At 52.6% G+C, this 115343-nt stretch carries 92 protein-coding genes and 1 tRNA gene (1 of these 93 running past the window's edge); 44 read left to right on the top strand and 49 right to left on the bottom strand.

Annotated features, from left to right (window positions below; translation table 11 throughout):
• The 3 genes from EYB48_RS16925 to EYB48_RS16915 form a co-directional block, all read right to left on the bottom strand.
• A protein-coding gene (locus EYB48_RS16925; protein ID WP_162021559.1) for a hypothetical protein crosses the window boundary here: on the bottom strand, window positions 1-532 show its 5' portion. The gene continues 143 nt to the left of window position 1, outside the view; 532 of the gene's 675 nt are visible here — the first part of the coding sequence; it begins with the start codon at window positions 530-532; its stop codon lies beyond the left edge, outside the window.
• A 28-nt stretch (window positions 533-560) separates the two neighbouring features.
• Complete coding sequence (locus tag EYB48_RS16920) at window positions 561-1169, bottom strand: hypothetical protein (protein ID WP_162021558.1); 609 nt, start codon at window positions 1167-1169, stop codon at window positions 561-563.
• Between the two features lie 437 nt (window positions 1170-1606).
• A complete protein-coding gene (locus EYB48_RS16915) occupies window positions 1607-3385 on the bottom strand; it encodes a glycoside hydrolase family 44 protein (protein WP_162021557.1) in 1779 nt (592 codons plus the stop codon).
• A 192-nt stretch (window positions 3386-3577) separates the two neighbouring features.
• On the opposite strand from EYB48_RS16915, the gene EYB48_RS16910 reads away from it, so the two are divergent.
• Window positions 3578-6886: a S41 family peptidase gene (locus tag EYB48_RS16910; protein ID WP_162021556.1), complete on the top strand. Its 3309-nt coding sequence runs from the start codon at window positions 3578-3580 to the stop codon at window positions 6884-6886.
• A gap of 242 nt (window positions 6887-7128) precedes the next feature.
• On the top strand, window positions 7129-7962 hold the full coding sequence (locus tag EYB48_RS16905) for a hypothetical protein (RefSeq protein WP_162021555.1): 834 nt from the start codon (window positions 7129-7131) through the stop codon (window positions 7960-7962).
• A 318-nt stretch (window positions 7963-8280) separates the two neighbouring features.
• Here EYB48_RS16905 and EYB48_RS16900 read toward each other — a convergent pair whose 3' ends face one another.
• Complete coding sequence (locus tag EYB48_RS16900) at window positions 8281-9363, bottom strand: DUF5694 domain-containing protein (RefSeq protein ID WP_162021554.1); 1083 nt, start codon at window positions 9361-9363, stop codon at window positions 8281-8283.
• A 182-nt stretch (window positions 9364-9545) separates the two neighbouring features.
• On the opposite strand from EYB48_RS16900, the gene EYB48_RS16895 reads away from it, so the two are divergent.
• On the top strand, window positions 9546-10040 hold the full coding sequence (locus EYB48_RS16895; RefSeq protein WP_162021553.1) for a cupin domain-containing protein: 495 nt from the start codon (window positions 9546-9548) through the stop codon (window positions 10038-10040).
• 299 nt (window positions 10041-10339) lie between these two features.
• Here the strand turns inward: EYB48_RS16895 and EYB48_RS16890 are convergent, their stop codons facing one another.
• Both EYB48_RS16890 and EYB48_RS16885 read right to left on the bottom strand, forming a co-directional pair.
• On the bottom strand, window positions 10340-11164 hold the full coding sequence (locus EYB48_RS16890) for a DUF2189 domain-containing protein (RefSeq protein ID WP_162021552.1): 825 nt from the start codon (window positions 11162-11164) through the stop codon (window positions 10340-10342).
• Window positions 11165-11297: 133 nt separating this feature from the next.
• Window positions 11298-12293, bottom strand: a complete 996-nt coding sequence (locus tag EYB48_RS16885; RefSeq protein WP_235935231.1) for an alpha/beta hydrolase family protein — start codon at window positions 12291-12293, stop codon at window positions 11298-11300.
• A gap of 613 nt (window positions 12294-12906) precedes the next feature.
• Here EYB48_RS16885 and dapA point away from each other — a divergent pair.
• Genes dapA through EYB48_RS16870 form a run of 3 tightly spaced genes read left to right on the top strand, consistent with a single transcriptional unit; the run spans window position 12907 to window position 14958 of the window.
• Window positions 12907-13857, top strand: coding sequence for a 4-hydroxy-tetrahydrodipicolinate synthase (dapA, locus tag EYB48_RS16880; protein WP_162021551.1), 951 nt, complete (start codon window positions 12907-12909; stop codon window positions 13855-13857).
• 21 nt (window positions 13858-13878) lie between these two features.
• Complete coding sequence (locus EYB48_RS16875) at window positions 13879-14394, top strand: hypothetical protein (RefSeq protein ID WP_162021550.1); 516 nt, start codon at window positions 13879-13881, stop codon at window positions 14392-14394.
• A gap of 12 nt (window positions 14395-14406) precedes the next feature.
• Window positions 14407-14958: a hypothetical protein gene (locus EYB48_RS16870; RefSeq protein WP_162021549.1), complete on the top strand. Its 552-nt coding sequence runs from the start codon at window positions 14407-14409 to the stop codon at window positions 14956-14958.
• Window positions 14959-14970: 12 nt separating this feature from the next.
• On the opposite strand, the gene EYB48_RS16865 is transcribed toward EYB48_RS16870, so the two are convergent.
• The gene (locus EYB48_RS16865; protein ID WP_162021548.1) at window positions 14971-15558 is read right to left on the bottom strand and encodes a TMEM175 family protein; all 588 of its coding nucleotides are present in this window, start codon (window positions 15556-15558) and stop codon (window positions 14971-14973) included.
• A gap of 332 nt (window positions 15559-15890) precedes the next feature.
• On the opposite strand from EYB48_RS16865, the gene EYB48_RS16860 reads away from it, so the two are divergent.
• The 5 genes from EYB48_RS16860 to EYB48_RS16840 are packed head-to-tail and all read left to right on the top strand — an operon-like array spanning window position 15891 to window position 20457.
• The gene (locus tag EYB48_RS16860) at window positions 15891-16523 is read left to right on the top strand and encodes a hypothetical protein (protein WP_162021547.1); all 633 of its coding nucleotides are present in this window, start codon (window positions 15891-15893) and stop codon (window positions 16521-16523) included.
• The gene (locus EYB48_RS16855; protein ID WP_162021546.1) at window positions 16520-17191 is read left to right on the top strand and encodes an ABC transporter ATP-binding protein; all 672 of its coding nucleotides are present in this window, start codon (window positions 16520-16522) and stop codon (window positions 17189-17191) included. The genes EYB48_RS16860 and EYB48_RS16855 overlap by 4 nt, the downstream gene beginning before the upstream one ends.
• Window positions 17188-18417: an ABC transporter permease gene (locus tag EYB48_RS16850; RefSeq protein ID WP_162021545.1), complete on the top strand. Its 1230-nt coding sequence runs from the start codon at window positions 17188-17190 to the stop codon at window positions 18415-18417. The genes EYB48_RS16855 and EYB48_RS16850 overlap by 4 nt, the downstream gene beginning before the upstream one ends.
• 13 nt (window positions 18418-18430) lie before the next feature.
• Window positions 18431-19186 carry an outer membrane lipoprotein-sorting protein gene (locus EYB48_RS16845; protein WP_162021544.1) on the top strand — a complete coding sequence of 252 codons (756 nt, stop codon included), beginning with the start codon at window positions 18431-18433 and terminating at the stop codon, window positions 19184-19186.
• 5 nt (window positions 19187-19191) lie between these two features.
• Entirely contained in the window at window positions 19192-20457 is a 1266-nt protein-coding gene (locus EYB48_RS16840; protein WP_162021543.1) for a hypothetical protein, read from the top strand.
• Window positions 20458-20520: 63 nt separating this feature from the next.
• On the opposite strand, the gene EYB48_RS16835 is transcribed toward EYB48_RS16840, so the two are convergent.
• Complete coding sequence (locus tag EYB48_RS16835) at window positions 20521-21630, bottom strand: HD domain-containing phosphohydrolase (RefSeq protein ID WP_162021542.1); 1110 nt, start codon at window positions 21628-21630, stop codon at window positions 20521-20523.
• 577 nt (window positions 21631-22207) lie between these two features.
• Between EYB48_RS16835 and EYB48_RS16830 the strand changes: the two genes are divergently transcribed.
• Window positions 22208-22612, top strand: coding sequence for a MerR family transcriptional regulator (locus EYB48_RS16830; protein ID WP_162021541.1), 405 nt, complete (start codon window positions 22208-22210; stop codon window positions 22610-22612).
• Window position 22613: 1 nt separating this feature from the next.
• Window positions 22614-23645, top strand: coding sequence for an aldo/keto reductase (locus EYB48_RS16825; RefSeq protein WP_202927819.1), 1032 nt, complete (start codon window positions 22614-22616; stop codon window positions 23643-23645).
• Window positions 23646-23698: 53 nt separating this feature from the next.
• Here the strand turns inward: EYB48_RS16825 and tmpT are convergent, their stop codons facing one another.
• From tmpT to EYB48_RS16800, 5 genes are all read right to left on the bottom strand, one after another.
• Window positions 23699-24340 (bottom strand): thiopurine S-methyltransferase, encoded by a 642-nt coding sequence (gene tmpT, locus EYB48_RS16820; RefSeq protein WP_162021540.1) that lies wholly within the window; start codon window positions 24338-24340, stop codon window positions 23699-23701.
• Between the two features lie 351 nt (window positions 24341-24691).
• On the bottom strand, window positions 24692-26833 hold the full coding sequence (lpdA, locus tag EYB48_RS16815) for a dihydrolipoyl dehydrogenase (RefSeq protein WP_162021539.1): 2142 nt from the start codon (window positions 26831-26833) through the stop codon (window positions 24692-24694).
• 14 nt (window positions 26834-26847) lie between these two features.
• Window positions 26848-28170, bottom strand: a complete 1323-nt coding sequence (gene aceF, locus EYB48_RS16810; RefSeq protein ID WP_162021538.1) for a dihydrolipoyllysine-residue acetyltransferase — start codon at window positions 28168-28170, stop codon at window positions 26848-26850.
• Between the two features lie 83 nt (window positions 28171-28253).
• A complete protein-coding gene (gene aceE, locus EYB48_RS16805; RefSeq protein WP_162021537.1) occupies window positions 28254-30950 on the bottom strand; it encodes a pyruvate dehydrogenase (acetyl-transferring), homodimeric type in 2697 nt (898 codons plus the stop codon).
• Window positions 30951-31358: 408 nt separating this feature from the next.
• Window positions 31359-34148 carry a TonB-dependent receptor gene (locus EYB48_RS16800; protein WP_235935229.1) on the bottom strand — a complete coding sequence of 930 codons (2790 nt, stop codon included), beginning with the start codon at window positions 34146-34148 and terminating at the stop codon, window positions 31359-31361.
• A gap of 363 nt (window positions 34149-34511) precedes the next feature.
• On the opposite strand from EYB48_RS16800, the gene folD reads away from it, so the two are divergent.
• The 7 genes from folD (at window position 34512) to EYB48_RS16765 (ending at window position 41879) form a co-directional block, all read left to right on the top strand.
• Window positions 34512-35357, top strand: a complete 846-nt coding sequence (gene folD / locus EYB48_RS16795; RefSeq protein WP_162021536.1) for a bifunctional methylenetetrahydrofolate dehydrogenase/methenyltetrahydrofolate cyclohydrolase FolD — start codon at window positions 34512-34514, stop codon at window positions 35355-35357.
• A 2-nt stretch (window positions 35358-35359) separates the two neighbouring features.
• Window positions 35360-37426 (top strand): M3 family metallopeptidase, encoded by a 2067-nt coding sequence (locus EYB48_RS16790; protein WP_162021535.1) that lies wholly within the window; start codon window positions 35360-35362, stop codon window positions 37424-37426.
• Window positions 37427-37447: 21 nt separating this feature from the next.
• On the top strand, window positions 37448-38068 hold the full coding sequence (locus EYB48_RS16785; protein ID WP_162021534.1) for a glutaredoxin family protein: 621 nt from the start codon (window positions 37448-37450) through the stop codon (window positions 38066-38068).
• A 3-nt stretch (window positions 38069-38071) separates the two neighbouring features.
• A complete protein-coding gene (locus tag EYB48_RS16780) occupies window positions 38072-38488 on the top strand; it encodes a DNA polymerase III subunit chi (RefSeq protein ID WP_162021533.1) in 417 nt (138 codons plus the stop codon).
• A gap of 1 nt (window position 38489) precedes the next feature.
• A complete protein-coding gene (locus tag EYB48_RS16775; protein WP_162021532.1) occupies window positions 38490-38879 on the top strand; it encodes a hypothetical protein in 390 nt (129 codons plus the stop codon).
• Between the two features lie 120 nt (window positions 38880-38999).
• Window positions 39000-40259: a D-amino acid dehydrogenase gene (locus tag EYB48_RS16770; protein WP_162021531.1), complete on the top strand. Its 1260-nt coding sequence runs from the start codon at window positions 39000-39002 to the stop codon at window positions 40257-40259.
• A 474-nt stretch (window positions 40260-40733) separates the two neighbouring features.
• A complete protein-coding gene (locus tag EYB48_RS16765) occupies window positions 40734-41879 on the top strand; it encodes a branched-chain amino acid ABC transporter substrate-binding protein (protein WP_162021530.1) in 1146 nt (381 codons plus the stop codon).
• A gap of 89 nt (window positions 41880-41968) precedes the next feature.
• Here the strand turns inward: EYB48_RS16765 and EYB48_RS16760 are convergent, their stop codons facing one another.
• Window positions 41969-42277, bottom strand: a complete 309-nt coding sequence (locus EYB48_RS16760) for a c-type cytochrome (RefSeq protein WP_162021529.1) — start codon at window positions 42275-42277, stop codon at window positions 41969-41971.
• 157 nt (window positions 42278-42434) lie between these two features.
• Here EYB48_RS16760 and EYB48_RS16755 point away from each other — a divergent pair, with 157 nt between their 5' ends.
• The 3 genes from EYB48_RS16755 to lgt all read left to right on the top strand — a co-directional run bounded on the left by EYB48_RS16755 (window position 42435) and on the right by lgt (window position 44497).
• On the top strand, window positions 42435-42668 hold the full coding sequence (locus EYB48_RS16755) for a TIGR04438 family Trp-rich protein (RefSeq protein ID WP_162021528.1): 234 nt from the start codon (window positions 42435-42437) through the stop codon (window positions 42666-42668).
• 45 nt (window positions 42669-42713) lie between these two features.
• The gene (locus tag EYB48_RS16750) at window positions 42714-43619 is read left to right on the top strand and encodes a LysR family transcriptional regulator (RefSeq protein ID WP_202927818.1); all 906 of its coding nucleotides are present in this window, start codon (window positions 42714-42716) and stop codon (window positions 43617-43619) included.
• 68 nt (window positions 43620-43687) lie between these two features.
• Entirely contained in the window at window positions 43688-44497 is an 810-nt protein-coding gene (gene lgt, locus EYB48_RS16745) for a prolipoprotein diacylglyceryl transferase (RefSeq protein ID WP_162021526.1), read from the top strand.
• 63 nt (window positions 44498-44560) lie between these two features.
• Here lgt and EYB48_RS16740 read toward each other — a convergent pair whose 3' ends face one another.
• Window positions 44561-45991 carry an IgA Peptidase M64 gene (locus tag EYB48_RS16740; protein ID WP_162021525.1) on the bottom strand — a complete coding sequence of 477 codons (1431 nt, stop codon included), beginning with the start codon at window positions 45989-45991 and terminating at the stop codon, window positions 44561-44563.
• A 332-nt stretch (window positions 45992-46323) separates the two neighbouring features.
• Between EYB48_RS16740 and EYB48_RS16735 the strand changes: the two genes are divergently transcribed.
• Window positions 46324-48390: a M13 family metallopeptidase gene (locus EYB48_RS16735; protein WP_162021524.1), complete on the top strand. Its 2067-nt coding sequence runs from the start codon at window positions 46324-46326 to the stop codon at window positions 48388-48390.
• Window positions 48391-49230: 840 nt separating this feature from the next.
• Complete coding sequence (locus EYB48_RS16730) at window positions 49231-49869, top strand: FMN-binding negative transcriptional regulator (RefSeq protein WP_162021523.1); 639 nt, start codon at window positions 49231-49233, stop codon at window positions 49867-49869.
• Window positions 49870-49919: 50 nt separating this feature from the next.
• Here EYB48_RS16730 and EYB48_RS16725 read toward each other — a convergent pair whose 3' ends face one another.
• The 7 genes from EYB48_RS16725 to aptA all read right to left on the bottom strand — a co-directional run bounded on the left by EYB48_RS16725 (window position 49920) and on the right by aptA (window position 60017).
• Window positions 49920-51167 (bottom strand): Zn-dependent hydrolase, encoded by a 1248-nt coding sequence (locus tag EYB48_RS16725; protein ID WP_162021522.1) that lies wholly within the window; start codon window positions 51165-51167, stop codon window positions 49920-49922.
• A 22-nt stretch (window positions 51168-51189) separates the two neighbouring features.
• The gene (hydA, locus tag EYB48_RS16720; RefSeq protein ID WP_162021521.1) at window positions 51190-52608 is read right to left on the bottom strand and encodes a dihydropyrimidinase; all 1419 of its coding nucleotides are present in this window, start codon (window positions 52606-52608) and stop codon (window positions 51190-51192) included.
• Between the two features lie 55 nt (window positions 52609-52663).
• On the bottom strand, window positions 52664-54118 hold the full coding sequence (locus EYB48_RS16715) for an NCS1 family nucleobase:cation symporter-1 (protein ID WP_162021520.1): 1455 nt from the start codon (window positions 54116-54118) through the stop codon (window positions 52664-52666).
• Window positions 54119-54397: 279 nt separating this feature from the next.
• On the bottom strand, window positions 54398-55681 hold the full coding sequence (gene preA / locus EYB48_RS16710; RefSeq protein ID WP_162021519.1) for an NAD-dependent dihydropyrimidine dehydrogenase subunit PreA: 1284 nt from the start codon (window positions 55679-55681) through the stop codon (window positions 54398-54400).
• Window position 55682: 1 nt separating this feature from the next.
• A complete protein-coding gene (locus tag EYB48_RS16705) occupies window positions 55683-57086 on the bottom strand; it encodes an NAD(P)-dependent oxidoreductase (RefSeq protein ID WP_162021518.1) in 1404 nt (467 codons plus the stop codon).
• 118 nt (window positions 57087-57204) lie between these two features.
• Window positions 57205-58704 carry a CoA-acylating methylmalonate-semialdehyde dehydrogenase gene (locus EYB48_RS16700; RefSeq protein ID WP_162021517.1) on the bottom strand — a complete coding sequence of 500 codons (1500 nt, stop codon included), beginning with the start codon at window positions 58702-58704 and terminating at the stop codon, window positions 57205-57207.
• Between the two features lie 2 nt (window positions 58705-58706).
• A complete protein-coding gene (gene aptA / locus EYB48_RS16695) occupies window positions 58707-60017 on the bottom strand; it encodes an omega-aminotransferase AptA (protein ID WP_235935228.1) in 1311 nt (436 codons plus the stop codon).
• A 160-nt stretch (window positions 60018-60177) separates the two neighbouring features.
• On the opposite strand from aptA, the gene EYB48_RS16690 reads away from it, so the two are divergent.
• The 5 genes from EYB48_RS16690 to tsaD all read left to right on the top strand — a co-directional run bounded on the left by EYB48_RS16690 (window position 60178) and on the right by tsaD (window position 69315).
• Window positions 60178-61611 (top strand): aminotransferase-like domain-containing protein, encoded by a 1434-nt coding sequence (locus EYB48_RS16690; RefSeq protein ID WP_162021516.1) that lies wholly within the window; start codon window positions 60178-60180, stop codon window positions 61609-61611.
• A 1-nt stretch (window position 61612) separates the two neighbouring features.
• Window positions 61613-62299 carry a TetR/AcrR family transcriptional regulator gene (locus tag EYB48_RS16685; protein WP_162021515.1) on the top strand — a complete coding sequence of 229 codons (687 nt, stop codon included), beginning with the start codon at window positions 61613-61615 and terminating at the stop codon, window positions 62297-62299.
• A gap of 233 nt (window positions 62300-62532) precedes the next feature.
• Window positions 62533-64644, top strand: coding sequence for a putative bifunctional diguanylate cyclase/phosphodiesterase (locus EYB48_RS16680; protein WP_162021514.1), 2112 nt, complete (start codon window positions 62533-62535; stop codon window positions 64642-64644).
• Window positions 64645-64846: 202 nt separating this feature from the next.
• On the top strand, window positions 64847-68236 hold the full coding sequence (locus EYB48_RS16675; RefSeq protein ID WP_162021513.1) for a PAS domain S-box protein: 3390 nt from the start codon (window positions 64847-64849) through the stop codon (window positions 68234-68236).
• Window positions 68237-68286: 50 nt separating this feature from the next.
• Window positions 68287-69315, top strand: a complete 1029-nt coding sequence (gene tsaD / locus EYB48_RS16670) for a tRNA (adenosine(37)-N6)-threonylcarbamoyltransferase complex transferase subunit TsaD (RefSeq protein ID WP_162021512.1) — start codon at window positions 68287-68289, stop codon at window positions 69313-69315.
• Between the two features lie 66 nt (window positions 69316-69381).
• Here tsaD and EYB48_RS16665 read toward each other — a convergent pair whose 3' ends face one another.
• From EYB48_RS16665 to EYB48_RS16630, 8 genes are all read right to left on the bottom strand, one after another.
• The gene (locus EYB48_RS16665) at window positions 69382-69858 is read right to left on the bottom strand and encodes a cache domain-containing protein (protein ID WP_235935227.1); all 477 of its coding nucleotides are present in this window, start codon (window positions 69856-69858) and stop codon (window positions 69382-69384) included.
• A 366-nt stretch (window positions 69859-70224) separates the two neighbouring features.
• On the bottom strand, window positions 70225-70830 hold the full coding sequence (plsY, locus tag EYB48_RS16660) for a glycerol-3-phosphate 1-O-acyltransferase PlsY (RefSeq protein WP_162021511.1): 606 nt from the start codon (window positions 70828-70830) through the stop codon (window positions 70225-70227).
• 101 nt (window positions 70831-70931) lie between these two features.
• Window positions 70932-71435 (bottom strand): Cys-tRNA(Pro) deacylase, encoded by a 504-nt coding sequence (gene ybaK, locus EYB48_RS16655; RefSeq protein ID WP_202927817.1) that lies wholly within the window; start codon window positions 71433-71435, stop codon window positions 70932-70934.
• A 19-nt stretch (window positions 71436-71454) separates the two neighbouring features.
• Window positions 71455-72435 (bottom strand): site-specific tyrosine recombinase XerD, encoded by a 981-nt coding sequence (gene xerD, locus EYB48_RS16650; RefSeq protein ID WP_202927816.1) that lies wholly within the window; start codon window positions 72433-72435, stop codon window positions 71455-71457.
• Window positions 72407-72907, bottom strand: coding sequence for a methylated-DNA--[protein]-cysteine S-methyltransferase (locus EYB48_RS16645; protein ID WP_162021509.1), 501 nt, complete (start codon window positions 72905-72907; stop codon window positions 72407-72409). Before EYB48_RS16645 ends, xerD begins: the two co-directional genes overlap by 29 nt.
• Window positions 72908-73403: 496 nt before the next feature.
• The gene (locus tag EYB48_RS16640) at window positions 73404-74684 is read right to left on the bottom strand and encodes a TRAP transporter large permease (protein WP_162021508.1); all 1281 of its coding nucleotides are present in this window, start codon (window positions 74682-74684) and stop codon (window positions 73404-73406) included.
• The gene (locus EYB48_RS16635) at window positions 74681-75232 is read right to left on the bottom strand and encodes a TRAP transporter small permease (RefSeq protein ID WP_202927823.1); all 552 of its coding nucleotides are present in this window, start codon (window positions 75230-75232) and stop codon (window positions 74681-74683) included. The genes EYB48_RS16640 and EYB48_RS16635 overlap by 4 nt, the downstream gene beginning before the upstream one ends.
• A gap of 80 nt (window positions 75233-75312) precedes the next feature.
• Window positions 75313-76317: a TRAP transporter substrate-binding protein gene (locus EYB48_RS16630; protein WP_162021506.1), complete on the bottom strand. Its 1005-nt coding sequence runs from the start codon at window positions 76315-76317 to the stop codon at window positions 75313-75315.
• Window positions 76318-76500: 183 nt separating this feature from the next.
• Between EYB48_RS16630 and EYB48_RS16625 the strand changes: the two genes are divergently transcribed.
• The 3 genes from EYB48_RS16625 (at window position 76501) to EYB48_RS16615 (ending at window position 80147) form a co-directional block, all read left to right on the top strand.
• A complete protein-coding gene (locus EYB48_RS16625; protein ID WP_235935226.1) occupies window positions 76501-78498 on the top strand; it encodes a PAS domain S-box protein in 1998 nt (665 codons plus the stop codon).
• Window positions 78499-78585: 87 nt separating this feature from the next.
• Entirely contained in the window at window positions 78586-79176 is a 591-nt protein-coding gene (locus tag EYB48_RS16620; RefSeq protein WP_162021505.1) for a response regulator transcription factor, read from the top strand.
• A gap of 77 nt (window positions 79177-79253) precedes the next feature.
• Window positions 79254-80147, top strand: coding sequence for an AEC family transporter (locus EYB48_RS16615; protein WP_162021504.1), 894 nt, complete (start codon window positions 79254-79256; stop codon window positions 80145-80147).
• Here EYB48_RS16615 and queG read toward each other — a convergent pair.
• A complete protein-coding gene (gene queG / locus EYB48_RS16610) occupies window positions 80144-81232 on the bottom strand; it encodes a tRNA epoxyqueuosine(34) reductase QueG (RefSeq protein WP_162021503.1) in 1089 nt (362 codons plus the stop codon). The genes EYB48_RS16615 and queG overlap by 4 nt on opposite strands.
• Before the next feature lie 117 nt (window positions 81233-81349).
• Here queG and tsaE point away from each other — a divergent pair, with 117 nt between their 5' ends.
• Window positions 81350-81835, top strand: coding sequence for a tRNA (adenosine(37)-N6)-threonylcarbamoyltransferase complex ATPase subunit type 1 TsaE (gene tsaE, locus EYB48_RS16605; RefSeq protein WP_162021502.1), 486 nt, complete (start codon window positions 81350-81352; stop codon window positions 81833-81835).
• On the top strand, window positions 81799-83208 hold the full coding sequence (locus tag EYB48_RS16600; protein ID WP_162021501.1) for an N-acetylmuramoyl-L-alanine amidase: 1410 nt from the start codon (window positions 81799-81801) through the stop codon (window positions 83206-83208). Before tsaE ends, EYB48_RS16600 begins: the two co-directional genes overlap by 37 nt.
• Here EYB48_RS16600 and EYB48_RS16595 read toward each other — a convergent pair.
• Together EYB48_RS16595 and EYB48_RS16590 are read right to left on the bottom strand one after the other, a co-directional pair.
• Complete coding sequence (locus EYB48_RS16595) at window positions 83205-83594, bottom strand: hypothetical protein (RefSeq protein WP_162021500.1); 390 nt, start codon at window positions 83592-83594, stop codon at window positions 83205-83207. The two genes, EYB48_RS16600 and EYB48_RS16595, sit on opposite strands and share 4 nt — an antisense overlap.
• A 15-nt stretch (window positions 83595-83609) precedes the next feature.
• Window positions 83610-84257, bottom strand: coding sequence for a VTT domain-containing protein (locus EYB48_RS16590; RefSeq protein WP_162021499.1), 648 nt, complete (start codon window positions 84255-84257; stop codon window positions 83610-83612).
• A 114-nt stretch (window positions 84258-84371) separates the two neighbouring features.
• Here EYB48_RS16590 and mutL point away from each other — a divergent pair, with 114 nt between their 5' ends.
• The 3 genes from mutL to EYB48_RS16575 all read left to right on the top strand — a co-directional run bounded on the left by mutL (window position 84372) and on the right by EYB48_RS16575 (window position 87407).
• A complete protein-coding gene (mutL, locus tag EYB48_RS16585; protein WP_162021498.1) occupies window positions 84372-86279 on the top strand; it encodes a DNA mismatch repair endonuclease MutL in 1908 nt (635 codons plus the stop codon).
• A gap of 73 nt (window positions 86280-86352) precedes the next feature.
• Window positions 86353-87294, top strand: a complete 942-nt coding sequence (miaA, locus tag EYB48_RS16580) for a tRNA (adenosine(37)-N6)-dimethylallyltransferase MiaA (protein ID WP_162021497.1) — start codon at window positions 86353-86355, stop codon at window positions 87292-87294.
• 36 nt (window positions 87295-87330) lie between these two features.
• Window positions 87331-87407 (top strand) — tRNA-Met (locus EYB48_RS16575).
• Between the two features lie 260 nt (window positions 87408-87667).
• On the opposite strand, the gene EYB48_RS16570 is transcribed toward EYB48_RS16575, so the two are convergent.
• From EYB48_RS16570 to EYB48_RS16545, 6 genes are all read right to left on the bottom strand, one after another.
• Complete coding sequence (locus EYB48_RS16570; RefSeq protein WP_162021496.1) at window positions 87668-89209, bottom strand: S8 family peptidase; 1542 nt, start codon at window positions 89207-89209, stop codon at window positions 87668-87670.
• Between the two features lie 42 nt (window positions 89210-89251).
• The gene (locus EYB48_RS16565) at window positions 89252-90889 is read right to left on the bottom strand and encodes an RCC1 domain-containing protein (RefSeq protein ID WP_162021495.1); all 1638 of its coding nucleotides are present in this window, start codon (window positions 90887-90889) and stop codon (window positions 89252-89254) included.
• Window positions 90890-91228: 339 nt separating this feature from the next.
• On the bottom strand, window positions 91229-93040 hold the full coding sequence (locus EYB48_RS16560) for a family 2A encapsulin nanocompartment cargo protein cysteine desulfurase (protein ID WP_162021494.1): 1812 nt from the start codon (window positions 93038-93040) through the stop codon (window positions 91229-91231).
• A gap of 5 nt (window positions 93041-93045) precedes the next feature.
• The gene (locus EYB48_RS16555; protein WP_162021493.1) at window positions 93046-93975 is read right to left on the bottom strand and encodes a family 2A encapsulin nanocompartment shell protein; all 930 of its coding nucleotides are present in this window, start codon (window positions 93973-93975) and stop codon (window positions 93046-93048) included.
• Window positions 93976-94055: 80 nt separating this feature from the next.
• The gene (gene epsC / locus EYB48_RS16550) at window positions 94056-95039 is read right to left on the bottom strand and encodes a serine O-acetyltransferase EpsC (RefSeq protein ID WP_202927815.1); all 984 of its coding nucleotides are present in this window, start codon (window positions 95037-95039) and stop codon (window positions 94056-94058) included.
• A 29-nt stretch (window positions 95040-95068) separates the two neighbouring features.
• Window positions 95069-95533, bottom strand: coding sequence for a rhodanese-like domain-containing protein (locus EYB48_RS16545; protein ID WP_162021492.1), 465 nt, complete (start codon window positions 95531-95533; stop codon window positions 95069-95071).
• Window positions 95534-96189: 656 nt separating this feature from the next.
• Here EYB48_RS16545 and EYB48_RS16540 point away from each other — a divergent pair.
• The gene (locus EYB48_RS16540) at window positions 96190-96885 is read left to right on the top strand and encodes a DUF3334 family protein (RefSeq protein ID WP_162021594.1); all 696 of its coding nucleotides are present in this window, start codon (window positions 96190-96192) and stop codon (window positions 96883-96885) included.
• A gap of 136 nt (window positions 96886-97021) precedes the next feature.
• On the opposite strand, the gene EYB48_RS16535 is transcribed toward EYB48_RS16540, so the two are convergent.
• The 4 genes from EYB48_RS16535 to EYB48_RS16520 form a co-directional block, all read right to left on the bottom strand.
• On the bottom strand, window positions 97022-98725 hold the full coding sequence (locus tag EYB48_RS16535; protein WP_162021491.1) for a lactate permease LctP family transporter: 1704 nt from the start codon (window positions 98723-98725) through the stop codon (window positions 97022-97024).
• A 71-nt stretch (window positions 98726-98796) separates the two neighbouring features.
• Window positions 98797-100248: a LutB/LldF family L-lactate oxidation iron-sulfur protein gene (locus EYB48_RS16530; protein ID WP_162021490.1), complete on the bottom strand. Its 1452-nt coding sequence runs from the start codon at window positions 100246-100248 to the stop codon at window positions 98797-98799.
• A 10-nt stretch (window positions 100249-100258) separates the two neighbouring features.
• The gene (locus EYB48_RS16525) at window positions 100259-100954 is read right to left on the bottom strand and encodes a LutC/YkgG family protein (RefSeq protein WP_162021489.1); all 696 of its coding nucleotides are present in this window, start codon (window positions 100952-100954) and stop codon (window positions 100259-100261) included.
• Complete coding sequence (locus tag EYB48_RS16520; protein WP_162021488.1) at window positions 100951-101787, bottom strand: (Fe-S)-binding protein; 837 nt, start codon at window positions 101785-101787, stop codon at window positions 100951-100953. Before EYB48_RS16520 ends, EYB48_RS16525 begins: the two co-directional genes overlap by 4 nt.
• 110 nt (window positions 101788-101897) lie before the next feature.
• Between EYB48_RS16520 and EYB48_RS16515 the strand changes: the two genes are divergently transcribed.
• Window positions 101898-102623: a FadR/GntR family transcriptional regulator gene (locus EYB48_RS16515; protein ID WP_162021487.1), complete on the top strand. Its 726-nt coding sequence runs from the start codon at window positions 101898-101900 to the stop codon at window positions 102621-102623.
• Window positions 102624-102791: 168 nt separating this feature from the next.
• Here the strand turns inward: EYB48_RS16515 and EYB48_RS16510 are convergent, their stop codons facing one another.
• Entirely contained in the window at window positions 102792-104201 is a 1410-nt protein-coding gene (locus tag EYB48_RS16510; RefSeq protein WP_162021486.1) for a sensor histidine kinase, read from the bottom strand.
• Entirely contained in the window at window positions 104126-104644 is a 519-nt protein-coding gene (locus tag EYB48_RS16505) for a hypothetical protein (RefSeq protein WP_162021485.1), read from the bottom strand. The genes EYB48_RS16510 and EYB48_RS16505 overlap by 76 nt, the downstream gene beginning before the upstream one ends.
• 1015 nt (window positions 104645-105659) lie before the next feature.
• Here EYB48_RS16505 and EYB48_RS16500 point away from each other — a divergent pair.
• Window positions 105660-106247 carry a TetR/AcrR family transcriptional regulator gene (locus tag EYB48_RS16500; protein ID WP_162021484.1) on the top strand — a complete coding sequence of 196 codons (588 nt, stop codon included), beginning with the start codon at window positions 105660-105662 and terminating at the stop codon, window positions 106245-106247.
• A 59-nt stretch (window positions 106248-106306) separates the two neighbouring features.
• Here the strand turns inward: EYB48_RS16500 and EYB48_RS16495 are convergent, their stop codons facing one another.
• Entirely contained in the window at window positions 106307-106573 is a 267-nt protein-coding gene (locus tag EYB48_RS16495) for a DUF2798 domain-containing protein (protein ID WP_162021483.1), read from the bottom strand.
• Window positions 106574-106782: 209 nt separating this feature from the next.
• Entirely contained in the window at window positions 106783-107181 is a 399-nt protein-coding gene (locus tag EYB48_RS16490; RefSeq protein ID WP_162021482.1) for a rhodanese-like domain-containing protein, read from the bottom strand.
• Window positions 107182-107276: 95 nt separating this feature from the next.
• Here EYB48_RS16490 and ftrA point away from each other — a divergent pair, with 95 nt between their 5' ends.
• Both ftrA and EYB48_RS16480 read left to right on the top strand, forming a co-directional pair.
• Complete coding sequence (ftrA, locus tag EYB48_RS16485) at window positions 107277-108284, top strand: transcriptional regulator FtrA (RefSeq protein ID WP_162021481.1); 1008 nt, start codon at window positions 107277-107279, stop codon at window positions 108282-108284.
• Between the two features lie 79 nt (window positions 108285-108363).
• Window positions 108364-109023 (top strand): energy-coupling factor ABC transporter permease, encoded by a 660-nt coding sequence (locus EYB48_RS16480; protein ID WP_162021480.1) that lies wholly within the window; start codon window positions 108364-108366, stop codon window positions 109021-109023.
• Between the two features lie 138 nt (window positions 109024-109161).
• Here EYB48_RS16480 and EYB48_RS16475 read toward each other — a convergent pair whose 3' ends face one another.
• Entirely contained in the window at window positions 109162-110814 is a 1653-nt protein-coding gene (locus EYB48_RS16475) for an alpha-glucosidase family protein (RefSeq protein WP_162021479.1), read from the bottom strand.
• 116 nt (window positions 110815-110930) lie between these two features.
• Complete coding sequence (locus EYB48_RS16470; RefSeq protein ID WP_162021478.1) at window positions 110931-111932, bottom strand: glucokinase; 1002 nt, start codon at window positions 111930-111932, stop codon at window positions 110931-110933.
• Between the two features lie 249 nt (window positions 111933-112181).
• Here EYB48_RS16470 and EYB48_RS16465 point away from each other — a divergent pair, with 249 nt between their 5' ends.
• The gene (locus EYB48_RS16465; RefSeq protein WP_235935223.1) at window positions 112182-114986 is read left to right on the top strand and encodes an alpha-1,6-glucosidase domain-containing protein; all 2805 of its coding nucleotides are present in this window, start codon (window positions 112182-112184) and stop codon (window positions 114984-114986) included.
• The last annotated feature ends 357 nt before the right edge of the window (window positions 114987-115343 follow it).

Below are 115343 nucleotides of genomic sequence, written 5' to 3'. Positions count from 1 at the left end.
TAACACCCTTAACCGTAAGCTCAGCGACATAACGATCATTCCCTTTGAAACCGTTCAGTGGCACATAGTAATCCAGCGGCCAGCTATCTTGAGTCAGTGGTTCTTCTGATCTAATGATGCCATTCTTTGGCTGTTCGACGTATTTCAAAGAATAGTCGTCAGGTTTCAACTCCTTTAAAAAAGCCTTCTGATAAGACGCTACATAATCGTCAATAGCGCTCAGCGGATTCAGCGTATTTGGATGCCAGTCTCTCATCTCGGGGTCATACAATTCGCAACTGCCTATAGTTCGCGCATTTACCTTTGCCGGCTCGATGTAAGGGCGCTGCTTCGCAGCTTCAGCCGAACCAGAAAACATGAAAGCCAGTGCTGCTGCGGATAATGTTTTGAGCATGTCATCCTCTTTTAAACTGGTTACAAGTTCTGAATTGCTTGCTTGAGAGTTATTTGAAACCGAGGTCGCGGATTCAATATGTTGCGATGTTTTGATGGCGACACGGTAAGGCGGAATCCCTTGGCCTATACGGCACAAAAGATGATTCCCTTTGTACCCGACTAATTCATTCCACCTTAAAGCTTTGTCGCTGAACCAGCCGTGGCCTTGCTGCGTTGGTGTCCAGCATGATTTGAGCGGTGGTAGCTGTGCCTGTGTTTTCGCTGACAGAATTGTCAATAAGATGTTTGAATTGAACTGGCAAGAACCGTGAAAAATAAGGGTTCGAAGTTGATAATGAACTAAACGTCATGCTTTCGCATTTTTGTGGATTTTCACCGATCCTCTCCATGACTGCCAAGTTAAATTTCACTTTGATTGTTACCGGTTTTCCAGATCTCGCGAAGGTATCGAAGCCAATTGTAAAACTGTCTTGACCCACATATTCGGCGTCGGCTTTGTATGAAACCAGAAAATGTGTTTTATCACTATCCGTTTGGTAAACCACACCATGTTTTGGTAGGTTAACTATATATAATTTTGAATTGTCCCTCAAACTCTGAAGAACATCATAACCACCTAATTTCTCACTCCACTTATATCCGAGCGCTGTAAGTGCCGCCCCTCCAACAACAAAGTTATTTACCGCAGAGCCCACATGACGCTCCTGATTGCCCACATCCCGACAAGTCTCCATCAGATTGGGATCCCGCACTTTAGCTGTAGATGAATGCACACTATTTCCTAGTGCCAATTGTACTTAAGGGACTTCTGCTGTAAATACCATTTCCATCTCTCCGTCTATAAAGTGATCAGCGTAGTCAAGCAAGGAAGTTATGTCATCAATTGAAGGCACAGGAATCTGGTTTTGTGTAGCACCGTAAGGTGGAATCACCTGGTGCACACGGCGCAACAGATGCATCCCATAGTGCTGTGCAGTTATCTTTATTTACACATTCGTCAAACCAAGACTTTATAACGACTGCTGACAAATCGCTATGCTGAACTCCGCATTGATGACAATTTTGCGCGGTTTGGCTGCTTCCCTGGCCTTTTGTGTGGCTCTGCTGCCGCAGGCAGAAAGCCGGTGACAAAAAAACCGCTCGCCGTTGCCGGTGAGCGGTTGCTTGCTGCGGGCCGTGGAAAGTCCGCGCTGAATTGCCGGGGCAGGAATCAGGGCTTCAGCACGTAGTGCATCACTGAATAGCCGGGCAGGCTGGTGCTGAAATTGTTTTGTGTAATCGTGGCCTGTACATTGCGTGCTGTGACTTGCGGGCCGCTGGCATCCACGCCCCAGGCCTGTACATAATTAAACAGCACAGGATTTTTAATTTGCACGCTGGCGGTGATCGGCGTTGCCAGGCGGTTGATCGCGATGATGTGCAGGGTGTTCGGGTCTGTGGCGCTGACGGCAGCATAGACAGTGCCATTGCCATTATTGGTGGACACAGCTTTGACCGAGACTTCAGGGAACACGGACTTATTCCCGTCGTAGTTGCGGAATAATTTAAACGCCGCGCCGATATAGCCTTCTACATCGCCAAAATAATTCGCCAGATACACGCCTTGCTTACCGAATGCCCCCAGTGCATCCGCCTGCGCCACAGCACCGGTGACATCATCACGTCCGCCGAAGTCATACTCCGTCACGGCCAGTTTGGTGCCCGGATAAAAGTCAGCCACGGATTTCTGTAACTTAGGCAGTAAGGCGATACCACGGCCGTCGGTAAAACCGTAACCAGGCTGCGTGATCCAGGTCGGTTCCACATACTGCGCATCCCACAGACTGCGTGAAGCCTGCACCCGGGTCGCCTGATCATACGAGGCTTGCGGATAGTAGTGGAAGGAGAAGGCATCCAGCAAACGCTTACCGGCAGCGGTCGAGGCCTGACGCATTTTATCCAGATAGACATTGGCAAAAGTCATGCCGTTGTAGCGGTAGCGGTCACCGGTATTTTTCGAGATATACGGTTCCACATTGTATTGCCCCCAATCGGCTGGCTGCCTTGCCTGCGCGCCATCCCACACCGACCACAGGCTGAATAAACCCAGGTAGCCACTGACTGCAGGGCCAAAGGTTTTAGCACTCGGATCAACCCGTTTGATGGTAGTTGCGAGGTCCAGATTTTTTTGCACGACGTCAGCGACGGTGCTCAGTTGCGGATACAGGCGCTCGTGGGTACCGTTACCAAATTGCGAAGGCCACAAATGCCAGAGGTCAGGCTCGTTATCCAGCTCATAGCCTTTCAGGCCTTTCGCAGCCGAACTCTTACCGTATTTTTTGATGATGAAGTTCAGCTCTTCATCGATGTACACCACATTGTCGTTTAGGTTAGGTGCCAGGCTCAGGGCACCGGCACTGGCTGGTTTATCATTGACGATGGTCAGCCAGCGATTAACATCGGCATTCGATGCACCGGGCGCATCCTGCCACAGCGGCCAGCCATTGCAATTGCCTGGCGGGTTCATATTGACTATGTCTTTAGGTAATTTGCCTGCCGCGGGCAATTGCAGCAAAGAGAAGGTATTCAAGGCCAGCGACTGGTCGTGAAATGCCTTGATCGCCGCACCCGGCGCATAGTAGGCCAGACCAGCAGTCTGGCTCGGATTACCGGCACCGCTGGAATAGCTGACGCCAGCATTCGACGAGTGACACCAGTCTGCGCCGGAATTGCTGACGCCGTTTTCCCAGTTGTAGCTGGTCATATTATTGCCGCCCATACGACGCGAGGTCAGGTTCAGGCTTTCCAGATTCGCGCGTCCACCATGCGCATCCCAGCCAGCGCGGCCGCTGCCGTCGGCATAGGCATTGAAGCCGTAAATCAAGGGGCTGATCGCTTTACGTTCGGCCTGGGTGTCAATCGTAAATGTCACATTCTGTGCGTAAGAAACAGAAATATCCGTGGACATCCCCAAAATTACCAGAACTTTCATCAAATCAGATGGTCTCATCGCACTCTCCTGTTTGCAATTAGTTTCCACATGGAAATACTTAGCATTCGGAGGACGTTATAAACATCCAATTTCCTGATTTCAACTTTTCTTACAATTCGGTAACATCTATTACCAGATTAGCGAGAAGATCCCTGATCTTATTGCAACTTTTCGGTGTTTTTTCCCGTCCATCAAACCCTCACAATCACTATGAAATTGTCCAACATCGCACTTACTCTGGCCCTCAGCGGTCTGGTCAGCAATGCTGTCGCTGCGCCCGGCTATTACCGCTTCCCCACCGTCCATGCAGATACTGTGGTGTTCACCGCAGAAGGCGATTTATGGAAGGTTGGCGTACAAGGCGGTCAGGCGCAGCGTCTGACCACCCATCCGGCAGCGGAAATCCAGCCAGCGGTATCCAAAGATGGCCTGTGGCTGGCATTTGCCGCTTCCTATGAAGGCGCGACTGAGGCGTATGTCATGCCTTTGCAGGGTGGCCTGCCTAAGCGCATCAGCTTTGATAACGATGTGGTGCATGTACTGGGCTGGACCGCGCAGGGTGAAGTCTTGATCAGTACGCTCAACAGTACCGGTCCTAACGCGCATCGCGTGATTGCTGCGATCAATCCGAAAACACTGGAACGCCGGATTTTCCCGGTCGCCGATGCCAATGAAGCGGTGCTGGATGACAGCGGCCGTTATCTGTATTTCACCCGCTTTGGTCTGCAAATGACCAATGACAATGCCAAGCATTACCGCGGTGGCGCAATTGCCCAGTTGTGGCGTTTTGATCTGCAAAGCAAAGAAGAGGCTGTCCGCCTGGCCGGTAATGAAAACAGTAATAACCGCCGTCCGATGTGGTGGCAGGGCCGCCTGTATTTTGTCAGCGACCGTAACGGCGCATTCAATTTGTGGAGCGCCAATCCGGATGGCAGCGATGCCAAAGCACTCACCAGCCATCAGGACTGGGATGTGCGCAGTGCCAGCCTGGGCGATAGCAAGATCGTATATCAGCTGGGCGCAGATCTGCATGTATTCGACCTCAACAGTAAAGCCGACCGCACAGTCAACATTGATCTGGTGTCGGATTTTGATCAGCAAAGAAAGCGCCTGATCCGTACACCGCTGGATTATCTGACCGATACCGAATTAGCTGGCAAGTCAGAAAAACTGATGTTCACTGCGCGTGGCAAAGTCACTATTGCCGGACTCGGCAATCAGCGCCGTATCGATCTGGCGATACCGGAACAGGCACGTGCGCGCGCCGCCGTGTTCTCGCATGATGATCAGTCTGTATTTGCGATCGTTGATACCACCGGTGAAAACGAAATCTGGAAATTCCCGGCCAATGGCATCGGTAAAGCCGAGCAACTGACGAAAGACAGTGACTTCCACCGCTTGCAAATTTTCCCTGCACCGGATGGCAAGCATCTGGCGCACACCGATAAGCGCGGGCGCTTATGGTTGCTCGATCTGAACACCAGACAGAATCAGCTGATCGATGATGCAGGCAAAGCCGGTGCCGGTAATCACGCAGAGATCGTCTGGTCACCGGACTCAAAAACCCTGGCTATCGTGCGTTCTGCAACCAGCATCAAACGCAATCAGATTGCCTTGTATGCGCTCGATACCCGTCAGCTGCATTTTGTCACCAGCGACCGCTTTGAATCGCAATCGCCGGTATTTTCGCCAGATGGACAATGGCTGTATTTCCTGTCTGAGCGTAACTTCCAGGTGGCGAACCGTTCCCCCTGGGGTGACCGCAATATGGGCCCGGCCTTTGACAAACGCACAGGCATTTATGCACTGGCACTGCAGGCGAAAAATCGTTTTGCGTTCAAAGCAGATGACGAGCTGAACAAGTCCGCCCCGAAAGCAGAAGAAAAAGCTGAACCGAAAGCGGCAGACAACGCGAATGCAGCTGGCAACGACAAAAACGCCGACAAAGCCGCAGCCAAACCTGCAGCTCGTGCCGCAATTCCTGCGATTGAATACGCAGGCCTGGCAGACCGGCTGTATCAGGTTCCTGTCAGTGCGGGTAACTACCGTCAGCTGGCGGTTGATGACAAGCGCTTATATGTACTCGAGCGTGAAAATGATGATCGCGCCAGCCTGAAAACCATCGCCTTCAGCAAACAGGGTGCGACGGCAGAAGTCTTTATCAGCGGCATACGTCAGTACGATTTGTCGGCGGATAAAAAGCATATTATGTTGCGCAATAGCGCAGGTGAATTCCTGATCGTCGATGCCGGTGCAAAACTCCCGAATGACATCAGCAAAGCCAAGGTCAGTGTGCAGGACTGGAGTTTCCCGTCCGATCCTAAGCTGGAATGGAAGCAAATGCTGGGCGACGCCTGGCGTATGCATCGCGACTACCTGTTCGACACGCAGATGCGCGGCGTCAACTGGCTCAAGGTGCGCGACAAATATGCGCCGCTGGCAGAACGCATAACTGACCGTGCCGAACTCAATGACGTGCTGGCGCAAATGGTCAGCGAAGTCGGCACCCTGCACTCGCAATTCCGCCCCGGTGATTTGCGCCGCGCAGCCAGCGAAGGCACGCCGGCCTCACTCGGCGCCGTGCTGAGCCGCAATGCGCAAGGCTATAAAGTAGAGCACATCTACCGCAGCGAACCGGATTTGCCGAATGAGCGTTCGCCCTTAGATCGCCCCGACGTGAATATCAAAGAAGGCGATGTAATCCTGGCAGTGAATGGTCAGAGCACGAAAGAAGCACGCGATATTTCTGACCTGCTGCTGAATCAGGCCGACAAGCAAGTGTTATTGCAAGTCCAGCGTGGAAACCAGACACCGCATCAGGTGATCGTGCATCCGGTCAGCATGATGAAGCATGCCAATCTGCGTTACAGCGACTGGGAACAAAGTCGCGCAGCACGGGTACAGCAAGCATCGAATGGCAAGATAGGTTATCTGCATTTGCGTGCAATGGGAGCCCAGGACATCGATGCATTTGCGCGTGAATTTTATGCCAATGTCGAACGCGATGGCCTGATCATCGATGTGCGCCGTAACCGTGGTGGCAATATCGACAGCTGGATCATAGAAAAACTCTTGCGTAAAACCTGGGCCTTCTGGTCACGTGCCGGTACTTCGCCTTACACCAATATGCAACAGACTTTCCGTGGTCATCTGGTGGTGCTGGTGGATGAACTGACTTACTCGGATGGTGAGACATTTGCAGCCGGTATCAAGGTACTCAAACTCGGCCCGCTGGTAGGTAAACGCACCGCCGGTGCCGGTGTCTGGCTGTCCGACAATAATGCATTGCTGGACGGCGGCATGATACGTGCCGCTGAAACCGCGCAGTTCAGCATGGATGGCCAGTGGCTGGTGGAAGGCACAGGCGTGGCACCGGATGTGGAAGTAGAAAACCTGCCACATGCCACCTTCATAGGCCAAGACCAGCAACTGGAAACAGCCATCCGCATGCTGAGCGACAAACTCAAAGAGCAACCGGTTAAAGCTTTGCAGCCGCAAGCGATACCACCACTGAAATAAACCTGCTGCCAGAAGCTAAGTCTGCATCAGCAACAAGCCCGGTCATTGCGATGACCGGGCTTTTTTTCTGTTTCAAATCACTCTCAAGGAAAATGACGCAAATTCAAAAAATTCCGCACCATGTATCCAGGACTAGATGCTGCGCTGGTTTGCAGATACACTATATCGAACAACGCAGCGCTCGCTATTCGCGCGTACTTGTCCATTGTTTCGCCTGAGTCAGCAAGAGATAAAAACCAAAAATGAAGTCAAAATTTTTTTTCGGGCTTTTTTTAATTTTTATACTCACCCTCATTATTCAATTCGTTCATCGTACAGACACTGAAAACGATACAAGCTCTACGCCAGCATATACGAAAACAGCGCACCTCATTTCTTCCCAAGCGGCCCCTTACCCGGTTGAGAAAAGTTTTCCCAGCAGCGCAAAAAAAATAAGTCCAATTTCTGAGCAGGTCGACAAACTCATAGCGACAGGCAAACCAGCAGATGCATATTCAGCATTTATTCTCGTACAGAATTGTATCGATTTCGAAAAACTTGGAACGATTCCATTTTTTTCATTTCCGAATACGCGGTCGATGACAGAGGAAGAAATGGATGATGAAGCCGAAGTATGTAAAAACATGACTGAACGCATGCGTACTTCGCGTCTTGATCATTTAGCCTTTGCAGCAAAAAATGGCGTATCAGGTGCAGACGTACGTTTTGCGGAATTAGGCCCATTCGGCGACCGATCTGCACTACGTCATCGGTCTGATGATCCTCTGGTTGTAGAGTGGAAAAAGCAAGCCATTTCGCAATTAAGCAGCAATGCAGATAACGGAGTTTACGGAAGCCTGATTACTTTGCAAAAAGAGTTTTCCGATAATAGCGGAATTACTGAAAATAACGCATACCAGGCATTGAAATACGCAGCTGCTATCCGGAAAATTGACGATCACATGGGAATATTTAGCATTTATAGTCAGGACTATCTGTTTCAGCTGCAAAATAAACTGAGTAAAGTTGATGCAGAAAGGGCGATGCAGGAAGCAAATGATATCTATCAAAGCTGGTTAAAGAATTCTAAACAATAATATTTCCAAGAAAAACTTTCCTCACGATCAAATAAAGGATGCGCTGTAAAACCGTCATTGTATGGACTGATTTAGCGTCTAATCCACCATGCGCATTCATCAATTCAACGACTTTATCAGCATGCACCAAAGTACCACCTATCGACATAACATTGCCAGTTACATCAGCATATGCAAATGATGCACTTATCAGTGCCACTCAATAAACTAAAAAAAGTAGGTATGCCCAGTCAACAGGCACGATTTATTATTTTGAGAGAGCTGAACACAGTAGCCTTATTAGGCTATGCGTATCTTCTTAAATATTCTGTATGCACGTCAGCGCAACACAGCCGCCGCACTTTTAATCTTCACATCATGCATCATATGCAGGTAAGCCTCAACATATCCTTTATGAGAAGCACCGACTATGCTCAGCACCCGCTGTCCTGGCAATGGATCCAGAATCTCACGGATATTCGATACCATGCGCAGATTACGTGTTTCCCAGTAAGCGACATAGGTACGGCCATATTGCCTGGCTGACTGATCTTTCAATACAGCGCCAAAGTCACTGCGGTACACCAGCATGGCCTGGTCGGGCCGGTTCAATACGCGGTACATATTCAGCACGCCTTCCTCGCTATCTAAACGGGACTCCAGTGCCTGGTCCTGCTTTAGTCGACAGGCTGTTGCAGGATTGTCCCATAGCCGTTGCATGATGTCGCCAGCAGCCTTATTGTCTGCCTCATCTGCAGAAACAGAATCCGCCGTATGATCATCAATCGCATAGACGCGCTCCAGCCCCAGGCGCACCGCCAGCGGCGCGGCAAGCAAAGTATTTTCACTGCGCTTTTCAGCTAAGCCCTGAAGTTTTTCAGTAAGTATCTGGTCCAGTCCGTTACCCGCACGCCGCTCGGCCGCAGGCAGCTTTAACCATTGCACCAGCGCAGAGACTGGCTCACCGGCAGCCAGAAATACGGCAGCCAGCGAACGTCGCTGATCCGCACTGGGAGCCGTCGGCCAGGCAGCAAGCAATCGCGTCATTTCAGCTGTCGCTTCAGGCACATCGAGTCCGGTTGCCTTGTGCGCCGCTGTGGTGTCCCAGCAATAGGACTTCACTGCGTCGGCATATCGTGCGCTATAGCGACGCATATAGTCACACTGGCTGCCGGACAGCGCTTCAATGGTGATGATACTGGGCTGCCAGGCTTGCAGACGGCTGATCAGCGTCTGCAGAGAGCGGGCTTGAAAACTGGCCGGTAATGTCGAAAAATGCGGCGTCCCCAGTACCAGCACTTCATTTGGCTTTGCACTGGCCGTCCTTTTCAGCTGACTGGGATTGAAGGCGGGCGCTTCAGCTTGTGCCGCAAACACCGTCGCTGAAACAAGGGCGCTAAGGAGTGCTAAGATTTTGATCATCCTGTTTCCTTTTAATGAAATCGCCTCAAAGAGAATGTTTTACCCTCTTGAGGCGACAGGATAAAACGCTTACAAGGTCGGGCGTATCCCGCACAGCAGTGTCATCACTGTAATCGGGAAACAAAGAGCCCCTAAACTGTCGCATTGTCCAGAAAACAAATCAAGTATCTCAGGAGTCTCGTATGTCTACACCAGCAAACCAGCCATCCGGCTTACCCCTGGCCATTGTCGCCGACAGTGCGCCTTTGCGTACCGTCAAATCGCTGTACCCGGAACAGTTTTCTTTGTTAATGGAAGGCCGCAGCAAGCAGCCTTTAGGGACGCTGTTTGGCTTGAATCAGTTTGGCGTGAATCTGACGCGGCTGGCACCGGGTGCGATATCGGCCTTACGTCACGCTCACTCGCTGCAGGATGAATTCATCTACATCATCAGCGGTCATCCCAGCCTGAAAACAGATGAAGGCCTGACCCAGCTGGCACCGGGGATGTGCGCGGGCTTCCAGGCTGGCAGCGGTAATGCGCATCAGCTGATTAATCTGAGTGAGCAGGATGTGGTGTATCTGGAAGTCGGTGACCGCAGTGCAGGCGATCAGGTCAGCTATCCCGATGATGATTTACAGGCGAGCATGATTGATGGCCAGTGGCGCTTCAGCCACAAAGACGGCAGCCCTTACTGAGGCTGCCGGCACGAATCCGGAGTGCGTGTAACTAGGGCCTGTTAACATTTAAATTGCGAGATGCGTTCAAGCCAAAACGTGGGCTGGCAAGGCGTGTGTCGCCGTCAGGGCTGGTGCCCCTGACAAGACACGCAACGCAGTCCAGCACGCGTTTTGGCTTGAACCCGGAGGGAAAGGGGTAAAACAGCCGCATGGCGTTGTTGCATCCCGCTGACAGTGATTACACTGTTGCGCGGGCTGCGCCTAGCCCTGCAGCTGTTTTACCCCTTTCGCACACGTAATTTAAATGTTAACAGGCCCTAGCTGCGCTCACCGGGGTAACCAACCACATCCTTGTAGGCGTGCCAGGTGGCATGGCCGATGACCGGTATCAGGATGATCAGTCCCAGATTCCAGCTCATCATGCCTATCACCACGGCCGCCACGATGCAGAGCCCCCAGAACAGGCAGGCCGGTACATTGATGAACAGCGAGACGCAGCTGATAATCATGGCGGTAATCGCATCGGTATCGCGGTCCAGCATCAGCGGTATCGAGACCCAGGAAATCGCAAATACGATGCTGGCGAATACCGCGCCTATGCAGGCATAGACCAGTACAAACTCCAGGTGGTCGAGCGAGAATAACTGGCTCAGAAAGCTTTGCATGCTGGGCATGCCCTTGTTATAGAACAGTGCAAAAATCACCAGCGAGGCGCGCGCCCAGACCATCATGATGACGGCCAATACCAGCGCCAGTACGCCGATATTGCTCCAGCGGCCGCGCATAGAAAACACACTGCCGAGCAAGCCTGAACGCTGATTTTCCATACGGCGGCTGATGTCGTATAAACCCAGCGCCAGCAAGGGACCGATCAGTAAAAATCCACAGCTGAGTGCCGATACATATTCGGGTGCATTGTGCAGCACCAGCTTCAGCACCATGCCCATAAGTGCGAAGCAAATGCCGTAGAAAATACTGGTCGCCCCCGAGGCACGAAAATCCTGCCAGCCAGCTTGTAACCAGCGTAGCGCCCTGAACATCCCGACCCGGCGCACCGGTGGAAACGGAGACTCTTTATCGATGATAGTACGAATATCCGGCGGCGCGCTGTCGCCGCCTCTGCCCTGTGCCTGGTCGCTCATGCTGCCTCCTGTTTTTCCGTATGGAAATGCACATTTTTGTAGCAACAATACTAAGGTGATCAGCGCGCTTTAGCAATCAGGAATGTTGCAAATTTCAGGAAACTTACATTGCAGTGCAATAGCTGGCTCCAGCTCAATGAGGCGCCATGAGCGGATTCAGAAAATCTTTTAGCACCGGCAGCAGGCGCGGTGCGAGTGGCAATTCCGGATTCATATAAGTGGCGATATTAGCGGCGCGCTCAGCCGGCGCCAGCTTGAGCACATGATTCATGCCGCCGATGATTTCCAGTCGCGCAGCAGGTAAAGCGGCTTTCAGTGCCTGCGCCTGTTCGGTGCCGACCTGGATATCATGATCGCCCTGCACAATCAGCACTGGCAACTGCAAACGTGCCATTTCCTGTGCCGGGGTATAGCGGAACCAGGAAATCAAAAACGGCTGCACACTGGGTCGGAATAATGCTGCCAAGGCCGCCGGTGTATCGGACACGGTCTTGCCTTCCTTCAGACTGCTGAGTGCCTCGTTCGCCTGCGCCAGCAAGTCAGCAGGCATGCCACTGGCCTGTAACTGCAAACGAATAACATCAGCTGGATTTTGCGCAACGCCTGCGATCGCCACCAGCGCATGCACAGCCTGCTTTTGCGCTGCCAGCACGGCGATAGAAGCGCCCTCACTATGCCCCATCACAGCGACCTTAGAAAACCTGGTATCTGCCTTCAAATACGCGAGCCAGGCGGCTGCATCATCGACATAGTTTTCAAACCGTAACGCAGATTCCGTACTACCCGCCGCCAGACTGGCGGCCACACCACGTTTGTCGTAACGCACGGTGGCAAAACCCGCATCTGCCAATTGCTCAGCCACCAGCCGCAAGCTATTGTTTTTACCGGGCAGCCCCAGCGAATTGCCATCCCTGTCGGTCGGGCCTGAGCCGGAAATCAAGAGCACGACCGGCGCAGGCTTGGGCTGTGCCGGAAGTATCAGGCTAGCTTGCAATATCCCGCTGCCAGTATCCAGCGAAATCGCCTGCTCGCTGCGCTGTGCGCGTGCACCCGGCAGCAGGCAAGTCAGCGTCAACAACAGGGTCAACAGTTGCAATATATTTTTCTTACTCAGCATCAGATAGCGCATTTGTATTGGTTTCCTTATTGCGTAGATGATAGGCTGGGATGCGGTTTGGAATCAGGTACTCAAATCAGAACCGACCAGAAACAGCACTGTCCAGTTACACCTGAACCCACAGATTTGTTGAAGCCAGCCTTAACAAAAGCTTTATATCTCACCTGCTGGTTTTTAGCCAATTTTTATATGAATTTGCATATCGTTCTCTTGTCAGCATCACCCGTTCACAGGAGTCATGTATGCAAGCACCAGCCAGCACTATGCCTGATCTGCAACTGCCAGCATCGGCGGCGCATATGCAGCGCAGGAATAGCAAAAAGAGAGCACTTTATCTGACGCAAATTGTTGTTGCACAGTGCAACCAGCAAAGGCTGCGCGCGCTATTGATACAGCTATGCGGGCAGCAGCTGAATTATCTGCGTACCCAAACTGCGGATCATGGTTGCGCTACCCGATTTCTGATCAGTAGCGAAGTTAATCTCAAGATGTTTTTTCCGCTCTTAATGCGTGAATTGCCCAGTGCTGAATTCGGAAAAATTTCACAGATTTTTGTTGAGAGATATTAGGGCCTGACGAAAAAACACAAGTAACAGACCACTGGCAGACAAAAGGAAAAATGACTATGAAACAAATGCAAGGTATCTGGATACCCTTAATTACGCCCATTTCCGGTGCTGAAGTCGATGTTCCGGCCTTACAAAAACTGGCAGGCCATTATTTTTCTGCCGGCGTGAGTGGCTTAGTGGTCTGCGGCTCGACCGGTGAAGCGTCTATGTTGTCGGAGGGGGAAAAAGCCCAGATACTGGCCGCAGTACAGGATGTCGTTCCGGTCGGTTTTCCCGTCATGATGGGCATAGGTGGCAGTTACACCCAGCGTGTCGCAGAAAAACTGACGCGTCTGGAAAAATTCGGTACCCCTCCCGACGCCTATCTGATTTCTGCTCCCGCTTATGTGCGTCCGTCACAGGAAGGAATTGCCCTGCATTTCCGTGCATTATGCGAAGCCACTGAACAGCCGATAGTGCTGTATAACATACCTGCACGTACCGGCGTACACATTGAAACCAGTACCTTGAGTGCACTGAGTGATTGTCCACAAATTATCGGTATGAAGGACTGTTCCGGCCGGCTTGAGCAGGCAGCCAGAATTTTGCGTACATCGCCATTGCGCTTAATGTGTGGCGATGATCACCTGTTGAGTGATTTTCTTTCTATCGGTGGCCATGGCGCCATTTCGGCAGCGGCACATATCCGCCCTGACCTGTTTTGCGCTCTGTATGCCATGATCAGACAAGGTGAAACAGCACGCTCATTAATCCTGTTTCACCAATTGTTTCCGCTGATCCGCTTATTACATTGCGAACCTAATCCCGCACCGCTGAAAGCCGCCTTATCTTTGCTAGGCATGGCTAAAGAAGAATTCCGTCTGCCGATGACACCGATGTCAGCGAGCGGCAAACAATACCTGGCCAGGGAACTGGGAAAGGTCATGCAAATTCCGGCGCCGCAGCTGACTGGTATCAGCCCGGCAAAGCGCGGGACTAACTTGGTTTTTCCCAGCTGTGTAGTGTGATACCGGGCAGGAGAGTTCACTATGTTGCTACATCAATCTGATGTTGAATCCGCGCTTTTTTCCTCATGGTCTGCGTCTGCCAGTGTTGAAAAACGCCGCTGTGCAGCTTGTTTCATACTGCTGTCACCACTCGCGCTTGCGCTACCGGATCAGCCATTGGCGGCGCTGACCGCTTTGCTGCTGCTCTTCATCCTTAGCAGTACTCTGCTATGCAAACAAAGCCGCTCAGTCCAGCTGCGCTGTGTCAGGCAGAATATGCTGTATTACGCGGTGATGATGCCAGCCCTGCTGTTCATCGTACACAGCAAACACCTTGCGCCAGGCCTGCAAGCCCTGATCACCTTTTTTTTCCTGCTAAATTGTCTGCTAACTTGCCTTCTGAGTTTTCTGTTGTTCTGCGCGCAAACAACCAGCATCACGCCACGTCAGCATCACTTGAACTTGCTGCACGCCTTACATTTCCTCAGCCTTAGCCTGCTCATCATCTGCTTACTCGACGCTGCATTAATGATGCTGAAACAGATCCACTTCGCGTAACCGGAATCAGCCATGTATACCCAGATCATTGCACCACCTCAAACAACCCATCTCTGCTTCTCACGCCAATTGTTAAAGACGCTTGCGCAATTCCGTGCGCTGCATGGCCGGAATGTCTTGTCCGCTGAACAGCTGCATGCAGACAACGGTGATGGATGGTACATCCGTCTATGGAAATTGAACGCGCCTGCCTATCAGATTGCTGCCGGGAGTCTCGCCACCGAGCTCAATCAGCTTGCCGGGCCGTATCAGGATTTGCTGCTGCATCTGCAGCAGCATCAATGTAAAGAAGCATTTCTGAAACAATGGCAACCAGACCGTATCGTATTTCCTTGCATCGCAAGGGACTTGGATCTGCCTAGCATCAAATGGCTGAGCCATACTGTCCAACACATCCGTAGCAGGAATACCCAACAGGAAATTGTGGTCTGGACCGATATCACTCAGCAAGACTGGCAGCAATATGCACCACTGGCGCAAATTTGCCAGCAATTAAGGCTGACGCTACATGGAGGGACTCACAGTACAAGTATCTGCAATACAGCGCCAGCCATAGCCGAATAAACAGCGTCAGGCTTAGCCTTCATGGGTGCCGGAAATCGCTCTTTCTATTCGACGGTCAGGCACCAGCCAGATCAAGGCAACCAGGACATACGTGAGCATAGAAATCTGTGGCATCCAGAAGGCAAAAATGATCCCGATTAAATATAACACTGGCGACATTTTTCCTTTCCAGTCGCTGCCCACGGCCTGCTTCAATAAGGAATGCTCGCCTTGACTGCGGATGATCAGAATCTGCAGAATAAAGTAAGCAAATGCTGACCACAGCAAGACCACACCATACAAAGCCACCGGCATCATGGCGAAATGATTCTCGCCCATCCAGCCAGTGGCAAACGGTATCAGCGATAAGCTGAACAACAAATGCAGATTAGCCCACAATATGCCGCCAGTGACCTTTTTGCAGGTATGCATCATGTGATGGTGATTATTCCAGTAAATACCGACATAAATAAAGCTCAGCACATAACTCAGAAAAACCGGCAGTACAGGCATTAGTGCCGATAAATCCGCGCCATGTGGCACCTTCATTTCCAATACCATAATCGTAATCAAGATCGCGATCACACCATCGCTGAATGCTTCTAAGCGGGTTTTACCCATTTTTATCTCCTGTTGTTTGCAATCCTGCCGTCAGTTGCTATTCACCTCTGATGTTGATAGCTATCCCGCCTAACAGACAGGTAAAGCAAGGGAAAAGCAACGGGCTGTTTAAAAGCCAGCAGTCTACCCAAGTCGGGACAGCTTGGCATGATCAAACAGACATATTTCTTCTCTCCTCCTAAGTTTTTGCACAAGATGTGTGCCCTGCATTTCGCGCCAGCTGGAAAGGCATTCACGACAAGATGCCGCCATATGTCGCATTTCAGTCGCCGGCCAGGTCTGCCCTCTTTAAGCTGCGATCAGTCCCAAACCGATCAACCAAGGAGAACACCATGTACCGCCAATCGATGACCGCCCTGTTATTCACTGTGTGTGCTTACGCTTTGTCTATGCCGCAAGCGCATGCCTATTCCGAGCCTGAGTTCCAGACGGCGTTTCAAGCCTTCCGCGCCAGCGCTGGCAATGAAGAGCGCGCCGCCAAAGCCTTTCAGGATTTGCTCAAAGCCGAGCCGGGTCAGCCTTTGCTGATGGCGTATACCGGTGCAGCAACCAGCAAGCTGGCAACCACCACCATCTTTCCCTGGAAAAAAATGTCGTATGCCGAAGAAGGTCTGGCCATGATCGATAAGGCGCTGGTGTTGGCTGATAAAGAACCGGCGCAAATGCACGGCAATGTCTTACAACTGCTGGAAGTCAAATTTGTCGCCGCCTCGACGTTTCTGGCAGTGCCGGAATTCATGAACCGTCAGCCACGTGGCCAGAAACTACTGGACGACATACTGGCCCATCCGCAGTTGTCGACTGCAGAGCTGGGCTTCCGGGGCGAAGTCTGGATGCGGGCGGCGCGTCTGGCGCAGCAACAAAAACGCAATGCCGATGCAAAAAAACTGGCGGAAGAAGTGATACGCAATCAGGCACCGCAAGCAGAAAAAGCCAAACAATTTCTGCAAGGATTAAGCGCATGAAAACCGTCATTGAATTGCACGGTGTGCATAAATCCTATCAGCTGGGTCAGCATCTGGTGCGTGCATTGCGTGGCGTGGATTTGCAAGTGCAGGCGGGAGAATTGCTGGCCCTGACCGGCCCTTCCGGCAGCGGCAAAAGCACGATACTGAATCTGTGCGGGCTGATTGATCATGCCGATCAGGGCCAGGTTGTGATACAGGGCAGCGATATCGCCAGTTTGTCCGAACGCGAACTGACACTGCAAAGACGTCAAACCATAGGCTTTATTTTCCAGAGTTTCAATCTGGTACCGGTCATGACGGTGGCAGAAAACGTCGACTATCCCTTGTTCTTAAATGGCGTGCCGGAAGCAGAGCGCAAAGCCAGAGTGGCGGCACAACTCAAGGCGGTAGGGCTGGAAGAACATGCGCAGCACAGGCCGGATGCCTTGTCCGGCGGCCAGCGCCAGCGGGTAGCAATTGCGCGTGCACTGATCAAACGTCCGGCTTTAGTGATCGCCGATGAACCGACAGCCAGTCTGGACTCAGTCACCGCAGATCAGGTGTTGGACCTGATGCGTGAACGCGGTCAGGCTGAAGGAGCGGCGTTTGTGATCGCCAGTCATGATGAGCGTTTAACCCGTCGTGCTGACCGTATTGTGCATTTACTGGATGGGAGACTGCAATGAAACAATTCGGTTTAGAAAGCACCTGGCTGCGCTTTGCCTTTCACAATGCCTTGCGCAACCGGCGCCGCTCTTTAGTCACCGTCAGTGTCGCCGCACTGGGGTCGGCTGCATTACTGCTCGCAGGTGGTTTCGCTTATTCGACTTACGAAGGTCTGGCGCAGTCCGCCGCGCGCAGCAGCGGGCATCTGATCGTCGGTACGGCAGAGCACTTTGATAAAGAAGAAGACACACCGCTGCAATATGGACTCAGCAATGTGGCACAGCTGGATAAGCAAATCCTGAGCGACCCTGCGGTACGTTATGTACTGCCACGCGTAGAATTCAGCGGATTGATCAGCAATGGCGATAAGTCCACCATTATGCTGGGCGTAGGCATAGATGCAGATGCAGAGTTTGCCGTCAAAGGTCCTTTCCTCAAAGTCGTGGCTGGCAGCATACTGCAAGACCCGAATAGTACCGACATTGTTATCGGCGAAGCCCTGGCGCGCAGTCTGAAAGCCACACCCGGCAGCAATCTCACACTGATGGTCAGCACCACAGAGGGCGCGCTGAATGCCATGGATGTGAATGTGCGTGGCATCGTCACTACCGGCATACCCGACATCGACAAACGTCTGATTTACACCGGCATCCACACCGCACAAAGTCTGCTGCATACCGATAAGGTCAGCAGTCTGGGCGTATTCCTGAACAGCATGCAGGCGACGCCGGAAGCGCAGCAAAGACTGCGGCAACAACTGAACGGGCTCACCATACAGAACTGGGAAGATCAGGCTTTTTTCTATAAATCGGTGCGGGAATTGTATAACCGGATTTTCGGTGCGCTGGGTTTCATCATCAGCCTGATCGTGGTGTTTGTGGTGGCCAATGCGATGGCGATGGCCATCATAGAAAGAACCCGCGAAACCGGTAGTCTGCGTGCCATGGGTACCCTGCCCGGCGAACTGATACGCAGTTTTTCGTATGAAGGCATGTTCCTCGGTGGCAGTGGTGCTTTACTGGGCGCAGCCATCGCAGTCGCTGTAGCCTTGCTGTTGACCGTGTTCCCGGTGCAAATGCCGCCACCACCCGGCCGCTCTACCGGTTATCCCTTGCTGATCAGTCTGGACCTGAACATGTATGTGCTGACTATCAGCGGCATGATTGTACTGTCCATGCTGTCCTCTGCACTGATTGCGCGCCGTACCCTGAACCAGCCTGTGGTTGATGCGCTGGCCCATACCTGAACTGGAAAAGATCATGAAAAACTTACGCTACCCTGGCTGCATCACCCTCCTGACACTGGGCTGCCTGTTCAGTCTGAGCGCCGCACAGGCCACTGAGGTGAGCCAGATCATCAAAACCACCGATCAGCTGCGCACCGGTGGCGGCAATATGCAGGTTGAAACCGAAATCACTACCTATCTGCGTGATGGAACGCTGGAAAAAGAACGCAAATACCGCGTGTATAGCCAGGCCCAGCGCCAGTCACTGGTCTTGATGCAAAGCCCGGCGGAAAAAGGACAAAAGGTGTTGATGTCGTGCGATGATTTCTGGATGCTGCTGCCGGGCAGTCAGCGCCCCATGCGTATCACAGCAATGCAGAAATTACTCGGTGATGCCTCGGTCGGCGATATCGCGACCATGAACTGGGCCGATGATTATCAAGCCACCCTGAGCGGCGAGGAAGTATGCGGCAATCAGCCCTGCCTGCATTTGCGGCTGGATGCGAGTCGTAAAAGTCTGGCCTATCAGCATATAGAACTGTGGGTAGGTAAAAAATATTACGAACCACTCAAAGCTGACTTATACGTGCAATCTGAGAAGCTGGCGAAACAAGCGAGCTTTGTGATGGATAAAACGCAGGCTCCGTCTGCGGTAGTGGAAATGCGCCTGAGCGATCAGCTCAGCAGCCACAAAGAGACACGCATACGCTATCTGAGCCGCCATTCGAAAACCGTACCGGAAGCATGGCTGAATCCCATGTTCCTGGCGAAAAATCCGGTATTGGAGTGAGCCTCATGTCTGCACTCAAACCTTCCCGCTCTGGCCCCGGCCTGGTAGCCGCATTGCTGTTATCAGGCTGGCTGATGCCACCGGCACAGGCCGCAGAAAACGATTTCAGCTATAGCGGCAACTGGCGCACTTTGCTCAGTTCGACCCGGCGCAATACTGGCGGCCCGGCTGCGCAGGCAGAGCAACTGCAACCCGGCCTCATCAGCACTGTGCAAAGCAGCCTACAAACTGAGCTGGAACTGAAGGCGCAATACCGGAATCTGCACAGCACGGTGACTACCCATGCAGAAAAAAATGATGGCAATGCCTCTCATGCCACGGCATGGCTGAATGAGCTGTATGGCAATCTGGATCTGGGTGCCTGGCAATTGAGCGCGGGTAAAAAAATCATCGCCTGGGATGTGGGTTATGGCTTTCGCCCGAATGATGTGATTCAGCAGGAAACCCGGCGCAGTCTGATCAGCCAGACCGCGATAGGTAAGCCGCTGGTCAGTCTGGATTATTTTACGGCTGAGCAGGCACTGAGTCTGGTCTGGGTGCATCCCGCACACCAGAACAACTGCGAGTGTGATCAGGAGCAGGCATTGGCGGCACGCTGGTATCAACGCAGCGGCAATGTGGACTGGCATGGCTTTGCACGTTATGGTCAGCAGACTCAGGCCAGTCTGGGAGCGGCCTTTTCCTGGGTCGCCAACGATGCGATGGAATTACATGGCTCGCTGCGTTACCAGCAACAGGCAAACCAGCTTCAGTATGTGGGTGGCAGCGGGTTGGCACGCAGCACGCCCTGGCAATGGGGCATGCAAAAGCAAGTCAGCCAGTTGTTGCTGGGGGCGAATCTGACCACTGAAGATCAGCATAGTTTTTTTTTGGAATACTGGTATGACGGCAGTGCGCGCAGCCAGTCTGACTGGCAGCAGTGGCTGCAGCATAACCAGCGCTTGCAAGTGATCGCAAGGCAAGCTGGATGGCAGACAGCGGCGGCTGCGAATCTGGCCTGGCAGAATACCGCATTCAACGCAGCCAGCAATCTGCGCCGCCACAATCTGTTTGCACGCTGGAGCCATCAGCAAGAAGCCTGGCAGACGGCCATCGACGTGCTGTGGATGCCGGAAGATGGCGGCAGAATCAGCAGCTTCAGTGTGGAATGGCAGGGTGACCGCTGGCGCTGGCAGGCCGGTCTGCGTCTGCTGAATGGCCCGCAACAGGCGGTAGTCCGACAGCTGCCTGGCAGCCACAGCGCCTATGTTGCGGCTAACTGGGCGTTCTGAAATACGGCCTGGATGCAGCCTTCAGTGTCGTTATTGCGAACTCAGGGCAGCTCAGCCCTGAGACTAATTTTGTTTCATCATCAAACCACGCACCACATCATTGAAGGCGGTCACCAGCTTGGGATCAAACTGCACTTCGATATTGGCATTGATTTCTGAAATGGCGCTGAGCAGACTCTTTTTATAACTACGGTCTGAACGTTCCGTTGTGATCGAACAGAAGGTATCGATAATCGCCAGCATGCGGCCGCCGGGATGGATTTGCTCACCACTCAAACGATTCGGATAACCGCTGCCGTCATAGAACTCGTGATGATCGAGCACCATTTTTGCAGCTTCATCCCAACCGGAAAAACGCTGCAACATCTGATATCCGATCAGCACATGTTCCTGGATGATGCGCTGCTCCTCACGTGAAAGATGTCCTTCTTTGTTAAAGATGGAGTGAGGAATAAAGGCCATCCCTAAGTCATGCATTAATACCGCTGCCTGTAACTGATCCGGGTCGACCACCGTACCGACTGCCTGATTCAGTGCCTCTGCCAATTGCACCGTCTGCGTACTGCGATTTTTACGGAAAATGCTCAGATTATCGATATAAGAAGCCCAGTTTTGCATCAGCACCAGATCAGCAGGCAGCGCCTGTACTGTGCGTTCAGTCTTGGCTGGCTCAGTTTTGGAAGATACCCTGCCGCCTAAGGCAATAATCGCATCGCGGAAATACTCAGAGCGCAAACCCGCGGCGCTACGTTTTTGTAATTCCTCACACACAGCTGCCAGCCGTGCACGCCGCTGCTCGTCACCAGCGCCTTCATTAATCAGCTCCATGAGTAACTGTTCAATTTCATCGGTCGCCAGCAGTAAAAACTCACCCAGCTCAGGAAAATACTGTTCCGGATGCGCGCGCAGCACAGAAAAAATTTCCTCTATCCTGTGCATCAGCGCATTGAATGGCGCCAGTCCCACCATCTGGCAATTGCCTTTGAGCGAGTGCATGGAGCGGAACATACGATGTATGTATTCCGAGCCACCATGGCGGTTCAGAGCCTTGACGCAGGAATCCACTTCGATACAACACTCACGTGTGCAATCGACAAAATCATCAATGATGGTGCGTTCCATTTTCAGGAACTCAGGGCAGGTGAAGAAATTACTCTGTACGGTAGTGTTCATATTTCCCGGCTTTCAGTAACTGAGTTGGCAAGGTTAAAGGACATGACACAGCTTAGGGGTACAGCAGAGAGGCAATATGCGCGTCAGACAGGCGTTGTTACGCAGCACGCAGTTGTTCTTACTATAGTGCAATTCGGAGAGCTTGGACAGCATTCCGGTACAGACCGAAATGTCGGGCGATATTTTTGCTGAGATTTACGAATTAATGTTGGTTTTTAGCTCATTGGCCTTCGGTTGCACAATTGGATAAGAAAGCCGCCATCTCATCTACTCATAGGCTTTTAGTCCATCAAATGATGTAACTGCCAGGAAATTCGAGCAGTTATTTTTTTTACTTTTTGGAGATTTAAATGAATAGCATTTTTTTTAGCATAATCGAAAAACTAGCTGATAGTCCAACGATGATAGTGATTTTCATGCAGTCTTTTTTCCTTTATCAAATTGCAAAAAAGAGATGAATAATAAATAGCATACACAAAGTTAGGAAACTACTCGACTAGCTCAGTAAGTACGTCTTTCGCAAACAATTTACTATGCTAGTTGACTTAGAGTGCACTCCAACCCCCAGACTATACCCATGACCACGACTCTGACGATACAACAGGCCGCCGCAGCGACCGGACTCAGTGTGCATACCTTGCGCTATTACGAGCGCATCGGTTTGCTCGATCCCATCAGCCGGCGCGACAATAGCCACCGCTTATTTCGCGAAGAAGATTTGCTGTGGATAGCGTTCCTGCTCAAGCTGCGCCGCACCGGTTTGCCGGTACGCGACATGCTGCAATATGCGGCATGGCGGCGGCAAGGAAATACCGTTCAGAGTGTGGCTGCACGCAAAGCTTTGCTGATTGCGCATACGCATAGCGTGGAACAGAACCTGGCTGAATTACACAGCAACCTGCAAGTCTTACAGCGCAAGATCGCGATGTATGAAGAGTTGGAGCTGGGTAATGCGGTCCAGATAAGGCACAAGGAGCCATGATATGCAAACACGACCTCACAATGAAATTGCCTCAATCAGCACCATCCCCATGCGCGAGCTGGGAAAAAACGGACCGCGCGTATCCGCCATCGGCTTAGGCTGCATGGGTATGAGCGATTTTTACGCTGGTCGTGACGATGCAGAATCGGTCGCCACCTTGCACCGTGCGCTGGAACTGGGCATCACCCTGCTCGACACCGCCGATATGTATGGGCCTTATACCAATGAAGAACTGATAGGCCGCGCAATGCAGGGCAAGCGTTCGCAATGTTTTCTGGCGACTAAATTCGGCATCGTACGCGATCCGGCGCATCCACATGCACGCGGAGTGAATGGCAGTCCAGACTATATACGTCAGTCGGTAGAAGGCAGTCTGCGCCGCTTACAAACTGATCATATCGACCTGTATTATCAGCACCGGATAGACCGCCAGATTCCTGTCGAAGAAACCATGGGTGCGCTGTCGGATCTGGTGCGTGCTGGCAAAGTACGCTACTTAGGCTTATCAGAAGCCTCAGTCGCCACCATAGAACGCGCCCATGCGGTACACCCGCTGACTGCGGTACAGAGCGAGTATTCGTTGTGGACGCGAGACCCGGAAGCCGGCGTGCTGGCCGCCTGTCAGCGCTTAGGCATAGGCTTTGTGCCTTACAGCCCGCTGGGCAGAGGCTTTTTGACCGGAGCCCTGACCAGTCCTGAACAGTTTGCAGAAGATGACTACCGCCGCCACAGTCCGCGTTTTCAGGGCGAGAACTTCACGCGTAATCTGGCGCTGGTCGCTCAGGTCAGACAGCTGGCACAAAGCTATCTATGCACACCTTCACAACTGGCGCTGGCCTGGGTACTGGCGCAAGGCCCACATATCGTGCCAATCCCCGGCACTAAACGGCGCCGCTATCTGGAAGAAAATCTGGGTGCCCTGCAAGTCAAGCTGAATGCCAGCGACCTGGCCACGCTGAATCACTTATTCCCGCCGGACGCCGCTGCCGGTGAACGTTACAGTGCGGAGAGCATGCGGGTATTGAATGGCTGATTATTAACTCTAGAGCTCATGGCGCAACGTGCTCTGCTACAGCGAAAGGCTACTCATTTTTGAGGCTGCAGTAACCATACTGATTCGGTGGCGGGGGCTTTGCCTTTGATGCCACCGGCAACCGCTACACGTGTCAGATGACTGAGCTGATAGTGCTGCGCATAATGTTGCTGTACTTCTGACGCCAACACCGCAAATGGTGGCCCGTCTGCCAGCGTCTGTTCATACTCATAAGTGATCAGCAATTGCGCAGCATATTGGCTCAGCGCCTGCAGATGCTGGCTATAGGCGGCACGCATGGCTGGCGGCAAAGCCACCAGTGCAGCTCTGTCGTACACCGCATCGACAGCCCCCAACAAAGCCGCGTCCAGGCTGAAAAAATCACCGACAAACATATCGATACCGTCTGCACTGAAGCGTAATAAACCAGCATGCTGCGTAATGAGCGGCTGCAGCTGTAATTCTTCAAATAATGCGCGGATCGCGATCTCGCTGAGATCGATGCCAGCCAGCCGGTATCCACCTTGTCTGAGCCAGTGGATATCCAGCGTCTTGCCACACAGCGGCAAAAATACACGCGCTCCCGGTGCCAGCTGCAGACTGGCAACATGCTGAGTTAACAGGGGGTTCGCTTGCGCCAAATGGAAGGCGATTTCTTCGCGTTCCCATTTGCCGTGCCAGAATTCTGCTTCCATTTTATTTCCCTTGAAGTTATGCGGTCTGAATCAAGGCTGCATGCACTTGCATCGGCATCGACTTCGACATCGGCCAGATCGCAGTTTGAATATGCGTTGCCTGAAAAAGAATAACAACTCAAGGTCAAGTCAGAATGCATAATCACTGTTTCAGCATACACGCTGCTGACTGTCCTGCCACGCGGCATATTGAATGTAGCCAATTCCAAAAATTAATGCGTATCGCCCTGCACAAAAAGCGTAAAACACATACAGCGGACGCGCTACCCGCCTGAAAAAAAACCCCGTCCTTCTGCAAAGACGGGGTCTGTTTGCCAGCTTTGCGACCAGGGTCGCAATCCTTAGCGGAGCTTACTTCTTACGCTGAGGCGGTAAGTCTGTGCAAACGCCTTTATAGACTTCTGCTGCCATGCCTATCGATTCACCAAGCGTAGGATGCGGATGGATGGTTTTACCGATGTCCACGGCATCTGCACCCATCTCTATCGCCAGCGCAACTTCACCTATCATGTCACCGGCATGGGTACCGACTATGCCACCGCCGATGATGCGCTTGCTTTCTGCATCAAAGATCAGTTTGGTGAAGCCTTCATCACGGCCATTCGCCACAGCGCGACCCGAGGCCATCCATGGGAAGACGCCTTTTTCAACTTTGATGCCCTTGGCTTTGGCTTCGTCTTCAGTCACGCCTACCCAGGCCACTTCCGGATCGGTATAGGCCACAGAAGGAATGACCTGTGCATCGAAATAGGCTTTTTCACCGGCCGCTGCTTCGGCTGCCACATGTGCTTCGTGAACGGCTTTATGCGCGAGCATAGGCTGGCCGACCAGATCACCAATCGCAAAGATATGCGGCACGTTAGTACGCATTTGTTTGTCGACGTTGATGAAACCACGGTCTGTCACTGCCACGCCTGCTTTGTCGGCAGCGATTTTTTTACCGTTCGGGCTGCGGCCAACTGCGACCAGTACCAAATCATAGAGTTGCGGTGCAGGTGCGGCTTCGCCTTCGACGGCAGCAGCGAACGTGACTTTAATCCCTTCCGGCAGCGCTTCCACGCCCACGGTTTTGGTCTTGAGCATGATATTGTCAAAGCGTTTTTCATTATGCTTCTGCCAGACTTTCACCATATCGCGGTCGGCACCCTGCATCAGGCCATCCATCATTTCGACCACGTCGATGCGTGCACCCAGCGTGGAATAGACGGTCGCCATTTCCAGACCGATGATGCCACCACCAATGACCAGCATGCGTTTCGGTACCTGACGCAATTCCAGCGCGCCGGTACTGTCAACGATGCGCGGATCAGCCGGAACAAAGGGCAAATTCACAACGGAAGAACCGGCAGCGATAATCGCCTGTTTGAACTGCACGACTTTTTTACTGCCGTCAGCTGCAGTCACTTCGATATGGTAAGGGCTCAGGAATTGACCCACGCCTTGCACCACATTGACCTTACGGGCTTTAGCCATGCCAGCCAGGCCTGTAGTCATTTTTTTGATGACGCTTTCTTTGTAACCGCGCAGCTTGTCGATATCAATCGCCGGTTTCGCGAAACTGACACCCAGCGCTTCCATGTGCGAGGTTTCGTCGATCACCGCCGCCACGTGCAACAAGGCTTTAGATGGAATGCAACCTACATTCAGGCAAACACCGCCCAGCGTAGAATATTTTTCTACCAGCACGGTATTCAAACCCAGATCCGCCGAACGGAAAGCAGCTGAATAGCCGCCAGGACCCGCACCCAGAACCATCATGTCGCATTCAATATCGACCTGACCGGAATAGCCAGACGCGACTGGAGCTGGTACTGCCGGCGCAGTTGTGGCAGGCGCGGCAGCTGCAGGCGCAGCTACTGGTGCAGATGCTGATGCAGCAGCTGGCGAAGCTGCAGCGCCTGCAGCTTCGACCAACAACAGCACAGAACCTTCAGCAACTTTGTCGCCGACTTTGACTTTGACTTCTTTCACCACACCCGCATGGCTGGATGGAATTTCCATACTGGCCTTATCGGATTCCACAGTGATCAAAGACTGATCCACTTTAATGGTATCGCCCACTTTGACCATCAATTCGATGACTTCAACTTCTTTGAAATCACCGATATCAGGTACTTTGACTTCAACGATGCCAAGCACCGCAGGCGCGGCAACTGGCGCAGTCACAGCTGCGGCGGCAGCTGGTGCGGCAACCGGAGCAGCAACTGCAGGTGCGGCTGTTGCTGTTGTTGCGACCGGTGCTGCTGCAGCGCCGGCTTCCGCCTCAACGATCAGCAGCAAGCTGCCTTCAGCAATTTTGTCGCCGAGTTTGACGCGCAGTTCTTTGATCACACCAGCGTGGCTGGATGGGATTTCCATACTGGCTTTGTCGGACTCAACGGTGACCAAAGACTGATCGACCTTGATGCTGTCGCCGACTTTAACCAGCAATTCGATGACTTCAACTTCTTTAAAATCGCCGATATCGGGAACTTTGATTTCTATTGTGCTCATGCCCGGTTCTCCATTCACAGCAAGGTTTTACGCATGTCGGCCAGGATATCGGCCAGATAGGCAGCGAATTTGGCAGCCATCGCGCCGTCGATCACGCGGTGATCATACGACAGCGACAAAGGCAGCATCAGGCGTGGCACAAATTGCTTGCCATCCCATACCGGTTTGATGCCGGATTTGGACAAGCCCAGGATCGCGACTTCAGGTGCATTGATAATCGGCGTGAACGCAGTGCCGCCTATGCCGCCTAAAGAGGAAATCGTGAATGTCGCACCTTGCATATCGGCCGGTTTGAGTTTGCCGTCACGCGCTTGCGCTGACAGTTCGCCCATTTCACGTGCGATCTCAGAGACAGTTTTCTGATCCGCGTTTTTCACCACCGGTACTACCAGGCCATTCGGCGTATCCGCCGCGAAACCGATGTTGTAGTACTGTTTCAGGATCAGGTTTTCGCCAGTTGCATCGAGTGAAGCATTAAATGCCGGGAATTTTTTGAGTGCTGCCACACTCGCCTTGATCACAAACGCCAGCATCGTCAGCTTGACTCCGGATTTTGCCAGTGCTTCGTTAGACGACTTACGGAATTCTTCCAGGTCGCTGATGTCGGCTTCTTCAAAATGCGTGACATGCGGGATCATGACCCAGTTGCGATGCAGATTCGGGCCAGACAGCTTTTTGATACGGGACAGTGGCTGGGTTGTGGTGGCACCGAATTTACTGAAGTCCAGCGAAGGCCAGGCCAACAAATTCAGACCAGTGCCGCTGCCATTCACCGGTGCGGCTGGTGCTACGGCAGCGACTGCAGTCGAACCAGCCATAATACCCTTGACGAAGTTCTGTACGTCTTCCTGAGTGATACGGCCTTTTTGACCAGAACCGGCTACACGGCTCAGATCCACGCCGAGCAGACGTGCAAACTTACGGATGGACGGGGAAGCATGTGCCTTACCCGCAGCAGCGGTGGCGACTGGCGCTGCAACTGCAACCGCAGGTGCGGGCGCTGGAGCAGGAGCCGGTGCAGCAGCAACTGGCGCTGGTGCCGCTGCTGGTGCCACTGCCGGAGCAGGCGCTGCCGCTGGTGCCGGTGCCGCCACATCAGCGCTGGCTTCCACGATCAGCAGCAAGGAACCTTCAGCGACTTTATCGCCGAGCTTCACTTTAATTTCTTTGACGACGCCGCCATGGCTGGAAGGAATTTCCATACTGGCTTTGTCAGATTCTACGGTGATCAGGGATTGATCCACTTTGATGGTGTCGCCGACTTTGACCATCACTTCAATAATCTCGACTTCTTTGAAATCGCCGATATCCGGGACTTTGACTTCAATTGCGCTCATAAATTAGCTCCGTTTGCGTATCTTTGGTAGGGTGCGTCGTGTGCAGCCAGCCGGGAGACGCATCGCATCCCCCGGCGCTGACATTACACAGTCACCGGATTTGGTTTATCAGCATCAATGCCGTACTTGGCGATTGCCTGGGCAACCACGGAAGCAGACAAAGCGCCTTCGTCCGCCAGGCTCTTCAGTGCAGCGATGACGACGAAGTAGCGGTTAACTTCAAAGAATTCGCGCAGTTTGGCGCGGGTATCGGAACGGCCATAGCCATCGGTACCCAGAACTTTATAGCTGCGGTCTTTAGGAATGAAAGCACGGACCTGTTCTGCAAAAGTACGCATGTAATCGGTCGATACCACGATAGGGCCCTGGGTATCTTGCAGGCATTCAGTGATATAAGGCAGACGCGCGTTTTCGGTCGGGTGCAACATGTTCCAGCGTTCAGCATCCTGGCCATCGCGTGCCAGCAACGTGAAGGATGGCGCAGACCAGACATCGGCAGCGATACCCCAGTCGTTTTTCAGCAATTCAGCAGCAGCAATCACTTCACGCAGAATAGTGCCGGAACCCAGCAACTGGACACGGTGTTTAGTGACTTCCGGTGCTTTCTGCAACGGGTACAGACCTTTCAGGATGCCCTCTTCCTGACCTGGCTGAATACCTGGATGGCTGTAGTTCTCGTTCATCAGTGTGATGTAGTAGAACACGTCTTCCTGGTTGGTGATCATGCGACGCAGACCGTCGTGGATGATCACAGCCACTTCATGCGCGAAGGTCGGATCGTAAGGTACGCAGTTCGGGATGGTGGACGCCAGGATGTGGCTGTGTCCATCTTCATGCTGCAAACCTTCGCCATTGAGTGTGGTACGGCCAGCCGTACCGCCCAGCAGGAAGCCGCGTGCGCGCATATCACCCGCAGCCCAGGCCAGATCGCCGATACGCTGCAGACCAAACATCGAGTAATAGGTGTAGAACGGGATCATCACACGGTTATTGGTCGAGTAGGAAGTCGCCGCAGCGATCCAGGAACTCATACCACCGGCTTCATTGATACCCTCTTGCAGAATCTGACCGGCTTTATCTTCACGGTAGTACATGACCTGGTCTTTATCGACCGGTTCGTACAGCTGACCTACCTGGCTGAAAATACCAATCTGACGGAACAGACCTTCCATGCCGAAAGTACGCGATTCATCAACCATGATAGGCACGACGCGCGGACCAACACTGGCATCACGCAGCAAGGCGGTCAGGATACGCACATAGGCTGCAGTGGTAGAGATTTCACGGCCTTCAGCAGTTGGCTCCAGCATAGCCTGGAACGCAGACAGCGCTGGCACTACCAGCTGTTCATCCGCTTTCTGGCGACGTTGTGGCAGGTAACCACCCAGAGCACGGCGGCGCTCATGCAGATACTGCATTTCCGGCGTGTCATCCGCAGGTTTGAAGAATGGGATTTCCGGCAATTGCTCGTCAGCGATAGGCAACTGGAAGCGGTCACGCATCGCTTTGATCGCTTCATCGTCCAGCTTCTTGGTGTTATGCGCCGTATTGCGCGCTTCACCAGCCTTACCGAAGCCAAAGCCCTTGATACTCTTAGCCAGAATCACAGTCGGCTGGCCTTTGTTTTCCTGCGCGACTTTGAATGCTGCATAAATTTTGTGTGGGTCATGACCACCACGGGTCAGACGCCAGATATCGTCATCCGACATATTGCTGACCATTTCCAGCAATTTCGGATGCTTGCCGAAGAAGTGCTTACGCACATAGGCACCGTCTTTGGCTTTGTAGTTCTGATATTCACCGTCTACGGTTTCCATCATCACTTTTTGCAGGATGCCTTCTTTGTCTTTCGCCAGCAATTCATCCCAGCCACCGCCCCAGATCACTTTAATGACATTCCAGCCAGCGCCACGGAAGTCGGATTCGAGTTCCTGAATGATTTTGCCGTTACCACGTACCGGACCATCGAGGCGCTGCAGATTACAGTTGACCACGATAACCAGATTGTCCAGCTGTTCGCGGCCAGCCATACCGATCGCGCCCATGGATTCCGGTTCGTCCATCTCACCGTCACCGCAGAAGGCCCAGACTTTACGCTTCTCTGTATCAGCAATGCCACGTGCATGCAGATACTTCAGGAAGCGGGCCTGATAAATCGCCATCAAAGGGCCCAGACCCATCGATACGGTAGGGAATTGCCAGAAGTCTGGCATCAGTTTTGGATGCGGATAAGAAGACAGGCCTTTGCCATCGACTTCGCGGCGGAAGTGCAGCAACTGTTCTTCGCTGATACGGCCTTCGAGGAAAGCGCGGGCGTAAATGCCAGGTGCGGAGTGGCCCTGAATGTACAGCAGGTCGCCGCCATGTTCTTCGGTCGGTGCATGCCAGAAGTGGTTAAAGCCTATGCCCAGCATGTTCGCCAGCGAGGCAAAGCTGGACAAGTGACCACCAAGGTCGCCATCCACACGATTGGCCTTGACCACCATCGCCATCGCATTCCAGCGCATGTAAGAACGCAGACGTTCTTCGATTTCCAGGTTGCCCGGGCAATGTACACCCTGATCAGCCGGGATGGTATTGACGTAAGCAGTATTGCTGGAGAAAGGGATATGGGCACCGCGACGGCGTGCCAGATCCAGCATACGCTCCATCAGATAGTGGGCACGGTCCGGACCTTCAAGCTCGATCACAGCTTCGAGTGCATCTAACCACTCGTTGGTTTCCATGACATCAGGATCATTAACGGCTTGCGCCAGAACTTGGTCTATCTGAGGTGACATACGGGTCTCCGGTTGGTGCGCTGATGAGTACAACGCGCGTTAGCATTTCGACGAATTTACAGCTTCAATTTTTTTAGCTTAAGCATTCTAACAGGGCTTTTTTCATTTTCCAAATAGTGATATTTGATTTCATAATACGGGATTTTGTTTGCACTGCAACACACTATGAAAAGCCATGTTTGTTTCATCAAGTCACTACATTCCATCAGGTAAGCTGTCGTTTTTTTGTCATGGTTTCACCAGCACGCATGACGAAAAAAAGCAGGACAATGATTGCTCATTGCCCTGCTTTTATTGTTACTTCTTATTGACTGCGTATTGACTACTTATCAACTACCAGCTCAAATGTTTGCTTGCTTAGGCGGACACAGCACGACTTAGCCCTGCTGCGTCGACCTGTTCACAGAATTATTTGAACTGATACTTCAAACCTACTTTGAAGTAACGGCCAATTGCACCGCTGGCATCCATAGGGTTGTAGCTCATGCCACCATAAGTCAGCGGGTCCAGCGGAGCCACTTTGTCGAACAGATTCTGCACCGAACCAAACACTTCCAGATTTTTCATGGCTTTCCAGCGGAAAGACAGATCAACCGTCGTGAACGAAGCCAGTGTGCAATCCGCAGTTGGCGCATTGCTGCCGTCAGCCAGTTTGGAAGCGCACAGGTCGCCTTCAAAAAAGACATTCTTCATTTTGCCGCGATAGTTGACCAGACCCGTCACATTCCAGTCGCCTTTATCCCAGCCCAGTACAAAATTGACTTTGTCTGCTGGTGTACCGGCGCAGTTGGAGGTGTCGCAGTTACCATGGGTGCCGACGTATTCATAAGAAATGCCGCTCTTCTCTACGCGCTTCCAGGAAATGACGTGAGTCCAGCGCAGATCCGCTGTCAGCTTGCCGTATTCACCCAGATTGAAACGTTGTTTCGCATCCAGATCCAGACCACGGATTTCTGTGAAGCTGGAGTTACGGTAAGGCGCTTTGGAAATCACCAGGGTACCAGTGTTAGGCACCACCACTCCATTGATCGTCAGGTTGTTATCCTGACGGATCGCGGTTGGCAAGGCAGCCGCTTCGGCATAGGCCAGAGGGTTGATTTCATTACTGCGTTTGATTTTCCAGGCGTCGATCGCGAAGCTGGTGTTAGGCAGCGGGTCCCAGACCATACCCAGGGTATAGCCTTTGGAGGTTTCCGGTTGCAGGCTAGGATCGCCCACTTTCACCGCAGCCACAGTCAGCGAGCAGTCAGTCGTGGTTGCGCCTGGCAGCGGTGTACCGTTCGGGCAGCGTACAGGATCACGCACGGTGGCGGAACCGGTACTTTGGCTGGTCGGACCGGATTCAGCGGCACCCGGTGCACGGAAGCCTTCAGAATACGTGCCACGCAAAGCCAGTTCTTTGAGCGGCGTCCACTTGATACCCAGTTTTGGCGTGGTGGAATTGAAGTTGGTGTATTTGTCGTAACGGACTGCAGCAGAGGCTTCTACCGATTTAACGATAGGTGCCAGCACTTCAGCATACAGCGCATAGACCTTTTCATCGCCTTTTGCTGCCACATAGCTGGAGTTGATCGAACCGTCTTCACTGCCGCTCAGTGCCGGAGAGTCATACGATTCTTTGCGGTATTCCGCACCCACTGCCAGACCGAGCGAACCGGCCGGTAATTTCATCAATTCACGCGAAGCCTTGAAGTCGATGATATCCATCTGGGTTTTGCCATCTGCGACTGCAGTGCGACGCAGTGCATTGTATAAAGTGGCGGAATTTTTACCAGCCTGGGCACCGATGTAGTAAGGGAAGTAAGGACTGGTCGAATCACCCAGCGCCGACTTCAGCGCCGACATATTCAGCATATTGGTGTATTCCAGCTTGAGCTTGGATTCCGAATGCAGGAACGCAGTGTCGAAATCCCAGCCTGCGTAATTACCCTTCAGGCCTACGACAAAGCGGTTGAAGGAGTTATCTGCATTGCGGCGATGGACACCGATATCAAACGCAGAATAACGCATACGTACAGGAACGCCATAAGGATTCTGCGGATGGGTTGCGCCCAGCAGCATGGTGTTACCGTAGTTGATGACACCATTCGGATTTCCGGCATTTGGCGGGAAAGCGACGGTAGGTGTGATACTCGGCGGCGTCAGATCAAAGCCTGTTTTACGCTGGGAATAACCAAACTCTGCATAGGCTTGCAGATCTTCAGACACCTTCCAGGTGCCGCGCGCGAACAGGTTCACGCCATCGATTTGTGGCTGCATGGAACGGAACTGATCCTGATTCCACAGACAGCCACCTTTCGGATCCTGATTAGTAATCGCGGACAAACCTGAGCAACCAGGCAAAGAGACATAATCCAGAGTTTTCGGATCACGCAGAGAACCGGCCGGGCTGGCGGTGGCAGAGTTATTGCCAGAAATGTAGCCAACGGCAAATTGCGTTGCCAGCGGATAGCCCCAAGGACGCAGATCACCAGCACCGATCCAGTCACGGCCCTTGCGCTCTTTGTTATAAATCTCATTGGATTTATACACTTCTGCATTCAGGATCACGTTGTAGCGATCTTCATCATAATCACCAAAACCGGCTGTCAGCGAGGCCTTGGTCTGATTATTGTCATGGTATTTGGAGGTACCGGCGGAGGCGGAAGCAACGATGCCTTTGTAATTCTGTTTCAGAATAATGTTGACCACGCCTGCAATCGCATCCGCACCATACACCGCGGAGGAGCCGTCTTTCAGGATCTCGATGCGCTCGACCACTTCCATAGGAATGGTGCTCAGATCGGTAAAGGTTTTCTGACCGTCGTCGGCACGGCCAAACGATGCCATACGGCGACCATTCAGCAACACCAGCGTCGAAGTCGCGCCCAGACCACGCAGGGAAATCGCGGTGGAACCCGCCGCAAAACCATTACCAAAGCCAGTCGGCAGCGAGCCTGCGCCGTCAGCAGCCAGCGTTTGCAGATACTCCGCCACGGTCGCCTTACCAGACTTATCGATCTCAGCCCGGTTGATAATCTGTACCGGGGAAGCTGTTTCTGCTTCTGCACGTTTGATATTGGTACCCGTGACTTCCACGCGCTGAATCTTGCTTTCTTCCTGCGCCTGGGCAGGCAAGGCTGCGATGCCGGCAGCCACCATCAGGCTGCCGGAAAACATCACGCGCAATGAGCGCGCTAATACTTTCTCTTTATACATTGTCACACTCCAATTTTATACATTTTAATTAACACCAACTAGCGCCAGTTACTGGCCGTTCCAGAAAATTTTTCAATCAGATTTCAATAATTCAATGCAATTCTGAAAATCAATTTTCACAAACCAGATGAAGCCATCTGGCGTTTTAAGTGTCAACGAATTATGAATTGAAGTTACGAAAAAACAACAAAACAGCTTACACCCAAGTATAAACACGTATAAAAAACTCAACTAAGATGCCTAAAAAAAAGACAGCCAGAAAGGTGTAGAGTCCAAACACTGAAGGGCAGGCACCCGCTGATACGTTATAGCCTGGCTGCATCCTTTATAATCTCGCTTTCACCTAGCTCTCTACCCACCATCATGACCGCCCAAATCATCAACGGAACCGAACTCTCCCAACAAATCCGCGCTGACGTTAAACAACGTGCCGCCGCCCTGACTGCAAAAGGCCAGCAACCTGGTCTGGCAGTAATTCTGGTTGGCGACAATCCCGCCTCCCAGGTCTATGTACGTAATAAAGTCAAAGCCTGCGAGGATTGCGGCTTTTATTCGGTATTGGAAAAATACGAAGGCAATCTGAGTGAAGCTGAATTGCTGGCGCATATCACCCGCCTGAATCAGGACCCGAAAATCCACGGCATCCTGGTGCAACTGCCTTTGCCAGCGCATATCAATGCCAATAAAGTCATCGAAGCGATCGCGGCAGAGAAAGACGTTGATGGCTTCCACATCAGTAACGCCGGTCTGCTGATGACCGGCCAGCCGCTGTTCCGTCCATGCACACCGTATGGCGTGATGAAAATGCTGGAATCGATTGATTACCCGGTACGCGGCGCCAACGCGGTCGTGGTCGGTGCATCTAACATCGTCGGCAAGCCGCAAGCTATGCTGCTCTTGCAAGCTGGCGCTACCGTCACCATCTGTAATTCCAAGACCCGTGATCTGGGCGCACACACCCGCAATGCCGACATCCTGGTTGTCGCCACTGGCAAACGTAATCTGGTCACTGCCGATATGATTAAGCCAGGCGCAGTCGTGATCGACGTCGGCATGAACCGCGATGATGAAGGCAAGCTGTGTGGTGACGTCGATTACCTGCCAAGTAAAGAAGTCGCGGGTTACATCACACCGGTACCGGGTGGCGTTGGCCCTATGACCATCACGATGTTACTGGTGAATACTATCGAAGCTGCAGAAAGAATGTAAATATGAAGCAAGCCTATCCATTGCTGGACCAGAGTGATCTGACCCGTTTTCAAGATATCCGTGCCGAACAGGTAACGCCCTCAATTGCCGAATTATTGAGTCAGGCGCGCGCAGTCGTGGCCCGTCTGAGCAGCGCAAGCGAGGCGCCGGACTGGGAACATTTCGTCCAGCCTTTGGAAGAGGCGACTGAAAAACTCGGACGCGCCTGGAGTGTGGTCGGCCATCTGAATGCCGTTGCTGACACACCGGAAATGCGTGCAGCCTACAACGACAATCAGGCCGCTGTGACTGAATTCTGGACCGAGCTCGGGCAGAATCTGGCGCTGTTTGAGCGCTATAAAGCACTGCAGGCAAGTCCGGATTTTTCTACGTACTCACAGGCGCGCAAAACCATCGTCGAACATGCGATCCGCGATTTCCGCCTGAGCGGCGCAGAATTAGCGGACGACAAAAAGCAGCGTTATGCAGAAATTCAGGAACAGCAAGCTGCGCTGACCACCCGTTTTTCTGAAAACGTGCTCGATGCCACCAATGATTTCGGTCTGTGGGTGGACACTGAACAAGAACTCAGCGGCTTGCCGCAAGATGTGATTCATGCCGCCAAGGCAGCGGCAGAAAAAGACGGCAAGTCCGGCTATAAATTCACGCTACATTTCCCGTCTTATTATCCCCTGCTGCAATATGCAGAAAACCGCAATCTGCGCGAACAGATTTATCGCGCCAATGCGACCAAAGCCTCAGAACTGGGTGCAAATCCTGACTGGGATAACAGTGCCATCATGCGTGAATTACTGGCCTTACGGCGTGAAGAAGCGCAGCTGCTCGGCTATGCGCATTTTGCTGAAGTCTCGCTGGTCAGCAAAATGGCTGATTCGCCGGCACAAGTGATCAGCTTCCTCGAAGATCTGGCACAGCGTGCGCGTCCCTATGCTGAGCAGGATTTGCAAGAACTGCGTCAATTCGCACAGGAACAATGCGGCCTGACTGAGCTGCAAGCCTGGGATGTCGCATTCGTGTCTGAAAAACTGCGTGAACAGCGTTATGCGTTTTCTGAGCAGGAAGTCAAACAATACTTCCCTGAACATAAGGTCGTGGCCGGTTTATTCCGTGTCATCCAAACCCTGTTCTCAGTCTCGATTTTGCCGGATCAGGCACCTACCTGGCATCCGGATGCCAAATTCTTCCGCATAGAAAAAGACGGGCAATTACTCGGTCAGTTTTACCTCGATTTATATGCACGTTCCGGTAAGCGTGGCGGCGCCTGGATGGATGATGCGCGCGGCCGCCGTCGTATCGGTGAACGCATACAAACCCCGGTCGCGTATCTGGTCTGTAATTTCTCAGAACCGCTCAGTATCAATGGCGTAGCACGCCCGGCCTTGTTCACCCATGATGAAGTGATCACCCTGTTCCATGAATTCGGTCACGGTCTGCATCATATGCTGACCCAGGTCGACGATTTGTCGGTGTCCGGCATTTCCGGTGTGGAGTGGGATGCGGTCGAGCTGCCATCTCAGTTCATGGAGAATTTCTGCTGGGAGTGGGACGTGTTGCAGGAAATGACTGCGCACATCGATACAGGTGAGACGCTGCCACGCGCGCTGTACGACAAAATGATTGCAGCCAAAAACTTCCAGTCCGGCTTACAAACCCTGCGTCAGGTTGAGTTTTCGCTCATGGATATGCGCCTGCACAGTGAGTTCGATCCGGCTGACAGCAGTGTCAGCATACAAAATGTGGTAGATGCAGTGCGCCGGCAAGTTGCGGTACTGATGCCGCCGGCCTTCAGCCGTATGCAGCATTCCTTCAGCCATATTTTTGCCGGTGGCTATGCGGCTGGCTATTACAGTTATAAATGGGCAGAAGTCTTATCCGCCGATGCGTATGCGGCATTTGAAGAGACGGCAGCGCAGGAAGGCAGCAGTCTGTCGGCTGCGACCGGCGAACGCTTCCGGCGTGAGATTCTGGAAGTTGGCGGCTCGCGCCCGGCCTTGGAATCCTTCCAGGCCTTCCGTGGCAGAGCGCCTGCCATCGATGCCTTATTACGTCATAGCGGCATGGCCGCCTGAGCCCAGCCAATGGAGAAATTTATGCCTACTTTGCCCCAAGCATTCCGCCCTGCCCTGCTGGCCTGCACCATGCTGCTATGTGCCGCGCAAGCCCAGGCGCAGTTGTACAAGACAGTGGGTCCGGACGGGAAAATCACGTATTCCGACACCCCACCGGCCGCCAATCAAAAGCTGCTGGAAACCCGCAGCCTGAATCCTGCGGCCGAAAGTAATCGTTTTCCTTACGAACTGTCACTGGCTGTAGGTAAAAACCCGGTCACGATTTATACCGGCAATAACTGCGCGCCTTGCAATGAAGGCAAATCCTTGTTGAAGTCTGCGGGCGTTCCGTTTTCCGAAAAAACAGTGAAAACCAAGGAAGACAGTGACAAGCTGCAGCAAGTCAGTGGCGATATCCAACTGCCTTATTTGCAAGTGGGTGGCCGCGGTCTGCATGGTTACAATACCGAGGATTGGAAAGGCGCGCTCAGCAGTGCCGGTTACCCGGCCACTAATATGCTGCCCGGCGATTACCGCTACCCGGCTGCGGAAAGTGCTGCGCCCGTCACAGCTGCCGCAAACAAGGCAGCAGAACCAGCTGCGAAGAAAAAGAAGCAGCCTGAACCTGTGAAAAAAGAAGCTGACAATGGATTCCGGTTCTGAACAATGAAGATAGACTTTCACAGCAATGTCGCCGACAAGCTGAATTACACCTGCCGCCTGATACGCAAAGCCTATAACGCTGGCGCCAGGCTGGTGGTGTTTGATACAGATACCAGCCAGCTACGTCAGCTGGATGAAGCGCTGTGGACGCTGACGGAAGCGGAGTTTTTGCCGCATGTAGGTATGGACCATGCATACGCCAGTCTCACCCCCATCATTTTCAGTGCAGGCAGGCTCAATGACAGTCCGCATTTTGATTTGCTGATCAATCTGAGCAGCAGCGTGCCTGAACATTATCAGCAATTTGGCCGCATGATAGAAATCGTGAGCCAGGACCAGGCAGCGACCTTGTCCGGGCGTGAACGCTATCGCCATTATCAACAGCAGGGGCATAGCCTCAGCCACTACCCAGCCAAATAATATGAGTAATCTGATCGATGCCAATATTCCCGTTCTGACTGAGGTCATTTTGCCTGATGCAGAAGCAAGCGCAGCACAGCCTGCGCCCGCTACGCAGCTGCCAGTGGTGCAGGACGACATGAGCGCGGCTATGGAACAAGCCACGAATAACGAGCCTCAGCAAGACTGGCAAGAGCTGGAACAGAATGTAAAAGAAGCCGTGCTCAAACAAGTGCTGACGCGCGTGGATTTCGTACTGGAGCACCGCGTCAGAGATGGACTGGCCGATGTACTGCAAACAGCGGTGGATAAACTGGCAAACGATATCCGGGCCGGTCTTAGCAAATCGCTGGAAGAACTGATCACACGCTCGGTGAATCAGGAAATTTCCAAACTGCGCTCAGGCAAATAAAGCGCAGCGCGGCCTGAGCAAGGCTGCGCTCAGGCTGGTCAGTACCAGCTCAATACTCTCCTCAGTAACTATCTCACAGTCAGACTATCCGACTGTCAGACTTTGCGAAGACTCTTAACCATGAAAGTGATCGTCCTTGGCGCTGGCATCATCGGCACCTGCAGTGCCTGGTATCTGGCGCGTCAGGGGCACGAAGTCACCGTGATAGACCGCCAGCCTGCAGTGGCGCTGGAAACCAGCTTTGCCAACGGCGGCCAGATCTCAGTCTCGCATGCCGAACCCTGGGCCAATCCCGCTGCACCCGGCATCCTGTTACGTTCACTTGGCAAAGAAGATGCGCCGCTGTTATTCCGCCTGCATGCGGACTGGCAGCAGTGGCGCTGGGCGCTGGCATTTCTGCGCGAATGCAGCCCACACAGAACAAAGCAGAATTTGCGTCAGATCGTGGCACTGGCCGACTACAGCCGGCGCTGCCTGATACAACTACGCGCAGAAACCGGGATTGCCTACGATGATTTACAGCGCGGCATCCTGCATTTTTATACCGATGAACAGGAGTTCAGCCGCGCCCAGCGTGTTGCTGCGCTAATGCGTGAACTCGGCTGTGAGCGCCAGACCCTGACGCGTGAGCAGGTGCTGCAAACCGAACCGGCGCTACATCCGATTGCCCGGCGGCTGGTCGGTGGAGATTACACCGCCAGCGATGAGTCCGGTGACATCAGGATGTTCGCCGAGCAGCTCGCGCAACAAGCCCGCAAGCTTGGGGTGCAGTTTTTATTCCAGAGCGAGATTTCCCGCCTGATTCCGGATGCAGCAGGCGACAACCTACTGGCCGTTGAAATGATTAATCCGCAAGGACAACACCAACAACTGACGGCCGACGCCTATGTCATGGCACTGGGCAGTTACTCAGCTTCGCTGTTAAGGCCGCTCGGAATACCGCTGTCGATTTTTCCGGCTAAGGGCTATTCGGCGACCTTTAATGTGACCAATCCCCGGGCTGCGCCTGAGGTATCGCTGACCGATGATGCGCATAAGCTGGTGTTCTCGCGTCTGGGTTCACGCTTACGCGTGGCAGGAACCTGCGAAATTAACGACTACAGCCGAGCGCTCAATCCTGTGCGCTGCGAAGCACTGCGCCGTCGTACCCGGGAATTATTCCCTGATGCCTGCGATTATGAGCAGCCCAATTTCTGGGCCGGGCTACGCCCGCTGACGCCGTCCAATCGCCCGTATATCGGACGCAGCCGGATTCCGAATCTGTATCTGAACACAGGACATGGCAGTCTGGGCTGGACCATGGCCGCCGGATCTGCGCATGCGCTGGCCGATATCATGGCCGGACGGCAGCCTGAAGTCGATTTTCAATTTTCAGGCTGAACTGAGCATTTTTACTGCGGCAGCGTTATCTGGGCACACCTCAAGCGCACCGTAATTTGCAGGCATAGAGATCACTACATCGTGTAGCGTATTCTTGTTGCTATGCACCATAATTATGCAAAATATCCCTTCATCAAATATCCTGAATTGCGCTTTACCCAGCAATACTGCACCCGACTCCACCAGCATTTACCATGCTGCACCGCACAGGTTTAATTCCTCAGTCTGCCTTGTTTGCTTTTGCACTGAGGGTTTAGCCACTTTCTCACAAAAAAACACGCTCAGTTGACGAACAATTTTGGTGCAAATCCTCCCAAAAACCAGGCATATAAAAAATGCTGCTTGGCAGAAAAAACCGCAGAAAATAGCTTTGAGAAATAAAATTTCTGTTGTACCTTTTGTCTATTCAGTTTTCTGAATAAGTTGGTTAGCAGTATTGTTGTCCTACTTAAAATAAACCTTAGGAGTATGTTCATGTCGTTCAAAACTAAAATGATTCCACTGGCTGGCGCAATCGCTTTCGCTTTCGCTGGTTCTGCGGCAGCTCAGGAAATGGTAGTAAAAATCGGTCACGTGGGCCCTGTGTCCGGTGCGATTGCCCACTTGGGTAAAGACAATGAAAACGGCGCCAAAATGGCGATTGAAGAGCTGAACGCTAAAGGCGTTTCCATCGGCGGCAAAAAAGTAAAATTCGAATTGCTGGCAGAAGATGATGGCGGCGATCCAAAACAAGGCACTACCGTTGCGCAAAAACTGGTTGACGCGAAAGTCAACGGCGTTATCGGCCATCTGAATTCCGGTACGACTATTCCTGCTTCCAAAATTTATAACGATGCAGGCATTCCTCAGATCTCCCCTTCCGCAACAGCCGTTCCTTACACTAATCAGGGTTTCAAAGGCGCGTTCCGCGTAGTAGCGAATGACGGTCAGCTGGGTGGCACATTAGGCCGTTACGCAGTACAGATTTCCAAAGCGAAGAAAGTCGCTGTGATCGACGACAAAACCGCGTATGGTGAAGGCGTGGCTAAAGAATTCATCAAAGGCGCAAAAGGTAAAGGCGCTGAAATCGTGGTACAGGAACATACGACAGACAAGTCCAATGACTTTGCAGCGATCCTGACTACCATCAAAGCAAAACAACCTGACCTGATTTTCTTCGGTGGTATGGATTCTGTTGCAGGTCCTATGCTGCGTCAGATGAAAGCACTGGGCGTGAATGCTAAATTCATGGGTGGTGACGGTATCTGTACTGCGAAACTGGTTGAACTGGCTGGCGATGGCATCGGTGAAGGCCAGGTCGTCTGCGCGGAAGCCGGTGGTGTTCTGGATGCACAGAAAAAAATCAATGATGACTGGAAAGCCGCATACAAGAAAAAATTTGGTGTAGAAGTACAGATCTATGCACCGTATGTGTATGACGCAGTCATGACCATGGTAGAAGCGATGAAGCAGGCTAACTCTGCTGAACCGGCAAAATACCTGCCTATGCTGAAAAAGATCAAATACAAAGGTGTGACTGGCGATATCGCATTTGATGACAAAGGCGACATCAAAGACGGTACACTGACTTTGTTCACTTACAAAGCAGGTAAGCGTGAACAGCTGACTGTAACTAAGTAATCCGCCTTACACGCAATAAAAAAAACCGGCAGTTCGCACTGCCGGTTTTTTTATTGCATCTCAGCAGCCGGAACCGGCCGCTGCATGCATTATTTCAATGCCAGTATCCATTTCACCAGCGTTTTCGCTTCGGCTTCACTGACTTGTGCATTCGCTGGCATAGGGATCGCGCCCCAGGTACCAGAACCACCCTTCAATACTTTTTGAATCAGCTTGGCTTCTGCTGTTTTATCGCCTGCATATTTTTTTGCGACTTCTTTGTAAGCAGGACCAACCACTTTAGCATCCACGTTATGGCAAGCCATACAGTTTTTTGCCTTTGCCAGATCAGCATTAGCCATTGCGGAACCAGATGCAAAAACAGCCATCAGTGCTGCTGCGTATACAGTTTTTTTCATTGCTCTCTCCAGGTTAAAAATGCGCGTTCATTTTAGCTGTATTTTCTCAAGTTAGAACAGAACTTGAGAAAGTGTTGACCTGTTACAAATACCGCTTTACTCTTCACACATTACGTCGACTGTCTGACGGTGTGCTTTAACTAAAGGATACGGTTCTATGCTGCTCATCATTCCTCTGATTTTGTTAGTGGTGTTAAAGTTGGCTGAAGTCTCCATTTTCGCCGCTATGTCGTGGTGGTGGATAGTCGGACTCGCTGGATTTGCCTTCCTTTGGTTTGAATTTTTCGAGCGTTTCTTTGGACTGGATAAACGCCAGGACAGTGCGCACTATGAGAAAATGAAGCAAGAGCGTATCAAGCGAACTTTCGATAAAAAGACTGGCCGACAGTAAGGCTGCCATCAAAAGCCGATGCGTACCAACGGCTTTTTGACGCTTATGACATCCGCAGATCACAAACTTCCCGAACTCAGACAATTACGCTATTTTTTGGCCGTGGCCGAAGAACTACACTTTGGCCGAGCCGCACAACGCCTGCACATGACCCAGCCACCTTTGTCGCAAGCGATACAGGCACTGGAGCAAACGCTGGGTGCCGCGCTGTTCATACGCAGCACGCGCCAGATCAGTCTGACGGCGGCTGGTAATGCGCTGATTCCGGAAGCACAGAAGCTACTGCAACAGGCACAGTACCTGCCTGAACTCATGCAAGGCTATGCTGCCGGAACCCTGGGTCAGCTAAGTCTGGCCTTTGTGTCGATTGCCGATTACAGCGTGCTGCCGCCACTACTCAGGCAATACCGCACACAATCACCCGGGATACGAATTGCGCTGCGCGAAGCGACCACGGATGTGCAGCTACAGGCGCTGGAAGCCGGTGAAATTGATGCGGGTTTTCTGATTCCACCGCTGCCTGAACATCTGCAAACGGACTTACATTACCGCAAAATACTGAACGAAGCCCTGATACTGGCTGCACCAGACCAGTTGCTGCCGCCAGGACCGGTACAACTGGCGCAATGTGCGGGTCAGGAAATCATCCTGTTCCCGCGTCGTATCGCACCGGCTTTACATGATTCGATACTCAGCTGCTTTGCACAGGCTGGCCTGACGCCGGTGATAGGGCAAGAGGCGATACAGATGCAAACCATAGTCGGACTGGTTTCCGCTGGCATGGGAATCGCACTTGTGCCACAATCCGTCGCGAACTTAAAGCGGCCCGGCGTGGTCTACCATGCCTTGCTGGACGAGGTGCCACAAGTGGAAATCGGCATCGCCTGGCGTAAAGATAATCACTCAGCCGCGCTGGCCGCTTTTTTACAGTTATCCGATACCTATGTCTGACAGGGCTGAGCTGTGTTTGCGCTAGCAGCCCCCTGTCCTTATCTTCACACTGAAACTGATTAGCCATTATGTTGATACACCCAAATCCTGATCCGGTTGCCTTCGCACTGGGCCCGCTCAAAATTCACTGGTATGGCCTGATGTATCTGGTTGCCTTCACCCAATTCATACTGCTCGGACGTTACCGGCTGCGGCTGCCGCATGTCGCAGCCAAAGGCTGGACCCGCGAGCATATCGATGACATGCTGTTTTACGGTGTCCTCGGGGTGGTGCTCGGCGGCAGGCTGGGTGAAGTACTGTTTTACGGCCTGCCGTATTACCTGGAACATCCGCTGGAAATTTTGATGGTCTGGAAAGGCGGCATGTCTTTCCATGGCGGTTTCCTGGGTGTGCTGATTGCGATGGCACTGTGGGCGCGCCGCACCAATATGCATTTAGCCGATGTGTATGATTTTATTGCACCGCTGGTGCCGCTCGGTTATGCGGCTGGCCGTATCGGAAACTTCATCAATCACGAATTACCCGGCCGTCTGGCCAGCCCGGATCTGCCATGGGCCATGATCTGGCCCGGACAGGCATTACCGGTACACCCTTCGCCGATTTACCAGGCGCTGGTCGATGGCGTACTGGTGTTCTTCATCCTGTGGTGGTTTGCCAGCAAAGCGCGCCCACGTCTGGCGGTTGGTTCGCTGTATGTCATCCTGTATGGCTGCACACGCTTCCTGACTGAATACTTCCGCACCCCGGACTATGAAGTGCATGTACTTGGCCTCACGATCTCGGCCGGGCAAATGCTGTCCTTCCCTATGATCATCGTAGGTGGCATCTTAATGCTGCTGGCCTATCGTAACGCACCTGCCGTCAGCAAGCCTGCCTAAGCTGAAGCAGATAAAAAAATCCCGGAAGATCAGATCTTCCGGGATTTTTTTTCACGATAGTACTCAGGGTTTGGCCGGTACGTAGAGGTCTATCATCGCTGTCACCGCGTCGCGGCAGACTGCACAGAATTTCTCACTGCGATCAAACATAATGCATTGCATTTCAGGCCGGTAGTAACCTGTCGACTCATAGTTAGCGCCTTCAAATGCGCCTATGGTATGGCGGTGTGGCGCGCTATTGAGTAACTGTGTCGATTTAGCCAGGTCGGTTTTAAACAAGGCATTCATTTCCGATTCGGGCCGGTTGGCAGCGCGCAATTCAGCGCGTTTTTTCTGATAAGCGCGCGATGCCTCGTCATACACCTGCTTAGGCCAAGGGGTCGGCAATGGTGTAGCTGCTTGCAGATACTGCTTCCACTTGAGTTGCGCCGGATCTTTCATCGCGGTCACATTCGGTTCCCAGGGTTCATTACGCAATCCCGTACTCTGATAGGCAACCGGCGAGGTATAGTATTCATCGGCCAGACCCGCGAAATGATGGCCGAACTCATGCACAAACAAGTAATTCGACCAGTCGCTGCCAGCAGCTGCGGTACTGAACTGACCAAAAATCCCACCACCGCCGTAGGTCTGGTTGTTGACCAGAATTTCGATAAATTCATACGGCGCATTTTGCGCGATGCTGCGCAAAGCCTGATTATCCAGCGTCAGGATATAGCGTTCGCTGCCAAACACATCGTAACGCGCACCCAAAGCCGAAGCGTGATACACACCAGTCGATGGGCGCGATACGCCGCTTTGCGGGGTAGGTACAGCGATAGCCCAGATATTGAAATCGTTTTCGCGTTCTTTAAATGGCGTGACGGTGAACAAATGCTTGGCCAGACGGCGTGCGTCTGCTTCAAACTTCGCCATTTCCTGCTGGGTATAACCATCGCCCATAATCAGCAAATCCACCTTATCCGCGGACGCACCGCTGACGTGAACAGGTATCGGTTTTAAGCCGCTGTCTGGCTGTTTTTTAATTACATCCTGCGCATCCGTATCGACATTCACACTCCATACCGGCACAAAGCGATTGCTCTCGTCACGCTTGAGTACGCTGACGGTGACTGGTTTTTCAGGTTTAGGAAAACGCAGGGATTCCTGAAAACTACGTTTGAGTTTCGCCGCTTCATCGGTACTCTGCCATTCACCGAAAATAGTGGAAAAGCCGCGTGAATACAGCAATTCACCGCTGGCAGCGTCGCGCACCTCAAATTTATTTACCCCACGATTGGTCTGATCGATGCGCTTCTCCAGATTGCCCGGCCACGGCAAAGGCTCAATCAATACACGCTCTATCGCATACTGTTCAGACTTGGCATCGCCACTATGCTGATAATCGACCCTTACTGTAGCTGGGGTAGCCGGGGCAGACGCCGCCAGTGCGCTGCTGATGGCAGCCGTGCTCAGACAAGCTGCCAGGCTCATTAATTGGAAAAATTTTTTCATAAACACTCACAAAAAAAGAGAGGAATCCTTTGCTGAATGCTTGCTGATTTGGACAAAAATTCTGGTCGTAGCGTAGGAAAACATCGCTGCGCAAAATTATTTAGCAAGATTTCGGAAGATCGCATTGTAGCGCCATGGTTCACCGTGGATGTACACAGAATCAGACATACGCAAAAAAATTTTCAATTTCAGTGTGTAGTGCTGAACTTTTCATCGTTACACTGATTCCAAGCAGCCTGTTCTTTGTAGTCAGTACCAATCACAGCGCCACAAAATGCGCCACATAAGGCGCATCCAGCTGAACAGCCACTCAATTTTTTAAGGATATTCTTATGCGTCTTACCTTGCTGAGTCTCGCACTCGCTTCTGCATTTCACGCACTGCCCGCCAGCGCCGCGCCAGCTAACAATGCACCGGCTGCCGTAGCCAAACAGGCCGCCCCGCAATCCGGCATTGATTTGCAATGGATAGACAGCAGCGTACGGCCTCAGGATGACTTTTTCAAATTCATGTCGGGCAAATGGCTGGCAACGGCAGACATTCCGGCTGACCGTGCACGCTTCGGCTCTTTCGATCAGTTGCGCGATCTGTCTGAACAAAGCTCGCATGCAATTATCACTGCACTGGCTGCGGACAAGCATTTGAAAGCCGGCAGCAATGAACAAAAAATCGCCGATCTGTATAACAGCTTCATGAATGAAGCACGTGCCGACAAACTGGATATACAACCACTCAAAGCAATCTTCAGCCAGATCGATAAAGTCAGCCGCAAAGAAGATTTGCCAGCGCTGATCGCGCAACTGGCACACCTGGGCGTGTCTTTACCCGTGCAATCCGGCGTGGCGCAGGATGCACGCGATTCCGCCAAATACGCGGTCTATATCAGTCAGGGCGGCCTGGGCTTACCAGACCGTGATTACTACCTGAAGGACGACGACGCCAAGCTGAAGGGCTTCCGAGAAGCGTATCTGAAGCACGTAGAAAAAATGCTGGGCATGAGCGGCGAGAAAGACGCCGCCCAGGCAGCGGCATCCATACTCGCGCTGGAAACCGCGATCGCAAAAATTCAGTGGACTAAGGTGGAAAACCGCAACCCAGTCAAAACCTATAACAAAGTCGAAGTCAGCAAACTGACTGAGCTGATGCCGGGCTTTAACTGGACCCGCTATTTTGAAGGCACGGGTGTAGGCAAAAAAGTCGATTATGTGATCGTGCGCCATCCAAGTTTCTTCACTGCCTTATCCAAAGTGCAGGAAGACACAACACTGGCTACCTGGAAAAGTTATTACAAATGGAAAGTGCTGAGCAGCTATGCGCATTTGCTGTCCAAGCGTTTTGTGGATGAAGATTTCGCGTTTTCCAGCGTGACGCTGCGCGGCATTCCAGAAAATCAGCCGCGCTGGAAGCGTGGTGTATCTCGTGTAGAAGAAAGTCTGTCTGAAGCGCTGGGCAAAATCTATGTGGAAAAACACTTCCCGCCTGAAAACAAGGCACGCATGGAAAAGCTGGTCGCCAATCTGATCGAGGCTTACCGTCAAAGCATAGAAACGCTGGAATGGATGAGCCCGGAAACCAAGAAAGAAGCGCTCACCAAACTGTCTAAGTTCACCCCTAAGATAGGTTACCCGGATGTCTGGCGTGATTACAGCAAGCTGAACATCAAAAAAGATGATCTGGTTGGTAATGTGATACGCGGTCGCGAACATGGCTATCAACGTCAGCTCGCGAAACTGGGTCAGCCGGTAGACCGTAAAGAATGGGGCATGAGCCCGCAAACCGTGAATGCATATTACAACTCGCGTCAGAATGAAATCGTGTTCCCGGCTGCTATCCTGCAACCGCCTTTCTTCAATCCGGCAGCGGATGATGCGGTCAATTACGGTGGTATCGGTGCGGTAATCGGCCATGAAATCAGCCACGGTTTTGATGACTCCGGCAGCCAGTCTGACGGCGACGGCAATCTGCGCGACTGGTGGAGCAAAGAGGATAAAGCTAACTTCGGCAAACTGACCACAGCGATGATCGCGCAATACAATGCGTACAGCCCGCTGCCTGGTTACAACGTGAATGGCGCGCTGACGCTGGGTGAAAACATCGCCGATAACTCCGGTCTGTCTATCGCCTATAAAGCCTATCTGATTTCGCTGGGCGGCAAACCTGCGCCGGTGATCGATGGCTATAGCGGCGAACAACGCCTGTTCATGGGCTGGGCACAAGTCTGGCGCGGTAAAGCACGTGATGCAGAGGCGATCCGCCTGCTCAATACCGATCCGCATTCACCGGCTTCAGTTCGTGGCAATGCACCGCTGACCAACATCCCCGGCTTCTATTCCGCGTTCGGCGTTAAAGAAGGCGATAAGATGTACGTCGCGCCGGAAAAACGCATCACCATCTGGTAATCAGCATGTTCTGCTGAATGCAGCAGCATTGAGCAAGACAAACCGGACAGCCACTTTCTGAAACGAAGTGGCTGTTTTTTTACTTGACGACTTACAAGCTCAGCATATACAGTCAGGGCTATGAACTCTCACATCCATCATGTCGCCACATGCAACAAGCGCACCGCAGCTCAGACTGCCGGGCGTCAGGCCGCATCGATGCTAACACCAGGGCTACAGCTAAGGCTAACAGCTCTATCCTCGCTACATCTGCAACAGCCAGGCTGATTCCTAATCAGCAGCACGCAATACATACAATACTTAGTACAACGATGTCCCTGGTAAAACAGGACATCAGGCTCCACCCAAACACCAAACTGATCATTTCATGATGCGTAGCGTAAGCATACTTTGCACCTCGAGCACACCTGAGCAAGTCCGCCTCTGCAAGCAGCAGGCAGACACAGCTGTTGCTGCGCGCCGCGATGGTTTTGTCACGCTACGACTAAGGCTCGCTTGACTGGCCGCGCGTCCACCGGTGGCAGCCAGTAAGCATACAGGCCACCGCTGGATGTTTCCCCGACGGGCATCCCTACACTAACCCGCTGATCACGCATCGTCGCGCTGTATCGCAGCGCACGCCTCCTGACTTAGGCCTTTATCATGGCTGACAAGCTGCTGTGCCGGTCGCAATAATCATTTGCTTCCGGCGCAGTTTGTGGCAAACACACATTCCCGGAAAAAGCGCTACATCTGTATCGCAAACAGTCAGCAATTCATGGCATGATGCTTAGGCAGCAGCTATTTTTTTCAGCACCAAACACCTATCCATACCACGTCAATCAGGAGCCCTTCAACACTATGTATATGCCAGCTGCCTTCAACGAAAACCGGCCTGAAGTATTGCACGCATTGATACGCACTTACCCGCTGGGCTGCCTGGTCAGCCACAGCGATCAGGGTTTGACTGCAGATCATATTCCTATGCTGATGCTGCCAGCTGATGCCATCCATCCGCAAGGCAGGCTGATCGCACATGTAGCGCGTGCCAATCCGGTCTGGCAGCAGCAGGGCGAAGTCATGGTGGTGTTTCAGGGGCCGCATGCGTATATCACGCCAGCCTGGTATGAAGAAAAGCAGCAAAGCGGCGCGGTGGTGCCGACTTATAACTACGCCGTGGTGCATGTGCATGGCAAGCTGCAAACCGTCGATGACAAGCCTGCTTTCCTGCAGATACTGGAGCAACTGACCGATTACTTTGAAGCGCAACGCAGTCATCCCTGGCGCGTCAGTGATGCACCAGCTGATTACATACAGACACTGATGGAAATGATAGTCGGTATAGAAATTCCAGTGGAACGTATCACAGGAAAATGGAAAACCAGCCAGAATAAGTCGGTGCAAAACCGCAGCAATATCGCCGCTGGTTTGCGTGAACAAAACGACAGCGCAGCACAGGCACTGGCGCATATCACGGAACAACAATTATTTGGCGCATAAAAAAATCCGCCAGTCTTACAATTGGCGGATTCTGCTTACACGGTCGCAGTTTAATCCTGCACGACACCTGCACTCGCCAGCATCGCATGCAATAAAACATTGCAACCTGCGGCCAGATGCGCAGGCTGAGCATCTTCAATTTCATTGTGGCTGATGCCATCTTTGCAGGGCACAAAGATCATGCCAGACGGCGCCAGTCTTGCCGTGTAAATCGCATCATGCCCAGCGCCTGACACCACATCCATCGTGCTGTATCCAAGTGCAGCCGTGGCGGTGCGTACCGCCTCCACACAATCGGGATGGAAGGGGCAAGGCGGATAATACGAAACCCGTTCTGCATGAATTTTCAGACCAGTCTCGCGGCTGCGTTGTTCGATAAAGGCCAGAATTTCCTGATGCATGGTATCGAGTAATTCAGCTGTGACATTGCGTAAGTCCATGCTGAATTTCACTTCACCCGGAATTACATTACGGCTGTTGGGAAACACCTGCACCATGCCCACGGTACCACGCCCATAAGGCGGATAGCGGTTACCGATATTCACCACTTCCTGCATGATGCCGGTTGCGACTTGCAAGGCATCCTTGCGTAAGCCCATAGGCGTCGGTCCTGCATGCGCCTCCATACCGGTCACAGTGCAATCGTACCAGGATAAACCCAGCACACCAGGAACCACACCGATGACTTTTCCTGCATCTTCGAGTACGGGTCCCTGCTCGATATGCGCTTCGAAATAAGCGCCGACAGGATGCTGTCCGGGCACCTGATCACCCAGATAGCCGATGCGTTGTAATTCATCTTTAACGCTCAGTCCGGCGGTGTCGGTCGCGGCATACGCATGCTCCAGACTGAAGGCGCCGCAAAACACGCCTGAGCCCATCATCACCGGTACGAAGCGCGACCCTTCTTCATTCGTCCAGAACGCCACTTCCAATGGCGCCTCCGTCTCTATCTGATGTTCATTCAGGGTACGTATCACTTCCAGCGCCGCCAGCACACCGTAATTGCCATCAAATTTACCGCCGGTCGGCTGGGTATCAATATGACTGCCGGACATGACCGGCGGCAGTGCCGGATTGCGCCCCGCGCGCCGCATAAACACATTGCCGATCTGATCGATAGTAATACTGAGTCCGGCGGCACGGCCCCAGGACACCACCAGATCACGGCCCTGTTTATCCAGATCGGTCAGCGCCAGCCGTTTTACGCCGCCTTTTTCAGTCGCACCGATCTGCGCCAGTTCCATCAGCGATTGCCACAAACGTTCCTGATTAATACGTAACTGCTGTACGGACATCGTGCTTCTCCTTGAGTTGCAATCAATACGCTTTGCGCATTTTATCCATCGCCGCAAACACGGCGGAATACGGTGGCCGCTTCACATACTGACCGGCTCCGGCCACTGCACGCAAGTCACCCAGCTGATATACCAGCTTGCCGCCGCTGATGGTATGGGTAGGCACGCCCCTGACCTGGCGGCCTTCAAACACATTGAAATCACCGCGTGAAAACTGGGTCTTCACCGACAAAGTTCTGCTGGCGGCCGGGTCCCATAACACCAGATCGGCATCGGAACCAGCAGCAATCACACCTTTACGTGGATAGATATTGAAGATCTGGGCGCAATTGGCAGAAGTCACACGCACAAATTCAGAAGGCGTGAGTTTGCCGCTGTTGACCCCGGCATCCCACAGCACCATCATGCGTTCTTCTATGCCGCCGCAGCCATTCGGAATTCGCGTGAAATCATCTTTGCCCGCAGCTTTCTGGGCCGCGCAAAACGTGCAGTGATCGGTCGCTGTGGTGTGCAGATTCCCACTCTGTAAACCCTGCCACAAGGCTTGCTGGTGATGCTCCGCCCGGAAGGGCGGACTCATCACATGCGCAGCAGCCTGAGCAAAATCGGCTTGCTGATAAACGCTGTCGTTCACGGTCAAATGTCCGGCCAACACCTCACCAAACACCCGCTGCCCATTGCTACGGGCACGTGTGATCGCGGCCAGCGATTCTGCGCAGGACACGTGGACAATGTATAGAGGCGTATGCAGCACATCGGCAATCGCGATCGCACGCTGTGCGGCTTCTGCTTCCACTACCGGTGGCCGTGACAGCGGATGAGAGGCAGGTCCGGTTTTACCCTGTTGCAGTAAGGCTTGCTGCAGGCGGTAAACCAGCTCACCGTTTTCCGCATGCACAGTCGGCATCGCACCCAGTTCCACTGCGCGTGAAAAGCTGTTAACCAGAATTTCATCATCGGCCATGATGGCGTTTTTGTAGGCCATGAAATGCTTGAAGCTATTGACGCCATGCTCCTGCACCAGCGTGCCCATATCGCGATGTACGCTGTCATCCCACCAGGTAACCGCAACATGAAAAGAATAGTCGGCTGCAGATTTTTCTGCCCAGCCGCGCCATTGCTGAAACGCCTCCATCAGACTTTGCTGAGGATCGGGAATCACAAAGTCGATGATACTGGTGGTGCCGCCTGCGAGCCCGGCGGCAGTCCCGCTGAAAAAATCATCCTGGGTGACCGTACCCATGAAAGGCAACTGCATATGGGTATGCGGATCTATACCGCCCGGCATCACATACAAGCCACCGGCTTCGATGACTTCGGCACCGGCCGGTGCCTCAAGCCGGGCTGCTACTGCCAGAATCTTCCCGCCTTCGCATAAGACATCGGCGCGAAATTCTGTGTCTGCATTCACTACCGTACCACCACGTATCAAGATACTCATCGCGACTCCTGAAACTAAGACCACATCGACCACCCGGCTGGCTGCCAGCCGGAATTCAAGCTGCGCGCTTGCCCTTCATCAGCAGCAAATAAATCACACCTGACAGCATCAGACCCAGAAACCAGGCATAGGTGTACAGGGTTTTCCAAAAATCAGAAATATCAGGGAAAGAAGCTGGAAAGGCGGCATTCAAAAAGCCCGGTATATTCGGCAATACGCCCAGAATAAAGGCAGCGACCGCAGCCATATTCCAGCCATTCTGATAGCTGTATATGCCCTGTTCCTGATACAGCGCTGCAACCTCAATACGGGTGCGGCGGATAAAGTAGTAATCGATAATCAGGATACCGGCTATCGGTCCCAGCAAAGCAGAGTAACCGATCAGCCAGGTGAAAATATAACCCTGGGTGGTTTCCAGTATCTTCCACGGCATCATCACCAGCGCGATACCGGCCGTAATATAGCCACCGGTTTTATACGAAATTTTTTCCGGATTCAGCGCAGAAAAATCATAAGCGGGTCCCACCAGATTCGCAGCCAGATTCACAGAAACGGTATCAATCAGCAGGATAATCAAGGCTACCAGGACCGCCGCGCCTGTCATGCGGCTGGCCAGATCGACCGGATCCCAGATTGCTTTGCCGTACAAAACAACGGTAGCCGAAGTCACAATCACCGCCAGCAAAGCCAGCAAACCCATAGGCGCAGGCAGACCGATGGTCTGGCCCAGCACCTGATCGCGCTGGGATTTAGCAAAACGTGTGAAGTCAGGAATATTCAAAGCCAGCGTGGCCCAGAAACCTATCATGGCTGTGAGTGAGGGCCAGAAGCTGCTCCAGAACTGACCGGCTTTTTTGCCGCCTTCAGCAAACTGTGAGGGTTGATCGAGAATAGGGCCAAAGCTGCCGGCTTTCTGATAAACCCAGCCCAACAAGACGAAGCAAATCAGGATTTTGAGCGGCGCGGTATAGGTTTCCAGCTGGCGGATCGCATCCATGCCATGAAAGATATACCAGAACTGTATGCCCCAGAACAGCAGAAAACAAACCAGTTGTGCGGCATTAATGCCTAGTCCTGGTAAGGCATCGCCACCCAGCGGATGGCCGAGTAACACCCCGCCCAGCGTATATATCATCTGACCGCCAAACCAGGTCTGGATACCATACCAGCCACAGGCCACGATGGCACGCATCAGCGCTGGCAAACGCGCTCCTTGCACACCAAATGAGGTGCGTGCCAGCACCGCATACGGGATGCCGTATTTAGCACCGGCATGACCGATCAGCAGCATGGGGATCAATACGATAGCATTCGCGATAAACACGGTACTGACCGCCTGCACGGCAGACATGCCGCCTTCGATCAGGCTCGCAGCCAGGGTGTAAGCGGGAATGCACATGACCATCCCGACCCACAAGGCGGCGAAATGGTACCAGCGCCAGTTACGCTGCGCCTCCGTGGTCGGGGCCAGGTCTTCATTCCACAATCGCCCACTTTCAGTATGCATCATTGGTCTCCTACAAAATTCGGTTTAAGTGTTGAAACGGTGTACCTCGCCGCTGGGTTTGCAGCAAGCGGATATACGCAAAAATTGTTCCGGCCTGCATCAGCACAGCAGCATAGACTGCGCTGGCAGGCTGGCAAGCGTTCAGCATCGCAGCATACTACGCCTGCCTGCGCACGACGTTCTGTTTTTTGTCAGCATGGCCGACATTTCAACACTTAAGTGTGACGAGGCTGGATCAGCCGTCATCACAGACTTCCTCAGAATCAAGCTTCAGATCAGGCTTCAGGATTGCGACGCCGGTTCAGCACGCGGGTTACGCGGGTCCTGGGTCCAGTTCATGTAGGTCTTACCGGTATCCTGCGGCAGCATGCTGATGCAGCCTTCTACCGGACAAGTGATCTGACACAGATTGCAGCCCACGCATTCTTCAGCCTTGACTTCATAGCGACGGCCATTCTCTGCCGTGATGAGTTGGGCGATAGACTGATGGGAAGTATCTTCACAGGCCACATAGCAACGACCGCACTGTATGCAGTCATCCTGATTGATGTGCGCGACCACCTGGTAATTCATATCCAGGTATTTCCAGTCTGTGGTTTGCGGTACCGCTTTGCCACAAAAGTCAGCGATGCTGGCATAGCCTTGCGTATCCATCCAGCGCGACAAACCATCCTTCATTTCATGCACAATACGGAAGCCATGCAACATCGCCGCGGTGCAGACCTGCACCGAACCGGCACCCAGTGCGATGAATTCAGCCGCATCCCGCCAGTTACCGATACCGCCTATACCGGACAACGGCAAACCGCGCGTGGCAGGGTCGCGTGCAATTTCCGCCACCATATTCAGCGCAATTGGTTTAACCGCACTGCCACAGTAACCGCCGTGGGTACTTTGATGACCGACTATCGGCCGCGCTACCATCTGCTCCAGATCGATGGACGTAATCGAATTAATGGTATTGATGAGTGACACCGCATCCGCACCACCCGCCAGTGCCGCCCGTGCCGGGACCCGGATATCGGTGATATTCGGCGTCAGTTTAACGATCACCGGCAAGGAGCAATACTGTTTGCACCAGCGTGTGATCATTTCCACATACTCAGGAACCTGACCGACGGCAGCACCCATGCCACGTTCCGGCATACCGTGCGGACAGCCGAAATTGAGTTCTATGCCATCTGCACCGGTCGCCTCCACCAACGGCAAAATACGCTTCCAGCTGGCTACATCGCAGGGATACATCAGCGAGACAATCATGGCGCGGTCTGGCCAGTCTTTTTTCACTTGCGTGATTTCGCGCAGATTGATGTCCAGACTACGGTCGGTAATCAATTCGATATTATTGAAGCCGATGACCTCACGGTTTTTGCCGAAGTGCGCGGAATAACGCGAAGAGACATTCACCGGTGGCGGATCTTCACCCAGGGTTTTCCATACCACCCCACCCCAGCCAGCTTCAAACGCACGTACCACGTTGTAGGCCTTATCGGTCGGTGGCGCAGAGGCCAGCCAGAACGGGTTAGGCGATTTGATACCTGCAAAATTAATCGACAGATCAGCCATATCACACCTTCGCATTCAGATCAGAGTGGATCGCCAGCGCAGCCAGCTTTCCGTGTTGTACCGCCTGCACCGTCAAGTCTAGGCCGGCAGCGATACAGTCGCCGCCCGCATACACACCTTCCAGGCTGGTGCGGTATTGCACATCAACCCGGATTTTGTCGTGCTCAATATGGATATCGCGCGCATCGCCATCGCTGAAGGTTTGCGTATCCAGCGTTTGCCCTATCGCTTTAAAGATTGCCTGCGCCGGAATATCTGTGATGGCGCCATCGGCGATCAGACGCCCCGCATGTTCTCGCGTTTGCACCACGCGCAATCCGCTCACCTGACCCTGTGCATTCAGCAGCACTTGCTGCGGCTGTTGCCAGGTCATGATTCTGACCTGGTGATCACGCGCAATCGATTGCTCGTGTGCGGTGGCAGACATCTGCTGTGCACCACGGCGATACACCAATGTGACCTGCTCTGCACCCAGACGGGCGATCTGCACCGCCATGTCGATTGCCGTGTTACCGGCGCCGATCACCACGCATTGTGCAGGCAGCGCCAGGCCCAATAAATCCTGGCTCTGGCGCAGTTCAGCGATATAGTCAACCGCAGCTAACATGCCAGGTGCATCTTCCTCTGCCAGACCAAGCTGACGGCTGGCACCCAGCCCTATCGCGAGAAACACCGCATCATAATCCCTGCGTAAATCGCTCAGATGAATTTGCAGCCCCAGCGTCTGATTGCACAGGATGCGAATGCCGCCTATACCCAGCAGGAATTCGATTTCATGCTGCGCTGTGTCCTGCACCAGCTTATAGCGCGCGATGCCGTATTCATTGAGGCCGCCTGCTTTGGCTTGCGACTCATAAATCACTACTTCATGACCATGCATGGCTAACTGATGCGCACAGGCCAGTCCAGCCGGACCAGCACCAACGATGGCAATAGTTTTACCAGTGGCAGGCGCACGCTGAAATGGATGGGAAGTGAATTCAGCATGATCGAGCGCATAGCGTTGCAAGAGGCCGATACGCACCGGTGCCGCTTCGCTGTCATGATTACGTACACAGGCATGTTCACACAAAATCTCGGTGGGACACACACGCGAACAACTCGCTCCCAGTATGTTTTGCTGCAAAATGCCAGTCGCGGCACCCTGCAGATTGCCGCTGGCGATGTTCTGTATGAAGGAAGGCACATCAATTTCTGTCGGGCAGATACGGGTACAAGGCGCATCGTAGCAGTACAGACAACGCGCACTTTCGAGCGCAGCCTGACGCGCATTCAGCGGCGGCTGTAAATCACTGAAGCGCTTGAGCAGTTCAGTCTGTCCTGCTGGGTTTGTTGCAGAGTTTGATGCTGAAGCTGATGCTGATGCTGCGGAGGTTGAGGCAAGATGCTTTAAGGCTTCCAACATGGGTGGCTCCTATCGTCATTGCTACATATACATAGGTACATCCTGAAACATGAATCAACTTAAGTGCTCAATTGCGCTGCCAGACCTGCAGTTCAGCTGCAAGCCTGGCGGTGCAAACTTACTTCATTTGGGGAAAAGCAAATTCTGTACCTTTACTGACGCTGTCCGGCCAGCGCTGCATCACGGCTTTCAGACGGGTATAGAAACGCACGCCTTCCGGGCCATAGATATGATGATCACCGAACAGGCTGCGCTTCCAGCCGCCAAAGCTGTGAAATGCCATCGGTACCGGCAAAGGCACATTCACACCCACCATGCCGACTTGTATCATCCTCACGAATTCGCGTGCGGTACCGCCATCGCTGGTAAATACAGCGACGCCGTTACCATATTCATGCTGATTGATCAGTTCAGCGGCGGACGCCATATCTGGCACCCTGAGCACACATAAGACCGGGCCAAAGATCTCCTGGCGATAAATACTCATATCAGGAGTCACATGATCAAACAGGCTGCCGCCGGTAAAAAAGCCCTGCTCACAACCTGGCACCACATAGCCGCGCCCATCTACGACCAGCGTAGCGCCTTGCTGCACGCCTTCAGAAATTAAGTGTTCTATGCGCTGTTGTGCGGCTTTGGTGATCACCGGCCCCATCTCTGCATCAGCTGCCTTGCCATGGTTGACTTTCAGCAGGCGTACGCGCTCTGCCATGCGCTCTACCAGCGCATCGGCTGCGCTGCCCACTGCCACAGCAACTGAAATCGCCATGCAGCGTTCTCCGGCAGAGCCATAGGCAGCGCCCATCAAAGCATCGACTGCCATATCCAGATCGGCATCCGGCATGACTACCATATGATTCTTGGCACCGCCGAGTGCCTGCACCCGCTTGCCATTGGCGCAGCCACGCGCATAAATTGCTTCAGCGATAGGAGTGGAGCCGACGAAGCTGATCGCCTGCACATCGGGATGATCCAGCAAAGCATCCACCACTTGCTTATCACCCTGCACGACATTGAATACCCCATCCGGCAAACCGGCTTCGCGCAGTAAGCGCGCATGCAGCAGTGAAGGCGAAGGATCGCGTTCTGAGGGTTTCAAAATAAAGGTGTTGCCGCAGGCCAGTGCAATCGGGAACATCCACATCGGTACCATGACGGGGAAATTAAATGGCGTAATCCCGGCCACCACCCCCAGTGGCTGACGCATGCTGCAGGCATCGATGCCACGTGCGATCTGCTCGGAATACTCCCCTTTCAGTAATTGCGGAATACCAATCGCAAACTCCACGACTTCTATGCCACGAGCAATCTCACCTTTGGCATCGGCCGTGGTTTTGCCGTGTTCACGCGTCAGCATATCGGCCAGCTCATCGCTGTGCTGATGCAGCAGATTCAGGTAATTCATCAGGATGCGCGCACGTGCCAGTGCCGGTGTATTGGCCCAGCCGCTAAAAGCTTGTTTAGCCGCAGCGACCGCCAGTGCCACATCGTCCGTATCACCCAGCGCCACTTGTCCCTGCACCGTGCCATAAGCCGGATTAAAGATATCTGCGTAACGTGGCAAGCGGCTCTGATGCAGGCTGCCATTGATAAAATGTTCTACTTGATAGGTCTTCATGCTTAAGCCAGGTTTTTGAGGATTTGATGTAATTTGCCGAACAACAGATCGATATGTTGTTTTTCCAGGATAAGCGGTGGCGACAAGGCGATGATGTCACCGGTGGTTCTGACCAGCACACCTTCCGCAAAGGCTTGCTTATACGCTGCCATCGCACGTGCACCTGGTTTGCCCGGAATCGGCTCCAGCTCAATCGCACCGATCAGGCCGACATTGCGTAAGTCGATCACATGCGGTAAGCCTTTGAGCGAGTGCAATGCATCTTCCCAGTACGCCGTCATGCTCTGCGCATGCTCCAGCACTTTTTCTTCTTTAAATACCTGCAGCGAAGCCAGTCCGGCTGCGCAGGCTAAGGGATGACCGGAATAGGTATAGCCGTGGAAGAACTCAATACCGGCCGGGCTCTGCATCAGGGTTTCGTAAATCATGGAGCGGCTGAATACGGCACCCATAGGCACCACACCATTGGTCAGGCCCTTGGCAGTCGTCATCAGATCAGGCCGCACATCAAAAAAATCGGCTGCAAACGGCGTCGCCATGCGGCCAAAGCCGGTAATCACTTCATCAAAAATCAGCAGGATGCCGTGCTTGTCACACAGTTCGCGCAAGCGTTTCAGATAACCCTTAGGCGGCAGAATCACACCGGCTGAACCGGACAGGGGCTCGACGATCACCGCTGCGATAGTGGAGGCATCATGCAAGGCGACGATACGTTCCAGTTCATCTGCGAGGTGGGTACCGTATTCCGGCAAGCCACGGCTAAACGCATTTTTTTCCAGATTATGGGTATGTGGCAGATAATCCACGCCACCCAGTAAATTCCCGAAGTGTTTGCGGTTGGCCGGCAGCCCACCGACTGACATACCACCAAAACCGACACCATGGTAACCACGCTCACGGCTGATGAAACGGGTACGCTGCGCTTCGCCACGTGTGCGGTGATAAGCGAGCACCATCTTCATCGCAGTATCCACCGCCTCGGATCCCGAATTGGTGTAAAACACCTGACCAAACTGATGGCCGCTGAAAGCGATCAGTTGCTCCGCCAGCTCGAACGCGGCCGGATGGCCCATCTGGAATGCGGGTGCATAGTCCAGCGTTGCCACTGCTTGCTGCACCGCACGCACGATGGTTGGATGCGAGTGTCCCAGCGGCACACACCAAAGACCGGCGGTGCCATCCAGAATTTCACGTCCCTGCTGATCGCGGTAATACATCCCTGCGGCCGATGCCACCACGCGTGGAGCCTCTTTGTAATCACGATTCGCTGTGAATGGCATCCAGTAGGCATTCAGCTGTTGTTTGTTAAGCATATGCTTTCCCCTGAAAAAATTTACCAACTGGTAAAAGTATGTTGAAATCCTAAATAAGCTTATGCAGGCTTGACATATACAGCAGCCACTCATTTTCCCAACCGTACAGTTCAGGATAACTGTACAGTCAGAACCAGTGTTCACATAAAAAGGTGTCGCGATGGACGTGATTGAAAAACCAGCCGGTCCGGCAGACCTTGACCAGCAGTGGCCCAGACTACATCTGGAGCGCGGTAAAAGCACCAGCCTGGTCGAGCAAATCGTGCAGGAAGTCAGTCAGCTGGTCAGGCAACAGTCACTGACTCAGGGCAGCAAAATGCCCTCGGTGCGTCAGTTTGCGAAGTGTAATGCGGTCAGTACCTTTACCGTGGTGGAGTCCTATGAAAGGCTAATCACGCTGGGTTTGCTAAGTTCGCGCCGTGGCTCCGGTTATTTCGTCAACCGGCCTGCTACCCTGGCCAGTCCGGCTGTGCCCATCCCGCAACTGACGCAGGATGCACTGAGTCCGGATTTGTATTCCGGCGTGTCGACCGCCTTGCCAGTCGGTTCCGGCTGGCTGCCACCGGAATGGTATGGCGACGATACCTTGCTCGATTCGGTGCGTCAGGCGATGCGCATTCCCAGCCAGCGACTGCGCGGGTATGGCAATCCGCTAGGCTTTCCCAGCCTGCGCCAGCATTTGGCGCAGACTTTGTCACAAGACTTATTTGCAGTCGATCCCGAACAGATACTGCTCACACATGGTGCGACCCATGCCTTTGATCTGATCCTGCGTACTCTGTGCAAAGCGGGCGATGTGGTCCTGGTGGAGACCCCGGGCTACAGCAATCTGATCTCCCTGATCCGCCATCATGGCTGCATACCGGTTGGCATACCGCGTGATGCCAGCGGTCTGCAGCTGGATGTGCTGACAGAGAAAGCGGTGCTGCATCAGCCTAAAATCATGTTCGTCAATACCGTACTGCAAAACCCACTCGGCACCAGTCTGAACCAGCCCCAGGTACATCGCTTACTCGCGCTGGCTGAGCAATTCGATTTCTGGCTGGTGGAAGATGATATCTACCGTGAACTGTGCCCACGGCCTGAGCCTTCGCTGGCGGCCATGGATGGCTTGCGGCGCGTGATACGGGTAGGCAGTTTTTCCAAAGTGCTGTCACCGGCGCTGCGGGTAGGTTCTATCTGCGCCTCGCACTCGCTGACCGGTGAGCTGTTACGCATCAAGATGCTGGCTGGGCTGACGACTTCAGAAATCAATGAGCGTGCGGTGCTACATGCGCTGAGCTCCAGCCAGTACCGGCGTATGACGGAAAGGCTGAAGCGGCAGCTGGATCAGGGGCAGATAAAGGCACAGCAGATATTGCAAAGCGCCGGCCTGCAACTGCTGGCACAACCGCGTGGCGGCATGTTTGTCAGCGCCGGTTTGCCGAACGCCACACAGAGCGTGCATCAGCTCACCCAACTGGCGCAGGATGCCGGTATTTTGCTGGCACCGGATCACTTCTTCAGCCTGCAGGAATCGCCCTACCCCTGGTGGCGCTTCAATATCGCCTGGTGTGATTCTCCAATGTTGCTGAGTTTTCTACGGAGTCTGTGAGATGGACAAGCGCACAGAGAAACGTACGAATGAGCGTACGAATGAGCGTACTGAAAAGCAGAGCGATCAGCGCGATCAGACCAAGGCCAGGATACTGCACTGTGCCATCGAAGTCTTTGCCGAATCCGGTTACGCTGGCAGCAGCCTGGCCAATATCGCGGAAAGAGCAGGTTTATCGAAACAAAACCTGCTCTATTATTTCTCCAGCAAACAAGCCTTATACCTGTGTGTGCTCGATCAGATACTCGATCAATGGCTGGAAAAAATGGACATACTGGCAGACGAGAGTCAGGAGCCAGCCAGTCTGCTGCGCAGCTATATTGCCGCCAAACTCAGGTTTTCACGCGAACAGCCCGAGGCTTCACGCGTGTATGCGATGGAAGTGATCAGCGGTGCGCCGGTATATGGCCAGGCGATGCAAGCAAAAATCTTGCCGCAGATGCAAAAAGATATCGCCATCTTCGAACGTTGGATCAGCGAAGGCAAGATGGCTGCGCTGAACCCGGCCCACCTGTTGTTTTCTATCTGGGCGATGACCCAGTCGTATGCAGATTTTTCCATTCAAATGGGGCTGGTGCTGGGCCATACTGCACTGCAGGAACAGGATTTTCAGGCCGCCGAAGAATTGATCACAGATCTGGTGCTGAGCCGCTTACTCTCCCAGCCCCTCAGGCAGAAAAGGGCTTAAAAAATGTCTATGATGCTGCGAAGTACGGATATACTTTTGTACAGGTATAGAGCTGATACTAAACCGCCACAGCCGCGGAATGGTACTTGGTCATATAGCTTGTACACTTATGTTAAATGATGTGCTTGCTGGATCAGATTTCGCCATCTGCCTCATTAAAAGTCCTCGTACCTGAGGGTCAGCGACTGATTTCTGCCTAACATATTTACTCCAGCACGAACGGGATACCAGCCTTGTTAGAACAACTGATCAACCAATTAGGATTCCGCCGTATCGGCGTTCGGCTTGCTATCAGCTATGGTTTACTGCTGGTACTGATCGCAGCGCTGATATTGATGCCATTTTCACAAATACAGAAAATGACAGCCCGGAATAAGGAATTCACTCAGAAAGAAATGCGCAGCCTGCTCGATGTTCAGGCGCTGAGTCTGTCTGCCGAAAGCGTCAGCAACGCCTTATTACAGTTGCTGACTTCCAGTCGTGAAAAACGTGAAATTGAGTATGCGCTGGTGGATGTCAAGAATCGCCAGATCACGGATTTAATCGAATCGCTGGAAACTAATCTGACCGATCAGATGCAACTGGATAATTTGCAGAGACTGAAGCTGCGTAAAGAAAATTACTACCGCATCTTTAATGAGATGGTGAATCAGCTCGAAGATCAGGGTCAGGAAATCGCTAAACAGACTTTCATCGAAGATGTACAACCAGCCCTGTCCGCCTTGTTACAGGAATCAAAAATCCTGCTCGACTATGAGCAAAAACTGGTGCAACAACACCAGTTACAATCCCAGGATGAGTTAGAGAAAACCGGCCTTCTGGTCATTATCCTATCCTCAGTCATCATCCTGTTTGCCGCCATGCTCGCCTGGCTGACTACGCGCAGCGTAATTAAGCCCTTAGCCATTCTGGAACAAAATGCATTACGAATAGCTTCCGGTGACTATACATCTCAAGTCCCTGCCAGTAATACCGAGGAAGTCACTCGGGTAGGTACGGCGCTGAATCTGATGTCGGCAGCAATTGCACAGCGTGAAAGCGATATCGAGCAGTTTGCGTATTACGACCCTATCACTCGATTGCCAAACCGGACCTATCTGCTGAAAGCATTTGAACATCAGGAGCTGGAACATTACGGCATGATACTGATGGATCTGGCGCGCCTGAAAACTATCAATGAAACCCTGGGGTTTGACACTGGCGACTATGTCATTTCTGATGTCGCCAAGCGCATCCAGGAGGTCACTCACGCCTTTGATTCGGGCCAGACGCTTTTACTGACCAAGCTGACAGGTGGTGCTTTTGCGCTGCTGATACCGGCACATCATAAAGACACAGTGACAGAGATTTTTGAACGGATTGATGCCGCTATGGGTCAACCTGTACGTTGCAATCAACATGCAGTTGACGTCAGTCTGGTCTATGGTTTCGCTATCGTCACCGAACAAAAAATCAGCCTGATCAGCCTGATGCGGAATGCCGAAGTCGCGCTGTATGCGGCCAAGCGCTATACGCGGCAAAGCGCATGGTACAACGATGCGCAAGAAGCTTCCCGGCTTAGCCACTTAAGCCTGTTGTCAGATTTGCGCTCCGCGGTCAAAGCATCAGAACTGCAAATGTGGCTGCAGCCAAAACTGAATCTGCAAAATGGCAGCATTTACGGATTTGAATCACTGGTGCGCTGGCAGCATCCTGAACGTGGCTTTATCTCTCCGGCTGAATTCATCCCCTTTGCCGAAAAAACCGGTTATATCAGCATCGTGACACAATGGATGCTGGACAGTGCCTTACTTAAGCTCCATGCATGGAAACAGCATTACCCTAATCTTAGTATTGCAGTCAACGTCAGCACCTATGATTTACGTGACCGCAGCTTTCCTGAGCGCGTCGTCAGCCTGCTCAAAAAATATGATATTGCGCCCCATCTGCTTAAAATCGAAATGACAGAAAGCGGCATCATGGAAGACCCGCAAGCGACGATAGAATTACTCAACAGACTCAGGGATACCGGGGTAGGCCTGTCTATCGACGATTTTGGCACCGGCTATTCGTCACTCGCCTATCTGCAAAAATTGCCGGTCGATGAACTCAAAATTGACCGTAGTTTTGTGTCTGATATCCAGCATGCCGAAGCCACCAAAAAACTGGTCAGAACCATTATAGAAATGGGTCATGGTTTGAACCTGCACGTGGTGGCAGAAGGTATCGAGCAAGAGCAGGAAAAAGCCACCCTGATCGAACTCGGCTGTGATGCCATGCAAGGCTACCTGCTTAGTAAACCCTTGTACGGAAACTCTCTACAGGAGTGGATGAACGCGCATATACCCCTGTCGCAAAAAACATAATTTTTCCGTTTTTTGCCAGCATTTTTATGCAAAGAGGCAACTTCCCGATTACTATTGCTTAAATGCAGTATATTTCTGAGTCAATAAGACGGCTTAGTTTGATTAAAGCGAACAATACGCAAGACTAAAGCCTAAAGTGAGATTTCTCTTCCTTCGGAAATCTTTACTCAGCAACGACCTCATCTGATATCCAGTTTAAGTTATGCAGCCACCGGAATTTCCCCATGACGAAGAACTCCGCCTCACGACATTGAGGCAATGCGGATTACTTGATACGCAGTCTGAAGAACGTTTCGACCGGCTGACCAGACTGGCGCAACAGCTGTTTCAGTGCAAAATAGTCTTGATTTCTTTGGTTGACGCCAAGCGTCAATGGTTAAAATCCAAACAGGGTCTGGATGTCTGCGAAACGCCAAGAGATATCTCTTTTTGCGGGCACACCATACTCTCCTCCGACTTGCTGGTGGTCGGGGACGCGAAGAAAGATCCTCGTTTTGAGGACAATCCCTTGGTGCTGAATGCGCCGTTTATCCGCTTTTATGCCGGTGCACCTTTGCATGCCCCAAACGGACAAAGGCTGGGCAGCCTGTGTTTGATTGATGATCAGCCACGTCAACTGAACGAGCATGAAGAAAAAATTCTGTGTGAACTTGCCGCTTGTGTAGAGCACGAAATTGCCAATCAGCAAGCGCAACGCCAACACGATGCACTGTTGACGCTAACCCGTATCACTTCACTGAGCTTTGAAGATCCGATCACGCTGTTGCGTGAAACACTGGCACTCGGATGCCAGTATCTGCAACTCACAACCGGTATTATTTCGCGCAAACTGCCAGAAGATAAGCTGGAAATCATGGTGCAGCATCCTGCCACCGATGACAGCCTGGAGGGTAGCGTTTACCCACAATCTGAAACCTATTCTGATCTGGTTAACCGTGAACATGGTGTGTTCGCCTTGCAAAATACCTACGCCAGCGCGTACCGGCTACATCCCAGCTATGCTAAATTTAAACAGGAAACCTATATCGGTATTCCTTTATTCATGGATGGCAAGCGCTATGGCACGCTGGGATTTTCAGATAAAGTCGCGCGCGCGCAACCGTACTCAGAAACTGAAAAAGAGTTCATCAACATCCTGGGTGACTGGGTCAATGCGACACTGCGACGTATCGAGCTAAACAACTCCCTCGCAATGCAGGAATTAATGAATACTGCGATCGCAAGAGCTCAAACGCAATTTATTAAAGGCAAAGAACGCAGTAAAGGCTTCGACACCCTGCTTGAAGATATGCTGCAACTGACCGACAGTGAATATGGCTTCATCGGTGAAGTCCTGTATGACAAATTACAGCAACCCTATCTGAAAACCTATTCCATTACTGATATCGCCTGGAATACTGCCACCAAAGAGTTTGTACAACAAAATCTCGCCAAAGGTCTGGAATTTACCAATACGCGTACCTTGTTTGGGTATGCAATGCTGACCCAGGAAATTGTGATTGCGAACGATGCAAAAAACCATCCCCGGGCAGCAGGCATTCCGGAAGGCCATCCTGAGCTCAGGAGCTTCATGGGCATACCAGTTCACCATGATGGCAAAATGTTGGCGATGATAGGTCTGGCGAACCGCAAGAGCGCTTACTCCCGGAAACTGGCTGATTTTCTGCAGCCTATGCAAATCACAGTTGGTCAACTGGTGAATGCCGAACGCATACAGCGCCAGCACGAGGAAAGTGAAAAACGTCTCGCCAATATCATAGAAGGCACCAATATCGGCACCTGGGAATGCGACATTCCGTCCGGAAATACGATATTTAATGAGCGTTGGGCTGAAATGCTGGGTTACACGCTGGACGAGCTGTCACCAACAACCACGCAAACCTGGCTCAATCTGTGTCATCCCGACGATCTGAAAGTAGCCAGTCGATTATTGCAACAGCATTTCAGCGGAGAGGTTCCTTATTATGATCTGACCACGCGTCTGCGCCACAAGAACGGACATTGGATATGGGTCAGGGATCGAGGTTGTGTCGTCAGCTGGAGCAGTGAGGGGGAGCCACTGGTGATGTCTGGCAGTCACCAGGACGTGACGCAGGAACGCTTGGCAGAAGAAAAACTGGCCCATGCCTATGAATTACTGGAACAATCGAATGCAGCAGCGCGTATCGGTACCTGGGAATATGATCTGTTGGGCAAAAAGCTAACTTGGAGCAAAGTTACCCGGCAAATTCATGAAGTGGCGCCGGATTTTGAATGTGATAATGAGCAGGCACTTACATTTTTCAAAAAAGGAAAGTACAGGGATCGCATCCGGACTTTGCTCCATGACGCGGAAAACAAAGGACAGAAGTTTGACGATGAATTCAAAATCATTACCGCCAAAGGCAATGAACGCTGGGTGCGGGTCATAGGTTTAGCGCAGTTTAAGGATTACCAGATCCACAAACTGTATGGGATTTTTCAGGATATCAGCACCACCAAAGCCAGCGAACAGGCGATGCAGGATCAGGCTGCGCATACTCAGGCAATACTCGACAATGTGCTCGACGGGATTATCACCGTCAACCACAAAGGCAGGATAGATGCAGTGAATCCGGCCGCAGCCAATATTTTCGGCTACCAGCGTGATGAACTGACGGGTCAGCATTTCAGTGTGCTATTGCCCGAGCGTGCGCAAGTGGGCTCGCATCTCTACCAGGGACGCCAGCTGGATGAACAATCGGTACTCGGAGCAGCACAAGAAACCGAGGCACGCAAAAAAGATGGCAATGTATTCCCGCTGGATTTGTCGGTATCTGCAGTAACACGTCAGGGACGGCCTTTATACATAGGGCTGATGCGCGATATCACGGAAAGAAAGCGGCTTGATCGCATTAAGAGCGAATTTATTTCTACCGTCAGTCACGAATTACGCACTCCTCTGACGTCCATTTCAGGGGCCCTCGGCTTATTGCTCGGCGGCGCAACCGGCACTTTGCCGGACAGCCTGACACCACTGCTCAATATTGCAAGTAAAAACAGTCAGCGCCTGACCTATCTGATTGATGATTTGCTCGATATGGAGAAGCTCAGCGCAGGAAAAATGCACTTCCACATCCAGCAATTGGCCTTAAACGCTTTACTGCAACAATCCGTAGAAACTCATACTACCTTTGGCGCGCAGCGGCAGATACGGCTGTCTGTCAGTGAGCCTGTACCCGATGTCCTGATCTCCGTAGATAGTCAGCGTTTCATGCAGATTATTTCCAACTTACTGTCGAATGCCATTAAGTATTCACCGCAACAGGAAACGGTGATGATCTCTACCAGTTTGCATCATCACTTTGTACGCATCAGTGTTACCGATAAGGGGAATGGCATCCCCAAAGAGTTCAGAAGCAGAATATTCCAAAAATTTGCACAGGCGGACTCCTCCGATACCAGAGAAAAAGGGGGGACTGGATTAGGTTTGGCGATTACGCGTGAGCTGGTAGAACATATGGGGGGGCAGGTTGGTTTCGAATCCATGCCAGGTCAGGGTGCCACGTTTTATTTTGAGTTGCCCTACCAATTCGCCGCGCCGGCTCACCCTGAAAGTCAGGCAAAGGTATAATCCCGCCTTTACATGCTGACCCGGCATGTCGTCTTTTTTGAGTATTTCCCATGATAGTTTTAGGCGTTGAATCATCTTGTGATGAAACCGGACTGGCCCTGTACGATACCGAGCATGGTCTGCTTGCCCATGCTCTGCATTCACAAATCGCTATGCATCAGGAGTATGGCGGTGTAGTGCCTGAACTGGCTTCGCGTGATCATGTACGCCGTGCGCTCCCCTTGCTGCAGGAAGTCATGCAAAAGGCAGGTAAATCCAGGCAGGATATCGATGCAATCGCTTATACCCAGGGCCCTGGCCTGGCGGGGGCGCTGCTGGTCGGTGCCTCATTTGCCTGTGGCCTGGGTATGGCGCTGAACAAACCTGTATTGGGTGTGCATCATCTGGAAGGGCATTTGCTGTCGCCCTTACTCGCTACACCTGCACCGGAATTTCCGTTTATCGCATTGCTGGTCTCCGGTGGACATACGCAATTGATGCGGGTCGATGGTGTAGGCCAATACCAGCTTTTGGGTGAAACGCTGGATGATGCGGCAGGCGAAGCCTTTGATAAGTCAGCCAAATTACTTGGCCTGGATTACCCGGGCGGCCCCGCCATTTCAGCCATGGCGGAACGTGGTCAGACCGGCGTACACACCTTTCCGCGCCCCATGCTGCACTCCAAGGATTTCAACTTCAGCTTTTCCGGTCTGAAAACTGCGGTGCTGACCGTCGTCAAAAAATCAGAAACGCCTTTGAGTCAGACCGATAAAGAAAACATCGCACGTGGTTTTGTGGAAGCCATCGTGGATGTATTGGTGGCCAAGTGTGTCAATGCCATGAAACACTCAGGGTTGAAACGCTTGGTGATTGCGGGCGGGGTCGGCGCGAACCGGCAGTTAAGAGAAGCACTGAATGCAGCAGCCACTAAAAAGCGCTTCACCGTGTATTACCCTGAATTGCAATTCTGTACCGATAACGGTGCCATGATTGCCTTCGCCGGTGCGATGCGCCTGAAAAACAATCCGGCACTGGCGACCACCGATTATGGTTTTAATGTGCGCCCGCGCTGGCCACTGCAAGAACTGCAACCGGCCTAATACCAGCTGCCCGCCTATCCATGCCTTGCATTGTCAATCCGCAGCAAGCATGGACAGGCTGAGCGTTTATTCTTTTTTGTAGACCCCACAACCTACAATCACACCCTCGTACTTTTCGACATACATAGACTTCGGCTCTATCTGCTTAGACACCGGATTAACGAATTTATAGTCTTGCCAGCCGCTGCCTTTCTTTTTCACCAGCTCAATACGCTCACGTACGAAGTACTTACCATCCGCATCTTTCAGATCGGTGAGGTCCTTGCCTATCATCTTGGGATTGATATGGGCGAGATTTTTACCGTTGATGTCATACACAACGATGTACAGGTCACGATCCTGATACTTGCCATCTTTTTTATTGATATCAGCGACGGTACTGTCAATACCGTTTTTTTTCATGCTGTCGATAGTCCGCTGTACCATCGCTTTTGCTTCCGCTGGCGTACCCTGTTCCTGCGCCCATGCTAAGCCAGCACTTAAGCCGCTAACCAGCAGCAGCATTTGCAAAAAATTTTTGAATTGAGGAAGTTTCATCATCATTGCGCTCCTGGAAGAAAATTAAAACAAATCCGGATCTTGCTACTTGATGATAGTTGAGGAATTACCAAATTGAAATTTTTTTTTATTTGACAGCAACAGCGATGTACGTCTCAGCCATGAAAGCGTCAGGCTTCCAAAGCAGAGACGTGTTGTGGTTTATTTCTTAGGACTTACGAAAAATTGTCCCGGCAAGGCGAAACAGCCCTTTGGTGCTTTAGGAAACATCGCTGGTAAGCGATGTCCGTTACGGCAGCAGGCAACATGTTGCCTGAAACCCTGGCTACACCATGGCGACGCTGGCAGTACGAGCTGTACGAGCTGTACGACAAGGAGCCATAACGCCGCTGGGGCGGTTTTGCGTAAGTCCTATTTCTTTTTGCTACCGATTTTACTTTCTTTACCAGCCATCAGATTCGCAATGTTCTGACGATGGCGATAAATCAACAAACCACACATGATGAAGACGGCCAGCATCATCGTGTCAGGGCCAAACAAAAATCCATAATACAAAGGCGCAAACAGAGCAGCGATTAATGCCGCCAGCGAGGAATAACGGAAGGCATAAGCTATGATCAGCCAGGTCGCCAGCGTTGCCAGTCCCAGCCACGGATTAATACCGATCAGCACACCGGCTGCAGTCGCAACGCCTTTACCGCCGACAAATTTGAAGAATACCGGCCACAGATGTCCGATAAACACGGCCAGTGCCACACCCGCCAGCGCCAGCGTGTCCAGGCCAAACTGTTCACTGAAATGCTGCGCCAGCCAGACCGCAAACCAGCCTTTAAGCGCATCACCCAGTAAGGTCAGAATCGCGGCAGCTTTATGACCGCTGCGCAGTACATTGGTCGCACCAGGATTCTTGGAACCATAGGTACGCGGGTCAGACAAACCAAAGCCATAGCTGACAACAACAGCGAAAGAAACAGAGCCAATCAGATAAGCGAGAAGCATTGCAATTAAGGTGTACATTTTTTCCTTCAGAGATGAGCTGTTACATGGCCGGACGACGCTTAAATTTGTACATCGCCCCGATTAGTGAAGCCAGAATTCTATCCTATACCCGGCTGAAATTACTCTTCTAATGCGCAATGCACAGCCTGTGCTGACAAAGCATCTATCAAAATCTGCGGTGCAATTCCTATCAGATAACCACGGCGCCCGCCATTTATGTAGATGCGCGGCAGACTCAGTATGCTTTCCTCGACATATACATGCATGCTCTTTTTGGTGCCAAAGGGCGAGGTCCCGCCGATCAGATAACCTGAGTGTTTCTGCGCGACTTCAGGCTTACATGGCTCTATGTTTTTTCTGGCGGTTTGGCGTGCGAGATTTTTAGTCGATACCTTGCAATCACCATGCATCAGCACAATCAAGGGCTTCGCCGCTTCATCCTGCATCACCAGCGTTTTAATCACACTATGCTCATCCACCCCAAGCTCGCGCGATGAGACAGCGGTACCACCATGCTCTTCATACGCATACGGATGTTCAGAATAACTGAAGCCTTTTTTCTTCAGAAACTGCGTTGCGGGCGTTTCTGACACATGCTCTTTTTTTGCCAATTTTTTCTCCATACTGAATTGTTCAATTCCGCTAAGCCCGCGGATGATGCAGTGCATGCAGCTGCTTCAGGCGTTCTTTAGCCACATGGGTGTAAATCTGCGTGGTAGTGATGTTCGCATGACCAAGCAATAGCTGCACCACGCGCAGATCAGCACCGTGATTCAGCAGATGCGTGGCGAACGCATGACGCAAGGTGTGTGGTGACAGCGATGACCGGATACCGGCCTGAAGTGCATACTTTTTAATCAGCACCCAGAACATTTGCCTGGTCATGGCGGCGCCACGTGCGGTGACAAACAGTGCATCGTCAATTTGCCCTTGCAGGATAACGGGACGCGCCGTTTGCAGATATCTTTCTAACCAGCTGCGCGCATGCTCACCAAAAGGGATCAGGCGGGTCTTACTTCCTTTACCGGTGACCCGCAGCACGCCTTCATTCAGGCCGACCTCGGTGGTTTTGAGCTGCACCAGTTCGCTGACGCGCAAACCACAGGCATACATTAACTCTATCATTGCGCGGTCGCGCAAACCAATCGCACTGTCATCCGGCGCTTGTATCAAGTCCTCCACCTGTGCTTCACTGACAGACTTGGGCAGTTTTTGTGCGGCTTTGGCAGAACGCAGCTGTTCTGTCGGATTTTCACTCAGGCTGCCAGCGCGCACTGCGAGCTGATAAAAACGTTTGAGTACACTGAGGCGGCGGTTAGCACTGCTGGATTGCGAGCCAGGATTTTTTTCAGACAGGTAGGCATTTAATTCCGTACTTCCGACCTGGTACAGATCACTGACTTCATGTTGCTGCAACCAGGCAGCAAAAAAACGCAGATCACTGCGATAGGCTTCTATCGTATTTTTAGACAATCCCTCTTCCAGCCACAGCGTGTCGCAGAAACTGTCTATCTGCGCCTGTACCAAGACATTCAGCTCTATAGTCTGCACCGGTACCCGGCCGCGGCGACGGCCAGTCAGCGCAGCAGTCGTCTTAAGCGCCATACTGAGTGAGACCTTCATGGGCCAGTAACCAGCGTTTTACGCCAAGATGAAAACCGCTTTCGTCATCATGGTGGGCAAAGCCACCCAGTCCACCTGCCGCAGTCACCCGATGACAGGGAATCACCAGCGGGTACCAGTTGGCACCGCAAGCCTGCCCTACTGCACGCGGTGCCGAGCGTATTTGCCGCGCGACCTCGCCATAAGTAAGGACGCTACCGCATGGAATTGCGGCAATCGCTTGCCAGACGCGGTTCTGGAACTCACTGCCTCGTGACTGTAAAGGCAGGGAAAAGCGAAAATGCGGATCAGCGAAATAAGCGCGCAATTGCTGATGTATCTGCTGATTCAGTGCGTCTGGCGCTGCTTTTTCATCGAAACGCGGAGGAAGATACACCAGCTCGGTCAGCACCCCATGCGCGGTACGTATGCCCATCGCGCCAAACGGAGCGCTGATGATGGAGTCGAACAGCTCGGATTCAGCTTTTGTCATACCTGGTTCTGTAAAGATGAAAAACAAATAGAAGCTTGAAACTGTGCACAGCCAGGGCTGGAAGCGGATCGGCTCCTTAGCTCAGCATGCAAGGCATGAGCGATATATTAACAGCCCACGCTACAGAATGAATACACAAAGAAAAAAGGCGCATCTGCCGATGCGCCTTTAAAAATTTTTCGCGTTTTTGGCTGTTTAGTTGGCTGGCCTGGGGCCAGTCACTCAGCTTATATGAAAAACGCGCGTCTCCTCAGTGTACGGTATGAGTACCGTTTTTTTGCACTACCGCCTTATAAACCTGTGCTGCGAAATTCTGAACTGCGCAGAATATAGCATGACGAAATACCAGTGACAAAAAAAACTAAGTAAAAATACGGCACTGTTGCAGAAATGTAAAAGTACTAAAAAAACATATAAAAATGTGGTAAACAAAAATAAGACCAAGCATAGACTGGCTAAGCTTGGTCTTATCAAAATTTACAATAGCTTTACAGGCTTATTTGTAAATCAGATTTGGCAGCCACATGGTAATCTGCGGCACATAAGTGATCAATAACAGGAAAGCCACCATCGTCAATAGCCACGGCATCACGGCGACTGTGAGTTCGGTAATCCCCATTTTCGTAATACCAGATGCGACATACAGATTGAGCCCTACCGGTGGATGGCACATACCGACTTCCATATTGACCACCATGATGATGCCGAAGTGAACCGGGTCTATACCGAGCTTCATCGCAACCGGGAACAATATCGGCGCCATGATCAGCACGATGGATGAGGGTTCCATCACATTACCGGCTAACAGCAACAGGATGTTCACCACCAGCAGGAAGCTGATCACGCCAAAACCCTTATCCATGATCCAGCCCGCCATCGCCTGCGGAATGTTTTCACTGGTCATCAGGAATGAGAATAAGACTGCATTCGTGATGATATAGAGCAGCATGGCCGACATGGAGGCAGAATCCAGCAAGACTTTGGGCACCTGTTTCAAACCCATGTCCTTGTACACGAAGACCGCAATCACAAACGCATACACGGCAGAAACTGCGGCTGCTTCGGTCGGTGTAAACATGCCGGTATAAATCCCGCCCATCACGATCACGATCAGCAACAGGCCCCATGCACTTTTACGGAAAGCGGCCAGACGCTCGCCCCAGCTGGCCTTAGGCATACGCGGATAATTATGCTTGCGGGCCAGGAACCAGGTAGTCAGCCCCAGGAAGAATGCGAGTAATAAGCCTGGTACTACACCAGCCATAAACAGCTGCCCAACCGAGGTATTGGTAGATACCGAATACATCACCATCACGATAGACGGTGGGATCAGAATCCCGAGCGCGCCGGAAGTCGTGATCACCCCGGCACCAAAGCCTTTGGGATAACCCTGCTTTACCATCGCTGGCAAAATAATCGATCCTATCGCTACCACGGTTGCAGGCGAAGAACCGGACACCGCAGCAAACAAGGCGCAAGCCATAACGCCAGCCAGTGCCAGACCACCATGCCAGTGGCCAACCATAGACGCCGCAAAATTAATCATGCGCCGCGCCACGCCACCATGCGTGAGGAAATTACCAGCGAGAATAAAGAACGGAATCGCCATGATTTCGAACTTTTCTATACCGGTGAACAATTTCAGCGCCACCGATTCTATCGGCACTTCTGTCATCGTAAACAAGAAGGTCAGAACCGTCAGGCCTAGCGAAATCGAAATCGGCATGCCAGTCAGCATCAGGACCAGCAACAGGACAAAAATAATGGCGGCGTTCATGCTTTCACCTCTTCTTCCAGACCTTCGACATGGGCATGATCGTGCTTAGGCAATTCGCCGGTTTTGATAAACGTCCAGCACACCTGCAGGAAACGGAAACACATCAGATAAGAACCGAGTGGGATGGCCAGATACACCCACCACATCGGGATTTCCAGATCGGCGGAAGTCTGATCAGTATGCGCAATCTCCCACACAAAACTGCCACCCAGGGTGCCGACGATACCGGTGAACAAAGCACCAGCCAGCAAGCCCAGGATGACAAACTGATTGCGTCGGGTTGGAGACAGTTTATTGATCAGCACATCCACCCCAACATGTATGCCGGTGCGCACACCATAGGCTGCACCGAATTTGGCCATCCATACAAACATATAGATGGTCAGTTCCTGCGCCCAGCTGGTATTCATTTTTAGCATTGCATCCTGTACGACAGGAATATCAAAGCCAGACAGATAACGGTGTAAAACAGCGAAGAAAGTAACCAGAGTCGCAGCGCCCATCAGGGATGCGATCAGCCACTCTTCCAGATGATTGAGAAATTTCATCATGTGTCCTGAAGAGAGAAAGGAGCATGCAGAAGCAGGCGCTGCGGATTTTCTGCAAACGCCTACACGAATCGAACAGTTTACTTAGCGCCCAGACGGACCGCTTCTTTATTCACATTCGCAATGAGATCTTTACCGATGCGGCCTTCCATATCCTTCTGCACTGGCAGCAAGGCCTTGCGCCATTCTGCTTTCTCTTTATCAGTCGGGACGTAGACTGTGGTCTTGCCGGATTTGCGCACAGCTTCTAAAGCATTGTCATTTTCCTGTTGCGCAATCGCGTTAGCATATTTGCTGGCAGCCTTCATCGCGCCATCCAGCTCTGTGCGTACATCCGCCGGCAAGCCGTCCCAGAATTTTTTATTGACGATCACGGCATAACCCAGATAGCCGTGGTTCGTTACAGACACATGCTTCTGCACCTCATGCATTTTCTGAGTGTACATATTGGATGGCGGATTTTCTGTACCATCCACCACGCCAGTCTGTAATGCCTGATACACCTCAGAGAACGCCAGTACCTGCGGATTGGCACTCAGGGCACGCATCTGTGCATCCAGCACCTTGGAAGATTGAATACGTAATTTCTGCCCTTTCAGATCAGATGGCAGATGGATGGGCTTGTTAGCAGACATGACTTTAAAGCCGTTATCCCAGAAAGCCAGGCCGGTTATCCCCTTAGGCTCCAGTTTTTTGAACAAATCCTTACCGATCTGACCTTCCGTTACCGCGTACAACACATCTTTGTTCGGGAAAATATACGGCAAATCGAAGACTTCAAATTCTTTTACGCCCAGCGGACCAAATTTCGCCAGCGAAGGTGCCAGCATTTGCACCGCGCCCAGTTGCAAGGCCTCCAGCTCTTCTTTGTCCTTGTACAGGGTACTGTTAGGATACAGCTCGACTTTAACGCGTCCCTTAGTGGCTTTTTCAGCGAGTTCTTTAAAACGTTCGGCCGCTTTACCTTTTGGCGTATCACTGGCGACCACATGACTGAACTTAATCACGATGGGGGCCTGCGCATGCGCGACACCACTCACCAGGGAAGCAGTTAACAGGGAAAAAAGTAGTGTCTTGATCTTCATGCTGGTCTCCGGAACGTTATTATTGAAAAGTGCAACAGCTTTGCCACCACTATTGCTTATAGTTAATTTATTGATTCTATGTGATTATTCAAAATTAGCCATAGCTATACTACTGTGGATAACCACTACGTGTTGCGTATGCGTCAGTATCAGTGCTGCAGCAGGTCGATTACACTATCCGGCATGAAAAAATTCTACCAATCGCAAACCTGGCCCAATCAGAAATGGCGCTGGATGATACCTATCCTGTTGCTGGCTCTGTTTCTGGCAACCTTGATCTGGCTGCCATGGCAGGCACAAAAGATGGAGGCCAACGAGCGCCAGGAACAATTGATCGCCGATACCCTGTGGGTGGAGCAGGCCATCATCTTTCAGTTAGACCGGAATGATGAAGTGGTGCGACAAATCGGTTCCGATGTGGTGACGGCCGGGATACAGCCGAAAGCAGTGCTGGAGCGCTTTCAGCAACTACTGTCCAGTAACCGCGAAATCGCCCGTATCAGCTGGCTAGGACCCGAGGGCGAAACGGTAGTCTCAACCGAGAAAAAAGGGGCGCCATCCAAAGCCGGGCCGCCTCCGCATACGCTGGTATCGAGCGTATTCGAAATCGACCGCAAAACACGCTGTTTCCTGCCTGCGCTGGATGCGGAAGCGCAGAGAAACAGCTACCTGATCAGCTGTCAGGTGCCTTTGTATAAGCAAAACACGCATTACGGCAATATCGTGATCAGCTACCTGGCCAATGGCATCCTGGAAGAACTGGTGCCCTGGTGGTTTGCGCAGGAAAATCAGATTTCCATCCTGGACATTGATGATACGGTGTATGCCAGCCGCGCTTCCGGTGGTGTGGGCAAAAACGTCTACACCCATAACCGCACACTGGAATTGCCTGAACTGAGTTTAATCTTACGCACCAACAGCACCAAGACTGAGCCAAAAATTCTGTCCAATCTGCTGGTCGTCACGATAGTGCTGCTGTCGATAGGATTAATCTGGAGTCTGCTGGCCTTATGGCGCGACATTAACCGCCGGCTGGCCGCCGAAGGCGCGCTGCGTCAGCAAGTCATTTTCCGCACCGCGATGGAAAACTCACTGGTAACCGGACTGCGCGCGCGCGATATGCATGGTCGCCTGACTTATGTGAATCCGGCTTTTTGCAAGATGGTTGGCTATCCGGCGGAACAAATTATAGGGCGCGTTCCGCCTATGCCTTACTGGGCGCCGGAAGCCTATGAGGAATATCAGGAGCGCTTCAGTCAGTTGTTGGCGGGCTCCATCCCGCAGGATGGCTTTGAAACCATCTACCTGCATGCTAACGGTGAACGCATCCCCGTCTTGATTTATGAGTCGCCCCTCATCGATGAAACGGGCAAGCAAACTGGCTGGATGAGCTCGATACTCGATATCTCTGAGCTCAAACATGCACAGGAAATCACACGTCAGCAGGAAGAAAAGCTGCATGCGAGTGCCAAACTGGCGACCATGGGGGAAATGGCCTCCATGATGGCGCATGAACTGAATCAGCCTCTGGCAGCGATTTCCAGCTATACCACCGCAGCCTCGAATCTGATACAGGCAGGTGTAGCGGACCCTTCGCTGCTGCAAAGCGCACTGGGTAAGGTCAATACCCAGGCGCAGCGCGCGGGCCAGATCATACGCAGCGTGTATGACTTCGTCAAAAAACGCGATCCGGACCGCCAGTGCATCCACATCCGCGATGTAATCAACAGCGTATTGCCACTGATAGAATTACAGGCGCAGCCCTCACACATTACGGTGTATGCCGACATGAGTGATCCTTTACCCGCATTGCTGGCTGACCCGGTATTGCTGGAGCAGGTTTTGCTCAATCTGACCCGGAATGCGATAGAGGCGATGCAAAATACGGCACAGTCACAAAAAATTTTACGCCTGCAAATCAGCTATGATGAGACAATGCAGCGGATTGAGATTCTGGTGATTGATCGCGGGCACGGCATCTCACAGCAAGTTGCAGAAAAACTGTTCTCCCCCTTCTTTTCAACTAAGAACAGTGGAATGGGGATGGGTCTGAATATTTGCAGAACAGCCATAGAATTTCATGGCGGGCAGCTGACCCATAGTGCAAATCCTGAAGGCGGCACGATATTCCGGCTTGCCTTACCTGTCATCAGCGAAGACAATACTGCCGCGCAAGGCTGATATCGCCTGAGTTTGCCTGGATCGCACTCAGGCTGGCCATGCATAGAAAAAGCCTAGCAGGCACTTAACAACCAGTGTGGAGAGACTATGTTACACATCATCGACGACGAAGAAGTGATCCGGGATTCGCTGTCCTGGCTTGCCCGTTCGCGCCAGATTGCTGCCGTCGGCTATGCCAGCAGCGAACAGTTTCTGGCTGGACTGGAGCAAGGCTTCCGCTTCGATACCGAGGGTGATTGCGTGCTACTGGATGTGCGTATGCCGGGGCTATCCGGCACCAGCCTGTTTGATATGCTGTCAGCCAGAAAACTGACCAAACGTTTGCCGGTGATATTCCTGACCGGTCATGGCGATGTACCAATGGCGGTCGATACCCTCAAGCGCGGCGCCTTTGATTTTTTTGAAAAACCCTTCAACGACAATAAGCTGATGGACCGCGTACTGGAAGCGCTGGCGATATCACGCGAAGCCGGTGTCACGGCACAAATCCATGAACGCCTGGCCAGTCTGTCGGCGCGCGAAAAAGAAGTGCTGGATCTGATTTTGCTCGGCAAAATGAATAAAGTCATCGCCGATGAGCTGGGTATCAGTATGCGTACCGTCGAAGTCCATCGAGCCCATATTTTCGATAAGATGCAAGTCAAAACAGCGGTAGAACTGGCTGGTCTGCTTAAATAAGTCCTTATCTGTATCCTATTTAGGATGCTCAGGCCTGCTATAGTCAGGCCACTTCAGTCAGCCTTCTTTGTGTATCTATGTCTGTCTTCAACCTGCTGTTCCCCGATTTCAGTCTGATCTTGCTTGGTTTCCTGCTCGCACGCAAACAGCATTGGGGCGGACATTTCTGGGCAGGAGTGGAAAAGCTGGTCTACTTTTTCCTGTTTCCGGCACTGCTTTTTTACACTACTGCCAGAACCCAGTTTGATTTTCATTCTACCGGCAATATGCTCAAGACCGGCATCGCGGCAACTTGCTGCGCAATGGTTTTGGGCTGGCTCACGCAATTTATCTTCAAAGCGCCACCACGTTATTTTGAATCCGGCGTACAGACTGCATTCCGCTTCAATTCCTATATCGCCCTGGCGATCGCCTCCCGCCTCGCCGGTGAGCAAGGCACAGGACTAATGGCCATCCTGATCGGCTTCCTGGTCCCGCTGTGCAATATGGCAGCCGTCTATGCGCTGGCCCATAACAGTGGCCGCCTGCTCAAAGAAATCGCGAGCAATCCCTTAGTGGTCGGCACCGCCAGTGGTGTGATTTTCAGCCTGCTGGGCTGGCATCTGCCGGATGGCGTAGCCGCGACCTTATCCAGACTGGGCAATGCCTCGATTGCACTCGGTTTGCTGGCAGTCGGAGCCGGTATCCGCCTCAGCGGTTTGCATGAAGCCAAAGGCTATGCGGCCAGTTTTCTGACCATCAAACTGCTGTTGCTGCCCGCAGCTGGCTGGCTGATTGGACGCTACCTGCAATTGCCCTTGCTGCAATTGCAGATCGTCGTCATTTTCTGCGCGCTGCCGACAGCTTCCAGTGCGTTTGTGCTGGCGGCACGCATGGGTGGCAATGGACCCTTCGTCGCCTTTCTGGTATCGGCCAGCACTTTATTATCAGCGCTGAGCCTGCCATTCTGGTTAAGCGTAGTCAGGCCCTAAGCGGGTAAATTCACGCCATGCTGCTGCAAAGCCCAATGGATGTGCTCTCTGACCATGGCGGACGGATGCTCGGCGCGTGCCGATAAGGCCTGCACGATTTCCGCATCGGCATAATGCTCGCCAGCGGCATTACCGAGTCCGACCGCCAGGTTACGTAACCAGCTTTCATGGCCAATGCGCCGGATAGGGCTGCCTTCCATATGGCGTAAAAACTGTTCCTCACTCCACAGGAACAAGTCCACCATACGCGCACGATCCAGCCCGTGGCGTACTGCAAAATCATCGACCACCGCTTTTTGCGCGAATTTATTCCAGGGGCAGGCGAGCTGACAATCATCGCAGCCATACACCCGGTTGCCAATCAGACTGCGCAATTCCACCGGTATAGAACCTTGTAACTCTATCGTCAGATACGACACACAACGCCGCGCATCGACCTGATAAGGTGCGACGATGGCCTGGGTCGGACAGGCTGTGATACAGGATGAACACTGTCCGCAATGCTCAGTCACGGGTGCATCGATGGGCAGTGGAATATCGACCAGCAGCTCGCCCAGAAAAAACATGGAACCCGCATCACGACTGATCAGCAAGCTGTGTTTGCCACGCCAGCCCAGTCCGGCCTGACTGGCCAGCGCAACTTCCATCACCGGTGCGGAATCGGTAAACGCACGATAGCCGAAAGCGCCGATTTCCTGCTGTACGCGGTCGGCCAGTTGCTGTAGCCGGTTCCGCAATACCTTGTGATAATCGCGTCCCCTGGCATACACAGAAATCACCGCATCCTTGGCCGTACGACCGGCTTCGCGCGCGCGCCAGCCCTCATTATCCGGCAGATAGTTCATACGCGCTGAAATCACCCGCAACGTACCCGGCACCAGTTCCTGCGGACGGCAGCGCTTCATGCCATGTGCCGCCATATACTGCATTTCGCCATGATAGCCCGCGTCCAGCCAGCGCTGCAGGCCAGCCTCAGCATGACTCAGATCGATATCGGCAATCCGGATTTCAGCAAAACCCAGCTCGCGTCCCCAGTCCTTGATACGCTGCGCGAGCGCCTGTAATTGGTCGGGCTGCAGCGTCATCGCAGGCTCTTTGCATTTGTGTGAGTACCCGCACACGGCAGTTGTGGCCACACAAGGATGGAGCGATATGCTATGTTAGGCAAATTCATGAATAGAAAAATAGAGATTTAGCTGGAAATGTCACATTATAAAACTACCCTGCACGATGAAGCGGCCACCCAGGCTTTAGGAAAAAGTCTGGCGCAAGTGCTGCAGCCCGGCATGCTGGTGTTTTTACACGGCGATCTGGGTGCCGGTAAAACTGCACTGACACGCGCTCTGATCCATGCGGCCGGACATCAGGGCAGCGTCAAAAGCCCCACCTATACGCTGGCGGAACCGTATGCAGTGCATTTACATGGGCAGCCGGTCACGATCATGCATTTTGACCTGTACCGCATGGGAAGTCCCGAAGAATTTATCGATGCCGGTTTTCGCGAAGAACTGAATGCTCAGACCTTGTGCCTGATCGAATGGCCGGAAAAAGCCGCCGGTGTGCTGCCAGAAGCCGATTTGCATGTGCATTTATCGGTCGCCGGTGATGGTCGTGAGGTAGAATTGCACGCGTTGTCTGCAAAAGGTATCGCATGTCTCGCATCACTCCACTTCGCTCCGAATCTCTGACTGGCGGCGTCCACGCCAAAAAACGCCGCACCCTGCTGAAAGCCGGTGGCACGCTGCTGCTATCGGTGATGGCTCCGCACACTGCACAAGCCGCCAAAATTCTGGCGGTACGGGTCTGGCCAGCGGAAGATTACACCCGCGTCACGCTGGAAAATGACAGCGAACTGAAAACCAATCATTTCACAGTCAAAAATCCGGAACGCCTGGTGGTCGATATTGAGGGGCTGGAGCTCAATCCAACCTTGAAAGAACTGGTGGCGAAAATCCAGTCTAATGATCCATATATCCGTCAGGTGCGGGTAGGTCAGAATAAGCCGAATGTGGTCAGGCTGGTGTTTGATCTGAAGGAGGAAGTCAATCCTCAGGTATTCACATTGCAACCGATAGGCAACTACAAACACCGACTGGTGTTTGATCTGTATCCGGCCCAACCCACCGATCCGCTGGCGGCACTGATAGAAAAAGGTGAGTGGCAAAAAGAAGCGACCCCGCTGCAAGTTGCGCCGACTACCCCTAACCTGAACAATAATACTGGCAAACCCGAATTGCGCGGCGATGAGAAGCAAGCAAACAAGCCGGGCGACAAGATACCTGATAAGCCAACGGAAAAACCAGACACCCAGCTGGCTGAAAAAAGTGATAAAAATCGCGAAAAACCAGTCAGTCGCCTGATTACGATTGCGATTGACCCCGGCCATGGCGGCGAAGACCCGGGCGCGCTGGGACGCAATGGCAGCCGTGAAAAAGACGTGGTGCTGGCGATTGCCAAACGACTCAAGGCAAAGATTGAGCAGCTGCCGAATATGCGGGTGATGCTGACGCGTGATGGCGATTATTTCGTGCCTTTAAATGTCAGGGTAGAAAAAGCACGTGCAGTGCAGGCTGATCTGTTTATGTCGGTACATGCAGATGCTTTTGTCAACCCATCGGCGCGCGGCTCCTCAGTATTTGTACTGTCTGAAAAAGGCGCCTCCTCGACCGCTGCGCGCTGGCTGGCAGATAAGGAAAATGCTGCGGATCTGATTGGTGGCGTCAATATCAAAACCCATGATAAACAGCTGGCCAGTGTGCTGCTGGATTTGTCCACCACGGCTCAGATCAATGACAGTCTGAAGCTGGGGAAAGTCGTACTGAACGAAATCAGCGGTATCAACAAATTGCATAAGGGTGCGGTAGAACAGGCCGGCTTTGCAGTGCTGAAAGCGCCCGATATTCCCAGCATATTGATAGAAACTGCCTTTATTTCCAACCCAGAAGAAGAGGCACGCCTGACCGATAGTGAGTACCAGGATCAGATGGCAGATGCCATCGTCAAAGGCGTCAAAAAGTATTTCTCGAAAAATCCACCCTTAGCCAAAAGCCGTATGGCTTAATCGGCGCGCCCGGAGCACTCAGCGCTGTCCTTACCGCGTTCAGCGGAGGATGGCGCGGGCTCCAGCCAGGCATTCGAATCGCAGGCAGTACCAGCTGCTATCCAGCGTCGCACACGCCGTGCAAACCAGGCATCCCAGCGCTGCGGCAGCCAGCGCCAGTAGGCGGATGGCTGAATCAGCATGCCACAACGGTAGCAGCCATCCTGCTCACTCCATTGCAAAGCGCGGCAACTGCCGGACAACTGCCACAAAAAAAATTGCGCTACCGGGCAAGGCTCGGCAGCGCAACAGATTCCACAACCATTACAGGGCAAGCCCTCAGCGGGCTTAGCCGGCGCCTCCGGATGTATCCAGATCAGTCTGGCCGAAGTCCGCTCTGCTTTCATCGCAGCGTAGCCGCTTCAGGCCTTGCTGGCGACGCGGCGGAACAGTTTCCACAATGCGCCCAGCAAAAGTGGGATCACCGCGGCACCGACACCGATTAAGACGATGGTATTCAGGTTCTTTTGTATGAAGGGGATATTGCCGAAGAAATAGCCACTCAGTACCAGGCTCAGTATCCAGAACAAGGCACCCAGCACGTTATACAACTGGAAGGTGCGATGCGTCATGTCGGAAAAACCGGCGACGAAAGGTGCAAAAGTACGCACGATAGGTACAAAGCGCGCCAGCACTACCGTTTTACCGCCATGCTTCTCATAGAATTCATGGGTTTTTTTCAAGGCATTTTTGTCTATCCAACGGTAATCGCGCTCCATCACCTTATGCCCGATCAGACTACCTATCCAGTAATTGACGGTATTACCCGAGATCGATGCGATCAGCAGCAAAGCCACCAGCAACCAGGGGTTCATGGCGCCAGTCGCGCAGAAAGCGCCTGCGATGAACAGCAGGGAATCGCCGGGTAAAAATGGAAAAATGACAAATGCAGTTTCACAAAACACGATAGCAAACAGCACAACGTACACCATCGTTCCGTAATTCGCGATCACCTGCCCCAGCATTTTATCGACATGCAAAACCATGTCTAAGAGTTGCATCAAATCCATTTTCACCTCAAGTAAGGAAACCGCCGCAATCATACACTAAGGCGCATGCCGCGCAAGGCTGAAAGCATGTCAGGATGGAAGGCAAGGCCGCTCAGCAAAGGTATAATCGCAGGAATGAATGCAAATACTCCCTCCCCTCAGTCTGTCCGACCTATCCAGGCGCTGCCCGACCACCTGATTTCGCAGATCGCTGCGGGTGAGGTGGTGGAACGCCCTTCCGCTGTCGTCAAAGAAGTGCTGGAAAACGCGCTTGATGCGGGTGCCAGCAATATCCAGATCCGGCTGGAAGAAGGCGGCGTGAAACGCATCGCCATTACGGACAATGGGCGCGGTATCCCGCCCGAGCAACTGCCGCTGGCGGTAGCGCGTCATGCGACCTCTAAAATATCTTCGCTGACAGAGCTGGAAAATGTCGCCACGCTGGGCTTCCGTGGCGAAGCGCTGGCTTCGATCGCCTCGGTATCCTTGCTCACACTGACCACGCGCACAGCCGATGCCGCGCATGCCTGGCAAATTGAAAATGGACAGATTTCACCGGCTTCCGGTGCACCCGGCACCACCATCGATGTGCAGGATCTGTACTACAACACACCGGCACGGCGTAAATTCCTGAAGTCAGAACAGACGGAATTCGGCCATTGCGCCGAAGTGGTGCGCCGCATTGCGCTGGCGCGTCCTGATGTGTCCTTTTCCCTGAGCCATAACGGTAAAGCGGTCGATCACTGGAATGTGAGTGCAATCGACAAACGCAGCGCGCAAATCCTGGGCGAGAATTTTGCAGTCGCGCGGCTGCCGCTGGATGAAAGCGCCGGTCCCTTGCGTCTGCATGGTTTTGTCGGTTTGCCGACCGCTTCCAAAGGCCGTGCAGATGCGCAGTTTTTTTATGTGAATGGCCGTTTTGTACGTGACAAGCTGCTGACCCATGCGGTACGCGCCGCTTATCAGGACGTCTTACACGGCGACCGCTATCCTTCGTACGTACTGGCCCTGGATCTGGACCCGGCGCTGGTCGATGTGAATGTCCATCCGTCTAAAATTGAAGTCCGCTTCCGCGATAGCCGTGCGGTCCACCAATTTGTATTCCATGCGGTGCAGCGTGCCTTGGCACAGACCTCCGCAACCGCCTTCGGCACCGTGCCGGCGCCAGCCACTGCGGCCAGCGCGACTGCAGTACTGGCCGGAAAAACCATGCCCTGGGTCGCAGGTGAACAAGGCAGCTTTGCCAAGGAATTTGCAGCCGCCTCGCCCTATGCTGGCAGTACGCCCGGCTATACCGGTGCTGGCTCTTCCTACCCATCAGCCTGGCCACGGCCCGCAGCGCAAGGGGGCGTCTCACAAAATCTGGCGCGCTATGGCGCCTTATTTCAGGCACCTGAATCCGCTGCAGTATCTGAGCCCCACCCTGCTACGCTGCCAGCACGTGAATTGCCTGCCGATGAAAATCCGCTGGGCTTTGCACTCGCGCAGTTACATGGTGTGTACGTACTGGCGCAAAACGCCAAAGGCCTGATATTGGTCGATATGCATGCAGCGCATGAACGCATCCTGTATGAGCAATTGAAGAACGCGCTCGATGAAGACAGCATGCCAGTACAGGCCTTATTGATACCGGTGACGTTTTATGCCGATACCATCGAAGTCGCAACAGTGGAAGAGCATCAGCACACCCTGAAAACTCTGGGCTTTGATATGACAGCGATTTCGCCAACCACACTGGCAGTACGCGCGGTACCGGCCTTGTTGAAGAACGCAGATGCGCAATCGCTGGCGCGTGATGTACTGCGCGATGTCAGGGAATTTGGCGGCTCACGCGTACTGATAGACCGCCGCAATGAATTGCTGGGCACACTGGCTTGCCATACTGCAGTCAGGGCCAACCGCAGTCTGACTATCCCGGAAATGAATGCCCTGCTGCGCCAGATGGAACAAACCGAGCGCGCCGATCAATGCAATCACGGACGGCCAACCTGGGTGCAGCTGGGGCTGCAAGACCTGGATAAAATGTTCCTGCGCGGTCAGTAAGCCACACCTGCAGAACTGGCTGCCCGCTACATGTTGCAGGCAGCCAGCTCTGCTTCAAGAAAGTAAGAAATACATGAAGTTGACCAATAAAGCCATCGCGATTATGGGCCCGACTGCATCCGGTAAAACGGCTGCAGCACTGGAAATCGCGCGCCATCTGCCAGCCGAAATCATTTCGGTTGATTCTGCGCTGGTATATCGCGATATGAATATCGGCACCGCCAAACCCAGTGCAGACGAACTGGCAGCGGTGCCGCATCACCTGATCGACATTATCGATGCGGCAGACAGCTATTCAGTCGCCAGCTTCCGCAAAGAGGCTGCACGCTTAGTCCAGGATATACAAAGCCGCGGCAAACTGCCCTTGCTGGTGGGCGGCACCATGATGTATTTCAATGCACTTAAACACGGACTCGATGAACTGCCTGCAGCCGATGCAGCGCTGCGCGCTGAACTAGATACAGAAGCCGAACGCATAGGCGTACCTGGCTTGCATGCGCGCCTGGCACAAGTCGATCCGGAAACCGCAGCGCGACTGGCGCCAAATGACAGCCAGCGCATACAACGCGCACTGGAAATCTATCACCTGACTGGCCAGGCTATGTCGGCACTGCTGGCAAAACAAGTACGCAGCGGCCCGGACTTTCCTATGCTGTCTATTTCACTGGAACCCAGCGAACGCTCGGTGCTGCATCAGCGTATCGAGCGCCGCTTTGATCTGATGCTGGAACAAGGCTTTCTGGATGAAGTACGCGCCTTAAAACAAAGGCCTGAGCTGCATGCTGACCTGCCATCTATCCGCTGCGTCGGTTATCGCCAGGCCTGGGATTACCTGAATCAGCATTGCAGTTACGAAGAAATGCGTGAACGCGGCATCATCGCCACCCGCCAGTTAGCCAAGCGCCAGATCACCTGGCTACGCTCCATGCCCGAGCGCCACGTGATCGACTGCCTGAGCGCGCGCCCATTGCTGAGCATACTCGACACCACCTATAAATATCTGAACGACGCTTGACAAAGGCATCAAATCTCTCCATAATGTCGGTCTTTCGGTGATATAGCTCAGCTGGTTAGAGCACAGCACTCATAATGCTGGGGTCGGTGGTTCAAGTCCACCTATCACCACCAGAATGCTAAGCCCTTTGATTCGCAAGAATCAAAGGGCTTTTGCTTTTGCCTCAGCAAAAAAATATCACCCGCCTGCATTTCAAAGGACTGTACGCCTTCAAAGCTAAGCAGATCTCGCCTTGGCAATATCCATCTGCATCAACGTTATCACTCAGATTTTGAGCACAAAAAAAACCCCGGAAAAACTTCCCGGGGTTAATTCGTTTGCGCTGCTTTCGTGTGAGCAGCTTTTGCATGAGCACTTCCGTTTACACAGCTGCTTATTTGGCTTTAGCCGCATTCACAGCTGCTGCTGCATCAACAATACCGCCACCGCAAGCCGGGCAGTTTGCCGGTGGACGACGCGAGGTCTTGATCAGCAGATCTTTGACCTGTGCCTGAGTCAGCTTAGGATTCACAGAAAGCATCAGCGCAACCACGCCGGCAACGTGTGGTGTCGCCTGAGAAGTTCCTGCCATTCCGCCGTAGGCATTCACTTCAGCAGAAGACATCGCCGTGTAACTGGTTTTCCCTGTTGGCAGTGTCGAGAAAATGACATCTTCTGCTTTAGAATAACCACCACCAGGAGCAGCAACCGTCACTGTGCCGCCGTAGTTGGAGTAGTAAGCGCGTCCGCCAGTAATATCCGTCGATGCAACGGTAATCACACCCGGGCAATTTGCCGGGCTGGACAACTTGGCATCAATTGCTTCATTACCCGCTGCGATCACCACGATCGTTCCCGCATCCATTGCCGCCTTGTAGGCAGCGGCCGTGGTTTTGCTACAAGCATGAATACCACCCAGCGACAAATTGATCACATTGGCTTTGTTGGCATTGACTGGCATGTTAGGAACTGTCAGTCCGGCAGACCATGCAACTGCATCAGAAATGTCGGACGTGCTGCCACCGCACTGCCCCAGTACGCGCAACGGCAACACTTTCGCCATTGGTGCGACACCGGTGATGCCTTTGCCGTTATTGGCAGCAGCGGCTATCGTTCCCGCCACATGGCTACCATGCCAGGAGCTGTCATCTGCACCAGACGTTTTGAAGCAAGAGGAATTAGCATCCACCCAGTCGCCCATATCCAATGCATCTGGCCCGCGCACTGAGCTTCCGCTGGCTGGCTTAGGCAAACGTGCGACCACATAACTGGAGATAAAGTTGTAGCCGTATTGTCCAGCCTGACCGCCTTGTGCAGGAATCAGATTGTCCATCAGATCTTCATGCGGGACGTAACCGGTATCAGCAACTGCCACCACAATACCTTTACCCTGCGTGACATCCCATGCCGCCGGGAGGTTCAGTCCACCTGGCTGCTTACTCGATTCCTGCATATCCCACTGCTTGCTTGCATAGGACGGATCGGTAGGCACAGCAAGGCGGCGCATGATGTAATCCGGCTCAGCGTATTCAACCGAACTGTCACTTGCTGCGATCTTCTTGGCCAGGGCGATCAACTGAGAAGTCGAGAGATTGCCGCTTGACTTATAAACCCAGGCGCCGGTTGCTAACTGACGTTTAATTTCAAACGTCATACCAGTACTGGCCGTAGCCTGCTGCAATTTGGACAAGCGTTGCGCCTGCAAATTCAGCAGTTCACCCTGGCCACCTTTGGAGGATGCATAAGCCTCCGCGTTGAAACGGTCATTGCGATACTTCACAATGATCTGATCCAGATACTCCTCCTGCCCTGACTGCACTTTGTTTGCGCTAGCCTTGCTTGGTGCGGTTACATTCGCTGTTGTGGTGCCAGATACCAGCACCGCACCGAATGCGGCGGCAAGGATAAATGCCGATTTTTTGAGTGTTAATTTCATAAATTGAGTCTCCGATGTCTAAGTTCCGTGAACTAATCAGCGTTAGTTGCTAAATGGGATTTTGGTGAGGTTGGCGATGATGGAGCTACTATCACCACCCGCCCAGGCATCTCCCCAGGTCACGTAAGAGCCATCTTTTGCCACTGCCAAAAATGCACCGTAAGGTGTCGCATAAATGGCGCGAATATTGATCAGCTTAGCGGCCACATCTGCACTGTCGCCACCTTTGCTACCCATGCCCCAGGTCACGACTGTTCCGTCAGATTTCAACGCAGCGAATGCAAATTTATTAGCAGTAATTGCCACTACATTCGTCAGGCGTGCTGCCACTGCCGAGCTGTCACCGCCATTTTGCGGATCACCCCAGGTCACAACGCTGCCATCTTGTTTCAATGCCGCGAATGCATATTCGGAATTCACGATCGACTTCACATTGACCAGCGAGGACTGAACCTTATTCAGGCTGTCATTCATACGGATCGCATCGCCCCAGGCGACGACGGAGCCATCTTCTTTCAGGGCAGCGAACGCTGTGTTGGTCGAATAAACCTGCGCAACATTAACGAGTAACTTAGCCACAGAACCGGCATCAGCTGAATCAACTTCTGCGGCGTAACCAAACGCAGTAGCCGCTTTTTTGCCATCGATTGCGACACCGGTATAGCCATTCATGAACAATTTGGCACCACCTGTTACCTCAGGAACCGGTACCGACTGATCATCACCAGAATGTCCGTAGCCATATCCCCAGTTGACCACAGTGCCATCTTTACGCAAAGCCAGGAAGTCGTAATTGCCGCCGACGATTTGTGTGACATCTTTGAGGATAGCCTTCACATAGCTGGAATCGCCGCCGGTACTCTGTTTACCGAAAGTAACCACCGTACCATCCTTTTTCAGGGCAGCATAAGAGCCCTCATTGCTGACGATGGTCAGCACATCTTTCATGGCGGCTTTCACGGCAGGACTGAAGCCAAACGATTGATTGACCATCATTACATCAGCATCCTTCATGCCACGGGCACGCCCCCAGGCTGCGACGGTGCCATCTTTTTTGACCGCAAAATAGGCGACTTTACCCGGAATAATCGCGGCAACATCAGTCAAAGGATCGGTCGCAATCGCACCAGTGGCTGGATAGGCGAGTTTAGGATCTGCAATACCAACAAAGCTACTGCCCCAGGCTTTCACCGTTGCATCAGGCAAAATGGCAGCAAACCCACGTTCAGAAGGATAAAGTTGAGTAACGTTGGTAATACTGGCTGACAATGTACCGCCGGCACCCCAGACCGGATTACCCCAGGCAATTGGACTTCCCGATTTAAGGACTGCAAACGCTGCAGCGGAGCTGAAGACAGAGTTAGCCGCCAAGGTTTGCGAAGCACTCACATCACTGCAGCTGGCAGTCGCTACCACAGCAGCATCAGGCTGAGTGTCTTGTATGCTGAGTCCGCTACCCAGCTTAACGCCACCCGCCGTAGCCCAGCTGACTGTCGGTGCGGACGCGCAATTGCTCGCATTGACGACGGCAGTTAAGGTACTGCCCCTGGCACCGAATACGTCGATACTGACTTCAGGTTTTGCCTGGGCCAGTACTTCACTCAGTTGGGAATCCCCCCCGCAACCTGCAACCAGCATCCCTACGGTCGAGGTCAGTAAAATGGATTTATAGTGTCTCATATAATTTATGTTATCCAGAGAATTGATCGAATTTTGAGCAATTAATTTTCACAACAAAAGCAAACGTTTCAAACTTAGGTAAAAAATTTTCACTCATGGATATATTAGCCACAAGAACATTAAAAGAAGATACTTTTGCAGGCATTTCGATATAAATTATTACAATAAGGTTACAAATACGTCCCTATTTCGCAACACTTATGCACAGGTCGTTGGTTTTTTCTTTTGTTTTTGCTACGTAAGTGCCAAAAAAAATACCTGCCGGGCAGCAATCCCGGCAGGCAATGTTAGCAAAAGATCAGTTCGTCGTTAGATGAAGTTTCTTGCAACAGTTTAGTTTCAGATGCCCCTTTTTTGTGCAGTCAGTCTGGCGACTACTGCCACCAAACGGTCCACTTCTTCGCAAGTGTTGTAGAACGCCAGCGAAGGCCGCACGGTGGCTTCGAGACCAAAACGGCGCAGGATGGGTTGGGCACAATGGTGGCCGGAACGGACTGCAATTCCTTCCTCATTGAGCGCTTTACCGACTTGCTCGGTCTGATATCCAGCCAGCACAAAAGACAATACGCTGGCTTTGTCTTGCGCCGTTCCGACCAGACGCACACCGGGAATCGCCTGCATGCCATGGGTGGCATATACCAGCAAGTCATGCTCATAGCGGGCGATGTTTTCTATGCCTATACGCTCTATGTAATCAATTGCCGCGCCCAGTCCGACTGCATCAGCGATGTTGCCGGTTCCCGCCTCAAAACGCGCCGGTGGCGGCTGATATACGGTGCGTTCAAACGTCACATCGGCAATCATATTGCCACCGCCCTGCCAGGGTGGCATCTGTTCAAGCAAGGCGCGTTTGCCATACACCACGCCTATCCCGGTTGGCGCAAATAATTTGTGTCCGGAAAACACAAAAAAGTCGGCATCCAGCGTTTGTACATTGACACGCATATGAGAAACAGATTGCGCGCCATCGACCAATACTTTCGCACCAGCCCGGTGCGCCAGCTCTATGATCTGCGCGACCGGAACCACGGTGCCCAGCGCATTCGATACCTGCGTAACGGATACCAGTTTGGTGCGGCTATTGAGTAAACGGCTGAACTCGCTGAGCAAGACCTGGCCTGTATCATCGACCGGTATCACCCGCAGTTTCGCACCTTTACGCGCTGCAAGCTGCTGCCAGGGCACAATGTTGGCGTGGTGCTCCAGATGTGAAACGATAATCTCATCATCCTTGCCTATGTGCTGCTCCCCCCAGGTATTGGCGATCAGATTGATGCCTTCGGTGGTACCGCGCACAAAAATAATCTCTTCCGGCGAAGCGGCACCGAGAAAGCGAGTGACTTTTTTACGCGCAGCTTCATACGCATCGGTGGCACGGGCAGCCAGCTCGTGCGCGGCGCGATGGATATTCGAGTTTTCGTGTGCGTAGAAATACGCGATGCGGTCTATCACCGATTGCGGTTTCTGGGTGGTCGCTGCATTGTCGAACCAAACCAGCTGACGCCCATTCACTCTTTCCTGCAAAATGGGGAAATCAGCGCGTATCGCATGCACATCAAATGGCGGTCGGGCACTGGCTGCCAGATTTGGCACGGCGCCCGCATGGTGTCCACTGGGGCCGGGATATCTGGCTGGTTCAATGAAGTAATAGGCTTGCGCAGGATCGGACGGACGTGCTGCCGCAATCCCGCCAGAATGCAGCGCCGGCTCATCTTTGCTCAGCAAGCCACGCAAGTCATGATCTGTCGGTGTATTGAAACTTTGCAGATCAGGCAAACGGTGTCCGCCTGCAGCGGATGGATAAGCACTGGCTTCACCCAGAAAATAATACGGGCTGGCCGCTGGCGTAGCGTGATGCTCAGACAGCAGGCTGATCGCGGGAAGCGCCGCCGCATAGCCTGGCGGCACGCCCTGCGCGAGCCCTGATTTGGGAGAAGCTGGCGGCGCTTCTTGCAGACCCGATGGCGCAACCTGCAACACAGGCGCGGGTAACGCTGCGGCGTTCCCCGGTACTATTTGGCGCTCTGGACGCTCTGGTCTGACTTCCCCGTTCGGCAAGGTGGCGAAGAAATCATTCGCCAGTTCTGCCAATTGCGCCAACGCTGCCGGGTCAGGCAAACCACTGCGATGAGGTAGTGGGGCTGTACTCATGGGTTTTATTTGTAAGTATCGGGATAATCATGGAACTTGCCAATTTCTACATCGTCAAGCACCGCCAGTGCATCGTCAGACTGTATCGCGAGTGAGCAATACAGAGAAATCAGATACGAAGAAATTGCATTACGGCTGATGCCCATGAAGCGCACAGATAAGCCCGGGCTCTGCTCGCCGGCCAGACCTGGCTGGAACAAGCCAACCACGCCCTGACGTTTATCACCGACGCGCAGCAACATGATTTTGGTTTTGCCATCGGCCACCGGAACTTTGTCCGAAGGAACCAGGGGAATACCACGCCAGGTCAGGAATTGCGAACCGAACAGGCTGACAGTAGGTGGTGGCACACCGCGTCGTGTGCATTCACGACCGAAAGCAGCGATCGCCAGCGGGTGGGTCAGGAAGAATGCAGGCTCTTTCCAAACCTTGCTCAGCAACTCATCAAGATCATCTGGGGTAGGTGCTCCGGTCAGTGGAAAAATACGCTGTTCTTCGGCCACATTCGCCAGCAAACCATAGTCAGGATTATTGATCAGCTCACTTTCCTGGCGTTCTTTGATGGTCTCTACCGTCAAACGCAATTGTTCCTTGATCTGGTCATGCGGACTGCTGTACAGATCAGAAACCCGGGTATGCACATCGAGTACGGTGGACACCGCATTCAAAAAATATTCACGCGGCTTTTCATCGTAATCGACAAAGGTTTGCGGCAATTCAGACTCATCACGCTGGGAACAGGCGACCCGCACATCGCGTGGATTTTTCACCTTATTTAAGCGATAAATACCCGCTTCGACCGGCAGCCATTCCAGCAAATGCGTGAGCCAGCGCGGGCTGACGGTAGAGAGCTTAGGGACGGTTTTCGTTGCATTCGCTAACTGGCGCGCTGCATCATCACTCAGTGCTAATTGCGGGGAAGGTACTTCTGCCATATCTGCTCCAAAATTTAAGGTGGTTGAAAAACTGCTGTTAAAGGTGATGCAAAATCTGTCAAAAAAAATCCTGCGTCTAATTAGGAATCAGAGGCAGGAAGGTGTTGTATTTGCTGCTGTATTTGCTGTTGAGACCCAGCCTGTGTCACGTGTGCACCCGCCGGGACATCCTGGGTAATCCAGACATTACCGCCGATCACAGCCCCGCGGCCCAGCGTGATGCGACCCAGCACAGTCGCACCGGCATAAATCACGACATCGTCTTCCACCACAGGATGACGTGGCAGGCCTTTTTGCAGATTGCCGTCTGCATCAGTGGGAAAGCGTTTAGCGCCCAAGGTTACAGCCTGATAGATGCGTACATTGGCGCCTATCACTGCCGTCTCCCCGATCACGACGCCAGTGCCGTGATCGATGAAAAAGCCAGTTCCTATGCTGGCACCGGGATGGATATCAATACCGGTCTGGGCATGAGCCAGCTCGGCGGCAATGCGCGCCAGCAGCGGCAGACCGAGCCGGTACAACTGATGAGCGATACGATGATGTATCAGTGCCAGTATGCCGGGATAGCACAGCAGCACTTCATCCACGCTGCGCGCTGCCGGATCGCCTTGATAAGCGGCCAGCACATCGGTATCGAGCAGGGTCCGGATTTCCGGCAGCGAACGTGAAAAGCTGCGCACGATTTGTAAGGCTTGTTGCCCGATATCCACCGCATCTTGCGCCTGATAGCGGGCGGCATACTGCAACTCCAGTCTGGCTTGCGCATACAAGGAATGCAGCACCAGATCCAGCGTGTGACCGACATAGAAGTCTTCGCTTTCCTGACGCAATTGGACTGGCCCGAGACGCATAGGAAATAAAGCACCACGTAAATCAGTCAGTATCTGCGCCACCGCATCCCGGGAGGGCAGTTCGCGCCCGCCGGGTTCGGTAGGACGGCGGCGCGCTTCGCGCCATTTCTGCCTGACTGCGGCTAACTCACTGACAACCCGTTCGATATCAAAATCCGGCACCCGGGTATCGATGGGAAGAATCGTTTTGACTTTGGCATTCACACTCATTTGCGCTTACTCCGTCTGTTCAAGCCTATTTAACTTTGTATCCACGGCAAACCGTGGAAACGCCAACCATCGGCTGTGCCACGATGATGCTGCTCGTTAATCTCGCCCTCGAATCCCTCAAGCACATTGTGAATATCAGTAAATCCAGCCTTTCTGGCCGCTTCCGCCGCCAGTGCTGAACGCTTGCCGCTGCGACAGAGCAGCAGGATTTTTTTATCTTTAGCAACTTTGGCTTCCAGCTCGCGCACAAAGCGCGGATTGCGGGTCAGGCTGGTGCCTGTTGCCCAGGCTACGTGAAGACTGTCAGGCACATAACCGACAAAGCTGCGCTCTTCTGCGGTGCGCACATCCACCAGCACCGCCGCCCCACTCGAGAACAGTGCCCAGGCCTGCTGCGGTGACACGCCATCAGCAGGCGACAACGCCGCCAGCACACTGGTTCTGACTGCATCCTGTGCTGCCGGTGGAATGGAATCATGTAATACGGCGCTCATACGCGGCCCTCCTTAAGCTGGGTCTTTATAAAAATTTTCTGTTGCAATATATGAATTGCGATTAACAAGAATAAGAAACTTGCGCGTTCAGGAAAACGAATAAATACGCGTTTAGATATAACAATTGTGCGTGCATCCTTGATGCCAGAAACAATTTCAATATAGCAACTAAAGGATTGGGGATTTTTATCGGGAATGACATCCGTACTGACTTACACAGGTATTCATAAGAACTCAGGGTGATGTGCAATTCTGGCAATCGGTTGCTATTTGGCAACCCAAAAACCCGCGAAGCAGGTATCTGCTGCGCCATTTGAGCGCTGGCGGCTTAAACAAGTGGACGCAGCAGCGTTCGTTCAGTATTCTTCCTGTATCTGGATGAAAGTATTTTTCTGGAACAAGATTTCAAATTGCGCATAGCCCAAGCTGTAGCCACATGTACGGTCTGAGCTTTAAGCATGCAATCTGAGCATCGTTGAGAAAAATCACCATCCCCAACCGAAAGCATCAACATCACGACCGTCCATCACGAAGCAGCACTGCCTGCGCCAGTTGTATTCGGCAGGCTGTCAGTGCGCTGCTGGAACGGGATCCGGACATTTTTATGTGTTTTAAACGGCGTGATTATTTTTAGGAAATAAATGAAGGAGTCAACCATGGTCTCGGAAGAAACGGGTGTCGTCTACGGAACAGAGGATTTACTGGCGGGTTTATGTAACTCGGTGATCCGCGTTCTGAATGTTGCGACACATAGTAAGGTGCATTATTCCGCGATGGTGCAACGTATTACCAAGATAGGACTTAAGCCGGACATCGGCTGTTTTGTGCTGTTCGATGGCGGTTTTTCAGGGCTGGTGGTATTGAATTTCAACGGCGAGACTGCCTTGGAAATCTACGAAAAATACATGCTCAATATGGGCATGCCTAAGTCAGAACTGGCCACCTCTTTCACATCGGATGAAGTCGCCAATATTCTGGGCGAACTGATGAATCAGATCGTGGGTGACTTCACCGGTAAGATACGACGCGAACTGCAGACCAATATCACCCAGAACCAGCCAAAAATGCTGGTGCTCAACAAGCAGGTCATGCTGAGTGTGGATACCCCACTGGATCGTCCGGAACTGCGCCGCGTCTCCTTCTTCACTGAAAAAAATAATATCTTCTATCTGGAACTGGCGATAGACCGTACCGAATTCATCAAGCTGCATGATTTCGATGCGCATGAAATACCAGATCCGGATGCCTTGCTGGACTTCGAACAATCGAGCCAGGAGGCCAATGCCGCACCGTCTGCTGCGCCAGCCTCAGACGATGATAACGATGAGTTGCTCAAGTCTTTAGGTATGTAATTGCGCGGAAGCGCCTCGTTCTGAACGGCACCTGCGGGTGCCGTTTTTGCGTCTGCCATCCGCTATGCACTTTTCAAAAATAAAAAACCCGCTGCCAACCTGTGGCAGCGGGTTTTCTATATTCAAGCAATCAAAATCAGTGTGGAATAGTCCACGGTATCAGATAGGCCTGTATGCAAGTCATGATACCGATTACGCAGGCAAAGAACAGACTATGCCTGAGCGTGAAGCGGAATAATTCTGACTCCCGGTTCACCAGCCCGGTTGCGGCGCAAGCCACCGCAATGGATTGTGGTGAAATCATTTTTCCGGTCACACCGCCAGTCGTATTCGCAGCGACCAGCAAGGTATTGGACACATCGATCTGGGTAGCTGTAGTGTTTTGCAGCGAGCAGAACAAGGCGTTCGACGAGGTATCCGAACCAGTCAGGAATACACCCAGCCAGCCCAGGAAAGGCGAGAAGAAAGGAAATGCCACACCGGTACCGGCCAACAGCAGCGCCAGTGTCGACGACATACCCGAATAATTAGCAACAAACGCAAAACCTAATACCAGGCCGATGGACAAAACCGGACGCTTGAGTTCAAGCACGGTTTCGGCGAATGCCAGCACCGCATCGCGTGGTTTGAGACGCAACAGGATGGCGGACAAAATGGAAGTCAGCAGGATAGCGGTGCCAACAGCAGACAGCAGATCGAGCTTGAGTATGGCTTCATACGGTTTAGGGCTGGCGACGATAGGTGCAGTCTTCACCACCAGCTGATCCAGAAACGGCACATGGAATTTCAAGACACTGCCAGCCAGTGCGCCATTCGCAGCAAACAAGGCTTTGAACGGCTTCAGGCTCCAGATCGTAACGATCAGGGTCAGCAGTCCAAACGGCGCCCAGGCACGGATAGTCTGTGCTGTGGAATACGGGGAACGACGCTGTTCACGTGTGCTGCCGGCATTGCCTTGTGCTGTGCCACCGTGCAGCGACAAGGCTGCGGCGCCACCACCAACATGCTGCACCTGACGCGCGCTGGCCGGGCTCCAGTATTTCAGGAACACGGTTAAGCTGATCAGACTGACCAGTGCCGAAGTAATGTCCGGTAATTCAGGACCAATGAAATTCGAGGTCAGATACTGGGTCACGGCAAAACTGCCACCCACTACCAGCGCGGCCGGCCAGGTTTCACGCACACCTTTAAAACCATCCATCATCCACACCAGCCAGAATGGGACGAACACCGACAGGAAAGGCAATTGACGGCCAGCGGTCGCACCGATCAGGAAGGGATCGATCCCGGTCACCTGACCTGCCACGATAATCGGTATCCCCATCGCACCGAATGCCACCGGCGCAGTATTAGCGATCAGGCACAAACCTGCTGCATACAAGGGATTGAAGCCGAGGCCAACCAGCAAGGCAGAGGTAATCGCGACTGGCGCACCGAAGCCTGCAGCGCCCTCCAGAAAAGCACCGAACGAAAAGCCGATCAGCAGCATCTGCAAACGCTGGTCATCAGTGATCGATAATACCGAGGCGCGTATTACTTCGAACTGACCAGTTTTTACCACGATTTTGTACAGGAACACCGCAGTGATAATGATCCACGCAATCGGCCACAAACCATACGCAAAACCATAGCCAGCCGCAGCCAGCGCCTGGGTCAGCGGCATCCCATATTCAAACACGGCGACAGCCAGTGCCAGCGCTAGTGTGATGGCGGCAGCGATATGACCTTTGATACGAAACACGGCCAGTGCCACAAAGAAAAACAGGATAGGAATACTGGCGACCAGCGCCGATAAACCCAGGCTCCCTAAGGGCGTGTAAATCTGATTCCAAACTTGCATTCTGGTCTCCTCCAATATGCATTTATTAAATTGAATGTAGCGGCTTACAACGAAACAGTGTCAGGCCCGGCTCAGTCTGTTTTCCCTTTGTCTTTGAGCAATTCGGAAAAGCTGCGCGGGGCCGGTTTTAAGGGGGTGCGGTGGGCGGTCCAGCCCATCTGGGCAGTTGGCGTCAGATGTCTGAAGCGCGTCACCACCCAGCGGAAGCTGCGGTATAACTTAGGCGCGGCATAAGCGCCGCTCCAGAATTTCCAGATCATTTTTTCGCTTTGCGAGAAATGTGCGCCCTGCCCTTTTAAAGGATGTGCGACTTGCTCTTGCGGATGGCGGTTCGCCTCGGTGCGCAGGCGTATCAGCAATTCAGGAATCGGTATCCGCACCGGACACACTTCCGCGCAGGCGCCGCACAATGAGGAGGCAGTCGCCAGATCGGCGGTGCTGTCCAGCCCCAGCAAATGCGGTGAAATGATTTTGCCTATCGGCCCCGGATAAGTGGTGCCATAGGCGTGACCACCGATACGCGCATACACCGGGCAATGGTTCATACAGGCACCGCAGCGTATGCATTGCAGCGTACTGCGCAATTGCTGATCGGCGTAAGCCTGACTGCGGCCGTTATCGAGCAGGATCAGATGCATCTGGCGCGGGCCATCTTTTTCACCGGCACGGCGGGGACCGGAGATCAGATTGAAATACGTGGTGATCGCCTGACCGGTGGCGGAGCGCGTCAGCAGACTGGACAAGGGCACGATGTGCTCCAGTTTCTCCACCACTTTTTCTATCCCCATCAAGGCGATATGCGTGTCGGGCACGGTGGTGGTCAAACGGCCATTGCCTTCATTTTCGACCAGCCACAAAGTACCGGTATCGGCAGCGGCGAAATTCACGCCTGAGAGTCCGATGTCGGCGTCGATAAAGGCCTGACGCAGTGCGCGGCGCCCCGTCTGGATCAGGGTATCGACGTCCTCGCTGTAAGGCGTATCGGGAATATTGTCGGCAAATAAGGTGCCGATATCCTGCTTGGTTTTATGGATTGCGGGCATCACGATATGCGAAGGTTTTTCATCGGCCATCTGCACGATGTATTCGCCCATATCGGATTCCAGACAATGAATACCATGCTGTTCCAGCGCATGATTCATTTCGATTTCTTCGCTGACCATGGACTTACCCTTGATCACACGGGTCGCCTGTTGCTGGCGCGCGATCTGCAAAATCAGCTGATTCGCTTCCTCTGCATTTTGCGCCCAGTGCACTTGCACACCGGCCTGCGTCAGCTTGAGCTCCAGCTGCACCAGCAAATCCGGCAAACGTGCCAGCGCGTGCTGGCGTATCGCTTCGCCCAGATCGCGTAATTGTTCCAGTTCGCTTTGATCCGGAAACTGCACACTGCGTTTATTCTGCAAAAAATCCATCGCGCCGCGAAAGCTTTGACGCAGCTTAGGGTCATTCACAGCCGCTTTGCTGCGCGCCTGGAAATCGGCGGGCGCGACAAACTGTAAAGGCTGAACCTGGTTTTTCATCTTGTGCTCCTTAAGCCAGCTTATCGCCAAGGTCATCGATCAAAACCACCCACAGCGCGCGCGGACCATGTGCGCCGTAGGCCAGGGTTTGCTGAATATCGGAGGTTTTAGACGGGCCGGAAATCATGACCAGATTACTGGGCATACCCTGCGCCCAGCCCTCAGCCTGACAGGCGGTGTAGAGGTCAGCATGTAACTGACTCGCATACAGCAGCGCGATATGCAGCGGCGGCACCAGCGACATCGTGCGCGGCATGTCAGGTGCAGCGGCAACGATCAGGGTGCCGGTACTGGCGATGGCTGAGCGCACCACCGTGAATCCGGCATCGACCTGTTCAAACAAAGCCTGCTTCCAGTGCTCGATAGGCTGATCGAAGTTCAGCAACGCTATCTGTTTCGGCAAACAAGCTTGCAAGGCCTGACTCGCAGGATGGGCGGTATGGGTGAGTATGCGCCGGATGGTGGTGTCGCTTAATTTTTGCGCCAGTTGTGCAGGCCAGTCGGCGTCCTTACAACACAGGACTTCGGCATGTAACAACTCCAGCTGTTTTTTCATTTCACTGAGCAAATATGCGGCTGCTGGCCGCTTTTTGGCCTGAAAGTGTTGCTGGATGCGGACATCTAATTGCGCCACCGGCGCCGCAGGCGCACTCTGCTGTGCGGCAGTTCGCAAACGCTGCAAAATCAGCTCACGGGCGGCGCTCATACTGGCTCTCCGGCTGACTTGGCGGATTGCAGATCAGTTTGCAGATCGGCTTGCACTGTATCGGTTGCATTGGTACGGCGCCATAAAAAACTCGCCATGTGTTCAATGCGGACTGGTTGTTGCTGGTATTCGGCGGCATGACGCAGATTCAGCAGACAGCCACAATCGGCAGTGACCACGCCTTGACAAGAGGTAGCGCGCAAGGCCGCCAGTTTATCCATCACCATCGCGCCGGAGATGGCCGGATGTTTGAGTGAAAAGGTACCGCCAAAGCCACAGCATTCGGATTCACGCTGATGTTCAGCCAAGGTCACTGCGGGCAGTTGCGCCAGTGTCGCCACGCCGTGCTGACGCGTGCCCATCTCACGCCGTGCGCCGCAGGAAGTATGCAAAGCAACGCGTTCAGTCTGGGTATTGGCCTGCGCCAGCTGCGCGAAATCCAGCTGCAATACCTGCTGTAAATATTCAGTGAGTTCAAACACCCGTTCAGACAAATTGGCTGCGCGTTGCGCCTGCAATTCATCATCAGCAAACAGCCGCAGCCAGTGATGTCGCATCATGCCAGCGCAGGAGCCAGAAGGAACAATCACCGGCCAGTCTTCAGTAAACAAGGCCATCTGGGCGGCGGCGACGGCACGCGCCTGCTCAGGATTGCCGCTGCTGTAGGCGGGCTGACCGCAACAGCTTTGCTGCTCGGGATAGTGCACCGTCATGCCTTCACGTTCCAGCAGGCGCACGGCATCCATGCCGGCCTCGGGCACAAACATATCGACCAGACAGGTAACGAACAAGTAAACGTGTTCAGATCGCTTGGGATAGATTCTGCTTTGCACGCGGGTCTCCGGCTGCTTATTGTGACGATTTATAAGTAAAAGTTTTGCGTATAATCTCAGCGACCTGACAGAACACCAAATTGGTAGGACCAATTAATACGGAATACACAATGACGACAAACAGCCGAGGCCGGGTGGAAGAAGTAATGCGTAAGCTGGAGAGTGCGCTACTCGATGGCAGCCTGCCCAGTGGCAGCCGTTTAGCGCCGGAGCGCCAGCTGGCGGAGCAATACGCGGTATCGCGCAATACGGTGCGCGAAGCGATACAGCGGCTGGCGGCACGCGGTCTGTTGCGCGTTAAACCCGGTGCCGGTGTATTTGTGAGTGAACAATTGCGCAGCCATCTGCCCTCACCCTGGGCGCAATTAGTCAGCGATCATCCGGCGTTACGCTCTGATATCCTGGAATTCCGGCGCGTACTGGAAGGCGCAACCGCTTATTTTGCGGCACAACGCGCCACTGACAGCGATAAACAAAAAATCCGAGGTCTGATGCAGGCGCTGAAAACTGCACATGACGAACAGGATACGGTGGCCGAATCCGATGCCGACGCACAGCTGCATGAAGCGATCGCGATGGCTTCGCACAATGTGATGTTCCTGCATTTACAGACCAGTATCATCAGCATGTTACGTGAACATATCACTGTCAACGGCGTCGGTATGCGGCAACAAGACCCGGTGATTTCGGCTCAGCTGATGCAGCAACACCAGGCCTTTGCGGATGCGATTTGCGATGGTCAGCCGGAAGAAGCACGCACTGCCATGCATACCCATATCGACTTTGTACGGCGCTATTTCCGGCAAGACGACGATACGCAGGCCAGTGCCAGTTAAAGAATTGGTTGTACCAGTGAGCCAGCGCTGCGGGTGTTGTCGCTAAAAATTGGTCCTGGTCCACCTGGCTAAGGGCTAAAAGTGGCCCAAATGAGCCATCTGACAGAATTTTCAAGCGAACGATGAAGATTTTTCAGCGCAATGTGCACAAATCACTGTGGCGTATCCTTACCAGATTTCCCAAGTGCTGGTGGCCTGATTCAGATAACCACATTGCAGCAAGGCTGCAGCAAACTGGCCGCTGTCGACCTGAGCCAATATGCCAGGCATCACCTTTTCCATCAGTTGTGGACCATAGCCGTCAGGGCTAAGCGCAAAATGACGGCTGCCACGCAGTGCTACCCGTATGCCCGGCACAGGAATAAACACATGACCATCCACCTGCAACGCCAGATCATCCCGCATAGAAAATGGCGCAAGTATGGCATCGACCTCGCCCTCCGCCAGCATGAGCACCATTTCATGCCAGTTTTTCATATCCAGGCAATGCTTCACGCCAAGTTGCTGCAAAGTCGTCCAGTCCACGCTCCAGTCTTTACTGCACACAAAGCGCAGATCACGTAAGTCTTCTTTTTTGCGGCAACGCAAAGCCATTTCATTGCCAGGCAAAGTGTAAATACCAACCAGGGATTGCTCTGCCGTGATGACGGGCGCTGACAGCAGTACCTCGCTTGCGATGGCCTGTGCATCCGTTTCCCATACTGTGGTTCCGAGGATGGATAACTGCGCGGTTTGCAGCATACGCAGTCCGGTCGCATAGTCAGTCACGGGTACCAGCACGGCTTCCGACTCTGGCAAATAGTCGCGCAAGGCCTGCATCAGAAATCGCAGCTCGACCATGTCGCGTCGTATCATGTCAAAAGCCGGCGACTCTGCATCATAAGCCACGCCCTGCTGCATTAGTAATTGCCAGTCGTCGTAGACATCTTTCGGCACCCCGACCTTGATGGTCCCGGTGGACACATCAGGCGCTTCCAGTGGCAAATACATCGTAATCGTCGTGCCCAAACCGGTCTTGCTTTCCACCAGCATGCGGCCACCGAGAACGAAACTGACTAAATGCTGGCACACATGCAGCCCCAGCCCGCTGCCTGCCTTGCCTATTTTTTTGAGCAACATGGGTTGCAGTATTTCTTTGAGCAAGGCCTCATCGATACCCTGGCCATTATCGGAAAAAATAATCCTGACTGTGGCTTCATCGGATTTGCTGGCTTTAAGACTGATCAAGCCCTGCTCCACCCCGTCTAAAGCATGCACAAATGCATTATTGAACAAGTTGAGCACCAGCTGTGTAATCGCGCCAGGATAAGAGTTCATCACGATGCCGTATCCCACATCGATCAGCATGATGTGATTCGATAATCTGACGCGGCTCTGCAAGGCTGCGCAGCTTTCATCCAGCAAAGTCTGCAGTGAAAACTCACGTTTCTGGCTATTGCGCTGACCGGAAACCAATTGTTTAACGCTGAACATCAGATCATCCACCTTTTGCAGGTTCTGACTCAACATGCTGGTGCCCTGCTGAAACTGGGCCGAGAGATTGCGCAAACCGCTGCGCGTGGCTTCGCCTTCAGCCATTTTTTTAACTGAACGGAGGCATCCGCCAACGTGGAGTTCAACAGGACCAGATTACTGACTGGCGATACCAGCTCATTGGCCACGCCATGTACCAGCGCATCCAGCATCAGATAACGCTCATTTTCCATGAACTGATGTCGCATCTGATCTATTTGCTGCAAGGCCTCAATCAGACGCTGATTGCTGGTATCCAGCGCTTTCGTCAAACTATCGGCCCGTTCTTGCAACATGGCAAGCTGGGCTGCATCCTGACTATGTTGCGTTTCCAGCAGCGATAAGCTGCGACTGTCTTTCCATCGCAGATAGCCGCTGACGGCCAGTGTCAGCAGCAGTCCAGTCAGCAGTAACAGCAAGGCCCAAAACACGCGGGAACCGGATAGCGGCCATGCAAGCAGGACGCTGGCAAACGCAAGCAAGCCAGTCAGCGCAGTTCCAGTCAGCAAGTATGTCCAAAGAGCCTTGCCTGGATAGCGTTTCTCAAATCCCAAATTATTCTCTCTTCCCCAAAAATTGCACTTCACCCACACCATGTCGTCATACTGCAAGACTGCAGTATTGCAAAAACAAGGCAAATGCCTGGGGCCAGATCACATTACATTGCGTATGCGCAAAGCCGCACTCACTTACCAGGCCTGATGTGTTGCGTAAAGAGGATGCGCACCGTGAGTGGCTTCAGCAAATTCAGCCCAGGGTTGCTGCACAACCTGGACTCAAGCGCAGAATCGTACGAAATGGCCTGGTGGATCTTGCCGACACGCATGCGGGACACAATGCATCTCTTCATCTCCAGGCATATGCTGAATGATTAATGTATGCGCTGAATATCAATGTTAACAGCCCTGGTGTCCGGAAAGATGCTGAGGTCGGACTTACGCAGATTTCTGGCAAGGCAGATGTGCTTCATTTAGGCCGTCCAACACGTGGATAGCGAGCCCTTATGCAGCCAGCACGGCGATAAGCAAAGTTCAGCAATTATTGTTGCATAAAGGTCAAAGCTCAGCCTCACCATTTGCAAATTGATACATTTCCGTGAAATCAGCACATAGACATACGCGAGGCTTGATGGCATTACCTGACTGTATTTATTGCCGCTCGCCAGCATTCATTTCTTCTTATCAACAACAAGTAATTTCAATCTGAAAACAGACGTTACTTATTGTTACTTCTAAATAAGAGAAATTGGCTTCAAAACGTCGTTTAATGCATACTTTGTTTTGTCGCAGAACAACTTCTCTTTTTACGAAATTTAGATGATAAGTTGTACGCAACCAGAGAATTTTTCGATATTATCTAAAACTCAATTAAGTATTGCCGAAGAATGAGATCAGCATCCTGGACACCTCTGACAATAATCGTCCCTATGATTCATACATTTTGCTGGTCCGTTCCTGATCTCTGTCAATTCTTCGGCTATATGATTTTTACTCCATTTAACGCACAATTTGCATATCTACGCTAATGAAGAACGATAGACGCGTCATTGACGCCGCCACTTTAGAGAACTTACGTCGTACGATATTGACGATGTTTGCAAAAAATTCATTTAACGACGTTGGCATACGCGAAATTTGCAAAAAAGCCAGGGTCAGCCCGCAAACGATATACAAATACTTCGGCAGTAAAGAAGAAATGTTGTATGCCTGCGTGCGCCAAGACATAGAAAAGCTAAATGAACAGGCATTAGCAGCGGCACGCCGCCCACGCTCAGCCGATCAGCAGATACGTGCTTTTTTTGAGGCATGGGTGCAATATTTCGCTAAAAACCCGAATATCGCCAGCATCGTATTTTTGAATATTCCACAAACCTACTGGGTCAGCAAACGCCACTTCCTGCAGTTGCGCGTAAGTCTGGCGGGGCACGCCACCATCAAACGTGGACAAAAAGCCGGTGTGATTACCAAGAAAATCGACCCGATACTGTTACAAGATTTGATGATGGGCGCTTGCCACCGCGTGATGATACGCTGGCTGACTTTAGAGAAAAACAATCTGCCTGCGCTCAGCAAGCAAATGATTACCGGCGTCATGAATATGATCAAAGCCTGATCTGCCTGCACAACAAAAAGCCAGCAAACGCTGGCTTTTTTTATGTCATCGCACTGGAATCAGGTGGAACGAACCAGATAGCCAGTGAGCTTCCTGACGACGGGCAAGGCCATTAACAGCGTAGGAAATGCAAACAGCCAGGAAATACCCCAGGCGCCGAGCCAGGCATGCACAAAACCGGACGACCAGCCCAGGCTGCGCAAAGTGCTGACTGCCGATATCACGCAAGTCATCAATATCGATAACAAGAATGGCATCACCAGCGATGCATAGCGCGCCGGTAATTTGGGTAATCCGAAAATGGTGTTTGATGTATGTAATTGCATAAATTAGCTTCCATAAGCTGCCAGACCTGTGCCCACTACGCGCAATATGCATAACAACTGCACCGGTTCTGGCCTGTGCCACTAGGCGTGTTGCCTGAGGTTATACGCTTACGGCTGTGTATTTTCATACATAACACGGAGCATGGTGCGTGAAATATTGTTTCCTAAAAGAATGGCACCCGACTGTATGCAACACAGTCTTGCTGCGCTTAAGCAGCCTCAGCGATCAGCGGAAAGCCCTCATCGATCCAGCCAGTCACACCACCAGGCATGGTTTTGACTGGCATGCCCAGACGGGCCAGCCGGATCGCTGCGCGTATCGCGCCATTGCAATGCGGACCTGCGCAGTAGACGACAAACAAAGTCCCGGCAGCATAGTTCTTCATGGTCGATACCACGATTTTTCCATGTGGCAAACTGATCGCACCCGGTATATGCCCAGCTGCATACATGGCATGGCTGCGCACATCCAGCAATACAAAATCCTGCTGCCCGCTGCTGATTGCATTATGTACATCCCAACAATCCGTCTCCCATTCCAGCATGGCAGAAAAATGCGCCAGTGCGCGTGGGCTGTCTGCGGCAGCAACTTCGGTAACCAGTGACATCGCGTTTCCTTTCAGGCTAAGTTTGAACTGTAGTTTGACTTGAATATGTGCCTGACACCAGTGGCACACAGGTCAATCTACGTTAAGATTACGCCATGAAAAATCATCTGGTTGCTGCACTTGCTTATGAAGGTTTATGCACTTTCGAATTCGGCTGTGTGACCGAAGTGTTTGCCCTGCACAGACCGGAATTACAAACCGATTGGTATCAGTTTGCGGTGTGCAGCCTGACACCAGATAGCATGCGGGCTGCAGGCGGTTTGCGTATTCAATGTGAACACGATCTGAGCCTGCTGGCACGCGCAGATAGCATCGTCATTCCGGGCTGGCAGGGTGTGGACGTGCCAGTTCCGGTCGAACTGACTGAGGCTTTACGCGCGGCAGCAGCACGTGGCGCCAGAATTGCCTCGATCTGTTCCGGTGTTTTTGTGCTGGCCGCAGCAGGTCTGCTGAATGGCAAATCCGCAACGACACACTGGCGTTACGCCGCAGACTTACAGCGTAAATTTCCTGCGGTTCGCGTCAATCAAAATGTGTTGTATGTGGATGAGGGTAGCATCGTGACATCGGCCGGTTCAGCTGCAGGCATCGATATGTTGCTGCATCTGGTGCGCAAAGATCATGGTGACCGTATCGCCAATCTGGTGGCACGCCGCATGGTGGTGTCCGGGCATAGAGATGGTGGTCAGGCCCAGTATTTACCGCGCCCAGTATTGCCAGCCGGTGCCGGGGCGATACAAGTACTGATGCAGCAAATTCGTGCTGAACCGGGGCAAAGTTATCCGCTCGCGAAAATGGCCAGGATCGCGGCAGTCAGCATACGTACCCTGCAGCGTCAGTTCACTGACAGTACCGGTATGTCACCGGGTGTCTGGCTGACCCGGGAACGCATTGCCAGCGCCTGTGAATTACTGGAAGAAAGCGATCTGCCGCTGGCGCATATCGCCGGACACTGCGGCTTCGGCTCTGAAGAAAGCATGCGCCATCATTTCCGGCTATCGCTACACTGCAGCCCCTCGCGCTACCGGCGTCAGTTCGGCTTGATGAATAAGAATGAAAGTGACGATGGCAATGGCATCAACACACTACCCGCTGTCCGTTGAGGTTTTCTGACCCTGGGTATGCGCCACTGCAAAATATCTGCATCCTGACTATGCTATAAGCGAACCAGGAGAGAACATCATGGGAATTTTTTATAGTCCGCTCAGCCCGTTCTGGGCATTGATGCTGACCGCCCCGGCGGCGCTGGCGCTGCTGCATGCGCTGCGTTCGGTGCGCAAAGCGCAACTGGAACAACCCACCGTTTTTTCAGCCTGGTGCGCCAGCATCATTCTGCTAGCCCTGATCTGGCGTATGCGGGTCCCGGTGCTGCCTGATCTGCATCTCCATCTGAGCGGTGTCGCTCTGTTTAGCCTGATGTTTGGCCGTCACCTTGCGATTTGCGGTATCAGTATCGCGGTCGCGCTGTACACCTTTGAATACGAAGGCAGTTGGTCAAATCTGGGCGCAAATATATTGCTGCTGGCCGTCATTCCCTGCTGGCTCAGTGACTTACTGTTGAAAAAGACCCAGCAATATCTGCCGCATCATATGTTTGTGTATTTGTTCGGCAATGGCTTCTTTGGTGCCTTACTGGTCAATGCCAGTGTGGGTGGCAGTACGATGGCGTTACGCAGCCTGCTATTCCCCGATGCCGCCCTGCCGGCCGATGCGATTGCCTACATGCTGTTGCTGGCTTGGGGAGAAGCATTTCTGGTGGGATTTTTGGTCACCATCTTCGCCGTGTATCGCCCAGCCTGGTTGCTGACCTTTGACGACAATCTTTATTTGCGTGGCAAATAAAGACTTCGTTCAATTAATTAACGTGTCTTGCAAGGCAAAAAAAAAGCGAACACAGGCGGCATAGACCTGCATTCATTGCCAGTAACAGTTACAGCAAGCACCAACGCTGTTGCCAGCGTCGCATAATACGTCTGCTCTTTAGTTTGATTGCAGACCAAACCAGCCACCCCAGGCTGGCAGCCTGAGCACGGTGCCATCACGCTCATAAGGCAGTTGTACCGCCTCCAGTGTGCTGGCTCCTGCAATGTCCGGCAGATTCAAAGTCACGGCATCTGGCGACAAGTTGAACGCCGCAAACACTTGCTGCTCACCCAGGCTACGCGCTAACAACAGTACCGGTTCAGGCGCATCGAGGAAGCGTATATCGCCGTGTAACAACACCGCTTGCTGCTTACGCCAGCGCAAAATATGGCGTACATAATTGAGTACCGATTGTGGATCGGATTCCTGCTGGTCTGCAGCTTTCGGCAAATGTTCTGCAGACACAGGCAACCACGGCTTATGCGTCGAAAAGCCGGCATACGGTGCAGCTGCCTGCCATGGCATAGGCGTGCGACAACCGTCACGTCCTTTAAACTCTGGCCAGAAAGTTTTACCGTAAGGGTCCTGAATATCTTCAAATGCGATATCCGCTTCGGTCAGACCAAGCTCATCCCCCTGATACAAACAGGGTGTACCACGCAAAGCCATTTGTAAGGCATAGATCATTTTTGCAAATGCCGGGGTCGGCGCAGCACTGCCCCAGCGCGACATGACGCGTGCCACATCGTGATTACCCACTGACCAGGAGACCCAGCCGCCTTTAACGCGTGACTCATATTGCTCGACTTGTTCGCGGATGTAGCCCGCAGTGACCGATGGCGTCAACAGATTGAAGCTGTAGGCCATATGCAGCTTGTCTTCACCTTCGGTATATTGCGCCATCACGGCCAGCGAATCGTCGGCACCGACTTCGCCAATCGCCACCGCATCATACGCATTGAGCAAAGCCCGCACGCGCTGCAGAAAGGCCAGATTTTCCGGCTGAGTTTTATCATAAATGTGCGCTTGCATGCCGTAAGGATTGGTATCCTGCACTGTCTTGGTATCACGGTTTGTCGCGGGCGGATTGCTGCGCAATTGCTGATCATGAAAATGGAAATTACATGCATCCAGCCGGAAGCCGTCCACACCACGCTCCAGCCAGAAACGCATCGCATCCAGATGGGCTTGCTGCACTTCAGGATGATGGAAATTCAGATCCGGCTGACTGGTCAAAAAATTATGCAGGTAATACTGACGACGACGTGCATCCCATTGCCAGGATGAGCCACCAAATACCGACAGCCAGTTATTCGGTGGCGTTCCATCCGGACGCGGATCAGCCCAGACATACCAGTCGGCCTTAGGATTATCGCGACTCTGGCGACTCTCGATAAACCATGGATGCTGATCTGAGCAGTGCGACAACACCTGGTCGATCATAATTTTGAGACCGAGACGGTGTGCCTTTTCCAGCAAGCGTTCAAAGTCTTTCAGCGTTCCGAATAGCGGATCGACATCACAGTAATCGGAAACATCGTATCCAAAATCTGCCATAGGCGATTTAAAAAACGGAGAAATCCAGACCATATCCACGCCCAGCGCCGCAATATAATCGAGCCGTTCCGTAATACCAGGCAAGTCACCGATACCATCGCCATTGCTGTCGGCAAAGCTGCGTGGATAAACCTGATAAATCACCGCTTCACGCCACCACTGCGCCGACTGAATGGATTGCGCTGAATTTTGTAAATCGTTGGAAGTTTTCATAGCCTTTTATCTTTTAATACGGATGCCCAATTGCTGCGCCTTCATATTCTGAGGCAGGCAAACAAAAGGATAAAATCAAGCTGATACAGCGCTGTGCCTATCCTGCCGCATGCGCGTCACGGACAAAGTGTCTGATCACGCAGATGCTCGTCGAGTATCGCTGCCACACCCAGAAATGCGGGATATTGGGCAGTGATCAGGAAAGTTGGAATCTGAGCCAAAAATGCAGAAAAGCGCCCCTTGGCTTCAAAGCGCTGACGGAAGGCTGACTGAACAAAAAATTCGCCCAGTCTTGGCACGATGCCGCCACCGATGTAAATCCCGCCGCCCGCACCCAGTGTCATCGCCAGATTACCCGCTACCGTACCCAGCATAGCGCAGAACAAAGACATGGTCTGATGAGACAGTGCGCAACCGCCATCCAATGCACGCTGACTGATCTCAGCGGCAGTCAGAGGCGTATCAAGTTGCACTTCACCCAACTCCGCCAGAACACGATACAGCAGTTCGATACCCATGCCTGAAATCAGGCGCTCCGCTGATACATGCGGAAAGTCACGCCAGATACGTTCCAGTATGCGGGTCTCCAACTTATCGACAGGTGAATAAGTGACATGCCCACCCTCACTGCACAGCGGTATCCAGCGCTGACCGCAAGGAATAATGCCGGACACACCGAGACCGGTTCCGGCGCCGAGCAGGCCTATTACCTTCGCGGGTTGCACAGTACCGCCGCCTATCTGCACTTTCTCCTGCGGACGCAGATGTGGCAATGCCATCGCCAGCGCAGTGAAATCATTGACCACCAACAGCGTATTCAATTGCAGCGAGCGCTTCAACTCCTGGATAGAAAAACTCCAGTGATGATTGGTCATACTGACGATATCCCCAATCACAGGATTGGCGATTGCAATCGCAGCATCGGTAATACGTATACTGCTCAAGGTATTTTGCTGAACCAAACTCAGGTAAGCCAAAATCGCGCTACGCAAATCCGGATAGGCATTGCAGGCAAAAACCTGTACCTGTTCAAACTGCTGCGGACCAACTTCGATAGCAAAACGTGCGTTTGTGCCGCCGATATCGGCCAGCAAGCGCGGTGTCACGTCAGCTTGCATTGTGATTTCCTGCACCGTTTTTCTCACTTAAAAATTTTCCGGGATCAAATAGAGAACAGCGTGTGCCTGGCATGGTGACCAGCACACGATATGTAGGAATACTACATTTATTCCAATAGGCTGTCTATTTTTTTAAACACACAGCTTAATTCAACCGACAGCAAAGGAATTTCACTTCCAACAGCAACGAAATAATGCTAAATTTCAGTCATTCTAAATGTAGTCAAACTACTTAACTACAACACCATAATGACAGAGACAATTTCCTTATTGCGCGCAATACGATCCCCGTCAGCACTTGCGCTGTTATTGATGGTGGCCAGTTCAAGCTGGGCCACCACCAGTCCGGCCAGCGCCAAACTCAGCCTGGCCGATTGCGACATGCCCACTCACCAGACAGTTTTGCATCCCAGTCAGCTAAAACAGAATGACGCCAGTGCGCAATGGCTAAGCCCAGAGCTGATCCACTGGTCTGGGCAAAAAACTCACAGCGACGCCGCGCAATACCGTCTCTACTATTCAAACTCGGCAGGACTGCATATTGCCCACGACGGCAAGATGCAAGGTGAAGATGGCAAGCTGGCACTGACACCGGCTACGCGCGCTCCGGCCAAACCAGATCAGGCACAATTTCAGTATCTGCCAGCAGGGCTGCAATTCCAGTTAGAGCAAGACCCCGACCGGATACGACAATTACTGCGGTCGCAACTGATCATCGCAAAAGAAGATGGCAAGGGTAACGTCCTCAGCTACACCCACCTGCAACATGCTGCAGCACTCGACGCTTTATATATAGGCGCGCAGCAGGCCACACTCGGCGTCAGCCTGCCCGGGCAGGGCGAAAAAAGCGCCGGCACGCATTTTCAGTTATGGGCACCAACTGCGACACAAGTTGCCGCATGTGTATACAAGAATGGCAAAGCGAACGCTAGCCAGCTCAGCCTCATGAGTTTTGACGCCGCGCCTGGCACCTGGCATACGACACTGAAGCAAAACTTATCCGGCCATTACTACCGCTATCTGGTGGATGTGTATGTAGCAGGCAATGGCATAGTGCGCAATCTGGTCACAGACCCTTATTCCATCAGTCTCAACACTGACTCGCAGCGCAGTTATATCGCTGATTTAAATGCAGCCAACTTAAAACCGGCCGGATGGGATCAGCAGCAACGTCCGCAGCGCGTCAAAACGGCCACGGACATGGCGATCTATGAATTGCATGTGCGGGATTTCTCAATATCAGATGACAGTGTGCCGCGTCGTGACCGGGGTAAATTTCTGGCATTCACACACAACAACTCCAAGGGCATGCGGCACTTGAGCGAGTTGAGCCAGGCTGGTCTGACCGATGTCCATCTGTTGCCCATATTTGACATTGCAACCATCCCGGAAAAAAACTGCATCAACCCGCGCATCAACAGCAAAGGCGCTGATCCTAAGGCGCAAACCGTGATCGCAAAAATCGCTGAGCGCGATTGCTTCAACTGGGGCTATGACCCCTACCATTACAGCGCGCCGGAAGGCAGCTATGCCAGCAATCCCGAAGATGGCGCCGCCAGAATCCGCGAATTCCGCCAACTGGTGATGGCCCTGCATCAGGCCGGACTCAGGGTGGGTATGGACGTGGTCTACAACCATACCGCCTACACAGGCCAACATGCACGCTCCGTACTGGATCGCATCGTGCCCGGCTACTATCATCGCCAGAGTCCAAGCGGAAAAATCGAAGACTCAACTTGCCAGCCTTGCGGCAATACCGCAACAGAAAACAAGATGATGGCCAAGCTGATGACGGATTCCGTACGACTCTGGGCGAAACAATATCAGATCGACTCTTTCCGTTTTGATTTGATGGGGCATCAGCCGCGCGCTGTGATGGAAGAACTGCGGGATCAGCTGGCTGCCGATAATGGGCGCGCCATACAGTTAATCGGTGAGGGCTGGAATTTCGGTGAAGTCGCTAATAATCAGCGTTTTGTACAAGCCAGCCAGCTTTCATTAAATGGCAGTCAGATTGCGACTTTCAGCGACCGTGCGCGGGATGCCTTGCGCGGCGGCGGCCACGGTGATACGCCGGACAGCATCAGGCAGCGCCAGGGCTATATCAATGGCATGCTGGATCGCCCGAATAGCAGCGTAACCCAGGCATACACTCAGCAAGAAAAAATGCGTGCAGCAGATATGGTCAGGCTGGGTCTGGCCGGTTCGGTCGCCAGCTACCGTATGCAAACTGCGAATGACACGGTGCTGCGCCTGCAGGATATCGATTACAACGGTCAGCCTGCAGGCTATGCGAGCCAACCAGGTGAAGTGGTCAATTACGTAGAAAACCATGACAACCAGACCTTGTTTGATCTGAATGTCTACAAACTGCCGGACAACAGTACGCCTGAAGACAGAATGCGGGTACAGGTGCTGGGCCTGGGCTTTACCCTACTCAGTCAGGGCATACCCTATCTGCATGCGGGCAGCGAAATCCTGCGCTCCAAATCCATGGATAGTAATAGCTATAATTCCGGCGACTGGTTTAATGTCCTCGACTGGAGCTATCGCAGCAATGGCTATGGACGCGGGCTACCGCCTGCTAATGATAATCAGCAGTTCTACCCGCTGCTACGCACCTTATTAGAGAACACTGCCATCCCACCGGCGCAGTCCGACATCCTGAGCACCAAGGCAGCTGTACTGGATTTATTAAAAATCAGGCAAAGTTCAAGCTTGTTCCGGCTCAGCGATTCAGCGGATATCAGTCAGCGTTTACGTTTCTTCAATACCGGCGCACAGCAAAATCCGGCATTAATCGTGATGCAGCTGGATGGCAGCAATTTACCTGGCGAAGCATACCGTCGCATTGTCGTCATTTTTAATAGCGCCGATACGGCACAAATGATACAGATTCCTGAACTCAACAACCTGCCTTTACAACTGCATCCTGTGCATCAGAACACAGTGGCGGGTGATCGCAGAATTGCGCGGGAAGTCAGATATGACGCGGCAAGTGCAGCTTTTTACGTTCCTAAACGCAGTATCACCACATTTACAGAAATGAACTGATATCCAGCCACTGGAATTTATGTGATACTGAAACTCACCCGTGTATTTTTGTACAGGAGGTTTATGCATCCAGCACACATCAAGCCAATATTGCTGCGACCGTCAGAATTAACATTTAACCTACAAAGTTCATAGCAGAATCGAAAATGTTTCTGTAAATGTTTCTATATTTGGAAAAATTCTGGCTTAAGTACAAAAAATATGAAAAGTTTTCAGTCATAAGACGAAAATTTTTATTCAACAGCGGTTATTATTAGCGCCTTCGTATTCTTAGATTGAGGAGACAGTCGGAATGGATTTTTCAGATCGCCAGCAAGAGCCGGGCAAGAAGTTCCTGGGCATAGGGCTGGTAGTGGC

It is taken from the genome of Cognatundibacterium crateris (assembly GCF_010078235.1).
Classification (GTDB): Bacteria; Pseudomonadota; Gammaproteobacteria; order Burkholderiales; family Burkholderiaceae_D; genus Undibacterium; species Undibacterium crateris.
The sequence above is the reverse complement of the archived record's forward strand: the minus strand, read 5'-3'. Positions and strand labels throughout refer to the sequence as shown.

Excerpts from the sequence above, each read along its gene's own strand:
- EYB48_RS16915 (WP_162021557.1), bottom strand. The coding sequence starts at position 3,385 with ATGAGACCATCTGATTTGATGAAAGTTCTGGTAATTTTGGGGATGTCC.
- EYB48_RS16910 (WP_162021556.1), top strand. The coding sequence starts at position 3,578 with ATGAAATTGTCCAACATCGCACTTACTCTGGCCCTCAGCGGTCTGGTC.
- EYB48_RS16905 (WP_162021555.1), top strand. The coding sequence starts at position 7,129 with ATGAAGTCAAAATTTTTTTTCGGGCTTTTTTTAATTTTTATACTCACC.
- EYB48_RS16900 (WP_162021554.1), bottom strand. The coding sequence starts at position 9,363 with ATGATCAAAATCTTAGCACTCCTTAGCGCCCTTGTTTCAGCGACGGTG.
- EYB48_RS16895 (WP_162021553.1), top strand. The coding sequence starts at position 9,546 with ATGTCTACACCAGCAAACCAGCCATCCGGCTTACCCCTGGCCATTGTC.
- EYB48_RS16890 (WP_162021552.1), bottom strand. The coding sequence starts at position 11,164 with ATGAGCGACCAGGCACAGGGCAGAGGCGGCGACAGCGCGCCGCCGGAT.
- EYB48_RS16885 (WP_235935231.1), bottom strand. The coding sequence starts at position 12,293 with ATGCGCTATCTGATGCTGAGTAAGAAAAATATATTGCAACTGTTGACC.
- dapA (WP_162021551.1), top strand. The coding sequence starts at position 12,907 with ATGAAACAAATGCAAGGTATCTGGATACCCTTAATTACGCCCATTTCC.
- EYB48_RS16875 (WP_162021550.1), top strand. The coding sequence starts at position 13,879 with ATGTTGCTACATCAATCTGATGTTGAATCCGCGCTTTTTTCCTCATGG.
- EYB48_RS16870 (WP_162021549.1), top strand. The coding sequence starts at position 14,407 with ATGTATACCCAGATCATTGCACCACCTCAAACAACCCATCTCTGCTTC.
- EYB48_RS16865 (WP_162021548.1), bottom strand. The coding sequence starts at position 15,558 with ATGGGTAAAACCCGCTTAGAAGCATTCAGCGATGGTGTGATCGCGATC.
- EYB48_RS16860 (WP_162021547.1), top strand. The coding sequence starts at position 15,891 with ATGTACCGCCAATCGATGACCGCCCTGTTATTCACTGTGTGTGCTTAC.
- EYB48_RS16855 (WP_162021546.1), top strand. The coding sequence starts at position 16,520 with ATGAAAACCGTCATTGAATTGCACGGTGTGCATAAATCCTATCAGCTG.
- EYB48_RS16850 (WP_162021545.1), top strand. The coding sequence starts at position 17,188 with ATGAAACAATTCGGTTTAGAAAGCACCTGGCTGCGCTTTGCCTTTCAC.
- EYB48_RS16845 (WP_162021544.1), top strand. The coding sequence starts at position 18,431 with ATGAAAAACTTACGCTACCCTGGCTGCATCACCCTCCTGACACTGGGC.
- EYB48_RS16840 (WP_162021543.1), top strand. The coding sequence starts at position 19,192 with ATGTCTGCACTCAAACCTTCCCGCTCTGGCCCCGGCCTGGTAGCCGCA.
- EYB48_RS16835 (WP_162021542.1), bottom strand. The coding sequence starts at position 21,630 with ATGAACACTACCGTACAGAGTAATTTCTTCACCTGCCCTGAGTTCCTG.
- EYB48_RS16830 (WP_162021541.1), top strand. The coding sequence starts at position 22,208 with ATGACCACGACTCTGACGATACAACAGGCCGCCGCAGCGACCGGACTC.
- EYB48_RS16825 (WP_202927819.1), top strand. The coding sequence starts at position 22,614 with ATGCAAACACGACCTCACAATGAAATTGCCTCAATCAGCACCATCCCC.
- tmpT (WP_162021540.1), bottom strand. The coding sequence starts at position 24,340 with ATGGAAGCAGAATTCTGGCACGGCAAATGGGAACGCGAAGAAATCGCC.
- lpdA (WP_162021539.1), bottom strand. The coding sequence starts at position 26,833 with ATGAGCACAATAGAAATCAAAGTTCCCGATATCGGCGATTTTAAAGAA.
- aceF (WP_162021538.1), bottom strand. The coding sequence starts at position 28,170 with ATGAGCGCAATTGAAGTCAAAGTCCCGGATATCGGCGATTTCAAAGAA.
- aceE (WP_162021537.1), bottom strand. The coding sequence starts at position 30,950 with ATGTCACCTCAGATAGACCAAGTTCTGGCGCAAGCCGTTAATGATCCT.
- EYB48_RS16800 (WP_235935229.1), bottom strand. The coding sequence starts at position 34,148 with ATGTATAAAGAGAAAGTATTAGCGCGCTCATTGCGCGTGATGTTTTCC.
- folD (WP_162021536.1), top strand. The coding sequence starts at position 34,512 with ATGACCGCCCAAATCATCAACGGAACCGAACTCTCCCAACAAATCCGC.
- EYB48_RS16790 (WP_162021535.1), top strand. The coding sequence starts at position 35,360 with ATGAAGCAAGCCTATCCATTGCTGGACCAGAGTGATCTGACCCGTTTT.
- EYB48_RS16785 (WP_162021534.1), top strand. The coding sequence starts at position 37,448 with ATGCCTACTTTGCCCCAAGCATTCCGCCCTGCCCTGCTGGCCTGCACC.
- EYB48_RS16780 (WP_162021533.1), top strand. The coding sequence starts at position 38,072 with ATGAAGATAGACTTTCACAGCAATGTCGCCGACAAGCTGAATTACACC.
- EYB48_RS16775 (WP_162021532.1), top strand. The coding sequence starts at position 38,490 with ATGAGTAATCTGATCGATGCCAATATTCCCGTTCTGACTGAGGTCATT.
- EYB48_RS16770 (WP_162021531.1), top strand. The coding sequence starts at position 39,000 with ATGAAAGTGATCGTCCTTGGCGCTGGCATCATCGGCACCTGCAGTGCC.
- EYB48_RS16765 (WP_162021530.1), top strand. The coding sequence starts at position 40,734 with ATGTCGTTCAAAACTAAAATGATTCCACTGGCTGGCGCAATCGCTTTC.
- EYB48_RS16760 (WP_162021529.1), bottom strand. The coding sequence starts at position 42,277 with ATGAAAAAAACTGTATACGCAGCAGCACTGATGGCTGTTTTTGCATCT.
- EYB48_RS16755 (WP_162021528.1), top strand. The coding sequence starts at position 42,435 with ATGCTGCTCATCATTCCTCTGATTTTGTTAGTGGTGTTAAAGTTGGCT.
- EYB48_RS16750 (WP_202927818.1), top strand. The coding sequence starts at position 42,714 with ATGACATCCGCAGATCACAAACTTCCCGAACTCAGACAATTACGCTAT.
- lgt (WP_162021526.1), top strand. The coding sequence starts at position 43,688 with ATGTTGATACACCCAAATCCTGATCCGGTTGCCTTCGCACTGGGCCCG.
- EYB48_RS16740 (WP_162021525.1), bottom strand. The coding sequence starts at position 45,991 with ATGAAAAAATTTTTCCAATTAATGAGCCTGGCAGCTTGTCTGAGCACG.
- EYB48_RS16735 (WP_162021524.1), top strand. The coding sequence starts at position 46,324 with ATGCGTCTTACCTTGCTGAGTCTCGCACTCGCTTCTGCATTTCACGCA.
- EYB48_RS16730 (WP_162021523.1), top strand. The coding sequence starts at position 49,231 with ATGTATATGCCAGCTGCCTTCAACGAAAACCGGCCTGAAGTATTGCAC.
- EYB48_RS16725 (WP_162021522.1), bottom strand. The coding sequence starts at position 51,167 with ATGTCCGTACAGCAGTTACGTATTAATCAGGAACGTTTGTGGCAATCG.
- hydA (WP_162021521.1), bottom strand. The coding sequence starts at position 52,608 with ATGAGTATCTTGATACGTGGTGGTACGGTAGTGAATGCAGACACAGAA.
- EYB48_RS16715 (WP_162021520.1), bottom strand. The coding sequence starts at position 54,118 with ATGATGCATACTGAAAGTGGGCGATTGTGGAATGAAGACCTGGCCCCG.
- preA (WP_162021519.1), bottom strand. The coding sequence starts at position 55,681 with ATGGCTGATCTGTCGATTAATTTTGCAGGTATCAAATCGCCTAACCCG.
- EYB48_RS16705 (WP_162021518.1), bottom strand. The coding sequence starts at position 57,086 with ATGTTGGAAGCCTTAAAGCATCTTGCCTCAACCTCCGCAGCATCAGCA.
- EYB48_RS16700 (WP_162021517.1), bottom strand. The coding sequence starts at position 58,704 with ATGAAGACCTATCAAGTAGAACATTTTATCAATGGCAGCCTGCATCAG.
- aptA (WP_235935228.1), bottom strand. The coding sequence starts at position 60,017 with ATGCTTAACAAACAACAGCTGAATGCCTACTGGATGCCATTCACAGCG.
- EYB48_RS16690 (WP_162021516.1), top strand. The coding sequence starts at position 60,178 with ATGGACGTGATTGAAAAACCAGCCGGTCCGGCAGACCTTGACCAGCAG.
- EYB48_RS16685 (WP_162021515.1), top strand. The coding sequence starts at position 61,613 with ATGGACAAGCGCACAGAGAAACGTACGAATGAGCGTACGAATGAGCGT.
- EYB48_RS16675 (WP_162021513.1), top strand. The coding sequence starts at position 64,847 with ATGCAGCCACCGGAATTTCCCCATGACGAAGAACTCCGCCTCACGACA.
- tsaD (WP_162021512.1), top strand. The coding sequence starts at position 68,287 with ATGATAGTTTTAGGCGTTGAATCATCTTGTGATGAAACCGGACTGGCC.
- EYB48_RS16665 (WP_235935227.1), bottom strand. The coding sequence starts at position 69,858 with ATGATGATGAAACTTCCTCAATTCAAAAATTTTTTGCAAATGCTGCTG.
- plsY (WP_162021511.1), bottom strand. The coding sequence starts at position 70,830 with ATGTACACCTTAATTGCAATGCTTCTCGCTTATCTGATTGGCTCTGTT.
- ybaK (WP_202927817.1), bottom strand. The coding sequence starts at position 71,435 with ATGGAGAAAAAATTGGCAAAAAAAGAGCATGTGTCAGAAACGCCCGCA.
- xerD (WP_202927816.1), bottom strand. The coding sequence starts at position 72,435 with ATGAAGGTCTCACTCAGTATGGCGCTTAAGACGACTGCTGCGCTGACT.
- EYB48_RS16645 (WP_162021509.1), bottom strand. The coding sequence starts at position 72,907 with ATGACAAAAGCTGAATCCGAGCTGTTCGACTCCATCATCAGCGCTCCG.
- EYB48_RS16640 (WP_162021508.1), bottom strand. The coding sequence starts at position 74,684 with ATGAACGCCGCCATTATTTTTGTCCTGTTGCTGGTCCTGATGCTGACT.
- EYB48_RS16635 (WP_202927823.1), bottom strand. The coding sequence starts at position 75,232 with ATGAAATTTCTCAATCATCTGGAAGAGTGGCTGATCGCATCCCTGATG.
- EYB48_RS16630 (WP_162021506.1), bottom strand. The coding sequence starts at position 76,317 with ATGAAGATCAAGACACTACTTTTTTCCCTGTTAACTGCTTCCCTGGTG.
- EYB48_RS16625 (WP_235935226.1), top strand. The coding sequence starts at position 76,501 with ATGAAAAAATTCTACCAATCGCAAACCTGGCCCAATCAGAAATGGCGC.
- EYB48_RS16620 (WP_162021505.1), top strand. The coding sequence starts at position 78,586 with ATGTTACACATCATCGACGACGAAGAAGTGATCCGGGATTCGCTGTCC.
- EYB48_RS16615 (WP_162021504.1), top strand. The coding sequence starts at position 79,254 with ATGTCTGTCTTCAACCTGCTGTTCCCCGATTTCAGTCTGATCTTGCTT.
- queG (WP_162021503.1), bottom strand. The coding sequence starts at position 81,232 with ATGACGCTGCAGCCCGACCAATTACAGGCGCTCGCGCAGCGTATCAAG.
- tsaE (WP_162021502.1), top strand. The coding sequence starts at position 81,350 with ATGTCACATTATAAAACTACCCTGCACGATGAAGCGGCCACCCAGGCT.
- EYB48_RS16600 (WP_162021501.1), top strand. The coding sequence starts at position 81,799 with ATGTCTCGCATCACTCCACTTCGCTCCGAATCTCTGACTGGCGGCGTC.
- EYB48_RS16595 (WP_162021500.1), bottom strand. The coding sequence starts at position 83,594 with ATGAAAGCAGAGCGGACTTCGGCCAGACTGATCTGGATACATCCGGAG.
- EYB48_RS16590 (WP_162021499.1), bottom strand. The coding sequence starts at position 84,257 with ATGGATTTGATGCAACTCTTAGACATGGTTTTGCATGTCGATAAAATG.
- mutL (WP_162021498.1), top strand. The coding sequence starts at position 84,372 with ATGAATGCAAATACTCCCTCCCCTCAGTCTGTCCGACCTATCCAGGCG.
- miaA (WP_162021497.1), top strand. The coding sequence starts at position 86,353 with ATGAAGTTGACCAATAAAGCCATCGCGATTATGGGCCCGACTGCATCC.
- EYB48_RS16570 (WP_162021496.1), bottom strand. The coding sequence starts at position 89,209 with ATGAAATTAACACTCAAAAAATCGGCATTTATCCTTGCCGCCGCATTC.
- EYB48_RS16565 (WP_162021495.1), bottom strand. The coding sequence starts at position 90,889 with ATGAGACACTATAAATCCATTTTACTGACCTCGACCGTAGGGATGCTG.
- EYB48_RS16560 (WP_162021494.1), bottom strand. The coding sequence starts at position 93,040 with ATGAGTACAGCCCCACTACCTCATCGCAGTGGTTTGCCTGACCCGGCA.
- EYB48_RS16555 (WP_162021493.1), bottom strand. The coding sequence starts at position 93,975 with ATGGCAGAAGTACCTTCCCCGCAATTAGCACTGAGTGATGATGCAGCG.
- epsC (WP_202927815.1), bottom strand. The coding sequence starts at position 95,039 with ATGAGTGTGAATGCCAAAGTCAAAACGATTCTTCCCATCGATACCCGG.
- EYB48_RS16545 (WP_162021492.1), bottom strand. The coding sequence starts at position 95,533 with ATGAGCGCCGTATTACATGATTCCATTCCACCGGCAGCACAGGATGCA.
- EYB48_RS16540 (WP_162021594.1), top strand. The coding sequence starts at position 96,190 with ATGGTCTCGGAAGAAACGGGTGTCGTCTACGGAACAGAGGATTTACTG.
- EYB48_RS16535 (WP_162021491.1), bottom strand. The coding sequence starts at position 98,725 with ATGCAAGTTTGGAATCAGATTTACACGCCCTTAGGGAGCCTGGGTTTA.
- EYB48_RS16530 (WP_162021490.1), bottom strand. The coding sequence starts at position 100,248 with ATGAAAAACCAGGTTCAGCCTTTACAGTTTGTCGCGCCCGCCGATTTC.
- EYB48_RS16525 (WP_162021489.1), bottom strand. The coding sequence starts at position 100,954 with ATGAGCGCCGCCCGTGAGCTGATTTTGCAGCGTTTGCGAACTGCCGCA.
- EYB48_RS16515 (WP_162021487.1), top strand. The coding sequence starts at position 101,898 with ATGACGACAAACAGCCGAGGCCGGGTGGAAGAAGTAATGCGTAAGCTG.
- EYB48_RS16510 (WP_162021486.1), bottom strand. The coding sequence starts at position 104,201 with ATGGCTGAAGGCGAAGCCACGCGCAGCGGTTTGCGCAATCTCTCGGCC.
- EYB48_RS16500 (WP_162021484.1), top strand. The coding sequence starts at position 105,660 with ATGAAGAACGATAGACGCGTCATTGACGCCGCCACTTTAGAGAACTTA.
- EYB48_RS16495 (WP_162021483.1), bottom strand. The coding sequence starts at position 106,573 with ATGCAATTACATACATCAAACACCATTTTCGGATTACCCAAATTACCG.
- EYB48_RS16490 (WP_162021482.1), bottom strand. The coding sequence starts at position 107,181 with ATGTCACTGGTTACCGAAGTTGCTGCCGCAGACAGCCCACGCGCACTG.
- ftrA (WP_162021481.1), top strand. The coding sequence starts at position 107,277 with ATGAAAAATCATCTGGTTGCTGCACTTGCTTATGAAGGTTTATGCACT.
- EYB48_RS16480 (WP_162021480.1), top strand. The coding sequence starts at position 108,364 with ATGGGAATTTTTTATAGTCCGCTCAGCCCGTTCTGGGCATTGATGCTG.
- EYB48_RS16475 (WP_162021479.1), bottom strand. The coding sequence starts at position 110,814 with ATGAAAACTTCCAACGATTTACAAAATTCAGCGCAATCCATTCAGTCG.
- EYB48_RS16470 (WP_162021478.1), bottom strand. The coding sequence starts at position 111,932 with ATGCAAGCTGACGTGACACCGCGCTTGCTGGCCGATATCGGCGGCACA.
- EYB48_RS16465 (WP_235935223.1), top strand. The coding sequence starts at position 112,182 with ATGACAGAGACAATTTCCTTATTGCGCGCAATACGATCCCCGTCAGCA.